Origin of the sequence: Streptomyces sp. A0592 (genome assembly GCF_004795115.1) — a bacterium.
Taxonomy (GTDB): Bacteria; Actinomycetota; Actinomycetes; order Streptomycetales; family Streptomycetaceae; genus Streptomyces; species Streptomyces erythrochromogenes.
The window spans coordinates 56,388-169,988 of the sequence record NZ_SSBM01000008.1 but is presented as its reverse complement, the minus strand read 5'-3'; the positions used below and the strand labels follow the sequence as shown (position 1 = coordinate 169,988).

107 protein-coding genes and 1 riboswitch (2 of these 108 running past the window's edge) are annotated in these 113,601 nt (G+C 72.4%); of the genes, 72 read left to right on the top strand and 35 right to left on the bottom strand.

From position 1 onward, the window contains the following. Window positions 1–909 carry the 3' portion of an aminotransferase class V-fold PLP-dependent enzyme gene (locus E6U81_RS14780; RefSeq protein WP_136230542.1) on the top strand. The gene continues 495 nt to the left of window position 1, outside the view, so only the last 909 of its 1,404 coding nucleotides appear in the window; its start codon lies beyond the left edge, outside the window; the stop codon is at window positions 907–909. A gap of 573 nt (window positions 910–1,482) precedes the next feature. Here the strand turns inward: E6U81_RS14780 and E6U81_RS14775 are convergent. Together E6U81_RS14775 and E6U81_RS14770 are read right to left on the bottom strand one after the other, a co-directional pair. Beyond that, window positions 1,483–1,764, bottom strand: coding sequence for an Lrp/AsnC ligand binding domain-containing protein (locus E6U81_RS14775; protein WP_031153079.1), 282 nt, complete (start codon window positions 1,762–1,764; stop codon window positions 1,483–1,485). Beyond that, window positions 1,761–2,495, bottom strand: a complete 735-nt coding sequence (locus E6U81_RS14770) for a rhomboid family intramembrane serine protease (RefSeq protein WP_136230541.1) — start codon at window positions 2,493–2,495, stop codon at window positions 1,761–1,763. Before E6U81_RS14770 ends, E6U81_RS14775 begins: the two co-directional genes overlap by 4 nt. A 123-nt stretch (window positions 2,496–2,618) precedes the next feature. On the opposite strand from E6U81_RS14770, the gene E6U81_RS14765 reads away from it, so the two are divergent. From E6U81_RS14765 to E6U81_RS14735, 7 genes are all read left to right on the top strand, one after another. Continuing rightward, window positions 2,619–2,858 (top strand): hypothetical protein, encoded by a 240-nt coding sequence (locus E6U81_RS14765; RefSeq protein ID WP_008738811.1) that lies wholly within the window; start codon window positions 2,619–2,621, stop codon window positions 2,856–2,858. 42 nt (window positions 2,859–2,900) lie between these two features. Continuing rightward, a complete protein-coding gene (locus E6U81_RS14760; protein ID WP_136230540.1) occupies window positions 2,901–4,265 on the top strand; it encodes an NYN domain-containing protein in 1,365 nt (454 codons plus the stop codon). Between the two features lie 252 nt (window positions 4,266–4,517). Further along, entirely contained in the window at window positions 4,518–5,546 is a 1,029-nt protein-coding gene (locus E6U81_RS14755; protein ID WP_031153073.1) for a C40 family peptidase, read from the top strand. 221 nt (window positions 5,547–5,767) lie between these two features. Continuing rightward, on the top strand, window positions 5,768–6,832 hold the full coding sequence (locus E6U81_RS14750) for a C40 family peptidase (RefSeq protein ID WP_136230539.1): 1,065 nt from the start codon (window positions 5,768–5,770) through the stop codon (window positions 6,830–6,832). A gap of 90 nt (window positions 6,833–6,922) precedes the next feature. Beyond that, window positions 6,923–8,065 (top strand): hypothetical protein, encoded by a 1,143-nt coding sequence (locus E6U81_RS14745; RefSeq protein ID WP_136230538.1) that lies wholly within the window; start codon window positions 6,923–6,925, stop codon window positions 8,063–8,065. A 20-nt stretch (window positions 8,066–8,085) separates the two neighbouring features. Further along, a complete protein-coding gene (locus E6U81_RS14740; RefSeq protein ID WP_136230537.1) occupies window positions 8,086–9,228 on the top strand; it encodes a glycosyltransferase family 4 protein in 1,143 nt (380 codons plus the stop codon). Window positions 9,229–9,381: 153 nt separating this feature from the next. Further along, window positions 9,382–11,013 (top strand): GMC oxidoreductase, encoded by a 1,632-nt coding sequence (locus E6U81_RS14735; protein ID WP_136230536.1) that lies wholly within the window; start codon window positions 9,382–9,384, stop codon window positions 11,011–11,013. Between the two features lie 35 nt (window positions 11,014–11,048). On the opposite strand, the gene E6U81_RS14730 is transcribed toward E6U81_RS14735, so the two are convergent. Continuing rightward, the gene (locus E6U81_RS14730; protein ID WP_136230535.1) at window positions 11,049–12,845 is read right to left on the bottom strand and encodes an AMP-dependent synthetase/ligase; all 1,797 of its coding nucleotides are present in this window, start codon (window positions 12,843–12,845) and stop codon (window positions 11,049–11,051) included. A 243-nt stretch (window positions 12,846–13,088) separates the two neighbouring features. Here E6U81_RS14730 and E6U81_RS14725 point away from each other — a divergent pair, with 243 nt between their 5' ends. The 6 genes from E6U81_RS14725 to E6U81_RS14700 all read left to right on the top strand — a co-directional run bounded on the left by E6U81_RS14725 (window position 13,089) and on the right by E6U81_RS14700 (window position 18,141). Next, window positions 13,089–13,907 (top strand): metallophosphoesterase, encoded by an 819-nt coding sequence (locus E6U81_RS14725; protein WP_136230534.1) that lies wholly within the window; start codon window positions 13,089–13,091, stop codon window positions 13,905–13,907. A 135-nt stretch (window positions 13,908–14,042) separates the two neighbouring features. Beyond that, window positions 14,043–14,483 carry an SRPBCC family protein gene (locus E6U81_RS14720; RefSeq protein ID WP_136230533.1) on the top strand — a complete coding sequence of 147 codons (441 nt, stop codon included), beginning with the start codon at window positions 14,043–14,045 and terminating at the stop codon, window positions 14,481–14,483. Between the two features lie 114 nt (window positions 14,484–14,597). Next, window positions 14,598–15,755, top strand: coding sequence for an ArsA-related P-loop ATPase (locus E6U81_RS14715; protein WP_136230532.1), 1,158 nt, complete (start codon window positions 14,598–14,600; stop codon window positions 15,753–15,755). A 76-nt stretch (window positions 15,756–15,831) separates the two neighbouring features. Continuing rightward, window positions 15,832–16,296 carry a DUF5304 domain-containing protein gene (locus E6U81_RS14710; protein WP_136230531.1) on the top strand — a complete coding sequence of 155 codons (465 nt, stop codon included), beginning with the start codon at window positions 15,832–15,834 and terminating at the stop codon, window positions 16,294–16,296. A gap of 61 nt (window positions 16,297–16,357) precedes the next feature. Further along, window positions 16,358–17,299 (top strand): ROK family glucokinase, encoded by a 942-nt coding sequence (locus tag E6U81_RS14705; RefSeq protein WP_136230530.1) that lies wholly within the window; start codon window positions 16,358–16,360, stop codon window positions 17,297–17,299. A gap of 80 nt (window positions 17,300–17,379) precedes the next feature. Next, entirely contained in the window at window positions 17,380–18,141 is a 762-nt protein-coding gene (locus E6U81_RS14700; RefSeq protein ID WP_136230529.1) for an endonuclease/exonuclease/phosphatase family protein, read from the top strand. Window positions 18,142–18,344: 203 nt separating this feature from the next. Here E6U81_RS14700 and E6U81_RS14695 read toward each other — a convergent pair whose 3' ends face one another. Together E6U81_RS14695 and E6U81_RS14690 are read right to left on the bottom strand one after the other, a co-directional pair. Next, entirely contained in the window at window positions 18,345–18,956 is a 612-nt protein-coding gene (locus E6U81_RS14695) for a hypothetical protein (RefSeq protein WP_136230528.1), read from the bottom strand. Beyond that, complete coding sequence (locus E6U81_RS14690) at window positions 18,949–19,728, bottom strand: alpha/beta fold hydrolase (protein WP_136230527.1); 780 nt, start codon at window positions 19,726–19,728, stop codon at window positions 18,949–18,951. The genes E6U81_RS14695 and E6U81_RS14690 overlap by 8 nt, the downstream gene beginning before the upstream one ends. Window positions 19,729–19,899: 171 nt before the next feature. Here E6U81_RS14690 and E6U81_RS14685 point away from each other — a divergent pair, with 171 nt between their 5' ends. From E6U81_RS14685 to E6U81_RS14660, 6 genes are all read left to right on the top strand, one after another. Continuing rightward, complete coding sequence (locus E6U81_RS14685) at window positions 19,900–20,631, top strand: lysophospholipid acyltransferase family protein (RefSeq protein WP_136230617.1); 732 nt, start codon at window positions 19,900–19,902, stop codon at window positions 20,629–20,631. Window positions 20,632–20,667: 36 nt separating this feature from the next. After that, entirely contained in the window at window positions 20,668–21,885 is a 1,218-nt protein-coding gene (locus E6U81_RS14680; RefSeq protein WP_136230526.1) for a DUF5931 domain-containing protein, read from the top strand. Window positions 21,886–21,944: 59 nt separating this feature from the next. After that, the gene (locus E6U81_RS14675; RefSeq protein WP_136230616.1) at window positions 21,945–22,589 is read left to right on the top strand and encodes a response regulator transcription factor; all 645 of its coding nucleotides are present in this window, start codon (window positions 21,945–21,947) and stop codon (window positions 22,587–22,589) included. A gap of 153 nt (window positions 22,590–22,742) precedes the next feature. Then, the gene (locus E6U81_RS14670) at window positions 22,743–23,771 is read left to right on the top strand and encodes a 6-phosphofructokinase (protein ID WP_136230615.1); all 1,029 of its coding nucleotides are present in this window, start codon (window positions 22,743–22,745) and stop codon (window positions 23,769–23,771) included. Between the two features lie 88 nt (window positions 23,772–23,859). Continuing rightward, window positions 23,860–24,867: a 2-hydroxyacid dehydrogenase gene (locus tag E6U81_RS14665; RefSeq protein ID WP_136230525.1), complete on the top strand. Its 1,008-nt coding sequence runs from the start codon at window positions 23,860–23,862 to the stop codon at window positions 24,865–24,867. Window positions 24,868–24,937: 70 nt separating this feature from the next. After that, the gene (locus tag E6U81_RS14660) at window positions 24,938–25,255 is read left to right on the top strand and encodes a hypothetical protein (protein ID WP_136230524.1); all 318 of its coding nucleotides are present in this window, start codon (window positions 24,938–24,940) and stop codon (window positions 25,253–25,255) included. 209 nt (window positions 25,256–25,464) lie between these two features. Here the strand turns inward: E6U81_RS14660 and E6U81_RS14655 are convergent, their stop codons facing one another. Continuing rightward, window positions 25,465–27,378 (bottom strand): anthranilate synthase family protein, encoded by a 1,914-nt coding sequence (locus E6U81_RS14655; RefSeq protein WP_136230523.1) that lies wholly within the window; start codon window positions 27,376–27,378, stop codon window positions 25,465–25,467. Between the two features lie 339 nt (window positions 27,379–27,717). Here E6U81_RS14655 and E6U81_RS14650 point away from each other — a divergent pair, with 339 nt between their 5' ends. Together E6U81_RS14650 and E6U81_RS14645 are read left to right on the top strand one after the other, a co-directional pair. Next, on the top strand, window positions 27,718–29,070 hold the full coding sequence (locus E6U81_RS14650) for a 3-deoxy-7-phosphoheptulonate synthase class II (protein WP_136230522.1): 1,353 nt from the start codon (window positions 27,718–27,720) through the stop codon (window positions 29,068–29,070). Window positions 29,071–29,233: 163 nt separating this feature from the next. Beyond that, complete coding sequence (locus E6U81_RS14645; RefSeq protein ID WP_031153028.1) at window positions 29,234–29,500, top strand: (2Fe-2S)-binding protein; 267 nt, start codon at window positions 29,234–29,236, stop codon at window positions 29,498–29,500. A 61-nt stretch (window positions 29,501–29,561) separates the two neighbouring features. On the opposite strand, the gene bfr is transcribed toward E6U81_RS14645, so the two are convergent. Beyond that, window positions 29,562–30,038 (bottom strand): bacterioferritin, encoded by a 477-nt coding sequence (gene bfr, locus E6U81_RS14640; RefSeq protein WP_031153026.1) that lies wholly within the window; start codon window positions 30,036–30,038, stop codon window positions 29,562–29,564. A 173-nt stretch (window positions 30,039–30,211) separates the two neighbouring features. On the opposite strand from bfr, the gene E6U81_RS14635 reads away from it, so the two are divergent. Further along, window positions 30,212–30,844 (top strand): sulfite oxidase-like oxidoreductase, encoded by a 633-nt coding sequence (locus tag E6U81_RS14635; protein ID WP_136230521.1) that lies wholly within the window; start codon window positions 30,212–30,214, stop codon window positions 30,842–30,844. A gap of 22 nt (window positions 30,845–30,866) precedes the next feature. On the opposite strand, the gene E6U81_RS14630 is transcribed toward E6U81_RS14635, so the two are convergent. The 6 genes from E6U81_RS14630 to thiO form a co-directional block, all read right to left on the bottom strand. Continuing rightward, complete coding sequence (locus tag E6U81_RS14630) at window positions 30,867–31,403, bottom strand: DUF4396 domain-containing protein (protein ID WP_136230520.1); 537 nt, start codon at window positions 31,401–31,403, stop codon at window positions 30,867–30,869. A gap of 90 nt (window positions 31,404–31,493) precedes the next feature. Continuing rightward, the gene (locus tag E6U81_RS14625) at window positions 31,494–32,354 is read right to left on the bottom strand and encodes a deoxyribonuclease IV (RefSeq protein ID WP_136230519.1); all 861 of its coding nucleotides are present in this window, start codon (window positions 32,352–32,354) and stop codon (window positions 31,494–31,496) included. Window positions 32,355–32,360: 6 nt separating this feature from the next. Further along, entirely contained in the window at window positions 32,361–34,274 is a 1,914-nt protein-coding gene (pknB, locus tag E6U81_RS14620) for a Stk1 family PASTA domain-containing Ser/Thr kinase (protein ID WP_136230518.1), read from the bottom strand. 483 nt (window positions 34,275–34,757) lie between these two features. Next, a complete protein-coding gene (locus E6U81_RS14615) occupies window positions 34,758–35,552 on the bottom strand; it encodes a thiazole synthase (protein WP_136230517.1) in 795 nt (264 codons plus the stop codon). A gap of 5 nt (window positions 35,553–35,557) precedes the next feature. Next, on the bottom strand, window positions 35,558–35,758 hold the full coding sequence (thiS, locus tag E6U81_RS14610) for a sulfur carrier protein ThiS (protein WP_136230516.1): 201 nt from the start codon (window positions 35,756–35,758) through the stop codon (window positions 35,558–35,560). Then, window positions 35,755–36,936, bottom strand: coding sequence for a glycine oxidase ThiO (gene thiO / locus E6U81_RS14605; RefSeq protein ID WP_136230515.1), 1,182 nt, complete (start codon window positions 36,934–36,936; stop codon window positions 35,755–35,757). The genes thiS and thiO overlap by 4 nt, the downstream gene beginning before the upstream one ends. Further along, window positions 36,934–37,045: riboswitch (TPP riboswitch) on the bottom strand. Its footprint overlaps the gene before it by 3 nt. A gap of 81 nt (window positions 37,046–37,126) precedes the next feature. Between thiO and E6U81_RS14600 the strand changes: the two genes are divergently transcribed. The 5 genes from E6U81_RS14600 to E6U81_RS14580 all read left to right on the top strand — a co-directional run bounded on the left by E6U81_RS14600 (window position 37,127) and on the right by E6U81_RS14580 (window position 41,508). Continuing rightward, complete coding sequence (locus E6U81_RS14600) at window positions 37,127–38,347, top strand: FAD-dependent oxidoreductase (RefSeq protein ID WP_136230514.1); 1,221 nt, start codon at window positions 37,127–37,129, stop codon at window positions 38,345–38,347. A 77-nt stretch (window positions 38,348–38,424) separates the two neighbouring features. After that, the gene (locus tag E6U81_RS14595) at window positions 38,425–38,790 is read left to right on the top strand and encodes an Rv2175c family DNA-binding protein (protein WP_030663974.1); all 366 of its coding nucleotides are present in this window, start codon (window positions 38,425–38,427) and stop codon (window positions 38,788–38,790) included. A gap of 75 nt (window positions 38,791–38,865) precedes the next feature. Beyond that, a complete protein-coding gene (gene thiE, locus E6U81_RS14590) occupies window positions 38,866–39,501 on the top strand; it encodes a thiamine phosphate synthase (protein WP_136230513.1) in 636 nt (211 codons plus the stop codon). 189 nt (window positions 39,502–39,690) lie between these two features. Beyond that, window positions 39,691–40,605, top strand: a complete 915-nt coding sequence (gene metF / locus E6U81_RS14585) for a methylenetetrahydrofolate reductase [NAD(P)H] (protein WP_136230512.1) — start codon at window positions 39,691–39,693, stop codon at window positions 40,603–40,605. A 42-nt stretch (window positions 40,606–40,647) separates the two neighbouring features. Beyond that, window positions 40,648–41,508 (top strand): hypothetical protein, encoded by an 861-nt coding sequence (locus tag E6U81_RS14580; protein ID WP_168714632.1) that lies wholly within the window; start codon window positions 40,648–40,650, stop codon window positions 41,506–41,508. Window positions 41,509–41,530: 22 nt separating this feature from the next. On the opposite strand, the gene E6U81_RS14575 is transcribed toward E6U81_RS14580, so the two are convergent. The 5 genes from E6U81_RS14575 to E6U81_RS14555 all read right to left on the bottom strand — a co-directional run bounded on the left by E6U81_RS14575 (window position 41,531) and on the right by E6U81_RS14555 (window position 45,753). Further along, on the bottom strand, window positions 41,531–42,949 hold the full coding sequence (locus tag E6U81_RS14575; RefSeq protein ID WP_136230511.1) for an NAD(P)/FAD-dependent oxidoreductase: 1,419 nt from the start codon (window positions 42,947–42,949) through the stop codon (window positions 41,531–41,533). A gap of 36 nt (window positions 42,950–42,985) precedes the next feature. Beyond that, window positions 42,986–43,612 (bottom strand): DUF4126 domain-containing protein, encoded by a 627-nt coding sequence (locus E6U81_RS14570; RefSeq protein ID WP_136230510.1) that lies wholly within the window; start codon window positions 43,610–43,612, stop codon window positions 42,986–42,988. 107 nt (window positions 43,613–43,719) lie between these two features. Continuing rightward, window positions 43,720–44,121 (bottom strand): DUF3040 domain-containing protein, encoded by a 402-nt coding sequence (locus E6U81_RS14565; RefSeq protein ID WP_136230509.1) that lies wholly within the window; start codon window positions 44,119–44,121, stop codon window positions 43,720–43,722. 293 nt (window positions 44,122–44,414) lie between these two features. Next, window positions 44,415–45,173, bottom strand: a complete 759-nt coding sequence (locus E6U81_RS14560; protein WP_136230508.1) for a methyltransferase — start codon at window positions 45,171–45,173, stop codon at window positions 44,415–44,417. Between the two features lie 73 nt (window positions 45,174–45,246). Further along, window positions 45,247–45,753, bottom strand: a complete 507-nt coding sequence (locus tag E6U81_RS14555; RefSeq protein WP_136230507.1) for an SAV_6107 family HEPN domain-containing protein — start codon at window positions 45,751–45,753, stop codon at window positions 45,247–45,249. 179 nt (window positions 45,754–45,932) lie between these two features. Here E6U81_RS14555 and E6U81_RS14550 point away from each other — a divergent pair, with 179 nt between their 5' ends. Genes E6U81_RS14550 through E6U81_RS14540 form a run of 3 tightly spaced genes read left to right on the top strand, consistent with a single transcriptional unit; the run spans window position 45,933 to window position 49,643 of the window. Next, window positions 45,933–46,916 carry an ATP-binding cassette domain-containing protein gene (locus E6U81_RS14550; protein ID WP_136230506.1) on the top strand — a complete coding sequence of 328 codons (984 nt, stop codon included), beginning with the start codon at window positions 45,933–45,935 and terminating at the stop codon, window positions 46,914–46,916. Then, window positions 46,888–48,981: a YhgE/Pip domain-containing protein gene (locus E6U81_RS14545; protein ID WP_136230505.1), complete on the top strand. Its 2,094-nt coding sequence runs from the start codon at window positions 46,888–46,890 to the stop codon at window positions 48,979–48,981. Before E6U81_RS14550 ends, E6U81_RS14545 begins: the two co-directional genes overlap by 29 nt. 29 nt (window positions 48,982–49,010) lie before the next feature. Beyond that, window positions 49,011–49,643 (top strand): TetR/AcrR family transcriptional regulator, encoded by a 633-nt coding sequence (locus E6U81_RS14540; protein ID WP_031149491.1) that lies wholly within the window; start codon window positions 49,011–49,013, stop codon window positions 49,641–49,643. Between the two features lie 459 nt (window positions 49,644–50,102). Here E6U81_RS14540 and E6U81_RS14535 read toward each other — a convergent pair whose 3' ends face one another. From E6U81_RS14535 to E6U81_RS14520, 4 genes are all read right to left on the bottom strand, one after another. Then, entirely contained in the window at window positions 50,103–52,508 is a 2,406-nt protein-coding gene (locus tag E6U81_RS14535; RefSeq protein ID WP_136230504.1) for a DUF3488 and transglutaminase-like domain-containing protein, read from the bottom strand. Beyond that, window positions 52,505–53,872: a DUF58 domain-containing protein gene (locus E6U81_RS14530; protein ID WP_136230503.1), complete on the bottom strand. Its 1,368-nt coding sequence runs from the start codon at window positions 53,870–53,872 to the stop codon at window positions 52,505–52,507. Before E6U81_RS14530 ends, E6U81_RS14535 begins: the two co-directional genes overlap by 4 nt. Further along, window positions 53,872–54,882, bottom strand: a complete 1,011-nt coding sequence (locus tag E6U81_RS14525) for a MoxR family ATPase (RefSeq protein ID WP_136230502.1) — start codon at window positions 54,880–54,882, stop codon at window positions 53,872–53,874. Before E6U81_RS14525 ends, E6U81_RS14530 begins: the two co-directional genes overlap by 1 nt. Window positions 54,883–55,019: 137 nt before the next feature. Further along, entirely contained in the window at window positions 55,020–55,571 is a 552-nt protein-coding gene (locus E6U81_RS14520; protein WP_030850219.1) for a carbonic anhydrase, read from the bottom strand. A 361-nt stretch (window positions 55,572–55,932) separates the two neighbouring features. On the opposite strand from E6U81_RS14520, the gene rsmH reads away from it, so the two are divergent. The 16 genes from rsmH (at window position 55,933) to E6U81_RS14435 (ending at window position 74,133) form a co-directional block, all read left to right on the top strand. Further along, window positions 55,933–56,892 carry a 16S rRNA (cytosine(1402)-N(4))-methyltransferase RsmH gene (gene rsmH, locus E6U81_RS14515; RefSeq protein ID WP_136230500.1) on the top strand — a complete coding sequence of 320 codons (960 nt, stop codon included), beginning with the start codon at window positions 55,933–55,935 and terminating at the stop codon, window positions 56,890–56,892. Beyond that, window positions 56,889–57,422: a hypothetical protein gene (locus tag E6U81_RS14510; protein WP_031149478.1), complete on the top strand. Its 534-nt coding sequence runs from the start codon at window positions 56,889–56,891 to the stop codon at window positions 57,420–57,422. Before rsmH ends, E6U81_RS14510 begins: the two co-directional genes overlap by 4 nt. A 63-nt stretch (window positions 57,423–57,485) precedes the next feature. After that, window positions 57,486–59,507 (top strand): penicillin-binding protein 2, encoded by a 2,022-nt coding sequence (locus tag E6U81_RS14505; RefSeq protein WP_136230499.1) that lies wholly within the window; start codon window positions 57,486–57,488, stop codon window positions 59,505–59,507. Between the two features lie 45 nt (window positions 59,508–59,552). Beyond that, window positions 59,553–61,262 carry a UDP-N-acetylmuramoyl-L-alanyl-D-glutamate--2,6-diaminopimelate ligase gene (locus E6U81_RS14500; protein ID WP_136230498.1) on the top strand — a complete coding sequence of 570 codons (1,710 nt, stop codon included), beginning with the start codon at window positions 59,553–59,555 and terminating at the stop codon, window positions 61,260–61,262. Further along, window positions 61,259–62,689, top strand: a complete 1,431-nt coding sequence (murF, locus tag E6U81_RS14495) for a UDP-N-acetylmuramoyl-tripeptide--D-alanyl-D-alanine ligase (RefSeq protein WP_136230497.1) — start codon at window positions 61,259–61,261, stop codon at window positions 62,687–62,689. Before E6U81_RS14500 ends, murF begins: the two co-directional genes overlap by 4 nt. Further along, window positions 62,686–63,756, top strand: a complete 1,071-nt coding sequence (mraY, locus tag E6U81_RS14490; RefSeq protein WP_136230496.1) for a phospho-N-acetylmuramoyl-pentapeptide-transferase — start codon at window positions 62,686–62,688, stop codon at window positions 63,754–63,756. Before murF ends, mraY begins: the two co-directional genes overlap by 4 nt. 38 nt (window positions 63,757–63,794) lie before the next feature. Beyond that, a complete protein-coding gene (gene murD, locus E6U81_RS14485; protein ID WP_136230613.1) occupies window positions 63,795–65,315 on the top strand; it encodes a UDP-N-acetylmuramoyl-L-alanine--D-glutamate ligase in 1,521 nt (506 codons plus the stop codon). Between the two features lie 70 nt (window positions 65,316–65,385). Further along, window positions 65,386–66,756 (top strand): putative lipid II flippase FtsW, encoded by a 1,371-nt coding sequence (ftsW, locus tag E6U81_RS14480; RefSeq protein ID WP_136230495.1) that lies wholly within the window; start codon window positions 65,386–65,388, stop codon window positions 66,754–66,756. A gap of 6 nt (window positions 66,757–66,762) precedes the next feature. Continuing rightward, on the top strand, window positions 66,763–67,857 hold the full coding sequence (gene murG / locus E6U81_RS14475; protein ID WP_046775255.1) for an undecaprenyldiphospho-muramoylpentapeptide beta-N-acetylglucosaminyltransferase: 1,095 nt from the start codon (window positions 66,763–66,765) through the stop codon (window positions 67,855–67,857). Window positions 67,858–68,040: 183 nt separating this feature from the next. Next, complete coding sequence (locus tag E6U81_RS14470; protein ID WP_240803820.1) at window positions 68,041–68,742, top strand: FtsQ-type POTRA domain-containing protein; 702 nt, start codon at window positions 68,041–68,043, stop codon at window positions 68,740–68,742. Between the two features lie 279 nt (window positions 68,743–69,021). After that, the gene (gene ftsZ, locus E6U81_RS14460) at window positions 69,022–70,227 is read left to right on the top strand and encodes a cell division protein FtsZ (protein WP_136230493.1); all 1,206 of its coding nucleotides are present in this window, start codon (window positions 69,022–69,024) and stop codon (window positions 70,225–70,227) included. After that, window positions 70,224–71,009, top strand: a complete 786-nt coding sequence (gene pgeF / locus E6U81_RS14455; protein ID WP_240803807.1) for a peptidoglycan editing factor PgeF — start codon at window positions 70,224–70,226, stop codon at window positions 71,007–71,009. The genes ftsZ and pgeF overlap by 4 nt, the downstream gene beginning before the upstream one ends. Beyond that, entirely contained in the window at window positions 70,996–71,715 is a 720-nt protein-coding gene (locus tag E6U81_RS14450) for a YggS family pyridoxal phosphate-dependent enzyme (RefSeq protein ID WP_136230492.1), read from the top strand. The genes pgeF and E6U81_RS14450 overlap by 14 nt, the downstream gene beginning before the upstream one ends. Before the next feature lie 149 nt (window positions 71,716–71,864). Next, complete coding sequence (sepF, locus tag E6U81_RS14445) at window positions 71,865–72,482, top strand: cell division protein SepF (RefSeq protein WP_030031797.1); 618 nt, start codon at window positions 71,865–71,867, stop codon at window positions 72,480–72,482. Between the two features lie 60 nt (window positions 72,483–72,542). Continuing rightward, window positions 72,543–72,839: a YggT family protein gene (locus E6U81_RS14440; RefSeq protein WP_030664053.1), complete on the top strand. Its 297-nt coding sequence runs from the start codon at window positions 72,543–72,545 to the stop codon at window positions 72,837–72,839. A gap of 82 nt (window positions 72,840–72,921) precedes the next feature. Next, window positions 72,922–74,133 (top strand): DivIVA domain-containing protein, encoded by a 1,212-nt coding sequence (locus E6U81_RS14435; RefSeq protein ID WP_136230491.1) that lies wholly within the window; start codon window positions 72,922–72,924, stop codon window positions 74,131–74,133. Window positions 74,134–74,711: 578 nt separating this feature from the next. Here the strand turns inward: E6U81_RS14435 and ileS are convergent. After that, entirely contained in the window at window positions 74,712–77,864 is a 3,153-nt protein-coding gene (gene ileS, locus E6U81_RS14430) for an isoleucine--tRNA ligase (protein ID WP_136230490.1), read from the bottom strand. A 600-nt stretch (window positions 77,865–78,464) separates the two neighbouring features. Between ileS and E6U81_RS14425 the strand changes: the two genes are divergently transcribed. From E6U81_RS14425 to E6U81_RS14410, 4 genes are all read left to right on the top strand, one after another. After that, on the top strand, window positions 78,465–79,235 hold the full coding sequence (locus tag E6U81_RS14425) for a TraR/DksA C4-type zinc finger protein (RefSeq protein ID WP_136230489.1): 771 nt from the start codon (window positions 78,465–78,467) through the stop codon (window positions 79,233–79,235). Window positions 79,236–79,391: 156 nt separating this feature from the next. Continuing rightward, entirely contained in the window at window positions 79,392–79,952 is a 561-nt protein-coding gene (gene lspA, locus E6U81_RS14420) for a signal peptidase II (protein WP_030965020.1), read from the top strand. A 53-nt stretch (window positions 79,953–80,005) separates the two neighbouring features. Next, the gene (locus E6U81_RS14415; RefSeq protein WP_136230488.1) at window positions 80,006–80,947 is read left to right on the top strand and encodes an RluA family pseudouridine synthase; all 942 of its coding nucleotides are present in this window, start codon (window positions 80,006–80,008) and stop codon (window positions 80,945–80,947) included. A 112-nt stretch (window positions 80,948–81,059) separates the two neighbouring features. Further along, complete coding sequence (locus E6U81_RS14410; protein WP_136230487.1) at window positions 81,060–82,652, top strand: Na+/H+ antiporter; 1,593 nt, start codon at window positions 81,060–81,062, stop codon at window positions 82,650–82,652. Here the strand turns inward: E6U81_RS14410 and E6U81_RS14405 are convergent. Continuing rightward, on the bottom strand, window positions 82,649–83,155 hold the full coding sequence (locus E6U81_RS14405; RefSeq protein WP_136230486.1) for an SRPBCC family protein: 507 nt from the start codon (window positions 83,153–83,155) through the stop codon (window positions 82,649–82,651). The genes E6U81_RS14410 and E6U81_RS14405 overlap by 4 nt on opposite strands. Window positions 83,156–83,220: 65 nt before the next feature. Between E6U81_RS14405 and E6U81_RS14400 the strand changes: the two genes are divergently transcribed. Beyond that, window positions 83,221–83,808, top strand: a complete 588-nt coding sequence (locus E6U81_RS14400) for a TetR/AcrR family transcriptional regulator (RefSeq protein ID WP_136230485.1) — start codon at window positions 83,221–83,223, stop codon at window positions 83,806–83,808. Here E6U81_RS14400 and E6U81_RS14395 read toward each other — a convergent pair. After that, window positions 83,805–84,860, bottom strand: coding sequence for a mechanosensitive ion channel domain-containing protein (locus E6U81_RS14395; RefSeq protein WP_136230484.1), 1,056 nt, complete (start codon window positions 84,858–84,860; stop codon window positions 83,805–83,807). The genes E6U81_RS14400 and E6U81_RS14395 overlap by 4 nt on opposite strands. Before the next feature lie 63 nt (window positions 84,861–84,923). Between E6U81_RS14395 and E6U81_RS14390 the strand changes: the two genes are divergently transcribed. Continuing rightward, on the top strand, window positions 84,924–85,493 hold the full coding sequence (locus E6U81_RS14390; RefSeq protein WP_136230483.1) for a dienelactone hydrolase family protein: 570 nt from the start codon (window positions 84,924–84,926) through the stop codon (window positions 85,491–85,493). Window positions 85,494–85,565: 72 nt separating this feature from the next. On the opposite strand, the gene E6U81_RS14385 is transcribed toward E6U81_RS14390, so the two are convergent. From E6U81_RS14385 to E6U81_RS14365, 5 genes are all read right to left on the bottom strand, one after another. Next, window positions 85,566–86,513, bottom strand: a complete 948-nt coding sequence (locus tag E6U81_RS14385; protein WP_136230611.1) for a zinc metalloprotease — start codon at window positions 86,511–86,513, stop codon at window positions 85,566–85,568. Between the two features lie 241 nt (window positions 86,514–86,754). Next, window positions 86,755–88,416: an alkaline phosphatase D family protein gene (locus E6U81_RS14380; RefSeq protein WP_136230482.1), complete on the bottom strand. Its 1,662-nt coding sequence runs from the start codon at window positions 88,414–88,416 to the stop codon at window positions 86,755–86,757. 131 nt (window positions 88,417–88,547) lie between these two features. Then, a complete protein-coding gene (locus E6U81_RS14375; RefSeq protein ID WP_136230481.1) occupies window positions 88,548–89,342 on the bottom strand; it encodes a DsbA family protein in 795 nt (264 codons plus the stop codon). A 48-nt stretch (window positions 89,343–89,390) separates the two neighbouring features. After that, on the bottom strand, window positions 89,391–90,080 hold the full coding sequence (locus E6U81_RS14370) for a hypothetical protein (RefSeq protein WP_136230480.1): 690 nt from the start codon (window positions 90,078–90,080) through the stop codon (window positions 89,391–89,393). A gap of 37 nt (window positions 90,081–90,117) precedes the next feature. Then, the gene (locus tag E6U81_RS14365) at window positions 90,118–91,443 is read right to left on the bottom strand and encodes a DUF2252 domain-containing protein (RefSeq protein WP_136230479.1); all 1,326 of its coding nucleotides are present in this window, start codon (window positions 91,441–91,443) and stop codon (window positions 90,118–90,120) included. 172 nt (window positions 91,444–91,615) lie between these two features. Between E6U81_RS14365 and dnaE the strand changes: the two genes are divergently transcribed. Then, the gene (dnaE, locus tag E6U81_RS14360; protein ID WP_136230478.1) at window positions 91,616–95,158 is read left to right on the top strand and encodes a DNA polymerase III subunit alpha; all 3,543 of its coding nucleotides are present in this window, start codon (window positions 91,616–91,618) and stop codon (window positions 95,156–95,158) included. Between the two features lie 89 nt (window positions 95,159–95,247). On the opposite strand, the gene E6U81_RS39810 is transcribed toward dnaE, so the two are convergent. Continuing rightward, complete coding sequence (locus E6U81_RS39810; RefSeq protein ID WP_167344713.1) at window positions 95,248–95,412, bottom strand: hypothetical protein; 165 nt, start codon at window positions 95,410–95,412, stop codon at window positions 95,248–95,250. A gap of 220 nt (window positions 95,413–95,632) precedes the next feature. Between E6U81_RS39810 and E6U81_RS14355 the strand changes: the two genes are divergently transcribed. Genes E6U81_RS14355 through E6U81_RS14340 form a run of 4 tightly spaced genes read left to right on the top strand, consistent with a single transcriptional unit; the run spans window position 95,633 to window position 99,599 of the window. After that, on the top strand, window positions 95,633–96,940 hold the full coding sequence (locus E6U81_RS14355) for an NYN domain-containing protein (RefSeq protein ID WP_240803806.1): 1,308 nt from the start codon (window positions 95,633–95,635) through the stop codon (window positions 96,938–96,940). Between the two features lie 28 nt (window positions 96,941–96,968). Further along, window positions 96,969–98,006, top strand: a complete 1,038-nt coding sequence (locus E6U81_RS14350; RefSeq protein ID WP_136230477.1) for an ABC transporter ATP-binding protein — start codon at window positions 96,969–96,971, stop codon at window positions 98,004–98,006. Further along, complete coding sequence (locus E6U81_RS14345; protein WP_136230476.1) at window positions 98,003–98,881, top strand: ABC transporter permease; 879 nt, start codon at window positions 98,003–98,005, stop codon at window positions 98,879–98,881. Before E6U81_RS14350 ends, E6U81_RS14345 begins: the two co-directional genes overlap by 4 nt. A 34-nt stretch (window positions 98,882–98,915) precedes the next feature. Continuing rightward, window positions 98,916–99,599, top strand: coding sequence for a hypothetical protein (locus E6U81_RS14340; RefSeq protein ID WP_346766141.1), 684 nt, complete (start codon window positions 98,916–98,918; stop codon window positions 99,597–99,599). Window positions 99,600–99,664: 65 nt separating this feature from the next. On the opposite strand, the gene ybaK is transcribed toward E6U81_RS14340, so the two are convergent. From ybaK to E6U81_RS14325, 3 genes are read right to left on the bottom strand one after another with little or no spacing between them, the layout of a single operon-like run. After that, the gene (gene ybaK, locus E6U81_RS14335; RefSeq protein WP_136230474.1) at window positions 99,665–100,159 is read right to left on the bottom strand and encodes a Cys-tRNA(Pro) deacylase; all 495 of its coding nucleotides are present in this window, start codon (window positions 100,157–100,159) and stop codon (window positions 99,665–99,667) included. 23 nt (window positions 100,160–100,182) lie between these two features. Continuing rightward, window positions 100,183–100,920 (bottom strand): LON peptidase substrate-binding domain-containing protein, encoded by a 738-nt coding sequence (locus E6U81_RS14330; protein ID WP_136230473.1) that lies wholly within the window; start codon window positions 100,918–100,920, stop codon window positions 100,183–100,185. A 34-nt stretch (window positions 100,921–100,954) separates the two neighbouring features. Beyond that, window positions 100,955–102,496, bottom strand: coding sequence for an oxidoreductase (locus tag E6U81_RS14325; protein ID WP_136230610.1), 1,542 nt, complete (start codon window positions 102,494–102,496; stop codon window positions 100,955–100,957). Between the two features lie 182 nt (window positions 102,497–102,678). Between E6U81_RS14325 and hisD the strand changes: the two genes are divergently transcribed. Genes hisD through hisF form a run of 8 tightly spaced genes read left to right on the top strand, consistent with a single transcriptional unit; the run spans window position 102,679 to window position 108,389 of the window. Then, entirely contained in the window at window positions 102,679–104,001 is a 1,323-nt protein-coding gene (gene hisD / locus E6U81_RS14320) for a histidinol dehydrogenase (RefSeq protein WP_136230472.1), read from the top strand. Continuing rightward, complete coding sequence (locus E6U81_RS14315) at window positions 103,980–105,107, top strand: histidinol-phosphate transaminase (protein ID WP_206309931.1); 1,128 nt, start codon at window positions 103,980–103,982, stop codon at window positions 105,105–105,107. The genes hisD and E6U81_RS14315 overlap by 22 nt, the downstream gene beginning before the upstream one ends. Beyond that, a complete protein-coding gene (hisB, locus tag E6U81_RS14310; protein ID WP_136230470.1) occupies window positions 105,104–105,697 on the top strand; it encodes an imidazoleglycerol-phosphate dehydratase HisB in 594 nt (197 codons plus the stop codon). Before E6U81_RS14315 ends, hisB begins: the two co-directional genes overlap by 4 nt. 2 nt (window positions 105,698–105,699) lie before the next feature. Then, complete coding sequence (locus E6U81_RS39805; protein ID WP_030855494.1) at window positions 105,700–105,867, top strand: hypothetical protein; 168 nt, start codon at window positions 105,700–105,702, stop codon at window positions 105,865–105,867. Next, the gene (gene hisH, locus E6U81_RS14305; protein ID WP_136230469.1) at window positions 105,864–106,514 is read left to right on the top strand and encodes an imidazole glycerol phosphate synthase subunit HisH; all 651 of its coding nucleotides are present in this window, start codon (window positions 105,864–105,866) and stop codon (window positions 106,512–106,514) included. The genes E6U81_RS39805 and hisH overlap by 4 nt, the downstream gene beginning before the upstream one ends. Then, complete coding sequence (priA, locus tag E6U81_RS14300; protein ID WP_136230468.1) at window positions 106,514–107,242, top strand: bifunctional 1-(5-phosphoribosyl)-5-((5-phosphoribosylamino)methylideneamino)imidazole-4-carboxamide isomerase/phosphoribosylanthranilate isomerase PriA; 729 nt, start codon at window positions 106,514–106,516, stop codon at window positions 107,240–107,242. Before hisH ends, priA begins: the two co-directional genes overlap by 1 nt. Further along, complete coding sequence (locus E6U81_RS14295; RefSeq protein ID WP_136230467.1) at window positions 107,239–107,637, top strand: RidA family protein; 399 nt, start codon at window positions 107,239–107,241, stop codon at window positions 107,635–107,637. The genes priA and E6U81_RS14295 overlap by 4 nt, the downstream gene beginning before the upstream one ends. Beyond that, window positions 107,634–108,389 (top strand): imidazole glycerol phosphate synthase subunit HisF, encoded by a 756-nt coding sequence (hisF, locus tag E6U81_RS14290; protein WP_136230466.1) that lies wholly within the window; start codon window positions 107,634–107,636, stop codon window positions 108,387–108,389. The genes E6U81_RS14295 and hisF overlap by 4 nt, the downstream gene beginning before the upstream one ends. Before the next feature lie 153 nt (window positions 108,390–108,542). Here hisF and E6U81_RS14285 read toward each other — a convergent pair whose 3' ends face one another. Then, the gene (locus E6U81_RS14285; RefSeq protein WP_136230465.1) at window positions 108,543–109,175 is read right to left on the bottom strand and encodes a TIGR03085 family metal-binding protein; all 633 of its coding nucleotides are present in this window, start codon (window positions 109,173–109,175) and stop codon (window positions 108,543–108,545) included. 91 nt (window positions 109,176–109,266) lie between these two features. Here E6U81_RS14285 and hisI point away from each other — a divergent pair, with 91 nt between their 5' ends. The 6 genes from hisI to trpC form a co-directional block, all read left to right on the top strand. Further along, entirely contained in the window at window positions 109,267–109,635 is a 369-nt protein-coding gene (gene hisI / locus E6U81_RS14280) for a phosphoribosyl-AMP cyclohydrolase (protein WP_136230464.1), read from the top strand. Between the two features lie 17 nt (window positions 109,636–109,652). Continuing rightward, entirely contained in the window at window positions 109,653–111,143 is a 1,491-nt protein-coding gene (locus E6U81_RS14275) for an anthranilate synthase component I (protein WP_136230463.1), read from the top strand. A gap of 14 nt (window positions 111,144–111,157) precedes the next feature. Next, window positions 111,158–111,832: a TIGR02234 family membrane protein gene (locus tag E6U81_RS14270; RefSeq protein WP_136230462.1), complete on the top strand. Its 675-nt coding sequence runs from the start codon at window positions 111,158–111,160 to the stop codon at window positions 111,830–111,832. Between the two features lie 123 nt (window positions 111,833–111,955). After that, a complete protein-coding gene (locus tag E6U81_RS14265; RefSeq protein ID WP_136230461.1) occupies window positions 111,956–112,207 on the top strand; it encodes an HGxxPAAW family protein in 252 nt (83 codons plus the stop codon). 194 nt (window positions 112,208–112,401) lie between these two features. Further along, window positions 112,402–112,785: a DUF2752 domain-containing protein gene (locus E6U81_RS14260; RefSeq protein WP_240803819.1), complete on the top strand. Its 384-nt coding sequence runs from the start codon at window positions 112,402–112,404 to the stop codon at window positions 112,783–112,785. 172 nt (window positions 112,786–112,957) lie between these two features. Beyond that, window positions 112,958–113,601: the 5' portion of an indole-3-glycerol phosphate synthase TrpC gene (gene trpC / locus E6U81_RS14255; protein ID WP_136230460.1), read on the top strand. It continues 166 nt past the right edge of the window; the window shows 644 of its 810 coding nt (coding positions 1–644); the start codon lies at window positions 112,958–112,960; the stop codon falls past the right edge of the window.

Sequence of the window (113,601 nt, the reverse complement as noted above, 5' to 3'; positions counted from 1 at the left end):
GAGCGGGCGCTCGCCGACCGCACTGCATCAATCGAAGAGGGCTACGGCCCGGCGCTCGTGTGCGTCACCGGCGCGTCCAACGTCACCGGTGAGCTGTGGCCGGTGAAGGAACTCGCCGCCGCCGCGCACGCCCACGGCGCGCGGATCGTCCTGGACGCCGCCCAGCTGGCCCCGCACCACCCCGTCTCCGTCCGGGACCTCGACGTCGACTGGGTCGCCTTCTCCGGCCACAAGCTCTACGCGCCCTTCGGCTCGGGCGTCCTCGCCGGCCGCGCCGACTGGCTCCAGGAGGCCGAGCCGTACCTGGCCGGCGGCGGAGCCTCCCGCAAGGTCTCCCGCCGCGAGGACGGCGGCGTGGACGTCGAGTGGCACACCACCGCCGCCCGCCACGAGGCCGGCTCCCCGAACGTCATCGGCGTCTACTCCATCGCCTCCGCCTGCCGGGCCCTGACCGAGGCCGGTTTCGACAACCTGGTGGCGCGCGAGCAGCAGTTGGTGACCCGGGTCCGCGAGGGCCTCGCCGAGGTCCCGGCCGTCCGGGTCCTGTCCCTCTTCGGGGACGACGCCCCGCGGGTCGGCGTCATCTCCTTCGTCGTGGACGGCTGGAACAGCTCCCACTTCGCCGCCGCGCTCTCCGCCGAGTACGGGATCGGCGTACGGGACGGCCTGTTCTGCGCCCACCCGCTGGTGCGGACCCTGCTGGGCAGCGAGCCGCAGGCCCAGGGCGAGTGCGGGGCCCCCGAGGCCGCCCCGGGCGAGCGCTCCCTGAACGCGATCCGCGTCAGCTTCGGCGCGGGCACCCCGGACGAGCACGTGGACCGCTTCCTCGGCGCGGTCCGGGAACTCGTCACGAACGGCGCGAAGTGGCAGTACCGCACGGAGGAAGGCCGCTGCGTCCCCGCGGTCTGAGACCGTACCCCTGCGGGGGGCTCGGCGGTATCCGGGTCGCGGCTGCGGGGTCGCTGCGCGGGCTTGGCGGTGTCGGGGGGTGGGGCGGTGCCCCGCACGAGGATCTCCTCGGCTCGCGCCGGGCGGCCGCGGTTCTGCCGTTCGGCCTGGGTTGCGCGCTCGTCCTGCGGGGACCCTCCTGCGTGTCCCCGCCCCACGGCAGCGCTCCGGCAAGTACCCGGGAAGCCCCTGGCACGGCCCGGCCGAGGGGGGTGGGGACGTGGCGGGGTGTCCCCGCAGGACGAGCGCGCAACCCCCGGGCCACAGCCGAGACATCCCCGCACGCGCCGAGCCGAGGAGACACCCCGGCGGCGGCCCCACACCCCGACCAGAACGACGGGCCCGCACTGTTCAGCCTCGCCGGCGTTTGAGGCGCGGGTCCGGGCAGCGCCCGGGGCGCGACCGAGGTCCCCGCCCTGCCGAGCCGTCCGCAGGGCACCGGCGCGGGTCCGGGCAGCGCCCGGGAGACGGTCGGACCTGGCCGAGCCGCCGAGCCCGGGCCTGATCCGCAGACCGCGCCGGAGGCGTCAGGCGTCAGGCGTCGAGGCCGATCGCGAACGCCGCCTCCAGGTCGTGCTGCGAGTACGTGCGGAACGCCACGTGCGTGTCCGTCGCCTCGACGCCCGGGATCTTGCTGATGCGGCCGGGGATGATGTCGGCCAGGTTCTCGTGGCGGTTCACGCGGACCAGCGCGATCAGGTCGTACGTTCCGGTGACGGAGTAGACCTCGCTGACGTTTTCGAGGGCGGCGATGGACTCGGCGATCTCGGGGATGCGGTCCACGCTGGTCTTGATGAGCACGATCGCGGTGATCACGGCTGGCTGTCTCCCTCGGTGGCCGTCGCTGGTCGACTCACTCTAGTCGTACCCCGATACCGGGCCCATGCGTAGAGGAAGCCGAGCGAGAACCCCACCAGATGGGCCAGATAGGCGACCCCCGGCCCGCTCTCCGCGCGGTGCGCGGCCACCCACTGCAGGGCGAACCAGAACAGCAGCACGATCCACGCCGGGAACCGCAGCGGCAGGAAGAACAGGAAGGGGAACAGGCTCGTCACCCGCGCCCGGGGCAGCAGGTACAGGAACGCCCCCAGGACGGCCGAGATCGCCCCCGACGCGCCCACCAGCGTCTGCGCGGACTCCGCGTTGGCCGCCGCGTACGCCGCCAGCGCGAGGTAGCCCGTACAGAGGTAGAAGACGAGGAACGCCGGGCGGCCCATCCGCTCCTCGGCCATCGCGCCGAAGACGAAGAGGAAGAGCATGTTCCCGAGCAGGTGCAGCCAGCTGCCGTGGACGAACAGCGCGGTCAGCGGCGTCAGCCAGGCGCGCGGCGTGTCCGTGAAGAGCTCGTCCGGGACCACGCCCCAGCGCCGGAAGTACGCGGTGCCCGCGGCCAGCAGTTCGTCGCCGGTCCCGTAGACCGGGTTGAGCCCCGAGGCGGGGCTCAGGACGAACACCACACCGCAGCCCGCGATCAGCGCGTGGGTGACCACCGGTCCCCGGGCAGCCTCGCGCAGGGCCCGCCACCTTACGATCATGTGACAGAGCATGACGCAACGCGACCCACCTGAAGCGGTGGCAGGCCGTAGGGTTACGAGCTGCGGTGCGAGGCCGACGCGGACGGCCGAACGGACCGCTTTAATTGAATCAGCTACGAAGGAGTGAGCAGCCCGATGACGGTTCCCCTGCCGACCGACACCACCCGGTGGCGCTGCACCCTGTGCGGCAACCTCACGCGCTTCGACGTCACCCGTTCGTCGAAGGTCGTCGAGTACGTCCACCTGGACCTCGCCGGGGAGCCCAAGGTCGAGGAGCGCGAGGTGGTCAATGAGACCATCGAGTCGGTCCGCTGCCGCTGGTGCAACGCGGTGGACCAGATCGAGCTCGTGGACAGGCCGGGCGCGGACTCCTAAGGAGCCCCGTCCGCAGGTAGACCATCACGGTAGGGGTGACGGATTGTGGAGCCAGCAAGCGGCGCTGGGCCGGCCGACGCGGCCGGCGACGCCGCGGAGGCGCTCGACCGCCCGCTGCCGGAAGGCGTGCGGCGCCGGGTCGTCGCGCTCGTCTCGGACGCCTTCGGCGCGCTGACGGTCGCGGACCTTCCGGCGCAGCTGCGCCAGTACGCCCGCTTCACCCCGACCCGGCGCGCCAAGTTCGCGGGCAACGCGATGGCCGCGGCGGTGGAGACCGACCCGGTGTTCCGCAGCAGGGTCGCCGACAAGCTGCGCGAGGCCCAGGCGGACCTGGCCGGCGCGCTGGAGTCCGGAGCCCCGCCGGCCGCGGCGGACCCGCTGGACGTGGCGGCCGCCGCCTTCGTCCTGCGGCCCGCCGGGTGGGTCAAGCTCGTCGCCGCCGCGGGCGAGGAGGCGCAGCGCGCCGACGCCGAGCGGGTCGGCGAGGAGAGCCGGCGCGAGCTGGAGCGCCTGCGCGAGGAGCTGGAGCACGTACGGGAACTGCAGCGCACGGGCGGTGAGCAGGTACGGGTCGAGCTGGAGGCGGCGCGGAAGGAAGCGGAATCGCTTCAGCGCCGGCTGCGCAGCGCCCTGAGCGACGTCAAGCGCGGCGAGGCGGCCCTGCGCAAGGTGACCGCCGAGATCGACGGGATCCGCGGCGAGGCGGCGACCCGGGTGGCGGCCGCCGAGAGCGAGAGCCGGCGGCTCAAGTCCCGTCTCGCGGAGGTGGAGGCGTCGCTGGAGACCTCGCGCAGGGCCACTCGCGAGGGGCGCAGCATCGAGGACATGCGGCTGCGGCTGCTGCTGGACACCGTGCTGGACGCGGCGCAGGGGCTGCGCCGCGAGCTGGCGCTGCCTCCGGTGAACACCCGCCCGGCCGACACGGTGGACGCCGTGGAGCCGGGCCGGATGACGCCGAAGGACATCGCGGCGCGCGCCCTGTCGGAGACCGATCCGGCCCTGCTGGACCAGTTGTTGGCGCTGCCGCAGGCTCATCTGGTGGTCGACGGCTACAACGTGACCAAGACCGGCTATCCGACGATGCCGCTGGAGAAGCAGCGGCTGCGGCTGCTGGGCGGACTGTCGATGCTGGCCGCGCAGACGGGCGCGGAGATGACGTGCGTCTTCGACGGCGCGGAGCTGGCCGCCCCGGTGCTGCTCGCGCCGCCGCGCGGGGTGCGGGTGCTGTTCTCCAAGGCCGGGGTGACGGCGGACGAGCTGATCCGGCAGCTGGTGCGGGCCGAGCCGCCCGGCCGGCCGGTGGTCGTGGTCTCCACGGACCGCGAGGTCGCCGACGGAGTGGCCAAGGCCGGGGCGCGGCCCGTAACGTCCGCTTTGTTGCTGAAGCGGCTTTCGCGCGTTTCCTAACTCCCGCTCCGAATGCCGGAATTGGTGGGTCATGTGGAGGACGCACCGTCAAGTGCTCGGCACGGAGCGTGCGGTGAAGGTAAAGAACCTGGTCGGAGGCCGAGTTTTTTGCCGACAGGATTTGAACTGATCACAGCTGGGTCACTAGGGTCTGCTCAAACCTTCGTGCGGTAGATCACTCATTCGGGGTGGCAGCGAAGGTGCTGCCGAGTTGCGTTCTTCGGCGGCTACAGGAAGAAGGAGCTCGCCTTCGTGGCGTCCCACCGTCGACCCAAGCAGCCGACTCGCGCTCGTGTGACCGTGCTCACCTCGGTCGCGGCCGCGGCCGTCGCCCTCACCGCGCAGAGCGCCTCCGCCGCTCCGGCGAAGCCGAGCAAGGACGAGGTCAAGAGCCAGGTCGACGCCCTCTACGAAGAGGCGGAGCAGGCCACCGAGAAGTTCAACGGGGCCAAGGAGCGCCAGGAGACCCTCGAGAAGGAGATCGGGCAGATCCAGGACCAGGTCGCGCGCGGCCAGAGCGAGCTCAACGACCTCCGCAGCGCGCTCGGTTCGATGGCGAGCGCCCAGTACCGCAACGGCGGCATCGACCCCTCCCTCGCGCTCCTCCTCTCCGAGGACCCCGACAGCTACCTCGACAAGGCCTCCACCCTGGAGCACCTGAGCGGCAAGCAGGTCGAAGCGGTCCAGAAGATCCAGGCGAAGCAGCGCACCCTCGCGCAGCAGCGCCAGGAGGCCTCCGGCAAGATCGCCGACCTCGACGCCACCCGCAAGGAGCTCGGCGAGAAGAAGAAGGTCTCGGGCGAGAAGCTCGCCGCGGCCCAGGCCCTCCTCAACACCCTTACGGCGCAGGAGCGTGCCGCGCTCAAGGACGAGGACACGCGCGCCAGCCGCGCCGACAGCCAGCGCGTCGACCTCGGCGACGTCAAGGCCTCCGGCCGCGCCGGTGCCGCGCTCGCGGCCGCCAAGACCAAGGTCGGCAGCGCGTACATATCGGGCCACGAGGGCCCCAACTCCTTCGACTGCTCCGGGCTGACGCAGTGGGCGTACAAGCAGGCCAACGTCAGCATCAGCCGCGTGACCTACACCCAGGCCAACGACGGCACGCGCATCAGCCGCAGCCAGCTGCAGCCCGGTGACCTGGTCTTCTTCTACGGGGACCTGCACCACGTCGGCCTCTACGCCGGCAACAACATGACGCTGCACGCCTCCAACCCGCGCGGCGGCGTCAAGTACGAGTCGATGGACAACATGCCGTTCCAGTTCGGCGTCCGCATCGGCTGACGCGCCGCACACCGCCCATCCGGGCGAATTCCGCGGCCCCGCTCTGACCACACGCCCCGCCGGTGACCTGCGTCTCCGGCGGGGCGTCGGTGTGTGCGCCCTCAGGCGGTCGTTGGTCGGTGCGTGGTCGCACGGCTACTGTCTGCCAGCGCGGAACCCGGCACACGGCCGTCCACGGAGGACGGACCCGGGCCCCGCCCAGCGGAAGGGAGCGGCTCCACGTGGCGTCCCATCGTCGGCCCGGGCTCGGCGGCCTCGACCGGAACACGAAGGTCACCGTCCTCACCGCCGCCGCGGCCACCGCCGCGGTCGCCATGGCGGGCGCACCCGCGAGCGCGGCCCCCGGCCACCCGCACGAACCCGGCGGCGGCGCGAGATCCGGCGTCAGCGCCCAGGTCGACCGGCTCTTCGAGGAGGCCGAACAGGCCACCGAGCACTTCAACGAGGCGGGTGAGAAGGCCGACAGGCTCCGCATCGAGGTCAACCGGGCCCAGGACGCGGTCGCCCGAGGCCAGGAGCGCATCAACACGATGCGCGGCGTCCTCGGCACCTTCGCCGGGGCCCAGTACCGCAGCGGCGGCATCGACCCCGCCGTCGGGCTGATGCTGGCCGAGGACCCCGACGCCTACCTGGAGCAGGCCGCCGCCCTGGACCGGCTGACCGAGCGTCAGGCCCGGCAGCTCCACGACCTGCGCCAGGAGCAGCGCCGGCTCGGCCAGGTGCGCTCGGAGGCCTCCCGCAAACTCGCCGAACTCGACGCCCTGCGCTCCGACGTCGCCCGCCACAAGCGCTCCGTCACCGCGAAGCTCGCCGCGGCCCAGCGGCTCCTCAACTCCATGCCGTCCGAGGAGCGGGCCGACTTCGAGCGCTCCTCGCGCTCCGGCGGGCGCCACGAGGCACTGCCCGACCTCGGCCCCATGGGGGCCGCAGGCCCCTCCTCAGGCCGCGCGGCGGCCGCCGTGATGGCCGCCCGGGCCGCCGTCGGCCGCCCGTACGTGTGGGGCTCCACGGGCCCCTCCGGCTTCGACTGCTCCGGGCTGATGGTCTGGTCCTACCGGCAGGCGGGCGTCTCGCTGCCGCGCACCTCGCAGGCCCAGCGGCACGCCGGGCGCCAGGTGCCGCTGTCGCAGGCCCGCCCGGGCGACCTGGTGACGTACCGCTCCGACGCCAGCCACGTCGGCATGTACGTCGGCAACGGCCAGGTGGTCCACGCCCCCTACCCCGGGGCCCGAGTGCGCTACGACCCGGTCGGGATGATGCCGGTGTCGGCGGTGACCCGCCCCTGACCCCGCGGGCGGCGGCGGACGGCCCCTGACCCCGCGGGCGGCGGACCGCCGCCCGCGCCCGCCCCGCGCCGCCCTGCGTACGATCGGCGGATGCTCCCCGTCCGCCGTCCGCCGCGCATCCTGCCGCTCGTGGTGCTCCTCCTCGGCGCGCTGCTCGCCGCCTGCGGTCCGCGGCCGGCCGGTGGCGCCGAGACCGCCGAGCGGGAGGTCCGCCGGGCCGTCGCCGACTGGTCGCGGGCCGTGCCCGAGCCGCTCGCCGGGATCCCGCTGACGGACTGGGCGTACGAGGTCTCCTCGGTACGGCTCGACGGCGACGGCAACGGCGAGCGCGCCCTCGCGACGGCCCGGCTGCGCCACCGGCTGGCCGGCTACGACACCGCCCCCGAGGAATCCGCGCGCGAGCTGGAGCTGGTCCGGGAGGGCGGCGCCTGGCGGGTGAGCGCCGACCGCCCCGCGCCGGGCGCCCTGCCTCAGCTGTGGGACCAGGGCCCGGTCTCGGTGGCCACCGGTACGCACTCGCTGGTCCTCGGCGGAGCCGGGCAGAGCGCCGGGACGCTGCGGGAGATCGCCGCCGAGGCCGACCGGGCGGTGCCCGCCGCGAGCGCCGCCTGGCCCGGGCCCTGGGCGGGGCGGGTGGTCGTACTGGTCCCCGGCTCCCTCGACGCGATGGCGCGGCTGCTGGGCCGCCCCGCCGACACCTACCGGGGGCTCGGCGCCGTCACCACCGGCCGGGTGGGCACCGGCCCGGCCCCCGCGGACCGGGTCGTGGTCAATCCGGAGGGGTACGCCGGACTGGGCCCGGAGGGCCGGCGCATCATCTTGACCCACGAGGTCACGCACGTGGCCACGCGCGCGGCGACCTCCGCGACCACCCCGCTGTGGCTCTCCGAGGGCTTCGCGGACTGGGCGGCGTACCGGGGTGCCTCCACGGCCCCCGCGCAGGCCGCCCCGGCACTCGCCAGGGCGGTGCGGCACGGCGAGCTGCCGGGGGAGCTGCCCCGGACCGAGGACTTCGCCTTCGGCGGGGACCCGGATGCGGCGGCGCGGGCGTACGAGGGCGCGTGGCTGGCCTGCCGGCTGATCGCGGCCGAGTGGGGCGAGAAGGCCCTGGTGGACCTGTACGGACGGGCCGGGCGCGAGCCGCTGGAGTCCGCGCTGCGGGCGACCCTCGGGGTGGACCGGGCCGGGCTGACGGCCGCATGGCAGGAGTCCCTTCGCGAGGAGCTGCGCTGAGCGGGTACTGTCGGCAGGCGATGCACAAGACCCTGATCGTGACCAACGACTTCCCGCCGCGACCGGGCGGCATCCAGGCCTTCCTCCACAACATGGCGCTACGGCTGGATCCCGACCGCGTCGTCGTCTACGCCTCCACGTGGAAGCACGGCGCGGAGGGCCGCGAGGCCACCGCGGCCTTCGACGCGGAGCAGCCGTTCCAGGTGGTCCGCGACCGTACGACGATGCTGCTGCCGACCCCGCGCGTGACGCGGCGGGCCGTCGGCCTGCTGCGCGAACACGGCTGCGAGTCGGTGTGGTTCGGGGCCGCCGCCCCGCTCGGCCTGATGGGCCCGGCGCTGCGGCGGGCGGGCGCCCGGCGGATCGTGGCGACCACGCACGGGCACGAGGCGGGATGGGCCCAGCTGCCGGCCGCGCGGCAGCTGCTGCGGCGGATCGGCGAGGGCACGGACACGCTGACGTACCTGGGGGAGTACACGCGCTCCCGGATCGCCTCGGCGGTCACCGACCGGGCGGCGGCGCGGATGGTCCAACTCCCGCCGGGAGTGGACGAGAAGACCTTCCACCCTTCGTCGGGCGGCGACGAGATCCGGGCCCGGCTCGGCCTCTCGGACCGGCCCGTGGTGGTGTGTGTGTCGCGCCTCGTCCCGCGCAAGGGCCAGGACACGCTGATCGAGTCCATGCCGCGGATCCTGGCCGCGGTGCCCGACGCCGTGCTGCTGGTCGTCGGCGGCGGCCCGTACGAGGCGGACCTGCGGGCGCTGGCCGAGTCCACGGGCGTGGCCCGGTCGGTGGTCTTCACGGGAGCCGTCCCGTGGTCCGAACTCCCCGCGCACTACGGCGCGGGCGACGTCTTCGCCATGCCCTGCCGGACCCGGCGGGGCGGCCTCGACGTGGAGGGGCTCGGGATCGTCTACCTGGAGGCCTCGGCGACGGGGCTGCCCGTGGTCGCGGGCGACTCGGGCGGTGCGCCGGACGCGGTCCTGGACGGCGAGACGGGCTGGGTCGTGCGCGGCGGTGAGCCCGCGGAGGCCGCGGACCGGATCGTCGCCCTGCTCCAGGACCCGGACCTGCGCGCCCGCATGGGCGAGCGCGGCCGCGCCTGGGTCGAGGAGAAATGGCGCTGGGACCTCCTGGCGGAACGCCTGCGCGAGCTGCTCTAGCGGGACCCCGCCCCGGGGTGGCGGCCGCTCCGCCCCGGGTGGCCGGCCCGCGCAGCCGCGTCCGACGGGCCGCGCAACCACGCCTGACTGTTCCTCAGATGTCTGTCAACACCGCGTCTGGGCGGAAGGCCGGAATCCGCTCATGATGCGGCCATGACACCCAACCTGACGCGCCGTCAAATGCTGGGACTCGGCGCACTCTCGACCGCCGCAGCGCTCGGCTTCACACGGATCGGGGCGGCCTCCGCCGCCGCCGTCGAGCCCGCCGCCGTCGAGCCCGCCGCCGCCGCGTACGCCCCCGCCATCGTCGTCGGCTCCGGCTACGGCTCCGCCGTCGCCGCCCTGCGCCTCGGGCAGGCGGGCGTGCGTACCGTCGTCCTCGAAATGGGCCGGCTGTGGGACACCCCCGGGCCCGACGGCAAGGTCTTCCCCTCCACCTCCGCCCCCGACCACCGCTCCATGTGGTTCCGCACCCGCACCGAGGCCCCGCTCGCGCAGTTCCTCTGGCTCGACGTGGTCAACCGCGACATCAGCCCGTACCCCGGCGTCCTGGACCGCGTGCACTACGGCGACATGTCCGTCTACGTCGGACGCGGCGTCGGCGGCGGGTCCCTCGTCAACGGCGGCATGGCGCCCACCCCCAGGCGCTCCTACTTCACCGAGGTCTTCCCCGGGGTCGACGCCGACGAGATGTACGGCACCTACTACCCGCGCGCCCGCGCCATGCTCGGCGTGAACGACATCGACCCGGCCTGGTTCGAGTCCACCGAGTGGTACCGCTTCGCCCGGATCTCCCGCAAGCACGCCCACAACACCGGCCTGAAGACCGTCTTCGTGCCCAACGTCTACGACTTCGGCCACATGAAGCGCGAGGCCGCCGGCACCGCGCCCCGCTCGGCACTGGCCGGGGAGGTCATCTACGGCAACAACCACGGCAAGAAGAGCGTCGACAAGACCTACCTCGCCGCCGCCATCGGCACCGGAAACGTCACCATCGAGACCATGCAGCGCGTGGTCGGCGTACGGCCCGACCCGGCCGGCGGGTACGTCCTGACGGTGCGGACCAGCGACGTGACGGGGAAGGTCACCCAGGTCCGCGAACTCGGCTGCCGGCAGCTCTTCCTCGGCGCCGGCAGCCTGGGCACCACCGAGATCCTGCTGCGGGCCCGGGAGACCGGCGCGCTGCCCGCGCTCAGTGACAAGGTCGGGCGCGGCTGGGGCCCCAACGGCAACGTCATGACCGCGCGCGCCAACCACCTCTGGGACACGGTCGGAGCCAACCAGGCCACCATGCCGGCGCTGGGCATCGACGACTGGGACAACGCCGCGAACCCGGTCTTCGCCGAGATCGCCCCGCTCCCCATGGGCCTCGAACACTGGATCTCGATGTACCTGGCCATCACCAGGAACCCGGAGCGCGGGCACTTCACCTACGACGCGGCCACCGACTCCGCACGCCTGAACTGGCGGCGGGACCAGAACGCGCCCTCGGTCAACGCGGCGAAGAACCTCTTCGACCGCATCAACCGGCGCAACTTCACGATCTACCGCTACGACCTCTTCGGCGGGAACCGGGCCTTCGCCGACGACTTCACCTACCACCCGCTCGGCGGCTGCGTCCTCGGGGACGCGACCGACGCCTACGGGCGGGCCAAGGGCTACCAGGGCCTCTACGTGGTGGACGGCTCCCTGGTCCCGGGGTCGCTCGGCGTGAACCCGTTCGTCACCATCACCGCCCTCGCCGAGCGGAACATGGCACGGATCCTCGCCGAGGACCCCCGCTGACAGCGGCCTCCGGCCGCGTGCCCAGGTAGACCGGATCAGCCGCGGTAGAGCGCCTCGATCTCGTCCGCGTAGTCCTTCGCCACCACGTTGCGCTTGAGCTTCAGCGACGGCGTGATGTGGCCCGACTCCTCCGTGAACTGGGAGGGCAGAATGCGGAATTTCCGCACCGATTCCGCCTTGGAGACCGCCGCATTGCCGTCGTCGATCGCCTTCTGGACGGCGGCGATGAGGTCCGCGTCCTCGCGCAGCTCCGCCGCCGTGACCCCGGCCGGCTTGCCGTTCTCCGCGGCCCAGCGGCCGAGGAACTCCTCGTCGATCGTGACCAGCGCGGCCACGAACGGCCTCGCGTCGCCGACCACCATGCACTCCGCGACCAGCGCGTGCGCCCGGATCCGGTCCTCGATCACCGCGGGGGCCACGTTCTTGCCGCCCGCCGTGACGATGAGCTCCTTCTTGCGGCCCGTGATCGTCAGGTAGCCGTCCTCGTCGAGGGTGCCGACGTCGCCGGTGTGGAACCAGCCGTCGGTCAGCGCCTCGGCGGTCGCCGCCTCGTTGTTCCAGTACCCCGTGAAGATCTGCTCGCCGTGCAGCAGCACCTCGCCGTCATCCGCGATGCGCACCACGGAGCCCGGCATGGGCTGGCCGACCGTACCGATCTTCTGCTTGTCCCACGGGTTGAAGGTGGTCGCGGCGCAGGACTCGGTCAGGCCGTAGCCCTCCAGGACCGTGAAGCCGATGCCGCGGAAGAAGTGGCCCAGCCGCTGGCCCAGCGGCGCGCCGCCGGAGATCGCGTACTCGCCGCGCCCGCCGAGGACCGCGTGCAGCTTGCTGTAGACCAGCTTCGAGAAGAGCTTGTGCTTGAGCTTGAGCCCGAACGACGGGCCGCGCGGGGTGTCCAGCGCACGGCTGTAGGCGATGGCCGTGTCGGCCGCCGCGTCGAAGATCTTCCCCTTGCCCTCTGCCTGCGCCTTGGCGCGCGCCGAGTTGTAGACCTTCTCGAAGACCCGGGGGACGCCGAGGATCAGCGTGGGGCGGAAGGACTGCAGCTCGTCGGTGAGGTTCTTGATGTCCGGTACGCAGCCCAGGCGGATCGGCGCCAGTACGGCCGCCACCTCCACCAGGCGCCCGAAGACGTGCGCGGCCGGCAGGAACAGCAGCACCGAGCACTCGCCGGTCTTGAACAGCGGGCTCAGGCGCTCCACCGCGTTGCCGCACTCCGCGAAGAAGTTGCGGTGGGTCAGCACACAGCCCTTGGGGCGGCCGGTGGTGCCCGAGGTGTAGACGATGGTGGCCGGGTCGTCGGCGTTCGCGAGGCTGCTGCGCTCCTCGACCTCGGCGTCGGTGACGGCCGCGCCCGCGGCCTTCAGCGCCTCCACCGCCCCTTGCTCGATCTCCCAGACCTCGCGCAGCTCCGGCAGGCGGTCGCGCAGCGAGGCCACGGCCGCGCCGTGGCCGGCGCTCTCCACGACCACCGCGACGGCGCCGGAGTCGCCGAGGATCCACTGGATCTGCTCGGGGGAGCTGGTCTCGTACACGGGGACGGTGACGCCGCCCGCGCTCCAGATGGCGAAGTCGATCAGCACCCACTCGTACCGGGTGCGGGAGATCAGGGCGACGCGGTCGCCGGGACGGACGCCGGCCGCGATCAGGCCCTTGGCCGTGGCACGCACCTCGGCCAGGAACTCGGTCGCCGTCACGTCCTGCCACCGGCCGTCGGCCTTGCGGCTCATCACGGCCGTGTCTGGGTGCTGAGCGGCGTTGCGGCGGATGAGATCCGTCAGGTTCCCGTCCGACGGGACCTCGTACAGGGCCGGAAGGCTGAACTCGCGCAAGACTGCTGCTCCTCTGGGCGCCATCGCCACCATGTGGACCGACCGGACGTTACCCACCGGTAGTGGGTTCCCGATAGAGGGAACCGGCCAGATGTTCCGTGCGTCACATTCTGCACCCACGGGGCCCGGCCCCAACGTGCCGACAGTAGTCGACCCCTCTGGCGACTCGGAAGTAACCGCAGGTAGGCCGACCTTTCACACCCCCACTACCCGGCCCTCACGAGTCCCCCTAGGGTTGTCCGCATGGCTGGCACCAAGCGGGGCGGGAACGGCGGCGGCACGAGCGGATCGAGCCGCACACGGGTCCACGTCGTGAGCGACGTCCACGGCAACACCGAAGCCCTCGCCCGCGCCGGCGACGGCGCCGATGCCCTGATCTGCCTCGGCGACCTCGTCCTCTTCCTCGACTACGCCGACCACTCGCGCGGGATCTTCCCCGACCTGTTCGGCGTCGAGAACGCCGACCTCATCGTCGAGCTGCGCACCCAGCGCCGCTTCGAAGAGGCCCACGCCCTCGGCCGGCGGCTCTGGGCGGGCCTCGACCGCGAACGGATGATCGAGGACGCCGTCCGCCGCCAGTACGCGGAGATGTTCGCCGCCTTCCCCCGCCCCACCTACGCCACCTACGGCAACGTCGACATCCCGACGCTGTGGCCCGAGTACGCCGACCGCCACGGCCTCACCGTGCTCGACGGGCAGCGCGTCGAGATCGCCGGCCGCGTCTTCGGCTTCGTCGGCGGCGGACTGCCCTCGCCCATGCGCACCCCCTACGAAGTGGACGTGGAGGAGTACGCCGCCAAGGTCGAGGCCCTCGGCGAGGTCGACGTCCTGTGCTCGCACATCCCGCCGGAAGTGCCCGAGCTCTGCTACGACACCGTCGCACGCCGCTTCGAACGCGGCAGCGAGGCCCTGCTGGCCGCCATCCGCCGCACCCGGCCCCGCTACGCCCTCTTCGGCCACGTCCACCAGCCGCTGGCCCGGCGGATGCGGATCGGCGCCACCGAGTGCGTGAACGTCGGACACTTCGCCTCGACCGGACGCCCGTGGGCCATGGAATGGTGAGAACCGGCCGGTTCCGCGCCGCCCGCACCGGGCCCGGGGAGCCACTGGAGTGGCGGCGTCCACACGCGCGGTAGCCTTCACGCGGCGGCCGGAGGCCGTACACATCCTCGAACAAACTCCGGAGGAGCGACCGCGATGGCGGAACACACCAGCTCAAGCATCACGATCGACGCCGCGCCCGGCGACGTGATGGCCGTGATCGCCGACTTCGCCCGCTACCCCGAGTGGACCGGCGAGGTGAAGGAGGCGGAGGTCCTCGCCACCGACGCCGCGGGCCGGGCCGAGAAGGTCCGGCTGCTGCTCGACGCGGGCGCGATCAAGGACGACCACACCCTCGCCTACACCTGGAAGGGCACCGACGAGGTCAGCTGGACCCTGGACAAGTCCCAGATGCTCCGCCAGCTCGACGGCTCCTACCGGCTGGCCCCGGTGGACGGCGGCACGCGCACCGAGGTCACCTACCAGCTGACCGTCGACGTCAAGATCCCCATGCTCGGCATGATCAAGCGCAAGGCCGAGAAGGTCATCATCGACCGCGCACTGGCGGGCCTGAAGAAGCGCGTCGAGTCCGTCTGAGTCCGACCCGGCACCCGGGGCGGTGCCGCGCCCGACATCGGCGCGGCCCCGCCCCGCGGCGTCCCGCCGCGGCCCCGCGCGGCGGCGCACCCCACCGATCCGGAGCACCCGCACATGCACACCTTGCTCATCACCGGCCCCGGCGGGGCCGGGCGGACCACCGTGGCGGCGGCCACCGCCCTCGCCGCGGCCCGCGAGGGGCGGCGGGTGCTGCTGCTCTCCGGCGACCCGGGCGACCCGCTCGCCGGCCTCCTCGGCGACCCGCTCCCGCCCGGCCTGAGCGTGGCCAGGGTGGACTCCGGCCAGGAGTTCCGCGACGAACTCGTCGCCCTCCAGGAACGCGGATCCGCCCTCCTCGCCATGGTCGGCGCCCGGCCGCTGGGCGCCGAGGAACTCACCGAACTGCCCGGCTCCGAACAGTTCGCCCTGCTCCGCGCCCTGCGACGGGCCGCCGCCGCACCCGCCACCGACCTCGTCGTCGTCGACCTGCCCCCGCTCCACCAGGCCGTCGCCACCCTCGCCCTCCCCGCCCAGCTGCGCCGCTACCTCGCCCGCCTGCTCCCCGCCGAGAAGCAGGCCGCCCGCGCCCTGCGGCCCGTCCTGGCCCAGCTGGCCGGCGTACCCATGCCCGCCCAGTGGCTCTACGAGGCCGCCGCGCGCTGGGACGAGGAGCTGGCCGCCGTCCAGGCCGTCATCGAGGCCGACACCACCGAAGTGCGCCTGGTCGCCGAGCCGGGACCGGCCTCCGCCGACACGCTCCGGCTGGGACGCCTGGGCCTCGCCCTCCAGCAGCTGCCCGTCCGCGCCGTCGTCGCCAACCGGATGGTCCCGCACGGCTCCGCCGACCCCTGGCTCGCCGGCCTCGCCGCCCAGCAGGAGAAGTACGCCGCCGAATGGTCCGGCGAGGGCCCGGTGGTCGCCCTCGCCCACCTCGGCCCCGACCCCCAGGGCCAGGACGACCTCGACCGGCTCGCCGCCCCCGGCGGCCTCGTCCCGGACGCGCCCGCGCCCCGCCGGGCCTGGACCGTCGAGGACCGGCTCGCCGAGGACGGCGTCCTCGTCTGGGTGGTTCCGCTGCCCGGCGCGCACAAACGCGACCTCGACCTCGTCCGCCGCGGCGACGAGCTGCTGCTCACCGCGGGCCCGTACCGCAGGATCGTTCCGCTGCCCTCGGCGCTGCGCCGGTGCACCGTCTCCGGCGCCGCCCTCACCGAGGGCGAGCTCCGTATCCGCTTCACCCCCGACCCCGGCCTGTGGCCCCGCACGCGCTGAACCGGATACCCCCGTTCGGGTACCGTCGAAGGTAGACAGCACGTACGCCCAGCAGCCGCCGCAGGGAGAGTCCGCCATGAGCGAGGCCACCGATCGCCCCACCGACGACGACGCCTGGGCCAAGGCCTGTGCCGAGGACCTCGCCGCCGAGAAGGAGCGTCTGCGCGGGCAGGGGCAGGCCGGCTCCGCAGCCACCGGCACCGCGGCCGAGGAGCTGTTCAAGCTCTTCGAGGCCGTCGCCGACAAGGTCTCCGGCCTGAACAACCCCCTGTTCGGCGCCGCCGCACAGGGTGCGGTCCGCCAGATCGTCGACCAGGCGAAAACCGCCGCGAAGCCCGTCATCGAACGCAACCCCGAGGTCTTCGACCACCTCGCGGCCGCCGGCTCCGAGCTGCTCGCCGCCTACCGCTCCGCCGTCGAGGGCCACGAGGGCCGCTGGACCCGGGGCGAGACCCGGGCACCGCGGCAGGCGTCCGACGACCGCGACCCCCGCCGGGACGGCCCCGACGACGGTCCCGCCGAGCGGATCGATCTCGACTGAACCCCCGACGCCCTCGGGTACCGTTGGCCGTGGCGGGGTTTGACCGGAAACCGAGGGACTAATGGGACTCACCATCGGCGTCGACATCGGCGGCACGAAGATCGCGGCCGGCGTGGTCGACGAAGAGGGCACGATCCTTGAGACGTACAAGGTGCCCACCCCGCCGACCGCGGACGGAGTGACGGAGGCCATCTGCGCCGCCGTGTCCGAGGTCAGCAGCAACCACACCATCGAGGCCGTCGGCATCGGCGCCGCCGGATACGTGGACGACAAGCGCGCGACCGTGCTCTTCGCGCCGAACATCAACTGGCGCCACGAGCCGCTCAAGGACAAGGTCGAGCAGCGCATCGGCCTGCCCGTCGTCGTCGAGAACGACGCGAACTGCGCGGCCTGGGGCGAGTACCGCTTCGGTGCCGGCCAGGGCCATGACGACGTCATCTGCATCACGCTCGGCACCGGCCTGGGCGGCGGCATCATCATCGGCAACAAGCTGCGGCGCGGACGCTTCGGCGTCGCCGCCGAGTTCGGCCACATCCGGGTCGTCCCGGACGGCCTGCTGTGCGGCTGCGGCAGCCAGGGCTGCTGGGAGCAGTACGCCTCCGGCCGCGCCCTCGTCCGCTACGCCAAGCAGCGCGCCAACGCCACCCCCGAGCACGCGACGATCCTGCTCGCGCTCGGCGACGGCACCCCCGACGGCATCGAGGGCAAGCACATCAGCGAGGCCGCCCGGCAGGGCGACCTGGTGGCCGTCGACGCCTTCCGCGAACTGGCCCGCTGGGCCGGCGCCGGACTCGCCGACCTGGCCTCCCTCTTCGACCCGTCCGCCTTCATCGTCGGCGGCGGCGTCTCCGACGAGGGCGACCTCGTGCTCGACCCGATCCGCAAGTCCTTCAAGCGCTGGCTGGTCGGCGGCGCCTGGCGCCCGCACGCCCAGGTGCTCGCCGCGCAGCTCGGAGGCAAGGCCGGACTCGTCGGCGCGGCCGACCTGGCCCGCCAGGGCTGACCCCGGGGCTGACCCCTTCCACCCGGACCGCCCGCCGCGCCCCTTGGGGGAGCGGCGGGCGGCTGCGTATCTTGCGTTGCATGGACCAGTTGCCGCCCATGCTGCCGAAGTCCCGTACGGAACCCGACGGTTCCGCCGTGATCCGGGTGCTCAGCTACAACATCCGCTCGCTGCGCGACGACGAGGAGGCGCTGGTCCGGGTCATCCGGGCCTGCGAACCCGACCTGGTCCTCGTGCAGGAGGCGCCGCGGTTCTTCCGCTGGCGCAAACACGCGGCGCGGCTCGCCGCCAAGTGCGACCTGGTGGTGCTGGGCGGGGGCGCGACCGCGACCGGGCCGCTGCTGCTGTGCTCACTGCGGGTCTTCGTGGAGCGGACGCAGGACGTGCTGCTGCCGCACACGCCCGGACTGCACCGCCGGGGCCTGGCCACCGCGGTCGTCCGCATCGGCGGCGCGCGCCTGGGCCTGGTCTCGGCGCACCTGTCCCTCGACCGGGTCCAGCGGCGGGAGCAGGCGGACCTCCTCCTCGACCGGGTCGCCGCACTGGACACCCCGTACGGGATCGCCGCGGGCGACGTGAACGAGGGGCCGGACGGCCCCGCCTTCCGGCGGCTGGCCGGCGCGCTGCAGGACTGCTGGTCGGTGGCCCCCTGGGGCGGGGAACGGACCTTCCCGGCGGCGGCGCCGGACCGGCGGATCGACGCGGTCTTCGCCACGGCGGGGGTGGAAGTACTGGCCTGCGGGGTCCCTGCGGGGCTGGCGGGCGTGTCCGGGGCCGACCTGCGGTCCGCCACGGACCACCTGCCGGTGCTGGCGGCCCTCCGCCTCCCGGCCGTGCCGTAGCCCCGGCGGGGAGCGCGGGTGCGCCGCCGCCGCGGGGCCCTGCCCCCGGACCCTTGCGCCTCAATCTCCCCCGTCACCGCCCCGGCCACCGCTCGGCGGTAGCCCCGGGCGGCGGATGGGATCAGCGGCGCTGCATGCCTCCGCCGGGTGCGGGGACCGGGGTGCGGCGGGGCCGGAAATCCAGCCCCGCCGGCCTTGTCCCGTCAGACGACCGCGCCGCGGCCCGGGTCGTCGTCCTCGTCGTCGCCGTGCTGCATGCGGGCGATCAGCGTCGCGAAGCCGCCCAGGAAGCCGCCGATGCCCAGGGTCGTCAGCCACCAGGTCATGTCCCACTGCAGCAGCACCGCCAGCAGCAGGAGCACCGGACCGCCGACCACCGCGAGCCACGCGAACTTCGCCGTCGTGTCCGCAGGCGGGAGCTCCGGCTCGGGCTGGACGAAGTGGCCCTCGTCCGCCGGAGTCAGGTCGTCGTCGTCAGGCTCCGCCAGCGAGTGGTCACGGGGACCCGCCATGCCCACGCCCGGGGCGAAGACCACCGAGCTGCCCAGCGCGGGCGCAGGCGCCGCGGGCGGCTCCGGCTCCGGCTTCGACCCGGACCCGGACCCGGACTCGGGCTCGGCCTTGGCGTCCGGGCCCGGCTCCGGGGGCAGCGGCTTGACGTCCTCCTCGGGCAGCAGGAGGTTCTCGATCGGCCGGAACGGCCGGGACCCCGGCGGGTCCGGCGGCTCCTGCCCGTACCCCGCCACGATCGCGGCCCACGCCGCTTCCTCGTCCAGCGGCGGGATGCCGCCCGACTGCTCCTCGTGCTCAGCCACCGGCCTGCGCCCCCTCCCTGCCCACGCTCTCCGCCAGTCGGCCGACGAACGCAAAACTGTCCGCGAAGATCCGCTCCGCATCGTGGTCCAACGTCGCGACGTGGTAGCTCTGTTCCAGCAGGGTCTCCGTGACGTCCGTCGACGAGACCCGGGCCAGCACCCGCGCCGAGTCGACGGGCGGCACGACGTGGTCCTGCGGGCTGTGCAGGAGCAGCAGCGGCTGGGTCACCTGCGGCAGATCGGCGTCCACCAGCTGCAGGAACTTGCGCAGCGAGTGCGCGGCCCGCGTCGGGACCCGGTCGTAGCCGATCTCCACCGAGCCCGGCTTCGCGATGTCACTGGCGATGCCCGGCGTCGACCGGATGAAGTGCTGCGCCACCGGCAGGGCGAAGGCCATCGGGTCGTGCAGCTTGTTGGCCGGGTTGACCAGCACGATGCCGCTGATGGCGTCCCCGTGCTTGGCCGCCAGCCGCAGGGTCAGCGCGGCACCCATCGACAGCCCGAAGACGAACACCTGCGTGCACCGGTCCAGCAGCTCGCGCAGGGCGCGGTCCACCTCGGCGTACCAGTCCTGCCAACCCGTGAGCTGCATGTCCTGCCAGCGCGTCCCGTGCCCGGGCAGCAGCGGCAGCGACACCGTCAGGCCCCGCCCGGCGAGGTACTCGGCCCAGGGACGGAGGGACTGCGGGGAACCGGTGAAGCCGTGGCAGAGAAGGACGCCGACCTCTCCGCCCTCGTGGCGGAACGGCTCGGCTCCAGGGAGGACGGGCACCAGGGGTCTCCTTGATCATGACGTACGTCGGGCGGGTGCGTTGCTCTGTGTGACTTCAAGGTACGCGACCGGGGTGGCACCGGCCAGGGTCGTCGGGCCCCTGCCGGCGGGGGCACGGGATAAGGTCTGTTCGACAGACACAGGAAGGCTTTCGAGTTGATCTACGGCGCAATGAAGTTCTCCATCGGCGGTTCGCTGAAACTCGCGTTCAGGCCGTGGGTGGAGGGCCTCGAGAACATTCCCGCGGAGGGGCCGGCGATCCTCGCGAGCAACCACCTGTCCTTCTCCGACTCCTTCTTCCTGCCGGCCGTGCTGGACCGGAAGGTGACCTTCATCGCGAAGGCGGAGTACTTCACCTCCCCCGGGGTCAAGGGCAAGCTGACCGCCGCGTTCTTCAAGGGCGTCGGCCAGCTCCCGGTGGACCGCTCCGGCGCCCGCGGCGCCGGCGAGGCCGCCATCAACAGCGGCATCGAGGTCATCGAACGCGGTGAGCTGTTCGGTATCTACCCCGAGGGCACGCGTTCACCCGACGGACGCCTCTACCGCGGCAAGCCCGGCGGCCTCGCCCGCGTGGCACTGGCCACCGGCGCGCCCGTGATCCCCGTCGCGATGATCAACACGGAGAAGATCCAGCCGCCCGGCAAGGTCATCCCCAAGCTCATGCGCCCCGGCATCCGGATCGGCAAGCCGCTGGACTTCAGCCGCTACCACGGCATGGACGGCGACCGCTTCATCCTGCGCTCGGTGACCGACGAGGTCATGTACGAGATCATGAAGCTCTCCGGCCAGGAGTACGTCGACATCTACGCGACGGCGGCCAAGCGCCAGATCGCCGACGCCGAGAAGGCCGCCAAGGACGCCGAGAAGGCGGCCAAGGCGGACAAGGCCGACAAGAGCGAGTAGCGGCGGGCGGTACCGCCCGTCAGGGGGGTGGGGGAGATGGCGAAACGCGAACGCGTCGTACGCATGTCGGTCGAGCAGCCGCTCTGGCGTGCCCTGACCGGCTACCGGCTGCTGACCATGGTCTACGCGGTGCTGCTGTTCGCCTCGGCGTACCGGGAGTTCCCGCACCCCTGGCCCGCGGCCGGATACCTCGCGGTCCTCGCCGTGTGGACGCTCGTGACCTTCCGCAAGGTCTCGAACGCCGCGAGCTGCACCAAGGGGTTCCTCGTCGCCGACCTCACCGTCGCCATCGTCGGGATCCTGCTGACGCCGCTCGTCGACACCCACGAGCGGATCATCGGCGGCGGTCCCACCCTCCCCACCATCTGGACGGCGGGCGCCGTCCTCGGCTTCGCCATCAAGGGCGGCTGGCGCTGGGCCTGCTTCGCCTCCACCTTCGTGGCCATGGCCAACATCCTCATCCACAGCGGCCAGCCCACCCGGGACACCCTGCACAACGTCCTGCTGGTCTGGGTCGCCTCCGTGGCCATCGGCTACGTCGTCGAGGTCGCCCGGGCCAGCGAGAACACCCTCGCCCGCGCCCTGGAGATCGAGGCCGCCACCCGTGAGCGCGAGCGTCTCGCCCGCGACATCCACGACGGCGTCCTCCAGGTCCTGGCCATGGTCCAGCGCCGCGGCTCCGAACTGGGCGGCGAGGCCGAGGAGCTCGGCAGGATGGCGGGGGAGCAGGAGGTGGCGCTGCGCACGCTCGTCTCCAGCGGCCTGGTGCAGCCCTCCCGGGTCTCCCGCGACGAGTCGCGCGGCGCGCTGGTGGACACGTACGAGGACGACGAGCCCGGCGCGGACGACGGCGAGCTGGACCTGCGCACGCTCCTCGCCCCGCACGCCGGGTCCCGGGTGAGCTTCGCCGAGCCGGGCACTCCGGTACCGCTGCCCGTGCCCGCCGCGAAGGAGTTGGCGGCCGCCGTCGGCGCCGCCCTCGACAACGTGCGCAAGCACGCCGGAGAAGGGGCCAGGGCCTGGATCCTGGTCGAGGACTGGGGCGACGAGGTGATAGTGACCGTCCGCGACGACGGCCCCGGCATCCCCGCGGGCCGCCTCGACCAGGCCGAGGGCGAGGGGCGGATGGGCGTGGCCCTGTCCATCCGCGGCCGGCTGCGCGACCTCGGCGGCAGCGCCGATCTGGTGTCCGTCCCCGGGCAGGGCACCGAAGTGGAACTGAAGGTACCCAGGGGCAGGACGGACAAGAAGTGAGCGAGCGAACCGACGTGAACAACCCGCAGCAGCCGCAGGAGCAGCGCGAGATCAGGGTGATGGTCGTCGACGACCACCCGATGTGGCGCGACGCCGTGGCCCGCGACCTGGCCGCCGCCGGCCTCGACGTGGTGGCCACCGCCGGCGACGGCCCCGAGGCGGTACGCCGGGCCCGCGCGGTCACCCCCGACGTCCTGGTCCTCGACCTCAACCTGCCCGGCATGCCGGGGGTGCAGGTCTGCAAGGAGCTGGTCGGCGCCAACCCGGCACTGCGGGTCCTGGTCCTGTCGGCCAGCGGCGAGCACGCGGACGTGCTGGAGGCGGTGAAGTCCGGCGCGACCGGCTACCTGCTGAAGTCCGCGGGCGCCGGTGAGCTGATCGACGCCGTCCGCCGCACCGCCGCCGGGGACCCGGTCTTCACCCCGGGCCTGGCCGGGCTGGTGCTCGGCGAGTACCGGCGCCTGGCCACCGACCCGGTGCCGACCGCCTCGGACGAGCCGAAGGCGCCGCAACTGACCGACCGGGAGACCGAGGTGCTGCGGCTGGTGGCCAAGGGGCTCTCGTACAAGCAGATCGCGGAGCGGCTGGTGATCTCCCACCGCACCGTGCAGAACCACGTCCAGAACACCCTGGGCAAGCTGCAGCTGCACAACCGGGTGGAGCTCGTCCGGTACGCGATAGAGGCCGGCCTCGACGACGCGTGAGCACCGCTCACGCGGCCGTCGATCGTACTTACGTCCTCGTACGAGTGAACGGGCGTACGCAACGCCCTGCGATTCCACCGGAATTGACCCTCCAGATCCCTTGCTGTGACCTGCGTCACCACTAGCGTGACCGTCATGGCGAAGGGAGATGCAATGAAGGTCGGAGTGCTGACCGGTGGCGGCGACTGCCCCGGGCTCAACGCGGTGATCAGGGCCGTCGTCCGCAAGGGCGAGCAGGAGTACGGCTGCGGGTTCGTCGGGTTCAAGGACGGCTGGCGGGGCGCGGTCGAGGGGCGGACCGTCCCCCTCGACATCCCCGCCGTCCGCGGCATCCTGCCCCGCGGCGGCACCATCCTCGGATCCTCGCGCACCAACCCGTTCAAGACGGAGAACGGCGTGCGCGACATCAAGGAGAACCTGGCCAAGTACGAGGTGGACGCCCTCATCGCGATCGGCGGCGAGGACACCCTCGGGGTCGCCGCCCGCCTCCACGAGGAGTACGGCATCCCCTGCGTGGGCGTGCCGAAGACCATCGACAACGACCTGTCGGCCACCGACTACACCTTCGGCTTCGACACCGCCGTCGGCATCGCGACCGAGGCCATCGACCGCCTGCACACCACGGCCGAATCGCACATGCGGGTCCTCGTCGTCGAGGTCATGGGCCGGCACGCCGGCTGGATCGCCCTGCACTCCGGGCTCGCCGGCGGGGCCAACGTCATCCTCATTCCGGAACAGCGCTTCGACGTCGACCAGGTGTGCGCCTGGGTGACCTCCCGCTTCAGGGCGAGCTACGCGCCGATCGTCGTCGTCGCGGAGGGCGCGATGCCCAAGGACGGCGACATGGTGCTGAAGGACGGCACCAAGGACTCCTTCGGGCACGTCCGGCTGTCGGGCGTCGGCGAGTGGCTGGCCAAGGAGATCGAGGCGCGCACCGGCAAAGAGGCCCGCACGACGGTGCTCGGGCACATCCAGCGCGGCGGCACCCCGAGCGCCTTCGACCGCTGGCTTGCGACCCGGTTCGGGCTGCACGCGATCGACGCCGTGCACGACCGGGACTTCGGGAAGATGGTCGCGCTGAAGGGGACGGACATCGTGCGCGTGCCGATCGCGGACGCGACGGCGAAGCTCAAGACGGTCGACCCCGCCCTCTACAAGGAGGTCGGCGTCTTCTTCGGCTGAGCCGCTTCCTCGGCTGAGCCGCCGGGCGTTGGCACACCATGGGCCGTATCGTGACGAACGGCCCATGGTCCTACGTACGGGAGTGAACGTGGAAATCCTGGCGTTCGGCGTGCAGGCGGACGAGAAGCCCATGCTCGAAGCCGCGTTCGCGGGCCTGCACGAGGTGCGCTGCCTGGACGTCTTCCTCACCGAGGACACCGCCCCCATCGCCGCCGGGTACGAGGTCGTCTCCTCCAGCGTCAACGCCGACCTGAACGGGCGGGTGCTGCGCATCCTGGCCGCCGGCGGGACCCGGATGATCGCCCAGCGCTCCACCGGCTTCAACAACATCGACCTGGACGTCGCGCGGCAGCTCGGCCTGACGGTGAGCCGGGTCTCGTACTACTCCCTGTACTCCGTGGCCGAGTTCGCCTGGACCCTCGCGATGGCCGTGAACCGGCGCATCGTCCGGGCCGCGATCCGGACCAGGGACTTCGACTTCCGCCTGGACGGGCTGATGGGCCGCGACATGCACGGCCGCACGGTCGGGGTGCTGGGCACCGGCAAGATCGGCGAGGCGTTCACCCGCATCGCCCACGGCCACGGCATGCACCTGCTGGGCTGGGACGTCGTGCGCAACCCGGCCTGCGTCGAGCTCGGCATGAAGTACGTGGACAAGGAGGAGCTGTTCGCCTCCTCGGACCTGATCAGCCTGCACGTGCCGCTGCTGGAGTCCACGCGCCACCTCGTCGACGCGGCGGCGCTGCGGCTGATGAAGGACGACGCGATCCTGGTGAACTCCAGCCGCGGCGGCCTCATCGACACCGAAGCCCTGGTCGCGGAGCTGCGCGCCGGACGCTTCACGGGCGTCGGCCTGGACGTGTACGAGGCGGAGGCCGGGATCTTCTTCGTGGACCGCTCCCTGGAGACCGTCGAGGACGACACCCTGGCCCGGCTGGTGACCTTCCCCCACGTCGTGGTGACCTCCCACCAGGCCTACTACACGACCGACGCGGTGAGCCAGATCATCGACACCACCGCCGCCAACGTGGCCGACTACCTCGCGGGCCGCCGCTCCGAGAACACCCTCGTCCCGGCCCCGCCGCAGACCCCGTAGCCCCCGGAATTCCGGTCCCGTTCACCTTCCCGTCCACGGCGGAGTTCCTCTGCGGCCCTACCCTCACGGTGTGGACATACCCGAGTGGGTGCGGTGGGCCTTCTGCGTCTTCGCCGCCGTGCAGCTGATCTTCGTCTACCGCGGCGTGCAGCTGCTGCGCCGGGCCGAGCCGGGCCGACGGACGGACCCGTGGCTCTCGCTCGCCGACGGCGTGGCGGGAGTGGCGCTGTCCGTCGGGCTGGCGCTCGGCTCCCTCGACGTGTTGCTGGCCGTGGGCCCGGTGCTGCTCGCGATCGGGGCGTGCAAGGTGATCAGGGCCCTCCTCGCCCGCCGCGCGGCGAAGCCGGCCCCGCCTTCAGGTGAAGGCGCCGTCCCCGCGGGGGACTAGGTCGCGCTCTCGGACCTTGCCGGGGCCCGTGGCGCCCGGCACCGCACCTGGCCCGGCCGGGAGCCCGGAACGGCCCCGGCCCGGCACCCGGCACCCGGCCCGCGGTCCGCAGGGGCCTCGCCCTCCGCGTGCGGGGCGGCCCCGGCGGCGCGGCCCGTGCCGTGGCCGGTGCGTGACCGGCGTCCCACGGGCGGGACGCCGTGGCGCGGTCAGACCGGAGCGGCCGTCACCTCCGCGACCAGCTCGCGCAGCAGGTCCGCGCCGCGCAGGGTGAGGACCGACTCAGGATGGAACTGGACCCCGGCGAAGCCCCCGGCCGGGGAGCGCAGGGCGTGGACCTCTCCCGAGGACCGGTCCCTGGCCACCTCCACCCCCCGGGCGGCCAGCCCGGCGGCCAGGTCCTCGTCGCAGTGCGCGGTGTACGTGTTGTAGAAGCCGACCACCTCCTCGGCCCCGAACAGCTCGATCCGGGTCTGCGCGCCCTGCGCCGGCTCCGCCTTGCGGACCAGCGGCAGGCCCAGCTCGGCAGCGAGCAGCTCGTGCCCGAGGCACACCCCGAGCAGGCCGTGGCGGTGCCCGGCCAGCAGTTCGGCGGTCAGCCCGCGCAGCAGCCGCATCTTCGGGTCGGCGGAGTCCGCCGGATTGCCCGGGCCGGGCCCCAGCACGATCGGCCCCTCCCAGGCCAGGGCGGCCTCCCGCAGTCCCGGCTCGTCGAAGCGCCGTACGGTCACCTCCAGCCCGGCCACCCGCAGCACGTGCGCCAGCATCGCCGTGAAGGTGTCCTCCCCGTCCACCACCAGCGCATGGCCCTCCGGAGCGGCCGGCCGCTCCTGCATCCGCAGCCAGAAGGGGGCCAGGTCGGCCCGCCGGGCGGCGAGGGCCGCCTGCACCCGCGGGTCGTCCGCCAGCCGCGCCCCCGCGGCGGCCGGCCGGGGTGCCGCCGGCCGTACCCCGAGCGCCGCCAGCACCCCCGCCGCCTTCGCGTGCGTCTCCGCGACCTCGCCCGCCGGATCGGAGTGCCGCACCAGCGTGGCGCCCACCGGTACCCGCAGCCGCCCGCCCCGGGCGATGTCGGCCGTCCGGATCAGGATGGGCGAGTCGAGGGTCTGCGAGCCCGCCGGGTCCAGGCCCAGCAGGGCCAGCGCCCCCGCGTAGTAGCCGCGCCCGCCGCTCTCGTACCGCTCGATCACCCGGCAGGCGTTCTGCACCGGCGAGCCCGTCACCGTCGCCGCGAACATCGTCTCCCGCAGTACCTCCCGCACGTCCAGCGAGGAGCGTCCGCGCAGCTCGTACTCGGTGTGCGTGAGGTGGGACATCTCCTTGAGCCGCGGTCCGACGACCACCCCGCCCCGGTCCCCGACCGTGCACATCATCTTCAGTTCCTCGTCGACCACCATCGACAGCTCCTCGGTCTCCTTGCGGTCGCCGAGGAAGGAGAGGAGCGATGCGGCGGTCGGTCCGGTGGCCGGATGACGGTACGTCCCGCTGATCGGGTTCATCACGACCGTGCCCCCGGACATCCGCACGTGGACCTCGGGGCTCGCCCCGACCAGCGTGCGCCCGCCCGTGTGGACGACGTACGTCCAGTACGCGCCCCGCTCGCCCTCCAGCAGCCGCCGGAACAGAGCCAGCGCGTCCGCCCGGCCGAAGCCGTCGATCCGGCCCTCGAACGTGCGCCGGATGACGAAGTTCGCCCCCTCGCCCCGGCCGATCTCGTCCCGGATCACCCGCTCCACCGTGTCCGCGTACGCCTCGTCGGAGATGTCGAAGCGGCCGTCCTCGACCCGTACCGCGTGCGCCGGCAGTGCGGCCAGCGCCTCGGCGAGCGGGATCTCGTACACCTCCTCGGCGACCAGAGCGCTCAGCGGCGTGCCGTCGTCGCGCACGTCGAAACCGCGCTCCCGGATCTGCCGGAAAGGCACGAGCGCGAGCGTGGGCAGAGGGCCGACGGGCAGGTCGGCGAGGTGCTCGGCCTCGTGGACCGCGCCGAGGAGCACCTCGACGGTGTCGTGGTCGCGGCCGGGGGTCCGCCGGCGCAGCAGGGCGAACGCCGGGCAGGAGTCGTCGAGCAGCCGGCCCAGCGGGCCGGGTACGTCAGGGCGGTTCGGTCGGCTGGTGTCCATGGCGGAGCGTCCTTCCGTCGGGGGAGGAGCGGCTCTCGCTGCCGGCGCCGGGGCCGGGAACGCGGAAGGCCGCCCCTGGGGGCGGCCTTCGCGTCGTGCGTGTCTTCAGGTACGCGCAGGAAGTGGGCCGCCGGGAGCGGGCCACCACCAGTTCTGGTTCGTGTGCGCATACATGCGGTCAACCATAGCCCAGACCGTCGCCGCGGCCCCGGTTCCGTCCCGGACCCGCGGGCTGAACCATGGATTCCGTTCCCTTGGGCGTCCACGGCCTTCGAGAAATCCGTCTCACGTTGTGGGCGGGGGGCCGGATGCCCCACGTAACGCCGTAATGTGTACGAGGTGACCGTGAACGCTGAAACCCAAGCCCCCGCCGCCAAGGCGACCTGGCGAGACCTTCCCGCGGCGCAGCAGCCTTCGTACCCCGATGCCGAGGCTCTGCGCGCTGTCGTCGCGGACCTCGAGTCGTATCCTCCGCTCGTTTTCGCGGGTGAGTGCGACCAGCTGCGTGCCCGTCTGGGAGCCGTCGCCAAGGGCGAGGCGTTCCTGCTCCAGGGCGGCGACTGCGCCGAGGCCTTCGACGGGGTCTCCGCCGACCACATCCGAGCCAAGCTCAAGACGCTGCTCCAGATGAGTGCCGTCCTGACGTACGCGGCCTCCGTGCCGGTCGTCAAGGTCGGCCGCATCGCCGGCCAGTACTCCAAGCCGCGCTCCAAGGACACCGAGACCCGCGACGGCGTCACCCTGCCGACCTACCGCGGCGACTCCGTCAACGGCTTCGCCTTCACCGAAGAGGCCCGCGTCCCGGACCCCGAGCGGCTGAAGCGCATGTACAACGCCTCCGCCTCCACGCTCAACCTGGTGCGCGCCTTCACCACCGGTGGTTACGCCGACCTGCGCCAGGTGCACGCCTGGAACCAGGACTTCGTGAAGTCCTCCCCGTCCGGTCAGCGGTACGAGCAGCTGGCCCGGGAGATCGACAACGCGCTGAACTTCATGAAGGCCTGTGGCACCGACCCGGCCGAGTTCAAGGCGGTCGAGTTCTACGCCTCCCACGAGGCGCTGCTGCTCGACTACGAGGGTGCGCTGACCCGCACCGACTCGCGCACCGGCAAGCTGTACGACACCTCCGGCCACATGGTCTGGATCGGTGAGCGCACCCGCCAGCTGGACCACGCGCACATCGAGTTCTGCTCGCAGATCGCCAACCCGATCGGCATCAAGCTCGGCCCCACCACCACGGTGGACGAGGCGCTGACGTACATCGACCGCCTGGACCCGGACCGCGAGCCGGGCCGGCTGACCTTCGTCGTCCGCATGGGCGCCGACAAGGTCCGCGACAGGCTCCCCGAGCTGGTCGAGAAGGTCACCGCCTCCGGTGCGATCGTCGCCTGGGTCACCGACCCGATGCACGGCAACACCTTCGAGGCGGCCTCCGGTCACAAGACGCGCCGTTTCGACGACGTGCTCGACGAGGTCAAGGGCTTCTTCGAGGTCCACAAGGGCCTCGGCACCCACCCGGGCGGCATCCACGTCGAGCTCACCGGTGACGACGTCACCGAGTGCGTGGGCGGCGGCGACGAGATCTTCGTCGACGACCTGCACCAGCGCTACGAGACGGCCTGCGACCCGCGGCTCAACCGCAGCCAGTCACTGGACCTGGCGTTCCTGGTCGCGGAGCTCTACCGCGACTAGTCGTCGAGATCAGTAGGTGCGTTCCTACGACTCTGGGGCGCGGATCGATGTGATCCGCGCCCCACTGTCGTACCCGGGGCTTTTAGGCCACCCTAACTTTGGGTACGGTTAGGTAAGCCTCACCGAATAGGGGAGGGCTCGCCGCACCGCTCAGCGCCAGGAGGTGAACCGCGTGTACGTCTGCTCTTGCTTCGGGATCACCGACAAGCAGGTCAAGGAACACGCGGCTGCCGGGGCCTGCACGCCCCGCCAGATCGCCTCGGCGACCAAGGCCGGCACCGACTGCGGCTCTTGCGTGCGCACCATCCAGGGCATTCTCGGCCGCGGGGCGTGCCCGCGCAGGGAGCTGCTGGAGAAGGGCGACGCGGTGTCCGTGCTCGCCGCCGACGCGCAGCCGGCACGCTCGCCCGAGCTGGCGGAAGCGGCCTAGGAACCGGCCCGGGGCCGGCCTGCGGCAGGTTCGGTGGAGGGTCTGGTGAACTCGGCTCGGGTCAGCTCGGCTGCTCGATGAGCTGCGCGATGTAGAGCGCCTCGCCCAGGGACTCGATGAGCTCCAGCTGGGTGTCGAGGTAGTCGATGTGGTGCTCCTCGTCCTCCAGGATGTCCTCGAAGAGCCGCGCCGACGTGATGTCGCCCTTCCCGCGCATGACCTCGATGCCCCGCTTCAGCCGGTCGATGGCCTCGACCTCGACCTGGCGGTCCGCCTGGAACATCTCGGTGATCGTCTGCCCGACGCGTACGTGGAAAAGGCGCTGGTAGTTCGGCAGACCGTCGAGCATCAGGATGCGCTCGGTGATCTTGTCCGCGTGCTTCATCTCGTCGATGGACTCTTCACGCGTGTACTTGGCGAGCTTGGTCCAGCCCTTGTTGTCCTGGATGCGGTAGTGCAGCCAGTACTGGTTGATGGCCGTCAGCTCGCCGGTCAGCTGCTCGTTCAGAAACTCAAGGACCTCGGGGTCGCCCTGCATCGCAGAGGCTCCTTCCAGGCAATGTCAGCTATGTGACGGGGCAGTTGCGCGCATCCTTGCACCGCCGCTGAGGGCCGTCCAGTAAGTGCCTCCTTAGTGGGAGTTGCCGTGACTTGCCCGAATCGGCCCAGACCTGGTCATGACCACCCTGCCCAGTCTGTCACCATGGAGTCATGGGTCAGCCGGAAAGCCGGGAATCTCCGGGAGCAGAGCAGCTGGAGCTTCCACCGGGGCAGCGGCTGCAGAAGGGCTGGCCCGTCACCCACTACGGTCCCGTTCCCAAGTTCAAGCCGGACCGCTGGGAGTTCCGCGTCTTCGGCGCGACCGCCGACGGTGACAAGCACTGCTGGAACCACGAGGAGTTCACGGCCCTGCCGTTCGCCTCCGTCGTGGCGGACCTGCACTGCGTCACGAAGTTCAGCATGCAGGGCGCCGAATGGGGCGGCGTGCTCGCCCGCGACGTGCTGGCCCTGGCGCCGCCCGCGCCGCAGGTCACGCACGTGATGGTGTGGGCCGAGTACGGCTTCAGCTCCAACCTGCGGTTGGCCGACTTCGCCTCCGACCGGACCGTTTTCGCCACCCACGAAGGTGGCGAACTGCTCACCGCCGAGCATGGTTTCCCGGTCCGGCTCGTGGTCCCGCACCTGTACGCCTGGAAGGGCCCCAAGTGGGTCCGCGGCATCGAGTACATGACCGCCGACCGCCGCGGCTTCTGGGAGGAGCGCGGCTACCACAACATCGGCGACCCCTGGCGCGAGCAGCGCTACTCGTACCAGGAGGAACCGGGAGAGGGCCCCGAGCTTTAGCAGGGCCCCACGGGCCCTTCCCTCAATGGTGGTACTGGTGGACGACCGCGTGCCCCTTGCCGCGGCCGATCATCCACTTGTTGACCGGGGTCGTGATCACGAAGGCGGCCGCCAGCGCGATCGCCAGGACGATCCAGAACATCGGGTCCGAGAGGTGCGCGTCCATCGCGCCCGGCCACAGTGCGATCACCCCGTTGTCGATCAGTTCCATGACGGCGATCGAAAGGGTGTCCGCCGCGAGCGCCACCCGGACGGCCGTACGCAGGCCGACGCCCGCGGCGAGGATCCCGCGCAGGGTGAGCGCGTAGCCGAAGAAGAAGGCGAGGACGATCGCCAGGACCATCGTCGGGACGTTCCCCCAGCCGAGTGCGGTGCCGATGACCATGCCGAGCACCTCGCCGATGGCGCATCCTGTGAGGCAGTGGAGGGTCGCCCGGGCGGCCATCGCCCAGCTGACCGGGGCGGAGGCGGAGGTGCCGTGTCCGTGCGCCTGTCCGGGTCCGGTTCCGTGTTCGTGCCCGTGGTGCTGGTGGTCGTGTCCTTCGTGCTTCTGCTCCATGACAACCCCCTGGTGGGAAAAGCCGGGTAGCGGTCCGTCGACTTGACCGAACCGTATACCCCCCTGGGGTATTCCTCAAGGATCAGTGGATCACTGGGCGCCGCGCAGCTCCTTCAGCAGCGCCACGTCCGCCGCATGCCCTTCCTTGCCGCCGGGCGTCTCGATGATCAGCGGTACGCCGTCCATCGCCGGGTGCGTGCACAGCTCGGCGAAGGCGTCCCGGCCGATGTGCCCCTGGCCGATGTTCGCGTGCCGGTCCTTGTGCGCGCCCACACCCTCCTTGGAGTCGTTCGCGTGGACCAGCTTCAGCCGGCCCTCGCCCACGGTGTCCACCAGCAGGTCCAGCATCACCTTCGTCCCGCCCGGCTCCGCCAGGTCGTGGCCGGCCGCGAAGATGTGGCAGGTGTCCAGGCAGATCCCCAGCTTCGGATGGTGGTCCAGCGCATCGAAGTACGGGCCGAAGTCCTCGGCGAGCGAGCACAGCGAGGAGCCCTGCCCCGCCGTCGACTCCAGCAGCAGGAACGGGTCGTCGTCATGCGTCAGTTCGTCCAGCAGCGGCAGCATGTGCTCCCTGACCTGCGCGTACGCCACCTCCCGCGGGCGGCCGCCGGTTGCCGAGCCGGTGTGGACGACCACCCCGAGCGCTCCGATCCGCCGGGCCCGGCGCAGCGAGTGGCGCAGGGACTCCACCGACTTCTCCACGGTGGCCGCGGTGTGCGAGCCGAAGTTGATCAGATACGGAGCGTGCACGTACGCGGGGATGTCCTCCCGCGTGCACTCCTCGCGGAACCGCTCGTCCTGCGCCGGATTGCCGACCGGGGTGGCCCAGCCCCGCGGATTGGCGACGAAGACCTGGACGGCCTCGGCGCCCATCTCCCGGGCGTACGTCAGCCCGACCGAGGCGAGGCCGCCCGCGACGGGGACGTGCCCGCCCACTGGATTGCGTACCACGTGCGCCTACAGCCCCTTGATCCGGATGGTGATCGTGAGGCCCTCGGCGGCGGTCTGCCCCGGCAGCACCGACTGCGCGTCCACGGTCCTGCTGAAGGTGATCAGCGGCCTGTCCACCTTCACCTTGAAGCCGGCGGCCTCCAGCGTCCTGCGGGCATCGTCCACGTCCTGGCCGACCACGTTCGGGACCGGCAGCTGGCGCGGGCCCTTGGACACGGTCAGCGTGACCGTGTCCCCGGCCGCCGCCTGGGTGCCGGCTCCGATCGACTGATTGGCGACCGTACCCGGATCCGACGGGGCGTTGACCTGCTCGGGAGCCGTCACGACCTTGAGGCCCAGACCCTCCAGAGTGCCCTTCGCCTGCTCGAACGGCAGACCCGTCACACCCGGTACCGGCACCGGCCGGCCCTTGCTGACGACGAACGCGACGGCGGTGTCGGGCGCCCGCTTCTCGCCCCCCGCCGGGTTGGTGCTGATCACCGAGCCCTGGGCGACGTCCTGGCTGAAGGCCTGCGTGACGACCCCGGGGGCCAGCCCGGTCCTGGCCAGCTCCTGCTTGGCCTCCTCCAGGGGCCTGCCCTTCAGGTTGGGCACGGACACGACCTCGGGGCCGCGGGAGATCGTGATGAGCACCGCGCCGTTGCCGCGGATCCGCCGGCCGCCCGGCGGATCCGTGTTCATCACCGTCCCGCGCTCGAAGGCGTCGCTGAACTTCCGGTCGACCCCCTTCACACCGAGGCCTGCCTCGGACAGCTGGGCGCGGGCCTGCTCCTCGGTCTTGCCGAGCAGGTTGGGGACCTTGGTGAACTGGCCGGAGTTGATGTACCAGACGCCCGTACCGATGCCCAGCGCCAGCAGCACGCCGACGACCACCAGCAGCACGCCGCGGCGCGGCCGCCCGGCGGGCGCCGACCGGTGCCCGGACGGAGCGGGCGGGTCCAGCGGCGGGGTCTCGAACCGCGAGGTGAGGTTCACGGGCTGCGCGTCCACCGGGCGCGGGATCACGCCGGTGCGGTCCTCGGTGGACGACCGCTCCACGGCGCGCGCCTGCGGCGGTACGGCGTCCAGCTCGGCGTCCGTGAGCTCGGCGCGGGCCTCGCGGGTGAGGCCGAAGAGGGCGGCGGCGTCGTAGGGGCGCAGGTCGGGGTTGCGGGCCGTGGCGGAGGCCACGAGCCCGTCGAGACCGACGGGCAGCCCGGGCACCGCGGCGGACGGGGGCGGGACGTCCTCGTGCAGGTGCTGGTAGAGCACCTGCGCGGGGGTGGCGCCGACGTGGGGCTTGGAGCCGGTGAGCATCTCGTAGAGGACGACACCGCAGGCGTAGACGTCCACGCGGGTGTCGGCGACGCCGTTCTCGATCTGCTCGGGAGCCAGGTAGGAGACGGTTCCCAGGACCGAGCCGGTGGTGTTGGTCACCGAGTCCACGGACCGGACCAGTCCGAAGTCCGCGACCTTGACCCTGCCGTCGTCGCCGATCAGGACGTTCTCGGGCTTCATGTCGCGGTGCACGAAGCCGGCCCGGTGGGCGGCGCCGAGGGCGGCGAGGACCGGTTCGAGGATGTCGAGGGCCGCCCGCGGCTGGAGCGCGCCGCGCTCGCGCAGCACGTCGCGCAGGGTGCAGCCGGAGACGTACTCCATCGCCAGGTAGACGTACGGCCCGTCCGTGCCCTGGTCGAACACGGCGACCACGTTGGGGTGCGCGAGGCGCGCCACGGACTTCGCCTCGCGGATGAACCGGTCGACGAAGGCGACGTCGGAGGCGAGCGCCGGATGCATCACCTTCAGGGCGAGGATCCGGTCCAGGCGGGTGTCGACGGCCCGGTAGACCGTGGCCATGCCGCCGGCCGCGATGCGGGCATCGATGCGGTAGCGGTCGTCGAGCACGCGCCCGACGAGGGGGTCTTCCAGGGTCGTATCCACCCGCCGATTCTACGAGCCGACGCAGGTACCCCGGCGGGGGCGGGTCTCGTTGCAGCGCAGCTGTGACGTGGGGAGGGGGCTGGGCGGGGCCTGCGCCCCCTCGGCACCCCCGCGCCGCCCCGGCGGTCTCCCACCCGTCCGAACCGGCCGTGACCAGCACGGTCGGGGGCGCAGGGCACGGCGGCGGGGCGAGGGGAGCGGGGCCGCGGGACGGTGGTGGCGGTGGGGGCGGGAGAGGCGGCAGGGGCCCGGGAAAGCGGAATTCTCGGAGGGCGGGGGCGAAGGAGGCGGGGGTCCGGGGGCGGCTTCCGGTTGGGGCGGGGGTGGGGGAGCGCGCGGCGGTGGTGCGGGAGCGGTGTTCCGACCCCGCCCCGCCGGAACCCCGCCCCTTCCGCACCGCCGCCGTGCCACTCGCCCCGGCTCGCCGCCCCCCATCACCCCGCTCCCGCCCCGCAGTCGGCAGCCGCACGCCCGCCCCGCCTCTCAGAACGCCGGGCGCTCCGGGTCCAGGGTCGCGCGGCCTTCCGTGGGGGAGGAGGCTTCGGCGAAGCGGCGCTGGGGGATGCGGCCCGCCCGGAAGGCGAGGCGGCCCGCCGAGACGGCGTCCCGCATGGCGGACGCCATCAGGACCGGCTCCTGGGCCCGGGTCACGGCCGAGGCCAGCATCACCGCCGCGCAGCCCAGTTCCATCGCCAGGGCGACGTCGGAGGCCGTGCCCGCGCCGGCGTCGAGGATCACCGGGACCGAGGCCCGCTCCGTGATGAGCTCGAAGTTGTGCGGGTTGCGGATGCCCATGCCGGACCCGATGGGGGAGCCGAGCGGCATGATCGCCGCGCAGCCCACGTCCTCCAGCTTGCGCGCGAGCACCGGGTCGTCGTTGGTGTACGGCAGGACGGTGAAGCCCTCGTCCACCAGGATCTCGGCGGCGTCCAGCAGCTCGACGCCGTCGGGCAGGAGGGTCCGCTCGTCCGCGACCACCTCCAGCTTGATCCAGTCGGTGCCGAGGGCCTCCCGCGCGAGCCGGGCCGTGAGGACGGCCTCGCCCGCGGTGAAGCAGCCGGCCGTGTTCGGCAGGACCGGGATGCCGAGCTTGGTCAGGACGGAGAGGACCGAGCCCTGCACCGTCGGGTCGAGGCGGCGCATGGCCACGGTGGTGAGCTCGGTGCCGGACGCGACCAGGGCGCGTTCCAGCACGTCCAGGCTCGGGGCGCCGCCCGTGCCCATGATCAGGCGGGAGGAGAACGTCCGGTCGCCCAGCGTGAAGAGGTCGTCGGCCATGCCGGTCAGCCTCCCTGGACCGCGGTGAGGATCTCCACGCGGTCGCCGTCGCCCACGGGGGTGGCCGGCCACTGCCCGCGGGGGACGACGGTCTCGTTGAGTGCGGCGGCCACCCCGGAGGGGGCCGCGGTCAGGGTGGCGACGACGGTGTCGAGCGTGGCGCCGGCCGCGACCTCGCGCGGCTCGCCGTTGACGGAGATGGTCATGCGTACGACTCCTGACGTGCGGCGGAGAAGCGGCGGGGGGTGAAGGGGCGCGCGATCCCGGGCAGTTCGCCGGTGACCAGCAGCTCGGCCAGCACCTCGCCGGTGAGCGGGGTCAGCAGCACCCCGTTGCGGTAGTGCCCGGTGGCCAGGTGCAGGCCGGGCAGGTCGGTGGGGCCCAGCAGCGGGGCGTTGTCGGGCGATCCGGGGCGCAGGCCCGCCCGGGTCTCGGTCAGCGGGAGCTCGGTGATGCCGGGGACCAGTTCATGGGCGTCGCGCAGGAGTTCGTAGACACCGCCCGCGGTGACGGTGGTGTCCCAGCCGAGTTCCTCGCTGGTGGCGCCGATGACGAGTTCGCCGTTCTCGCGGGGCACGAGGTAGACGTGGCTGCCGCGCACGACCGCCCGTACGGTGCGGGAGAGGAACGGCGCGTAGGCGGGGGGTACGGCGAGCCGCAGCACCTGCCCCTTGACGGGCCGTACGGGCGGCAGCACATCGGCGGGTACGCCCGCCAGCCGGCCGCTGAGCGAGCCCGCGGCCAGGACCACCTGGTCGGCGCGCAGCTCCGTGCCGTCGTCGAGGAGGGCGCCGGTCGCCCGGTCGGAGGTGGTGAGCAGCTGCTCGGCGGCCGCCCGGTGGATGCGCACTCCGGCGCCCTCGCAGGCGGCCAGCAGGGCGGCGGCGAGCCGGCGCGGGTCGACCTGGTGGTCGCCGTCGACGCGCAGGCCGCCGCGCACGCCGGGGGCGAGCATGGGTTCCAGGCGGCGGCACTCGCGGCCGGTGAGCCATTCGGGCTCCAGGCCGCAGCGGCGCTGGAGGGCGTGCAGTTCGCGCAGGTGGAGGCGGTCGTCGGCGTCGAGGGCGACGGCGAGGGTGCCGCAGGCGCGGTAGCCGATGTCCATCCCGCCGCTCGCTTCCGCGAGCTCGGCGGCGAACCGCGGATAGCGTTCGGCGGAGGCGAGGCCGAGGCCGAGGAGGGCTTCCTCGCCGTAGTGGAGTTCGGTGACGGGGGCGAGCATGCCGGCCGCCACCTGGGCGGCGCCGCCGCCGGGTGCCGGGTCGGCGAGTACGGTGCGCAGTCCGCGCTCCGCGGCCCGCCAGGCGGTGACCAGGCCGATGATCCCGCCTCCGACGACGAGGACGTCGGATCCCCGGTCGGTTTCCTTCCGAGATGAGTGCATGGGCGTCCAGCCCCTCCCTTCGCCGGCATGACCCGGATCAGGTTCGTACGGTCGGAGGCCGGCCAGCCTCCCTCTCAGCCCGGTGCGCCGGACTCCCGCGATAGGTACGGTGGCCAGACTATCCCGGTGGTGGACGGCGGGTAAGGCGGCACCTATTCCTGACGGAGCGTCAGATGATTAGGGTGGCCGCGTGAGCGAGCAGACGGAACAGAATCAGCGCGGCGTCGTGATCGTCGGCGCCGGAATGGCCGGGGTGCAGACCGCGGTCGCCCTGCGCGAACAGGGCTTCACGGGCCCCGTGACCCTGCTGGGAGCCGAACCCCACCAGCCCTACGACCGGCCCCCGCTGTCCAAGGCGGTGCTCCTCGGCAAGGCCGAGGACTCCGCCTTCGACGTGGACTTCGAAGGCCTGGGCATCGCGCTCCGCCTCGGGACGGAGGTCACCGGGCTGCGGGCCGCCGACCGCGAACTGGACACCGAGGCCGGACCGGTCCCGTACGAGGTCCTTGTCCTCGCGACCGGAGCGCAGCCGCTGACCCTGCCCGGCGCCGAGGGCGTCCCGGGCGTCCACCTGCTGCGCACGCTGGACGACGCGGCGCGGCTGCGCCCGGTCCTGGCGGCCGCGTCCCGGGTCGTGGTCGTCGGCGCCGGCTGGATCGGGGCGGAGTTCGCCACCGCTGCCCGGGAGGCCGGCTGCGCGGTGACCGTCGTCGAGGCGGCGGAGCGGGTGCTGGCGGGCGCCCTGCCCGGCGAGGTCGCCGAGCCGATGGCGCGCTGGTACGGGCAGGCCGGCGCCGAGCTGATCACCGGCGCGATGGTGGCCGGCGTCGAGGAGGGGCGGGTCCTCCTCGCGGACGGGCGCGCCCTGCCCGCCGACGCGGTGGTCGTGGGGATCGGCGCACGGCCCGCCACCGGATGGCTGGCCGGGTCTGGCGTGGAACGCGGCGCCGACGGCTCGGTCACCGCCGACGCGCACCTGCTGACCTCCCTGCCGGGGGTGTACGCGGTCGGCGACTGCGCCTCCTTCCCGTCCGGGCGGTACGGGGCGCGGCTGCTCGTGCACCACTGGGACAACGCGCTCCAGGGACCGCGGGCGGTCGCGGCGAACATCCTCGCCGGGGAGCCCACCGCGGTCTACGACCCGGTGCCGTACTTCTGGTCCGAGCAGTTCGGGCGCTTCGTGCAGTACGCCGGCCACCACGGCGGGGCCGACACCCTGGTGTGGCGCGGGGACCCGGCCGAGGAGGCCTGGTCGGTGTGCTGGCTGCGCGACGGCGCCCTGGCCGCGGTCCTCGCGGTCGGCCGCCCCCGCGACCTGGCGCAGGGCCGCAAGCTGATCGAGACGGGCGCCCCGGTCGACCCGGCGAAGGTCGCCGACCCGGGCACCCCGCTGAAATCGGCCACCGCGTAGCCGCGGTCCGGGCGGGGGCGTGCCACGGACGGTCCGCCCGGGTACCGGCTGTCGGTGGGAGGTGGCAGGCTTGGCCTGTGACCGAGATTGACGCAAAGATCGATTCCCTCGTCCCCGACTGGCTCTACCTCCCCGACATCGCGGAGATGCTCGACGTCGAGGTGACGAGGGTCCGCCAGATGGTCAAGGAAGGGCAGCTCATCGCCGTGCGCCGGGGCGAGAACCGGGCCCTGCAGGTTCCGGCCCCCTTCATCGACGGCGACAAGGTGGTCAAGGGCCTCGTCGGCCTGCTGACCGTCCTGCGCGACGACGGGTTCTCCGACGAGGAGATCCTGGAGTGGCTCTTCACCGCCGACCCGACCCTGCCCGGCACCCCCGCCCAGGCGCTGAGCGAGAATCGCGGCACGGAGGTGAAGCGCCGCGCTCAGGCGCTCGCCCTCTGACCTGATCCGCAGTAGCTCCACCGCGGTGTACGGGCCCCCGCGCCCGTACACCGCCTCCACACGGGGGGTACACCCATGCAGCTGTCCGACGCCCGGCTCTACCTGTGCACGGACGCCCGCAAGCGCCAGGGTGACCTCCCCGACTTCCTCGACGCCGTCCTGGCCGGGGGCGTGGACATCGTCCAACTCCGCGACAAGGGCATGGAGGCGGGCGAGGAACTCGAACACCTCCAGGTGTTCGCCGAGGCCGCGCGCCGCCACGGCCGGCTCCTCGCCGTGAACGACCGCGCCGACGTCGCCCACGCCATCGGCTCCGACGTCCTGCACCTCGGGCAGGGCGACATCCCCGTCCCCGCGGCCCGCGCCATCCTCGGCGGACAGGTGCTCATCGGCCGCTCCTGCCACGCGGAGGACGAGGTCGCCGCGGCCGCCGCCGAACCGGGCGTGGACTACTTCTGCACCGGGCCCTGCTGGCCCACCCCCACCAAGCCCGGCCGCCACGCCCCCGGCCTGGACCTGGTCCGCTACGCGGCCTCCCTGCGGCAGGACCGGCCCTGGTTCGCCATCGGCGGCATCGACGCCACGAACCTGGACGAGGTGCTGGACGCCGGCGCCACCCGCGTCGTGGTCGTCCGCGCGCTCACCGAGGCCTCCGACCCCGGTGCCGCCGCCGCGGACCTCGCCAAGCGGGTCCGGGCCCGCCTCGGCTGAGCCCCGGCCCGACGGACGGCTCCCGTCCGCCCGGACAGCCGGCGACGACCGTGGCAGACGGTGGCATTCCGCGCCGCCATACCCCGTAGAAGCCACTTCCGGCCAGAGGCACGGCCACCGGTGTCCAAAAACGTGTCCAAAAGGCGGACGCCGCTTCGGGGAGCGCCGGGGCGCGTCTAACCTGCCCACATGGCCTCTGGTACCGCTTCCACCTGGTCGGACCGCGCACACACGGTCCGCGACCTCCTCGCGTCCGGGCGCTCGTACTCCTTCGAGTTCTGGGCCCCGAAGACCGAGAAGGGCGAACGCAACCTCTGGAACGCCCTCCGCCGGGTCGAGGCGGTATCCCCGAGCTTCGTCTCCGTGACCTACGGAGCCGGCGGCTCCACCCGCGGCGGCACCGTCAAGGCCACCCAGGAGATCGCGGCGGACACCACGCTGACCCCGGTCGCGCACCTGACCGCCGTGGACCACTCCATCGCCGAGCTGCGCCACGTCATCGGCCAGTTCGCCGACGCCGGGATCCGCAACATGCTCGCCCTGCGCGGAGACCCGCCGGGCGACCCGATGGCCGAGTGGGTGGCCCACCCCGAGGGCGTGCACTACGCGGCCGACCTGGTGCGGCTGCTCAAGGAGTCGGGGGACTTCTGCGTCGGTGTCGCGGCCTTCCCCGAGATGCACCCGCGCTCCGCGGACTGGGATACGGACATCCGGCACTTCGTGGACAAGTGCCGCGCAGGCGCCGACTATGCGATCACCCAGATGTTCTTCGATCCCGAGAATTATCTTCGGCTGCGCGACAGCGTCGAGAAGGCGGGCTGCGACACCCCGATCATCCCCGAGGTCATGCCTGTTGTGGGCATCAAGCAGCTCGACCGACTGCCCCAGCTGAGCACCGCGGTCTTCCCCGCGGACGTGAAAGAGCGCATGCTCGCCGTCAAGGACGACCCGGCCGCTGTACGCTCCATTGGCATCGAGTTCGCCACGGAGTTCTGCGCGCGGCTGCTGTCCGAAGGTGTACCGGGACTGCACTTCATCACGCTGAACAATTCCACGGCGACTCTCGAGATCTACGAGAACCTGGGCCTGCACCAGCGGGCTTGACCGGCCGTACCCGTGTGACGGCCGTACCGAGAGGGGCCTTGCATGGGTATGACGGTCCTCTACATCGCGTTCGGAATCGTCGCGTTGTGGCTGCTTGCCGAGGTACTGATGCAGTACAAGGCCCGGCTCCGCTGGCGCCTGCTCGCCTTCGCCGGCTTCCTCGGCGTGGTCGCCGGCGTGATACTGCCCTCGGTGCCGGTCATCGGCGCCGGCGCGGCGGCGTTCGCCGTGGGCCAGACCCTGGTCACGCTCTCCTTCCGCAAGGGATTCGTCGCAGGCTGGGCGCTGCGCCGCGGCGGGGAGCCCGTGCGGCAGGCCAGACGCCGCAGAGGTGGGACCTCCACGCCGGAACCGGCGCTCCAGGTCACCGCCCTCGAGTACGGCGACACGGACGGGGCCTCGGAGGAGCGGCCGTTCCAGGCCCCGGCCGAAGAGGTCTACAGCCCGCAGCCCGTGCCCGAGGACACCGGGTCCTACGGCATACAGAGTTTCGCGACCCCGGCCCCCGAGGCCGACCGGACGGCGGCCTTCGCCTCGCCGTTCACCACCGCCGAGCAGGACGCCCACCAGTACGCGGCGTACTACGACCAGCACAACCAGGGCGGTTACGACTACTCCGGCGGCTACCCGACGGGCGAGCAGCAGCAGGTCTACGCCGCCTACTCGGACCCGTACATCGGCACCGGCGGCGCCGTCGTCCCGCCCCAGCCGTACGACTACACCCCGTACGCCGACTACGGCCAGCAGCAGTACTCCACGGACACCCCGCCCGGCGGCGTCTGGGTCCCCCAGCAGCGGTCCACCGACGGGGCGGGCCAGTCCTACCCGGCGGACGGGCAGGGCGAGCCGCCGCAGCAGTACCCGTACCCGCAGCAGGGCGAGTACGAGCAGTACCGCTACTGAGCCGGCCGGGCCCGCGGCCGGGTCACTGGGAGCCGCGGAAGTCCGCGCCCTCCACGATCAGCCCGGCCACCAGGGCCCCGGTCATCCCGGCGTGCGCGAGCCCGCCGCCGGGGTGCGCCCAGCCGCCCGCCAGGTACAGCCCGGGCACGCCCGTGGCGTTCGCCGGGTACAGCAGCCGGCCCCCCGCACCCGCGAGCGCGGGCGGGGGCACCGCGCCGCCCACCGCACCGGTCGCCGCCTCGACGTCGGCCGGGGTGCGCACCTCCTGCCACAACAGCCGCTCCTGCAGGCCCTGTACGGCCTTCTCCGCGAGCTTCAGCAGCTCCCCGGGCTCCGAGGTCCCCGGGCCGTGCACGGCGCTCACGGTGACCGCCTCGTGCTCCGCGTCCGGCCGGGTGGCGGGATCGTCCGGCCGCATGACGGCGACCTGCGCCCCGGCCGAGTGCACGAGGGTGCGGTGGACGGTCCCCGCGGGGCGGGCGCCGCGCAGCGCGAGGAGCAGAGTGATCCGGCCGGGCACGCCGTCGCCGCGGGCCGGCACCGCCCCGGCGGGCCACGGCAGCGAGCCGGCCGGCAGCCGCCGCGGGTCGATCCCGCAGACGACGGAGTCGGCGGCCGCCTCCGTGCCGTCGGCCAGCAGCAGGCCGGCCGCCCGGCCGCCCCGGACCAGCACCTCCCGCACCTCCGCCCCGAAGACGAAGGCGACCTTCCGCTCCAGGCAGCGCTCGTACACCGCGGTGGCCAGCGCCCGCATCCCGCCGCGCACGTACCAGCTGCCGAAGGTCTGCTCCATGTACGGCAGCACGGCGGCCGAGCCGGGAGCGGTGGCGGGGTCGAGGCCGTAGCCGCGGACCACGCCGGTCAGCACCTCCGCGAGGGGCCCGCCCAGCTCCCGCCCGGCCACCTCGGCGAGGGTCGGGCTGCGGCGGCGGAGCAGGCCGCTGCGGCGCACGGCCGGGTAGGGGTCGCCGCCCAGCGCCTGCCGGGCGCCGTCCCGCAGGGGTTCCTCCAGCAGCGGGCGGCGGGTGGCGTCCCAGACGTCCCGGGCGCGGCCCAGCACGGCGTTCCAGCGCTCGCCGGCGCCCTGGCCGAAGGCGCCGTCGAGGGCGGCGGCGACTCCGCCGTGCGAGGCGCCCGGGAGGGTGACATCGATGCCGTGGCCGGGCAGGACGTGCCGCACGGCCGGGTTCACCTGCGCCATGTCGACGCAGTCCGCCAGGGACCGCTTGCCGGTCTTCACGAAGAGGTCGCGGTAGACGGCGGGCAGGTGCAGCAGCCCGGGCCCGGTGTCGAAGGCGAAGCCGTCGCGCTCGTACCGGCCCACGGCCCCGCCGTAGGTCGCGCTCCGCTCGTACACCGTCACCCGGTGCCCCGCCACGGCCAGCCGGGCCGCCGTCGCCATCGCGCCCATGCCGGCGCCGATCACCGCAATTCGTGCCATGCGGCCGAGCCTATGACCCCGTACGGGCGCCCGCGCTCAGCGGGGTGGCGCCGCCGTGGCCTCACGGGCCTCGGCGGCCAGCCGCTTCTCCTCGCGGCGCTGGGCCCGGCGGCGAAGGAAGCGGCGGATCCGGCTCCAGAGGAAGACCACTATGGCCAGTCCGACGACCAGCAGGGAGCCCGCGATGATCGCGGCGGGGACGGGGTGGAAGATCGCGAAGGTGACGAGGCCCGCCACGCCGAGGTCCTCGGCGATGCTCATCGCCACGTTGGTGAACGGCTCGGGCGAGGTGTTGATCGCCATCCGGGTGCCGGCCTTCACGAAATGGCTGGCCAGCGCTGTGGTGCCGCCGACCGCCCCGGCGGTGATGTCGGAGAGCGAGCCGCTCTGTCCGGCCAGCAGGGCGCCGATCACCGCACCCGCCACCGGGCGGATCACGGTGTGGACGCCGTCCCATATCGAGTCGACGTACGGGATCTTGTCGGCGACGGCCTCGCAGAGGAAGAGCACGGCGGCGACGATCAGCACGTCCGTGCGCTGCAGCGACGCGGGGACCTCGTCGGTCAGGCCGGTACGGCCGAAGATGCCGAGCAGGAGGACCACGGCGTAGGCGTTGATCCCGCTGGCCCAGCCGCTGGTGAAGACCAGGGGGAGCACACTCATCGGATCATCATGCCGTACGGCGGCACGCGCCGACCGGAGGTGGGCGCAGAACGGTGAGGGGACGGTCGCACGGCGGCGGCCATCCCCTCACTCACGTGTTCCCGGGGCTACTGCCCCTGCTCGTCACGGCGGCGCTGCCACCGGTCCTCGATGCGGTTCATCATCGACCGACGCTGCCGGTTGTGGCCGCGGGCCGAACCGCCGGTACTTCCGGAGACGGGCTGCTCGCCGGGCTTGGGTGCCTTGCGCCAACCGGTGACCACCAGGACCGTACATCCCAGCATGACGAGGAAGCCCACCACGCTGATCCACAGCACGTTCGGAATGATCACACCGGTCATGAGGAGCGCGATACCCACCACAATGCCTGCGGCTGCCTGGTAGACCCGTCGCCGGGTGTACGTACGCAGGCCGCTTCCCTCAAGCGCTGTCGCGAACTTGGGGTCTTCGGCGTACAGCGCTCGCTCCATCTGCTCGAGCATTCGCTGCTCGTGCTCCGAGAGCGGCACGGGAGTCCTCCTCATCCGTCGGTCGCGGGGGTAGCGACCAGGGGTCCCCTTCAGGATAGGCGGGGAATCGCCCCCGTGACACCCGCCCTCGACGCACACGTTCCAAAATGACAAAGCACAGAGACAGAGCCGGTAAAGCCACTGCGTGAAAACCGTACCGCCGCGGGAGCGGTCACTGAGGCCGTTATTCCCCAATGGCCCGTTCACCATGCCGGTCACTGCTCCCGATCATACGGGGCGGACCGGCCGAACGGAGGGTGAGCGGCAGACTCTGTGCGCGCAAGAGCAGCAGTTCAGGCCTGCTTCTCGCCAAGGACGTGCAGCTGCGTGGCCACCGCGTGGAAGGCGGGCAGCTCCGCCGCGGCCTCCTCCAGACGCAGCAGCGCCTCCACCGCTCCCGGCTCGGTGTCCACCAGGACACCCGGGACGAGGTCGGCGAAGATCCGCACGCCGTGCACCGCGCCGACCGCCAGGCCGGTGTCGGCGACCAGCTCGGAGAGCTGCCCGGCGGTGAACCGGCGCGGTACCGGGTCGCCGGAGCCCCAGCGGCCGGCCGGGTCGGTGAGGGCGGTACGGGCCTCCGTGAAGTGCCCGGCCAGCGCGCGGGCGAGCACGGCCCCGCCGAGGCCGGCGGCGAGCAGGCTGAGCGTGCCGCCGGGCCGCAGGGCCGCCGCCACGTTGGCGACGCCCTCGGCCGGGTCGTCCACGTACTCCAGGACGCCGTGGCAGAGCACCACGTCGTACGCACCCTGCTCGACCACGTCCAACAGGCCCTGGGCGTCGCCCTGGACGCCGCGGACCAGGTCGGCGACGCCGGCCTCGGACACCCGGCGCTCCAGCCCGAACAGCGCGTTCGGGCTGGGGTCGACCACGGTGACCCGGTGGCCCAGGCGGGCCACCGGCACGGCGAACTTGCCGGTGCCGCCGCCGGTGTCGAGCACGTCCAGCACGTCCCGTCCGGTCGCCTTCACCCGGCGGTCGAGCGCCTCCTTGAGGACCTCCCACACCACGGCGGTGCGGAGGGAGGCACGGGGGCGGGAAGTGTCCGACACGGCTGATGGCTCCTCGGCGAGGGAAGGGTGAGCGGTCCGTGCCCCACCCTATTGCCTTCCGCAGGCGGGCAGGTCATCCCGCGTCCGGACGCTCCGGCCGTGGCTGCGGCAAGGTCTGCGCCGGGTTCTGGGGCGGTGTCCGGTCGGGTGCCCGGACGGCGAGCATCCGCTCCACCAGGCGCAGGAACATCGAGGCGGCGCGCAACAGGTCGTCCGCGTCCCGGGCGCTGGCCGCGTCCGGTATCCCCGCCTCGGCCCGGGCCCGGCGGGCGGCGCCGGAGGCGAAGAGCGCGCTCCACTCGGCCAGCTCCGGCGCCAGCTCCGGCAGCACCTCCCACGCGCTGCGGATCCGGGGCCGCCGCCGCGGGGACACCGGCTCGGGGCGGGCGCGCGCCGCGAGCACGGCCGCGGCGGTGCGCAGCGCGGAGAGGTGTGCGGTGGCGTAGCGCTCGTTGGGCCGGGTCAGCCGGGCGGCCTCGGCCAGGCCGCTGTGGGCCTTGGCGAGGAGGTCGAGGGCAGCCGGCGGGGCCGCCGACTTCCGCAGGACGGGGTGGACAGGGGACGGGGACGGTGTGGCCATGACGAACCTCCTGTCGATGCGTTGTGCGTTGCCCCCATCGTGACGGGCCCCACTGACAATCAGCCTGACCTGCATGTTTTCCGTCAAATGCAGAGCAACTGCCCCCTCCTGCACACCTGGTGCGGAATGAGGTGGTAGTTTTTGAACTGACCGGTCAGTTCAAAAAGAAGGGGGACGGCGTGGACAGCCCGCACGGCGCGGCCGTCAAGGCCGAGGACTTCGGACTCAAGGGACCGCGCGGCTGGGCCTTCCGGGGGATCGGCCTCGACGCGGCGCCCGGCTCGCTCATCGCGGTCGAAGGCCCCTCCGGCAGCGGCCGGACCTGCCTGCTCCTGGCCCTCACCGGCCGGATGAAGCCCACCGAGGGCCACGCCGAGGTCGGCCTTCACCGGCTGCCGAAGAAGATGGCCGCGGTCCGCAGGATCGCCGGTCTCGGCCCGGTTCCCGGGGTCAACGACCTCGACCAGTCCCTCACCGTCGCCGAGCAGCTGCGCGAGGGCGCGCTGCTCCAGCGCCACTACGGCGCCCCGATCCGTTCCCTGCTCCGGTCCCGGGCCGAGCGCCGCGCCACCGCCGCCGCCCGGATCGAGGCCGCCCTGGAAGCCGCCGGACTGGATCTGGCCACGCTGCCCAAGGGTGAGCGCACCACCGTCCGGGACCTGGAACGCCTGGAGTCCATACGGCTGTCGGTCGCCATCGCCCTGCTCGGCTCGCCGCAGCTGCTGGCCCTCGACGACCTCGACATCAAGCTCTCGGACACCGAACGCACCGAGGTCTGGGCCCTGCTCCGCTCGATCGCCGCCCGGGGGATCACCGTCCTCGCGGTGTGCAGCGAGGCCCCCGCCGACGCCGTGGTCCTGCGGACCGGCCCGGCGCAGGACGGCGGCGCGCCGGACACGAAACCGTCGAGCGGCGCCGCCGGCACCGCGAAGGCGAAAGCGGAAGCGGAACCGGACGCGAAGGCAGAAGCGGAACCGGACGTGAAGAAGGCCTCCGGCACGAAGAAGACCGCGGGCACGAAGAAGGACTCCGGCCCGAAGAAGGACGCGGACACCGGAGCCGAGGACGGCGCGGAATCCGGGCCCGGCGCCGGCGCCGGCACGACCGACAACGACGACACGAAGGGGGCGGACGATGCGCTCGCCGAAGCTGGCCGCGCTTGAGCTGAAGCGGTTCGGGCGGGGGAAGCTGCCCCGGGCCGCACTCGTCGCGCTGCTCCTGCTGCCGCTGCTCTACGGAGCCCTGTACCTCTGGTCCTTCTGGGACCCGTACAGCCGCCTCGACAGGGTGCCCGTCGCCCTCGTCAACTCCGACCGGGGCGCGACCGTCGACGGCAAGCACCTGGACGCGGGCGGTGAGATCACCAAGAAGCTCCGCGACAGCAAGACCTTCGACTGGCGGGAGGTGAGCGCCGAGAAGGCGGCCAAGGGCCTGGAGGACGGTTCGTACTACCTGACCCTGACCATGCCGGCCGACTTCAGCGAGAAGATCGCCTCCAGCTCGGGCGACGACCCCGCCACAGGAGCCCTGCAGGTCCGCACCAACGACGCCAACAACTACGTCGTCGGCTCGATCTCGCGCTCCGTCTTCTCCGAGGTCCGCTCGGCGGCGTCCGCCAACGCCTCCCGCGGTTTCCTCGACAAGATCTTCGTCAGCTTCTCCGACCTGCACGACAAGACCGCCGAGGCCGCCGACGGCGCCGACAAGCTCAAGGACGGGGCCGGTAAGGCCCAGGAGGGCGCCAAGGAGCTCGCCGACGGCCTCGACACCGCCGGGGAGAAGAGCGGCGAGCTCAACAGCGGACTGAAGAAGCTCAACACGGCCGCCGCCAAGCTGGAGACCGGCACGCGGGACGTCGCGAACGGCACCCAGGCCGTCGCCGACAAGGTCAACGGCGCCGCCGACAAGGCCCGCCCCTTCGTCAAGGACCCCAAGAGCCTCGCGGCCACCGCCGAGCTGGTCGCCGACAGCGCGAAGGTGGTCAAGAACCACCTCGACAAGTTCGTGGAGAAGGCCCCGGCCGCCGCGGCCGTCGCCAAGCGGGCCTCCACCGGAGCCGACGCCTACTACACCAAGCACTGCGTCACCCCCGGCGCCGAACCGCACCTCGCCTCCTGCCCCGAGCTGAAGAGGGTCCGGGACGACACGGCCGAGGCCGCCGAACTCAGCGGTGACGTCAGCACCCTGGCCAAGAACGCCGGCGGCGACGTGGCCACGCTCCGCACCCAGCTGACCGACCTGGAGAACAAGGCCCGCGAGCTCGCCGACAAGGCCCCCCACCTCGCGAGCGACCTCGACGCGGCCGTCGTCAAGGTCAACGCCCTCAACACCGGCGCCCACAAGGTCGCCACCGGCATGTCCCAGCTGCACACCGGCCTCGGCACCGCCACCACCGGCTCCGGCGCCCTCACCGACGGCGTCGGCAAGCTCGGCGACGGCGCCCACCGCCTCGACGGCGGCATGTACAAGCTCGTCGACGGCACCGGCGAGCTCGCCGGCGGCCTGCACGAGGGCGTGGGCAAGATCCCCGACTACGACCAGCAGCAGCGGGACGCCCGCACCGAGGTCATGGCCGACCCGATCAAGCTCGCCAACCAGTCCCTGCACAAGGCGCCCAACTACGGCACCGGCTTCGCGCCCTACTTCATCCCGCTGTCCCTCTGGGTCGGCGCGATGGTCGCCTACATGCTGATCACCCCGATGAACAAGCGGGCCCTGTCCGCGGGCGCCTCGCCCTGGCGGATCGCCCTCGCCGGCTGGCTGCCGGTCATGGGCATCGGCGCCGCCCAGGTCACCCTGCTGATGTCCGTCCTGCACTGGGCTCCGGGCCTCGGCCTCAAGATGGCCAACCCGGTCCTCACCGTCGGCTTCCTGCTGCTGGTCACCGGCTGCTTCGCGGCTATCATCCAGTGGCTCAACGCCAAGTTCGGCGCGGCCGGGCGGATCCTCGTCCTCGCCGTCCTGATGCTCCAGCTGACCTCGGCCGGCGGCACCTACCCCGTCCAGACCAGTCCGGACTTCTTCAACGCCGTCCACCCGTATCTGCCGATGTCGTACGTCGTGGAGAGCCTGCGCCGCCTCATCACCGGCGGCGACCTCACCCCGGTCTGGCAGGGCAGCCTGGTCCTGGTGGCCTTCACGGTCGGAGCCCTCGCGCTGACCGCGCTCGCCGCCCGGGGCAAGCAGGTGTGGACCATGGACAGACTGCACCCGGAACTGAGCCTGTAGGGATGTGTTGACCTGTGACAATCAGCGCCATGGACAGCAGCAGCACCGGTACGGGTACCGGCGGGGGCCGTCGTGCGGCCACCCGGCAGAAGCTCTACGAAGCGGCCGTCACCCTGATCGCCGAGAAGGGCTTCTCCGCGACCACGGTCGATGAGATCGCCGAGCGGGCGGGCGTGGCGAAGGGCACGGTCTACTACAACTTCGCGAGCAAGAACGAGCTGTTCGAGGAGCTGCTGCGGCACGGCGTCGGACTGCTGACGGCATCGCTGCGGACCTCGGCGGAGGAGACCGAGGCGCGCGGCGGCAGCCGGGTCGAGGCGCTCGACGCGATGATCCGGGCGGGCCTGGTCTTCATCGACCGCTACCCGGCCTTCACCCAGCTGTACGTCGCCGAGCTGTGGCGCACCAACCGCACCTGGCAGTCCACCCTGATGGTGGTCCGCCAGGAGGCGGTGGCCGTCGTGGAGAAGGTGCTGCGCGAGGGCGTCGAGCGCGGGGAGCTCAGCTCCGAGATCGACGTGCAGCTCACCGCCGCCGCGCTGGTGGGCATGGTGCTGGTGGCCGCCCTGGACTGGCAGTCCTTCCAGCGGGAGCGGTCCCTCGACGACGTGCACTCGGCGCTGTCGCTGCTGCTGCGCGGCCGGGTCAGCGGAAACCGCTGACCGGCGCGGCACCCCCCAGTCGGCGGTGCCGCGCGGGCGCGCCGGCCCGTACAACTGGTGGGGCCCGCCGCGGCCGCTGAGTATCCGTACCTAGGTGTGGAAATGAGTACGCACGCGGATGGGCTCCCACCTGCGCGGACGCCAGACTGGGAGCCACGGACAGGAGAGACCCGGTCCGCACCGCCGACACGGGGCTGCGGAGCGGACCGGGTACCTCCATCCGGAACCGGGGGAGGTGCGGGGGACCGACCCGGTGGGAGAAGCGCGGACGCGGCGGGGCCCGGGGGGATCGGGCCTCGCCGCGTTCTCGCGTCCGCGGGTTCGGCAGGCTCTCGGTGCCGGGTGCGGCGCCGTCGCGGGGGCGCTGCCCCCGAGCCCCCGCGCATCGAACGCCGGCGGGGCTGAAAGCCGGAAGGGCGCCTCAGCCCCCGGCGCTGGTAGCGCGCCGGGGGCTGGGGACTAGCCGCGGCCCCGGAGGGGGAGGCGGAGGGCCGTCAGGCGGGCCGATGCCGCCGAGGCCAGTGCCGACCAGCGGGCCGTGACCGCCCAGGAGATCCGGCTCGCCGAGCGCGGCAGCAGCAGGGCGCGCAGCCGGGTCGGGCGGCCCGCCGCGGCCAGCAGGCCCGCACGGGCCGCCAGTACGTCGTCCGCCAGGCCCGCGTACGAGACCTCCGCGCCCGGCGGCGCGTAGAGGGCCCGCTCCACGGCACCCGCCACCCGGTGCACCGCCGCGGCGGCTTCCGGCTCCAGACGGCCCAGATCCACGACCCGGTCCGCCGCCCGGCGGGGCGACAGCGCCTCGTCCGGCGCCACGCCCACGTCCCAGGCGGCGTCGCCCAGTTCGCGCCAGGCCGCCAGGACCTCCCCGGTGCCCAGCCGGCGGGCCCGCAGCCGGCTGCGCCACAGCAGCGGGAGCAGCGGCAGGCCCAGGACCGCGACCACGACCGCCGTCCAGCCGAGGACCGTCGCCACCGACGGCCCGTCGTCGCCGGCCGCGCTCTGCTGCGGGGCGGTCGCTCCGCACTCGCCGAGTTTCTTCAGCTCGGGCGGGCACTCGGCGGACATCGAGGGCGCAGGCGCCGGCTGCACCGCGCCCTGCGAGGGCACGGGCGCGGGCGCGGACGGCTGGGTCGCCGGGGCCTGCGTGCGGGAGTAGTCCGGCACGTTGAGGCCCGACCGGGGCGTCGGCTCGAACCGGGTCCAGCCCACGCCCTGGAAGTACAGCTCGGGCCAGGCGTGCGCGTCCCGCATCGACACGTTCACGACGCCGTCCGACTGCTTCTCGCCGGGGGTGAAGCCCACCGCGACCCTGGCCGGGATGCCCAGCGTGCGGGACATCGCCGCCATCGAGAACGCGAAGTGGATGCAGAAGCCCTCCTTGTCGGCGAGGAACCGGGCGACGGCCTGCGGCCCCGTCCCCGAGGCGGTCTGCGTGTCGTAGCGGAACCCGCCGCTCACGGCGAAGAAGTCCTGGAGCTTCACCGCGCGCGAGTAGTCGTCCTTCGTCCCCTGCGTCACCTGGCGGGCGGTCTCGGCGACCACGGGCGGCAGGTTGTCCGGAACCTTCGTGTACTCCTCCCGGAACGCCGGGTCCGGCGCCGGGGCCTTCTGGAGCTGCTGCGCGGTCGGCTTCAGCAGCAGGCTGCGCACCTTGTACTCGGCGCCCTGGACGGTCTGGTACTTGTCCCGGCCCAGCTGGTCGCCGACCAGGGTCCGGCCGACCGGCTCGAACCGCCACTTCCCGTCGATCTCCACCGCGGTCGCCGGGTACGGCATGGGGAGGTAGCGCTGGTTGTAGCCGTCGGACGCCGTGATGTTCGTGGTCACCTCGCTGGAGCCGAGGCGGACCTGGTCACCGAGACCGGGCGGGACCGGCATCTGCTGCGGCACGTCGGTCAGGGCCCGGCCGGACGCCTCCCACTTGGAGCCGTTGAACTCGTCCAGGGCCAGGATGCGCAGGTACTGGTCCCCCTGCTGCGGGCTGTCCGTTCGGTACCGCAGCACCACACGGTTGTCCTGCGCGTTCAGGTTGCTCTGCAGGGAGACCAGCGGGTTGACCGCCGAGATGGTGCCGCCGGAGCCGCCGGCGCCCTCGCCGTCCTGCGGACCGCCCAGCAGGCCGTCGTCGAGGGCGGGCAGCACCGCCGGCACCGCCAGCGCCAGGCCCAGGGCCAGGGCGCCGATCCGGCGGCCGAACCGCACCGGGGCCGTCGCCTGGACGTTCCCGCTGCTGATGCCGGAGTCGGCCGTTCCGCGTCCGCGCGGTGCCGAGCCGAAGACCCGCCCCCACTGGGCGAGCCGGTCGCGGCCCTCGCAGAGCAGCAGCATCAGGTATCCGCAGCCCGCCAGGAGGAAGGAGAACCAGGAGGCCTCCCCGCCGCCCGACAGGCCCGCGGCGACCGAGTACAGCGCGAGCAGCGGCAGCCCGGCCGCGGCGGCCGTGCGGGCCGTCACCGCCAGCAGGTCCACCAGCAGGCCGATCAGCAGGACCCCGGACACCAGCAGCAGCTGGATGCCGTCCGTCAGCGGGGCCGGTATCGCGTACTCGCCCACGTCGTGGACGCCCTGTGCGAACAGCGAGCCGAAGTCCGTCACGAAGTAGGCCAGCGGTCCGCTGCCGGTGGACTCGACCTTGCCCGCGAAGAGCAGCGCGAGCAGCAGCAGCGACACCAGCAGCTGCGCGCCCACGGTCAGTGAGCGCGCCAGCGGCACCCGCCGGGCCCCCGCCCCCACCGCGCTCTGCACGGCCAGCAGCAGCGCGGCCTGGAGCAGCCAGGCCTGCGATTCCACCAGCGGGCTCAGCGACCACGAGGTGAGCAGCGTCGCGAGTGCCGCGAAGACCGTCAGTTTCGCCCGTCCGCTCATTCCCGGCCTCCGCTCGTTCCCGTACCGACCCGCGCGGTCCCGGCCTGTCGCCACAGCTCGCCGAAGGCCACGCCCGGAGTGGCGGCCAGCGCGGTCCAGCCCGCGTCGCGCAGTCTGCGCAGCCGCTCCTCCAGCGGGACCACGTCGTGTCCGGGCACGGGCCGTCCGCCCCAGGCCCCGGTGTCCAGTACGAAGGCCACCGCGCCGGAGGCGCGCTGGCGCATCCTGGCCGCCAGTTCGGTCTGTACGTCGTCCAGGTCGCCGAAGAAGGCGATGAGGAGCCCGTCCCCGCCGCCTTCGCCGTAGCCGCCGCCGCGCACCGCGTCGTAGGCCCGGGAGAGTCCGGCGCCGTCGGAGTGCCCGACGACGGCGAGGGTGTCCATCATCAGCCCGGCGGCCTCGGCGGACTCCTGCCCGCCGGCGGAGAACCCGCCGCCGCCCTCGCCGGGCACCGCGTTGCCGGTGTCGGTGAGCAGCCGTGCGGAGAAGCCCTGTTCCAGGACGTGCACGAGGCTGGAGGCGGCCGCGGAGACGGCCCATTCGAAGGCGGAGTCGGGGCCCGCGCCGTCGAAGGCGAGGCGGCGGGTGTCGAGCAGGACGGTGGCCCTGCTGCGCTGGGGCTGTTCCTCGCGGCGGACCATCAGCTCGCCGTAGCGGGCGGTGGAGCGCCAGTGCACGCGGCGCAGGTCGTCGCCGCGCCGGTAGCCGCGCGGGATCACGTCGTCGTCGCCGGCCAGGGCCAGGGAGCGGCGGCTCCCGTCGCCGTAGCCGTTGGACTCGCCGGCCAGCCGGACCGGGGGCAGGGGTTCGGTGCGCGGTATGACGGTGAGGGTGTCGTAGGTGCTGAAGGAGCGCGTCAGCTCGACCAGCCCGAAGGGGTCGGTCAGCCGCAGCTGGAGCGGGCCCAGCGGGTACCGGCCGCGCAGGTCGGAGCGGACCCGGTAGGACACCTCGCGGCGGCCGCCGGGCTCGACCCGGTCCAGGACGAACCGCGGACGCGGACCCAGTACGTAGGGCACCCGGTCCTGGAGCATCAGCAGGCCGGTGGGCAGCCGGGAGACGTTGTCCATGCGCAGCTGCACCCGGGCCTCGGCGCCCGCGGGCACCCGCCCGGGGGTCAGCCGGCGGCTCCCGGAGACCCGGTAGCGGGTGCGGTGCAGGGCGTAGACGCAGATCAGCGGCAGGAGGGCGAGGAGCAGGCCGACGCGCAGCAGTGCGCCCTGGCCGAGGACGTAGGCGCAGGCGGCCGCGGCGATCCCGGCGGCCACGAACGAACGGCCGCGGGTGGTCAGCCCGGACAGTGAGGCGCGCAGTCCGCCGCCGTCCCCCGGGCCGCCGGCGCCGCGTGGGGCACCGGCACCCATCAGAAGCTCCGGGCGCCGGCGCCGGGCGGCATCTCGCCGCGGGCGTGCGCGGCCGGGACGGGGGTGCGCTGGAGGATCTCGCCGACGACCTGCTCGGAGGTGCGCCGGTTCAGCTGGGCCTGCGCGGTGGGCAGCAGCCGGTGCGCGAGGACCGGTGCGGCCAGCGACTGGACGTCGTCGGGCAGGACGTAGTCCCGGCCGGCGAGCGCGGCGGAGGCCTTCACGGCGCGCAGGAGGTGCAGGGTGGCCCGGGGTGAGGCGCCGAGCCGCAGGTCGGGGTGGCTGCGGGTGGCGGAGACCAGGTCGACGACGTAGCGCCGGACGGGCTCGGCGACGTAGACCTCGCGCACGGCCTCTATCAGCTTGACGATGTCATGGGCGTGCGCGACGGACTGGAGGTCGTCGAGCGGGTTGACCGCGCCGTGCACGTCGAGCATCTGGAGCTCGGCCTCGGGGCTGGGGTAGCCGACGGAGACGCGGGCCATGAAGCGGTCGCGCTGGGCCTCGGGCAGCGGGTAGGTGCCCTCCATCTCCACCGGGTTCTGGGTGGCGACGACCATGAAGGGGCTCGGCAGCGTGTAGGTGGTGCCGTCGATGGTGACCTGGCGTTCCTCCATCGACTCCAGCAGCGCGGACTGCGTCTTCGGCGAGGCGCGGTTGATCTCGTCGCCGATGACGATCTGCGCGAAGATCGCGCCCGGCTTGAACTCGAACTCGCGGCGCTGCTGGTCGTAGATGCTGACGCCCGTGATGTCGGACGGCAGCAGGTCCGGCGTGAACTGGATGCGCTGCACCGAGCAGTCGATGGACTTGGCCAGCGTCTTGGCGAGCATCGTCTTGCCCACGCCGGGAACGTCCTCGATCAGCAGGTGTCCCTCGGCGAGGAGCACGGTCAGCGCGAGGCGGACGACCTCGGGCTTGCCCTCGATCACGCTCTCGACCGACTGGCGGACCCGCTCCGCCGTGCTGGTCAGATCCGCGAGGCTCGCTCGATCGTCATACGTCGTCACCTGGTTCTCCTCGGCCCATTTCTCAGGGCCGACGCCCTTGGCGCATGACCGGCCCACCCCGAAACACGGACACCGGACCCGGGGTTTCCCGGGGGGTGTCTTCCCGCATTCTTGACGGCGTCACGGCCTTGTGTCACTCAGGAGCTGGGATCGATCTCCCGGAGGAGTCCGGTGTGCACGTCGAAGACGAAGCCTCGCACATCGTCCTTGTGGGGCAGGAACGGGTTGGTGCGCACGCGCTGCATGGACTGGCGGACGTCCTGGTCGACGTCGCGGAAGGCCTCGACGGCCCAGGCGGGACGCTGGCCGACCTCGTCCTCCAGTTCGTGGCGGAAGTCCTCGGTCAGGCGTTCCAGACCGCAGCCGGTGTGGTGGATGAGTATCACCGTGCGGGTGCCGAGGGCCCGCTGGCTGATGGTGAGGGAGCGGATGGTGTCGTCGGTGACCACGCCGCCCGCGTTGCGGATGGTGTGGCAGTCGCCGAGCTCCAGGCCGAGTGCCGCGTGCAGGTCGAGGCGGGCGTCCATGCAGGCCACGATGGCCACGTGGAGCACCGGGCGGGCGTCCATGCCGGGGTCGGCGAACTTGGCGGCGTAACGCTGATTCGCCTCGACCAGCCGGTCGGTGACGGATCCGCCGACGGATGCCTCGGGTGCGGAGTCTGCAGGCAGGGATGCGGAAGTCGTCATGGGTACGACGGTAGTGGTCACGGGCGGCGCCGTCCGGGCGTGAGGTTGGACAAAGAACGTCAACGGGGCTTGTTGTGAGCTAACCCACAGGGGTGGGCGGGGAGCGGCCGTCCGGGTGGTTCGGCATCATTTGCGGCTTCGGTCCGAGAGGCGCGTACGGCGCGCGGGCCGGTTCGTTGACCGCGGCGACCGTTGCACTAAAGTGACGCGAACCGGCCGGAGCCCGGCCCTGACCGGCCGTCCGGCCACCGATGAAGACTCCGCGTGCGCGGCGCGTACGTACGGCCCGGCCCTCTTCCGCTCACCGGCCGGGGGAGCGGGCGGTGCGTACGCCTGCCGCGCCGTTATCTGAGAGGGCGCTTTGACTAGCGAGTCCCGACATGTCCCGGTGATGCTCCAGCGGTGCCTGGACCTGTTGGCCCCGGCGCTGGAGAGGCCCGGGGCCGTCGTCGTCGACTGCACCCTCGGCCTCGGCGGCCACAGTGAGGCCCTGCTGACCCGGTTCCCCGAGGCGCGCCTGATCGGCCTCGACCGCGACAAGGAGGCCCTGCGGCTCTCCGGCGAACGGCTCGCCCCCTTCGGCGACCGGGCCACCCTCGTCCACGCGATCTACGCGGACCTCGCCGAGGTGCTCGACGGCCTGGGCCTCCCGACCGTCCAGGGCGTCCTCTTCGACCTGGGCGTCTCCTCCATGCAGCTCGACGAGGCCGACCGCGGGTTCGCGTACGCGCAGGACGCACCGCTGGACATGCGCATGGACCAGACGACGGGCATCAGCGCCGCCGAGGTCCTCAACACCTACGCGCCGGGCGAGCTCGTGCGGATCCTGCGCCAGTACGGCGAGGAGAAGCAGGCCAAGCGGATCGTGTCCGCGATCGTCCGCGAACGCGAGAAGGCCCCCTTCAGCAACAGCGCCCGGCTGGTCGAGCTCATCCGCGACGCCCTGCCCCAGGCCGCCAAGCGGACCGGCGGCAACCCGGCGAAGCGCACCTTCCAGGCGCTGCGGATCGAGGTCAACGGCGAGCTCTCCGGCCTGGAGCGGGCCATCCCGGCGGCCGTGGACCGGATCGCGGTCGGGGGCCGGATCGCGGTGCTCTCGTACCACTCGCTGGAGGACCGCCTGGTCAAGCAGGTCTTCTCGGCGGGCGCGACCTCCACCGCGCCGCCCGGGCTGCCGGTGGTGCCGGAGAAGTACCAGCCGAAGCTCAAACTGCTCACGCGCGGCGCGGAGCTGCCGACCGAGGAGGAGATCGCCGAGAACCGGCGGGCCGCCCCGGCGAGGTTCCGGGGGGTCGAACGCATCCGGGAGGCGCAACTGTGACCAAGGCCGGGAAGGTCGCCACGCTGACCCGCGGGCAGGCGGCCCGCATCGGGCGGGCCCTCGGCGCCCGCCCGGCCCGGCCGCGGCCCGGCGGGCAGGCGGCGCGGATGCCGTTCGTCCTGCTGGTCGTGGCCCTGCTCGCAGGCGGCCTGATCAGCCTGCTGCTGCTGAACTCGGCCCTCAACGAGGGCTCCTTCCAGCTGACCCGGCTGAAGAAGGAGACCACCGCCCTCACCGACGAGGAGCAGGCCCTCCAGCGCGACGTGGACGCCCACTCGGCCCCCGACGCCCTCCAGCGCCGCGCCCGGGAACTGGGCCTGGTCCCGGGCGGCAGCCCCGTCTTCATCGGCCCCGACGGCAAGGTCTCCGGCAGCGTCTCGGTGGCCGAGGCGCCGCCGTCGCCGACCCCGACCCTCCCGGCCCCGCCGCCTGCCGGACCGGGGCAACCCCCTGCGCCGACCGCTTCCCCGGCGCCGGCCCAGCCCGCTCCCTCCGGTAGCCCGCAGTCCAGCCAGACCCCTGGAAGGTGACGTCGTGACGCGGATCCCGTCTGAACCGCCCTCGCCGGTGATCGAGGCGCGGACGGTGGCCGGGTGAGCCCGCAGGAGCCGCCGCGGCGGCGGGTGCCCGGACCGGCCAGGCCGGCCCGGCCCGGCGACCGGCCCCGGGCCACCGCCCGCCCGGCCTCGCGCCCGGCGACCCGGCGCCCCGCCGGCCCCCGCAAGCCGCACACCATCCGGCTCGGCAGCCCCCGGCCCCGGCTGCGCCTGGTCGGCGTCGGCCTGACCCTGGTCATGCTCGCCTTCGTCGTACGGCTGCTCCAGGTGCAGGCCGTCGACGCCTCGTCCTTCTCCGCCGCGGCCTCCAAGAACCGCTACACCAACGTCAAACTGGCCGCGGAACGCGGTGAGATCACCGATCGCAGGGGCGTGGCCCTGGCCACCAGCGTCGACGCGTACGACATCACCGCCGACCCGAAGATGTTCACCCCCCAGGACAGCAAGGCCCCGGACGCCCCCGAGCAGGCCGCGGCCCTGCTCGCACCCATCCTCGGCAAGGACGCCAAGGAGCTCGCCGGGAAGCTCAGGACCAAGAACAGCCGGTACGTGATCCTCGCCCAGCGCCAGACCCCGCAGGTCTGGAACCAGATCAAGGACCTCAAGCGGGTCTTCTCGGAGAAGGCGAGCGCCGACAAGAAGAACAACGCCCCCGGCGCCAACGTCCTGGCCGGCGTGTTCAAGGAGGACAGCAGCAAGCGCGTGTACCCCGGCGGGGACCTCGCCGCCGGGATACTGGGTTACGTCAATGCCGAGGGCAAGGGCGGCGGCGGGCTGGAGTCCGCCCTCGACAAGAAGCTGGCCGGCAAGGACGGGGAGATCACCTACGCCCAGTCCGGCGGCCGCAAGGTGCCCACCGCCGGTTCCAGCGAGAAGCCCGCCGTTCCCGGCGACGACATCGAGCTGACCATCGACCGGGACATCCAGTGGGCGGCGCAGAGCGCCATCGCCGAGCAGGTGCAGAAGTCCGAGGCCGACCGCGGCTACGTCATCGTCCAGGACACCCGTACCGGCGAGGTGCTGGCCATGGCCAACGCCCCCGGCTTCGACCCCAACGACCTGACCCGGGCCAGCTCCGCCGCCATGGGCAACGCGGCGCTCCAGGACGTGTACGAACCCGGCTCCACCGCCAAGGTGATGTCGATGGCGGCCGTCCTGGAGGAGAAGAAGGCGACCCCCGACACCCGTGTCGAGGTCCCCAACCGCCTGCACCGCGGCGACCGGCTGTTCAAGGACGACATCGACCACCCGACCTGGTACCTGACCCTCAACGGGGTCCTCGCCAAGTCCTCCAACATCGGCACCATCCTGGCCACCGGCCAGCTCGGTCCCACCCAGCCCGAGGCCAACAGGGTCCTGCACTCCTACCTGACCAAGTTCGGCATCGGCCGGCCCACCGGCCTGAACTACCCGGGCGAGTCCCGCGGCATCCTCGCCGATCCCCAGGACTGGTCCACCTCCCAGCAGTACACGATTCCTTTCGGCCAGGGACTCTCCCTCAACGCCATGCAGGCGGCCTCGGTGTACTCGACCATCGCCAACGGCGGGGTCCGCATCGAGCCGACGCTGGTCCGCGGCACCAAGGGTCCCGACGGCCGCTTCACCCCGGCCCCGGCGCCCGAACAGAACCGCGTGATCAGCCAGGAGACCGCCAAGACCCTGGCCGAGATGCTCGAATCCGTCGTCGACGACCAGGAGGGCACCGGAACCAAGGCGAAGATCCCCGGCTACCGGGTCGGTGGCAAGACCGGCACCTCCAACCGGGTGGATCCGGCCACCGGCCGCTACAAGGGCTACACCGCCTCGTTCGCCGGGTTCGCCCCGGCGGACAACCCGCGCATCACCGTCTACTGCGCCATCCAGAACCCCACGAAGGGCAGTTACTTCGGCGGCCAGATCTGCGGCCCCATCTACAAGAAGGTCATGGAGTTCGCCCTCAAGACCCTCCAGGTCGCCCCCACCGGCACCGCCCCCGCCGGGCTCCCGGTCACCTACGAGCCCGGCCCGCAGCCCGCCCAGCAGCCCGCCCCGCAGCCCACTCCGCAGCCCGGCCAGTGACCCACGGCCGCGGCCTGCCCGCCAGAAAAGCGTGAGGCACCACCAGTGACAACGATCACCCCGAAACCCGGGAACCGACCGGGCGCCGGAGCCGAGCCCGGGCCCTCACTTCGCGGCCCGGCCGCCGCGCCCGGTACGCTCACCGCCGTGCCCCACGCTGATCAGCCCAGAACCACCCAGCAAGACGCCCCGGCAGCGCCGCCGGGACCGCCCAGGCCCGCGTCCGCCACTGCGAGCCCGCTGGGCGAGCTGGCCGCGCTGCTGGGCATCCCGTCGCCAGGCGCTGCGCAGATCACCGGGATCACGCACGACTCCCGTGCGATCCGCCCCGGAGACCTCTACGCGGCCCTGCAGGGAGCCCGGACCCACGGCGCCGACTTCGCCGCCCAGGCCGCGGGCCTCGGCGCCGCCGCCGTACTGACCGACCCCGCCGGCGCCGAGCGCGCCGCCGGGACCGGCCTGCCGGTCCTGGTCGTCGCCGACCCGCGCGGCCGGATGGGCGAACTCGCCGCCGCGATCTACGGCCACCCCGGCGAGGACCTGCTCCAGATCGGCATCACCGGAACCTCCGGCAAGACCACCACGGCGTACCTCGTCGAGGGCGGCCTGCGCGCGGCCGACCGCAGCACCGGACTGGTCGGCACCGTCGAGATGCGCATCGGCGACGAGCGCATCAAGTCCGAGCGGACCACCCCCGAGGCCACCGACCTCCAGGCACTCTTCGCGGTCATGCGCGAACGCGGCGTCGAGGCCGTGGCCATGGAGGTCTCCAGTCACGCCCTGGTGCTCGGCCGCGTCGACGGATGCGTCTTCGACGTCGCCGTCTTCAACAACCTGAGCCCCGAGCACATGGAGTTCCACACCGACATGGAGGACTACTTCCAGGCGAAGGCGGGGCTGTTCACCCCCCGCCGGTCCCGCCTGGGCGTGGTCAACCTGGACGACGAGTACGGCCGCCGCCTGGCCAAGGAGGCGACCGTCCCGGTCGTCACCTTCTCGGTCGCGGGCGACCCGGCCGCCGACTGGCGCGCCGAGGACGTCGTCACCGGCCACATGGACTCCACGCTCACGCTGGTCGGCCCCGAGGGACAGCGCGTGCGCGCCAAGGCCCCGCTGCCCGGCCCGTTCAACGTCGCCAACACTGTCGCCGCGATCGTCACGCTCGCCGCCGCCGGCATCGACCCGCAGACCGCCGCCGACGGCGTCGCCGCGGTCCCCGGAGTCCCCGGCCGGCTGGAGCGGGTGGACGCCGGACAGCCGTACCTCGCCGTCGTCGACTACGCGCACAAGACGGACGCCGTGGAATCCGTCCTGCGCGCGCTGCGCGAGGTCACCACCGGCAAGCTGCACATCGTCCTCGGCTGCGGCGGCGACCGCGACACGACCAAGCGCGCCCCGATGGGCGCCGCGGCCGCCCGGTTCGCCGACGTGGCCGTCCTGACCTCCGACAACCCGCGCTCCGAGGACCCGCTCGCGATCCTCGCCGCGATGTTCGGCGGCGCCGTGTCCGTACCGCCCGCCGAGCGCGGCACCGTCCTCGTCGACGCCGACCGGGCGGCGGCCGTCGCCGCGGCCGTCGCGCGCGCCGAGCCCGGTGACACCGTGCTCGTGGCCGGCAAGGGCCACGAGCAGGGCCAGGAGACCGCAGGGGTCGTCCGGCCCTTCGACGACCGCACGGTGCTCCGCGCCGCGATCGAACGCCAACTCGTGCTCGATCGAACGAACCAGGTCCGACAGGCCGAGGTGAACCAGTGATCGCCCTTTCCCTCGCCGAGATCGCCGACATCACCGGCGGGCGGCCCCACGACATACCGGATCCGTCCGTACAGGTCACCGGTCCCGTGGTCTACGACTCCCGAGAGGTCCGGCCGGGCAGCCTGTTCGCCGCCTTCGTCGGCGAGCGGGTCGACGGCCACGACTACGCCGAGCGCGCACTCGCCGCCGGCGCCGTGGGCGTCCTCGCGACCCGGCCCGTCGGTGTCCCGGCCATCGTCGTCCCCGATGTCGTGGCCGCCCTCGGGGCGCTCGCCCGCGCTGTCGTCGGACGCCTCGGCACCGACGTCGTGGCCCTCACCGGGTCCGCCGGCAAGACCTCCACCAAGGACCTCATCGCGCAGGTGCTCCAGCACCACGCGCCCACCGTGTGGACCCCCGGAAACCTCAACAACGAGATCGGCCTGCCGATCACGACGCTGCGCGTCACCGAGGACACCCAGCACCTCGTCCTGGAGATGGGTGCCCGCGGCATCGGCCACATCCGCTACCTCACCGGACTGACGCCCCCTCGGATCGGCCTGGTGCTCAACGTCGGCACCGCGCACATCGGCGAGTTCGGCGGCCGCGAGCAGATCGCGCAGGCCAAGGGCGAGCTCGTCGAGGCGCTGCCGGCCGAGGCGGAGGGCGGCGTCGCCGTCCTCAACGCCGATGACCAGCTCGTTCGCGCCATGGCCGCGCGCACGAAGGCCCGTACGGTGCTGTTCGGCGAGGCCGAAGACGCCGAAATCCGGGCCACGGAAGTCCGCATGACGGACAAGGGGCAGCCTTCCTTCACACTGCACACACCGACCGGGTGCAGCGACGTGACCTTGCGGCTGTACGGTGAGCACCACGTGTCGAACGCGCTCGCCGCGGCCGCCGTCGCCCACGTCCTGGGCATGTCCGCCCTGGAGATCGCCACCGCGCTCTCCGGAGCGGGCACGCTGTCGCGGTGGCGGATGGAGGTCACCGAGCGGGCGGACGGTGTGACGATCGTCAACGACGCCTACAACGCGAACCCGGAGTCCATGCGGGCCGCACTGCGCGCGCTCGCCGCGATGGGCGGTGGCGGCAGGGCGGACGGGGGGCGCACGTGGGCGGTGCTCGGCCCGATGGCCGAGCTCGGAGACGACGCTCTCGCCGAGCACGACGCGGTCGGACGGCTTGTCGTCCGGCTCAACGTGAGCAAGCTCGTCGCGGTCGGGGGCAGGGAAGCCTCCTGGCTGCAACTGGGCGCATATAACGAGGGTTCGTGGGGTGAGGAGTCGGTGGTCGTGTCCGACGCGCAGGCGGCGGTCGACCTGTTGCGCAGTGAACTGCGCCCGGGTGACGTCGTGCTGGTGAAGGCTTCCAGGTCGGCCGGTCTGGAGCGGGTGGCGCAGGCCCTGCTCGAGGGCACTGTCGAGGGCGAGGTCACCGGCCGATGAGGCAGATCCTGTTCGCCGGTGTCATCGGCATGTTCCTGACCGTCGTCGGCACGCCGTTGCTGATCAAGCTGCTGGCCCGCAAGGGCTACGGCCAGTTCATCCGCGACGACGGTCCGCGCGGCCACGCCGGGAAGAAGGGCACGCCCACCATGGGCGGTATCTCCTTCATCCTGGCCACGCTCGTCGCGTACGCGCTGACGAAGGTCATCACCGGTGAGGAGCCGAGCTTCTCGGGCCTGCTCGTGCTCTTCCTGATGGCCGGCATGGGCCTCGTCGGGTACCTCGACGACTACATCAAGATCGTCAAGCGGCGTTCGCTGGGTCTGCGGGCCAAGGCCAAGATGGCCGGCCAGCTGATCGTCGGCATCACCTTCGCGGTGCTCGCCCTCCAGTTCAAGGACTCGCGCGACCTCACCCCGGCCTCCACCAAGCTGTCGTTCGTCACGGACTTCGGCTGGTCGATCGGCCCGGTGCTCTTCGTGGTCTGGGCGCTGTTCATGATCCTGGCCCTGTCCAACGGCGTGAACCTCACCGACGGTCTGGACGGCCTGGCCACCGGCGCCGCCGTGATGGTCTTCGGCGCCTACACCTTCATCGGCGTCTGGCAGTTCCAGGAGTCGTGCGCGATGGCCGCCGACCTCACCAACCCGAACGCCTGCTTCGAGGTCCGCGACCCGCTCGACCTCGCGGTCGTCGCCTCCGCCCTCATGGGCGCCTGCTTCGGCTTCCTGTGGTGGAACACCTCGCCCGCCAAGATCTTCATGGGCGACACCGGTTCGCTGGCCCTCGGCGGCGCGCTCGCGGGCCTCGCCATCTGCTCCCGCACGGAGCTCCTGGTGGCGCTCCTCGGCGGCCTCTTCGTACTCATCACGATGTCGGTCGTCATCCAGGTCGGCTCCTTCAAGCTGACCGGCAAGCGCGTCTTCCGGATGGCGCCGCTCCAGCACCATTTCGAACTCAAGGGCTGGTCCGAGGTCCTCGTCGTGGTCCGCTTCTGGATCATCCAGGGCATGTGCGTGATCGTGGGTCTCGGTCTCTTCTACGCGGGATGGGCAGCCGACAAGTGAGTGCCTCCGACCTGGCCGGCCTGCTCGGCCCCGACGCCCTGGGCCGGTTCGGCCTGCCGGGCCGGATCACCGTGGCCGGCCTCGGCATCAGCGGCATCAGCGCCGCCCGGGCACTGGCCGGGCTGGGCGCCCGCGTGACCGTCGTCGACAACGGCGACGGCGACGCGCACCGGGCCAGGGCGGCCGAACTCGCGGAACTGGGCATCGAGGTCCGCCTCGGCAACCTGCCCGACGGCGCCCGGGCGGGCGAGACCCTGCCCGAGGGCACCGAGCTGGTCGTCACCTCGCCCGGCTGGCCGCCGCAGAGCCCGCTCTTCCTGGCCGCCGCCGAGGCGGGCGTCGACGTCGTCGGCGACGTCGAGGTCGCCTGGCGGCTGCGGGGGGCCGGAGCGGAGCTCCGCGCCGCACGCAGGGCCGCGGCCGAGGGCGCCGGCGAAGGGGCCGGCGCGGACCCGGCCGGGCCCGCCGAATGGCTCGCCATCACCGGGACCAACGGCAAGACCACCACCACCCAGATGCTCGCGTCGATCCTGAAGGCCGCAGGGCTGCGCACCGCCGCCGTCGGCAACATCGGCACCCCGATCATCGACGTGGTGCTCGGCGAGCAGCAGTACGACGTCCTCGCCGTCGAACTCTCCAGCTACCAGCTGCACTGGGCGCCCTCGCTGCGCGTCCACTCGGCAGCCGTCCTCAACCTGGCCCCCGACCACCTCGACTGGCACGGCTCGATGCAGGCGTACGCCGCCGACAAGGGCCGGATCTACGAGGGCAACACGGTGGCCTGCGTCTACAACGTGGCCGACAAGGCCACCGAGGACCTGGTCGTCGAGGCCGACGTCGAGGAGGGCTGCCGCGCGATCGGCTTCACCCTCGGCGCCCCCGGCCCCTCCATGCTCGGCGTCGTCGACGGCATCCTCGTCGACCGGGCCTTCGTGGAGAACCGGCAGAAGAACGCCCAGGAGCTCGCCGAGGTCAAGGACGTCAACCCGCCGGCCCCGCACAACATCGCCAACGCGCTCGCCGCCGCGGCCCTGGCCCGCGCCTTCGGCGTGGAGCCGCGCGCCGTCCGCGACGGGCTGCGCGACTTCCGTCCGGACGCCCACCGGGTCGCCCGGGTGGACGAGGTCGCCTCGGTCGTCTACGTCGACGACTCCAAGGCCACCAACACCCACGCGGCGGAGGCCTCCCTCGCCTCCTTCGACAAGGTCGTCTGGATCGCCGGCGGTCTCGCCAAGGGCGCGACCTTCGACGAGCTCGTGCAGAAGTCGGCCGGGCGGATGCGCGGCGCCGTCCTGATCGGCGCCGACCGGGCGTTGATCGCCGAGGCGCTGGCGCGACACGCCCCCGAGGTCCCGGTCGTCGACCTCGACCGGACCGACACTGGGGCGATGCTCGCAGCGGTCCGGGAGGCGGCCGCGCTCGCCGAGCCCGGCGACACGGTCCTGCTGGCACCGGCCTGCGCCTCGATGGACATGTTCGCGAACTACAACAAGCGCGGGGACGCGTTCGCCGACGCGGTGCGCGAACTGGCCGCCGAGAACGCCGCGGACACGGCCTAGGCCGGGGGCGCCGGGACTGGTTCCCTCCGGCCGGATGCTCGCCTCGCACGAGTGGAGGGGAAGATCACAGATGCCGGCCAAGCAGATGCTGCCGGGGCGGCGGCCGTCCGCCGTGAAGGCGCAGGGACGCAAGCGCCCCGGGGTGAGTGTGAAGCGCCCGGGGCGGCCCCCCGGGCGCGGGCCGCTGGCCGGTCTCCGGCGCACGCAGCAGCAGTTGCGCAGGGCGTGGGACCGCCCACTCACGGCCTATTACCTGATTTTCGGCAGTTCCCTGCTCATCACCGTGCTCGGTCTGGTGATGGTGTACTCCGCCTCCATGATCAAGGCGCTCCAGCTGGGCCTGGGCGACGCGTACTTCTTCAAGAAGCAGTTCCTGGCCGCCCTCATCGGCACGGTGCTGCTGCTGGCCGCCTCCAGGATGCCGGTGAAGCTGCACCGGGCGCTGTCCTATCCGGTGCTCGCCGGGACGCTCTTCCTGATGGTCCTGGTCCAGGTCCCCGGGATAGGGGTCTCGATCAACGGCAACCAGAACTGGATCTCCCTCGGCGGCCCGTTCATGCTGCAGCCCAGTGAGTTCGGCAAGCTCGCCCTGATCCTGTGGGGCGCCGACCTGCTGGCCCGCAAGGGCGACAAGGGGCTGCTGAGCCAGTGGAAGCACCTGCTGGTGCCGCTCGTCCCCGTTGCCTTCCTGCTGCTCGGGCTCATCATGCTGGGCGGGGACATGGGCACCGCGATGATCCTCGGCGCCATCCTGTTCGGCCTGCTCTGGCTCGCGGGGGCCCCGACGCGGATGTTCGTCGGAGTGCTCGCCTTCGCGGGTGCGATCGTCGCACTGCTCATCAAGACCAGTCCGCACCGGATGGACCGGCTGGAGTGCATCGGCGCGACAGAACCGGGCAAGAACGACCTTTGCTGGCAGGCCGTACATGGGATCTACGCCCTCGCATCGGGCGGCTGGTTCGGTTCCGGCCTGGGTGCAAGCGTGGAAAAATGGGGTCAACTACCCGAAGCCCACACCGACTTCATCTTCGCCATCACGGGGGAGGAACTGGGACTGGCGGGGACGCTGTCGGTGCTCGCCCTCTTCGCGGCTCTAGGCTATGCGGGTATCCGCGTGGCCGGACGCACGGAGGACTCCTTCGTACGGTTTGCCGCGGGAGGCGTGACCACCTGGATCACGGCCCAGGCCGTGATCAACATCGGTGCGGTGCTCGGCCTGCTGCCGATCGCCGGTGTCCCGCTCCCGCTGTTCTCCTACGGGGGGTCCGCCCTGCTGCCGACCATGTTCGCGGTCGGACTGCTCATCGCCTTCGCGCGGGAGGAGCCCGCCGCGCGCGCGGCCCTCGCGATGCGGCAGCCGAAGACCGGCTGGAGGCGGACCGGGGTGAGATGGAAGTCGATGAGACGGCGCGTCAAGAAGCGTCCGTCCGGAGAGCGGTGAATTTCGGTGCATGTCGTACTCGCCGGTGGGGGGACCGCCGGCCACATCGAGCCGGCGCTCGCCCTCGCGGACGCCCTGCGCAGGCAGGACCCTTCAGTGGGCATCACCGCCCTGGGCACCGAGCGCGGACTCGAAACCCGCCTGGTGCCGGAGCGCGGCTACGAACTGGGGCTGATCCCCGCCGTACCGCTGCCCCGCAAGCCCACGCCCGAGCTGATCACCGTCCCCGGACGGCTGCGCGGCACCATCAAGGCCGCGGAGGAGATCCTCCTGCGCACCAAGGCCGACTGCGTCGTCGGCTTCGGCGGCTACGTGGCCCTGCCCGGCTACCTCGCGGCCAAGCGGCTCGGTGTGCCGATCATCGTCCACGAGGCCAACGCCCGGCCCGGACTGGCCAACAAGATCGGCTCCCGGTACGCGCACGCCGTCGCGGTCTCCACGCCCGACAGCAAGCTGCGCGGCGCCCGCTACGTGGGCATCCCGCTGCGCCGCTCCATCTCCACCCTCGACCGGGCCGCCGTACGCCCCGAGGCGCGCGCCGCCTTCGGTCTGGACCCCAACCTGCCCACCCTGCTGGTCTCCGGCGGCTCGCAGGGCGCCCGGCGCCTCAACGAGACGATCCAGCAGGTCGCTCCGACCCTCCAGCGCTCCGGCGTGCAGATCCTGCACGCGGTCGGGCCGAAGAACGAACTGCCGCGTGTCGACAACATGCCCGGGATGCCGCCCTATGTGCCGGTACCGTACGTGGACCGGATGGATCTCGCGTACGCCGCCGCCGACATGATGCTGTGCCGCGCGGGAGCGATGACCGTCGCCGAACTGTCCGCCGTCGGGCTGCCCGCCGCCTACGTCCCGTTGCCGATCGGCAACGGCGAACAGCGGCTCAACGCCCAGCCGGTGGTCAAGGCCGGCGGCGGCCTGCTCGTGGACGACGCGGAACTGACGCCCGACTGGGTGCTCGGCCAGGTCCTCCCGGTGCTGTCCGACCCGCACCGCCTGTACGAGATGTCCCGCGCCGCCGGTGAGTTCGGCCGCCGGGACGCCGACGAGCTGCTGGTCGGCATGGTGTACGAGGCGATCGCAGCCCACCGAGCCCGCTGACGCGGGAGCACGGACGCAGGAGGCACAGGAGTGGCCGGAGCGACGACCGCACAGCGCGGAACCCCGTCTTCTGATCGGCCCGGCCGGCCGCCCCGCAAGGGCGCCGGCTCTCCCAAGCCGCCCAAGGGCCCGAAGTCCGCGAAGGCCCCGAAGAGGACCGCCCCACGGGGCCCCGGCAAGCACCTGCGCCGGGGCCCTGTGCTGGCGTCCCTGGCCGCCGCGGTACTCCTCGTCTCCGGCGGCACCTGGGTCCTCTACGGGTCCTCCTGGCTCCGCGTCGAGAAGGTCACCGCCACCGGTACGCAGGTGCTCACCCCCGAACAGGTGCTCGCCGCCGCGGCCGTACCGGTCGGCTCACCCCTCGTGAGCATCGACACGGACGAGATCGAGAGCCGCGTCCGCGGCCGTCTGCCCCGCATCGATTCGGTCGATGCGGTGCGGGCCTGGCCGCACGGAATCGGACTCAAGGTGACCGAACGCAAACCCGTCCTGCTCATCAAAAAGGACGCCAACTTCGTGGAAGTGGACGCATCGGGTGTGCGATTCGACACGGTTCCGAAAGCGCCCGCGGGTGTTCCGGTCCTCGAATTGAACGCGGGGGGCTCCCCGAGCGCCCGCCGCTTCGACGAGGAGCGGCTGCTACACGAGGCCGTGCTCGTCGCCGGATCCCTCCCGGCGCCGATCGCCAAGGAAACCGTGCAGGTCAAGGTGGGTTCCTACGATTCCATCGTGCTGGAGCTGACCGGAGGCCGGTCCGTCCGGTGGGGCAGCGGCGAACAGAGCGACGCGAAGGGGCGTGCGCTGACCGCTTTGCTGAAAGCCGCGCCGAAGGCCGGTCACTTCGACGTGAGCGTTCCCACCGCCCCTGCGGCGGCCGGGAGTTGACGTCAGGTCGAACAGCGACGCACCCTGGTTGGCCAGCGATACGGGTGATCACATAGGGTGAAAAGAAAAACGGGAGGTTCGGCGTGTTCGTTGAACACGCGCTACTTGTCGACTTAGTGTCCTGTTCGGAAGAGTCCAAGGAACAGACACACCCCTAACCCTAAACTTCAGGGTGAGGGTTCGGGTCGGCGCGTTCGGACCGTCCCTATTTCGGCATCAGTCGTCGCAACGCAGGCCCGCGAGGCGGCGACACGTAACTCGAGGCGAGAGGCCTTCGACGTGGCAGCACCGCAGAACTACCTCGCAGTCATCAAGGTCATCGGTGTCGGCGGCGGTGGTGTCAATGCCATCAACCGAATGATCGAGGTCGGTCTCAAGGGCGTCGAGTTCATCGCCATCAACACCGACGCCCAGGCGCTGTTGATGAGCGACGCCGACGTCAAGCTCGACGTCGGCCGTGAACTCACCCGGGGCCTCGGCGCCGGAGCCAACCCGGCCGTCGGTCGCAAGGCGGCAGAGGACCACCGCGAGGAGATCGAGGAGGTCCTCAAGGGGGCCGACATGGTCTTCGTCACCGCCGGTGAGGGCGGCGGCACCGGCACCGGCGGCGCACCCGTCGTCGCCAACATCGCGCGCTCGCTGGGCGCCCTGACGATCGGTGTGGTCACCCGGCCGTTCACCTTCGAGGGCCGGCGCCGCGCGAACCAGGCGGAGGACGGCATCGCCGAGCTCCGCGAAGAGGTCGACACCCTCATCGTCATCCCCAACGACCGCCTGCTGTCCATCTCGGACCGCCAGGTCAGCGTCCTGGACGCCTTCAAGTCGGCGGACCAGGTCCTGCTCTCGGGCGTCCAGGGCATCACCGACCTCATCACCACCCCGGGTCTGATCAACCTCGACTTCGCCGACGTCAAGTCCGTGATGTCCGAGGCCGGCTCGGCCCTGATGGGCATCGGCTCGGCCCGCGGCGACGACCGCGCGGTGGCCGCCGCCGAGATGGCGATCTCCTCGCCGCTGCTGGAGGCGTCCATCGACGGCGCCCGCGGCGTGCTGCTCTCCATCTCCGGCGGCTCCGACCTCGGTCTCTTCGAGATCAACGAGGCGGCGCAGCTGGTGAGCGAGGCGGCGCACCCCGAGGCGAACATCATCTTCGGCGCCGTCATCGACGACGCGCTCGGCGACGAGGTGCGGGTCACCGTCATCGCGGCCGGGTTCGACGGCGGACAGCCCCCGGCCCGCCGGGACAACGTCATCGGCGCCGCGTCCACGAAGCGCGAGGAGCCCGCCCCGGCTCCGGTCCGCGCCGCCGAGCCGGTCCGCCCGGCCTTCGGCGGACTCGGCACGGTCCCCCCGCGCGAGGAGCCCCCGGCCCCCGCCGAGGCGGCCCCGGTCGAGGTCCAGGCCCCCGCGCCGCAGGTCCCCACGGCCCGGCCGTACCAGGACAGCCCGGCCGAGGAACTGGATGTCCCGGACTTCTTGAAGTGACACCGGAGCAGCACCACGTGGGCGGCGCCCACTTCGCCTTCACCGACCGGTGGGGCGGAGTGAGCGCCGTTCCGTACGAAGAGCTCAACCTCGGCGGCGCGGTCGGAGACGACCCGGCCGCCGTTCTCGCGAACCGGGCCCTGGCCGCGCGGTCCCTGGGACTCGACCCGGACCGGGTGGTCTGGATGAACCAGGTGCACGGCCGGGACGTGGCGGTGGTCGACGGCCCCTGGGGGGACGCGGAGATCCCGGCCGTGGACGCGGTGGTGACCGCCCGGCGGGGGCTCGCCCTCGCCGTGCTCACTGCAGACTGCACCCCGGTCCTGCTGGCGGACCCCGTCGCCGGCGTCGTCGGGGCCGCCCACGCCGGACGGCCCGGGCTGGTCGCCGGGGTGGTGCCGGCGGCGGTGGAGGCGATGGTCTCCCTCGGCGCCGAGCCGGCGCGGATCGTCGCCCGTACCGGGCCCGCGGTCTGCGGGCACTGCTACGAGGTGCCGGCGCAGATGCGGGAGGCGGTGGCCGAAACGGTGCCCGCCGCCCGGGCCGAGACCAGCTGGGGGACACCGGCGGTCGACGTGGTCGCGGGGGTGCACGCCCAGCTCGCGGAGGCGGGGGTGGTGAACGGCCTCCGTTCTCCGGTCTGCACACTGGAGTCGCGGGACCACTTCTCGTACCGCCGTGACCGGGTGACCGGACGGCTTGCCGGATATGTCTGGTTGACGGAGCTTTCCCGGGGGGAGACCCCCGGATCCCCGGGGGAAAAGAAGAATGACGGATCGTAAGTCGGAGCTCGCCGAGAACCTGGCGCGGGTGGAGGAACGTATCTCGTCCGCGTGCGCGGCGGCCGGCCGCGGGCGGGAGGAGGTGACCCTCATCGTGGTCACCAAGACCTACCCCGCGAGCGACGTACGACTGCTGGCGGAGCTGGGCATCCGTCATGTTGCCGAGAACCGCGACCAGGATGCCGCCCCCAAGGCCGCGGCCTGTGCGGATCTGCCGCTCACCTGGCACTTCGTCGGCCAGTTGCAGACCAACAAAGTCCGTTCCGTGGCGGGATACGCGCACGTGGTGCAGTCCGTCGACCGGGCCCGGCTCGTGACCGCCCTCTCGGCGGCCGCGACGGGCGCCGGCCGCGAGATCGGCTGCCTCGTCCAGATCGCCCTCGACGCCGAGTCGGGCGAGCGGGGGACCCGGGGCGGTGCCGCACCGGAACAGCTCGCGGAGTTGGCGGACCTCGTCGCCGGGGCACCCGGACTGCGGATCGACGGACTGATGACCGTCGCACCGCTGTCCGGCCACTACGCGGGACGCGAACAAGCCGCCTTCGAGCGGTTGGTGGAATTGTCATCCCGCCTGCGCGCGGACCATCCGACTGCCACGATGGTGTCGGCCGGGATGAGTGCAGACCTGGAACAGGCCGTTGCGGCCGGTGCGACACATGTACGCGTCGGCACTGCGGTACTCGGCGCGAGACCCCGGCTCGGGTAACGTCGCGAAGAAAGTCGGACCACAGCAGAAAATATGGTCATTCCCGTCGATGAGCGGGCAGACCACGTGGATCGCGGGCAGTTGGTGACATTCGTGACACGGCGGCACCTGCGACAGGGCGATCCACCACAGAGCGGAGGACTCGGAGAATGGCCGGCGCGATGCGCAAGATGGCGGTCTACCTCGGCCTCGTGGAGGACGACCGGTACGACAACCCGGGGTACGACCCCGACGACGAGTTCGAGCCCGAGCCGGAGATGGAGCGGGCTCGGGAGCGGGATCGCCGACAGCAGCCCGTGCACCAGTCGCCCGTATCGGACGAACCGGTACGAGCCGTACAGCCTCCGGCCCAGCGGGAACCCATCCCAATTCCGGTGGAAAACGGACGTCCTGCGCGAATTGCCCCCGTGGCATCCATCACACCTGATCGCACGAACCTGGAGAAGAACGCCCCCGTGATCATGCCCAAGGTCGTCTCCGAGCGGGAGCCGTACCGCATCACGACACTGCACCCCCGGACCTACAACGAGGCCCGTACCATCGGGGAACACTTCCGTGAGGGCACTCCGGTGATCATGAATCTCACGGAGATGGACGACACGGATGCGAAGCGTCTCGTGGACTTCGCCGCCGGACTCGTGTTCGGTCTGCACGGCAGCATTGAACGCGTGACACAGAAGGTGTTCCTGCTGTCGCCTGCTAACGTCGATGTCACGGCGGAGGACAAGGCCCGCATCGCGGAGGGCGGGTTCTTCAACCAAAGCTAGACCGATCCGTCAGATACGGGACCGGGAACAGATCGGGAAACGGGGAGAGGGAAGCACGGGATGGGCATCGCGCTGCAGGTGGTCTACGTCGTGCTGATGTGCTTCCTGATCGTGCTGATCTTCCGACTGGTCATGGACTATGTGTTCCAGTTCGCACGTTCATGGACACCCGGCAAGGCGATGGTGGTCGTTCTGGAGGCCACCTACACTGTCACCGATCCACCGCTCAAGCTCCTTCGGCGGTTCATTCCGCCGTTGCGTCTCGGCGGCGTGGCACTCGACCTGTCCTTCTTCGTTCTGATGATCATCGTTTACATCCTCATCAGCTTCGTGAGCACCGCTGCGAGAAGCGTGTGAACGATGAGCTTCCCCGCACGCGCGGGGACGGTCCCGATACGGTCTTGCCGACTGCCGACGACTACGTAGAGGTGAAGAAGACATGCCGCTGACTCCCGAGGACGTGCGGAACAAGCAGTTCACGACCGTCCGCCTCCGAGAAGGCTATGACGAGGACGAGGTCGATGCCTTCCTCGACGAGGTCGAGTCCGAACTGACGCGCCTGCTGCGCGAGAACGAGGACCTGCGCGCCAAGCTGGCCGCCGCCACGCGCGCCGCCGCGCAGAACCAGCAGCAGCAGGGCATGCGCAAGCCCGAGCCCCAGGACCAGCGCGGCCCCGGCGCCCCCGTGCCCGCGGCCATATCCGGCCCGCCGCAGCAGCAGAACCCGCAGATGGGCCCGCCCCAGCTGCCGGGCGGCGCGCCGCAGCTCCCGCCGGGCCCCGGCGGCCAGGGCCAGCAGGGCCCCGGCCCGATGGGCGGCCCCATGGGCGGCCCCATGCAGCAGCACCCCATGGGCGGACCGCAGGGCATGGGCCAGCAGCCCATGCAGCAGCAGCAGTCGATGGGCGGCCAGAACCCGCTCGGCCAGCAGATGCAGCCCATGGGCCAGCAGATGCAGCCGATGGGTCAGCAGATGCAGCCCATGGGTCAGCCCATGCAGCAGATGCAGCAGCAGCCGCAGCTCCCGCAGCAGGGCCCCGGCGGCGACAGCGCCGCCCGCGTCCTGTCCCTGGCGCAGCAGACCGCCGACCAGGCGATCGCGGAGGCCCGTTCCGAGGCCAACAAGATCGTCGGCGAGGCCCGGTCGCGCGCCGAGGGCCTGGAGCGGGACGCCCGCGCCAAGGCCGACGCGCTGGAGCGGGACGCGCAGGAGAAGCACCGCGTCGCGATGGGCTCCCTGGAGTCCGCCCGCGCCACGCTGGAGCGCAAGGTCGAGGACCTGCGGGGCTTCGAGCGTGAGTACCGTACGCGTCTGAAGTCCTACCTGGAGTCGCAGCTGCGCCAGCTGGAGACCCAGGCGGACGACTCCCTGGCCCCGCCGCGCAACCCGGCCGGTCCCGCGCTGCCCCCGTCGCCGTCGCCCTCGATGGCTCCGGCCGGTGCGATGGGCCACTCCATGGGCGGCCCCTCCATGGGCGGTCCGTCCATGGGCGGTCCCTCCCCGATGGGTGCCGGTCCGTCCTACGGCGGCCAGCAGCAGATGTCCCCGGCGATGACCCAGCCGATGGCTCCGGTGCGGCCGGCTGCGCCGCAGCCGATGCAGGCGCCGTCGCCGATGCGGGGCTTCCTGATCGACGAGGACGACAACTAAGCGCCGCCGCGCAGTCGGCAGTCACGGGCCGGGCCCGGTTCCCCTGAGGGGGCACCGGGCCCGGCCCGTTCCCGTATCCGCCGCTGCCCTGGCCGGGCGGGGCTGGGTTCGGCTTCGGGTGGGGCGGTGCCCCTCCGGGGGCTCTCCCCGGCTCGGCGCGTGCGGGTGGGTCGCGACGAGGCGGCCCAGGTTGCGCGCTCGTCCTGCGGGGAGCCCCCGGAGTGTCCCCGCCCCACGGCACCGGGGTGGGTGGCGGGCGGGTGCCGCTGGTGGGGGGCGCTGATGCCCTCGCCCTGTCCGGGGCGGGTCGTGGATGTGCCGGGGTGGGGGTGTGGGGACGGTGGGGGGGGGTGTCCCCGCAGGACGAGCGCGCACCGCCGAGCACGGCCGAGACCCGGGGTACCGCGCGAGCCGAGGAGATACCCCCCCCGGCGGCCCCGCACCCCCACCCCCGGCTCCGACCCCGCCCGGGAACACCACCCCAGCCCCGCCGGCGCTTGAGGCGCGGCCACCGGCCCGCAGACGCGAACGGCCCGCCCCCCCCCGGGAGGGGAGGGGGCGGGCCGTTGCGGTGCGGGCTACGCCTTGCGGAGGCGGAACGTCAGGGACAGGGACTCGTCCGTGAAGGGGTCGCCGTAGGCGGCGTCGGCTTCGGCCTCGCCGGACGCGAAGTCCGTGGCGAGCACCTCGTCCGCGATGAGGCCGGCATGGTCCGTCAGGGCCGTCACGACCTCCGGGTCCGAGGAGGACCACCGCAGCGCGATCCGGTCCGCCACGTCGAGGCCGGAGTTCTTCCGGGCCTCCTGGATCAGGCGGATCGCATCACGGGCCAGGCCCGCCAGCCGCAGCTCCGGGGTGATCTCCAGGTCCAGGGCGACCGTCGCGCCCGAGTCGGACGCCACCGACCAGCCCTCGCGCGGGGTCTCCGTGATGATGACCTCCTCGGGGGTGAGGGTGACCGGCTCGCCGTTCACCTCCACCGAGGCCTCGCCGGAGCGGAGGGCCAGGGACAGCGCCGCCGCGTCGGCCGCGGCCACCGCCTTCGCCACGTCCTGGACGCCCTTGCCGAAGCGCTTGCCCAGCGCGCGGAAGTTCGCCTTCGCCGTGGTGTCCACCAGGGACCCGCCGACCTCCGAGAGGGAGGCCAGGGAGGAGACGTTCAGCTCCTCCGTGATCTGGGCCTGGAGCTCCGGGGACAGCGCGTCGAAGCCCACCGCGCCGACCAGCGCCCGCGAGAGCGGCTGGCGGGTCTTCACGCCCGACTCCGCGCGGGTCGCCCGGCCGAGCTCCACCAGGCGGCGGACCAGCTGCATCTGCTGGGAGAGGGTCGGGTCGATCGCCGAGGTGTCCGCCGTCGGCCACGTCGACAGGTGCACCGACTCCGGGGCGTCGGGGGTGACCGGGACCACCATGTCCTGCCAGACCCGCTCCGTGATGAACGGGGTCAGCGGGGCCAGCAGCCGGGTGACCGTCTCGACCACGTCGTGCAGGGTGCGCAGCGCGGCCGCGTCGCCCTGCCAGAAGCGGCGGCGCGAACGGCGGACGTACCAGTTGGACAGGTCGTCCACGAAGGCGGAGAGGAGCTTGCCGGCCCGCTGGGTGTCGTAGGCCTCCATCGCCCCGGTGACCTCGGAGACGAGGGCGTGGAGTTCCGAGAGGAGCCAGCGGTCGAGGACCGTGCGGTCCGCCGGGGCCGGGTCGGCCGCCGAGGGCGCCCAGTTCGACGTACGGGCGTACAGCGCCTGGAAGGCGACCGTGTTCCAGTACGTGAGGAGGGTCTTGCGGACGACCTCCTGGATCGTGCCGTGGCCCACGCGGCGGGCCGCCCACGGGGAGCCGCCGGCCGCCATGAACCAGCGGACCGCGTCCGCGCCGTGCTGGTCCATGAGCGGGATCGGCTGGAGGATGTTGCCCAGGTGCTTGGACATCTTGCGGCCGTCCTCGGCGAGGATGTGGCCGAGGCAGACCACGTTCTCGTACGAGGACTTGTCGAAGACGAGGGTGCCGACCGCCATCAGCGTGTAGAACCAGCCGCGCGTCTGGTCGATGGCCTCCGAGATGAACTGCGCCGGGTAGCGCTTCTCGAAGATCTCCTTGTTCTTGTACGGGTAGCCCCACTGCGCGAACGGCATCGAGCCCGAGTCGTACCAGGCGTCGATGACCTCGGGCACGCGGACCGCTTCGAGGGAGCAGCCCTCGTGCGTGCAGGTGAAGGTGACGTCGTCGATGTACGGGCGGTGCGGGTCCAGGGCGGAGTGGTCCTGGCCGGACAGCTCGGAGAGCTCGGCGCGCGAGCCGACGCACGTGAGGTGGTTCTCCTCGCAGCGCCAGATCGGCAGGGGGGTGCCCCAGTAGCGGTTGCGGGAGAGCGCCCAGTCGATGTTGTTGTTCAGCCAGTCGCCGAAGCGGCCCTGCTTGACGGAGTCCGGGAACCAGTTGGTCTTCTCGTTCTCCCGCAGCATCGCATCCTTGACGGCGGTGGTGCGGATGTACCAGGACGGCTGCGCGTAGTAGAGCAGGGCCGTGTGGCAGCGCCAGCAGTGCGGGTAGCTGTGCTCGTAGGCGATGTGCTTGAAGAGCCGGCCGCGCGCGTCGAGGTCGGCGGTCAGCTTCTCGTCGGCCTTCTTGAAGAAGACGCCGCCCACCAGGGGGACCTCCTCTTCGAAGGTGCCGTCGGGGCGCACCGGGTTCACGACGGGCAGGCCGTACGAGCGGCAGACCGCGAGGTCGTCGGCGCCGAAGGCGGGGGACTGGTGGACCAGACCCGTGCCGTCCTCGGTCGTGACGTACTCGGCGTTCACGACGTAGTGGGCGGGCTCGGGGAACTCGACCAGCTCGAAGGGGCGCTCGTACGTCCAGCGCTCCATCTCCTTGCCCGTGAAGGTCTCGCCGGTGGCCTCCCAGCCCTCGCCGAGGGACTTCTCCAGCAGCGGCTGGGCGACGACCAGCTTCTCCTCGCCATTGGTGGCGACGACGTAGGTGACCTCGGGGTGCGCGGCGACCGCCGTGTTGGACACCAGGGTCCACGGGGTGGTCGTCCAGACCAGCAGCGCCGCCTCGCCCGCGAGCGGGCCGGAGGTCAGCGGGAAGCGGACGTAGACGGAGGGGTCCACGACCGTCTCATAGCCCTGGGCCAGCTCGTGGTCGGACAGGCCGGTGCCGCAGCGGGGGCACCAGGGGGCGACCCGGTGGTCCTGGGTGAGCAGACCCTTGTTGAAGATCTCCTTCAGCGACCACCACACGGACTCGACGTACTCGGGGTCCATGGTCCGGTAGGCGTCGTCCAGGTCGACCCAGTAGCCCATGCGGGTCGTGAGCTCGGCGAACGCGTCGGTGTGGCGGGTCACGGACTCGCGGCACTTGGCGTTGAACTCGGCGATGCCGTACGCCTCGATGTCCTGCTTGCCGTTGAAGCCCAGCTCCTTCTCGACGGCGAGCTCGACGGGCAGGCCGTGGCAGTCCCAGCCGGCCTTGCGGGCCACGTGGTAGCCGCGCATGGTGCGGAAGCGGGGGAAGACGTCCTTGAAGACGCGGGCCTCGATGTGGTGCGCGCCGGGCATGCCGTTCGCGGTGGGCGGGCCCTCGTAGAAGACCCACTCGGGGCGGTCCTCGGACTGCTCCAGGGTCTTGGCGAAGGTCTTGCTCTCGCGCCAGAAGTCGAGGACGGCGTGCTCAAGGGCAGGCAGGTCGACCTGGGCGGGTACCGGGCGGTACTGCGGCGGTGTGGTCATGAGGCTGAACTCTTCCTCCGGCGGGGTGTCACTTCCGTCCGGAGGGACGAGAGCCGACTGCTGCTCCCGCGGTACCACCCTCCTTGGCCGCCGGACGGATCCGGTGGCCCCCTCATTGGGGTGCGAAGCCGGTTCTACTCGCCCTGCGGGGGACCCGCGGCTTTCTTCCGGCGGCTCAGGGGTGATCCTTCACGTCGCGCTCGCCCCCGGGCTCTCACCGTCCCCGGGTCGCTCCTGGCTGCGTCCGACGCTACTCGTCCCCGTCCATGCCTTTCGCTGGGGCCAGTGTACGGGTGCGGGGGGTGCTCGGCAGACCGGTTTACGGGGGCCCCTGCGGGGCCCGCGGCCACGGCGTGGCGGGGGTGCGGCCGGGGGACCCGGCACGGGACCGGGGCGGGGCCGGGAGTGACCCGAACGGGCCATCGGGGCCGACGCGGCATCGGGTGGGGCAGGAGGGGCGGATTACCGGGCCTCCGGATGGGCACAACGGATGCAGGTTGACCTCGACGGATGCGTGCCCCGTTGCCGCGGGGGCGGAGCCGATTTATCGTTCCGGCACGATTCGCGAGCAATATCACAGTATGTGAAGGGGCCGCGGCCATGGTGGCGAAGAAGACAGCGGTCTCCGGGGACCCGGCTCCCGCCGAGAAGGCGACGGCGGCCCGTAGGACGGCCGCCGAGAAGGCTCCGGCGAAGAAGGCATCGGCGAAGAAGTCGGCCGCGGCCGAGAAGGCTCCGGCCGAGAAGGCGACCGCGGCCGGGAAGAAGACGGCCGCAGTCAAGAAGACGACCGCCGTCGAGAAGCGGACGGCCACGGCCAAGAAGGCCGCGGCCGAGGGGGCGGCGCATGCCGCGAAGAAGACTGGAGTCCGGAACGTGGTTGCCAAGAAGAGCACCGGCGCGGCGCGGAAGACGGCCGCGGCCGCCACGAGCGGGCTTCCCAAGACCCGGGTCACGGCGGCGGCCGCCGCCCCCGGTGAGCTCGCGGTACGGCCCGGGGAGGACCCCTGGACGACCCAGGAGGTCGAGGACGCCCGCGCGGAGCTGGTGTCGGAGGTGCTGCGGCTGCGCGCCGAACTCGACGCCTCCGAGGTGGCCATCTCCGGCCTGATGCGGGACTCGGGCGACGGAGCCGGCGACGACCAGGCCGACACGGGAACCAAGAACATCACGCGGGAGTCGGAGCTCGCGCTCGCGGCCAACGCCAGCTCGATGCTGGAGCAGACCGAGCGGGCACTGGAACGGCTGGAGGCCGGCACGTACGGGCTCTGCGAGAACTGCGGCCGGCCCATCGGCAAGGCCAGGATGCAGGCCTTCCCGCGGGCCACCCTGTGCGTGGACTGCAAGCAGAAGCAGGAGCGGCGGCACTAGGCGGTACCGGCGGCCGCCGGGCGGCGGTACCGGGCGGTGCGGCGGCGGGTGACGGGAAAGGCGGGAGGCGGGGCAGGCGGTGTGCGGGGGCCCTGACGTACCCTCGTCTGGTCAGGGTCCAGGAGAAGCCTGGGTCGGCTAGTTCGAGGGACTCACGTGGCAGAGGCGGAGCGCATCATCGGTACGCCGGAGGTCGGGGACGACGCCCAGCCGGAGTCGGCCGCGCCCAAGGGGCGTCGGCGGATCGCGGCTCTGCTCGTCGTGGCGGTGCTCGCCTACCTGCTGGACCTCGGCACCAAGATGCTGGTCGTGGCGAAGCTGGAGCACCAGCCGCCGATCGAGATCATCGGTGACCTGCTGAAGTTCGAGGCGGTCCGCAACCCGGGGGCCGCCTTCGGGTTCGGCGAGGCCTTCACCATCATCTTCACCGGCATCGCCGCGGCCGTGATCGTGGTGATCGTGCGGCTGGCCCGCAAGCTCTACAGCCTGCCGTGGGCCATCGCCCTGGGCCTGCTGCTGGGCGGTGCGCTGGGCAACCTGACCGACCGGATCTTCCGTTCGCCCGGCGTGTTTCGCGGGGCGGTCGTCGACTTCATCGCACCGGCCCACTTCGCCGTCTTCAACATCGCCGACTCGGCGATCGTGTGCGGCGGCATCCTCATCGTGCTGCTGTCGTTCAAGGGCCTGGACCCGGACGGCACCGTCCACAAGGACTGATCGAAGCGCTGATCGCGGGACGGCCCGTCCGCCCCGTCCTGCATACTCGACGGGTGAGTACGATTCCCGAGATCCGCACCCTGCCCGTTCCCGATGGCCTCGAAGGCGAGCGCGTCGACGCCGCCATCGCCCGCATGTTCGGTTTTTCCCGGACCAAGGCGGCCGAGCTGGCGGCCGAGGGGAAGGTGTCGGTCGACGGCAGCGTTGTCGGGAAGTCCGAGCGCGTGCACGGCGGCGCCTGGCTCGAGGTCGAGATGCCCGCGCCCCCGCGGCCGGTCGAGGTCGTGGCCGAGCCGGTGCCGGGCATGGAGATCGTCCACGACGACGACGACATCGTCGTCATCATGAAGCCGGTGGGCGTCGCCGCCCACCCGAGCCCCGGCTGGACCGGCACCACGGTCATCGGTGGCCTCGCCGCCGCGGGCTACCGCATCTCCACCTCCGGCGCCTCCGAGCGCCAGGGCATCGTGCACCGCCTCGACGTCGGCACGTCCGGCCTGATGGCCGTCGCCAAGTCCGAGCGCGCGTACACCTCGCTGAAGAACCAGTTCCGCGAGCGGGTCGTGGACAAGCGCTACCACGCGCTGGTGCAGGGCCACCCGGACCCGATGAGCGGCACCATCGATGCGCCGATCGGCCGCCACCCGAGCGCGGACTACAAGTGGGCGGTGATCCAGGACGGCAAGGCCTCCGTCACCCACTACGACCTGATCGAGGCCTTCCGCGCCGCCTCGCTGCTGGACATCAAGCTGGAGACGGGCCGTACGCACCAGATCCGCGTGCACATGTCCGCCCACCGCCACCCGTGCGTCGGCGACCTGACCTACGGCGCCGACCCGACCGTCGCGAAGCGGCTCGGGCTCACCCGCCAGTGGCTGCACGCGGTCCGGCTGGGCTTCGAGCACCCCGCGGACGGGCAGTGGGTGGAGTTCGAGAGCACCTACCCGGCCGACCTGCAGCACGCCCTCGACGTGATCCGCGCCGAGAGCGAGTAGCAGTCGGGGCCCGCGGCCCGCGGCCCCGGTCCCCGTACGCGAGCCCGACACGCGGCCGCGGCCGCGGGTCTGACCGCCGCGGCCCGGCGCGGCGGACTGGCAGGGTGGGGGAGTGGATCAGCTTGCTCTGCTGTTCGTGCTCCTGCTCGGGGCCGTGGTCATGGTGCCCCTCGGGGACCGGCTGGGGCTGCCCGCGCCCGTTCTGATGACCCTCGGCGGGGTCGTCCTCGCGCTGGTGCCGGCCGTGCCGGAGGTCGAGGTGCGGCCCGAGTTCATCCTGCCGCTGGTGCTGCCACCGCTGCTGTACGCCTCCGTGCAGCGGACCTCGTGGCGCCAGTTCGCCGCCAACGTACGGCCCATCCTGCTGCTGGCCGTGGCCCTGGTGTTCGTCACGACCGCCGCCGTGGCCGCCGTCGCCCACTCCGTGGTTCCCGCGCTGCCGATCGCCGCCGCCGTCGCGCTCGGCGCGCTCGTCGCGCCGCCCGACCCGGTCGCCGCCACGGCCGTCGCCGGATCGCTCGGGCTGCCCCGCCGCATGGTCTCGATCCTGGAGGGCGAGGGGCTCTTCAACGACGTGACCGCGATCGTGCTCTACCACGTGGCGATCGCCGCGGCCGTCAGCGGCAGCTTCTCCTGGCCCGACGCGCTCGGGGAGTTCGTGCTGTCCGCCGTCGTCGCCGTGGCGGTCGGGCTCGCCCTCGGCTGGACCACCAACCGGCTGATGGGCCGGCTCGGCGACGCCACCCTCCAGATCGGGCTGACCCTGCTCGTGCCCTTCGTCTCGTACACGGTCGCCGAGGAGCTCCACGGGTCCGGGGTGCTGGCCGTGCTGACGACGGCCCTGTTCCTCGCCGAGTACGCCTCCGACGCCGACGACGTGCTGGGGCGGCTGGCCGGGCACACCTTCTGGGAGGTCGTGGACACGCTCGTCACCGGCGTGGCCTTCGGGCTGATCGGGCTGGAGCTGCACAACGTCTTCGGGACGGCGCAGGAGCGCGCGTGGGAGATGGCCGGCTGGGCGGCGGTCGTCGTCGCGGTGGTCGTCGGCGTACGGCTGGCCTGGCTGCTGCCGGCGGGCTGGCTCGCGAAGAAGCTGCACCAGCGGCGCGACTACGACGAGGAGATCCCGCTGAGCTGGCGGGAGAGCGTGGTGATGTGGTGGGCGGGGATGCGCGGGGTGGCCTCGGTCGCCCTGGCCCTGGCCATTCCCCTGGAGACTGCCTCCGGCGAACCCTTCCCGGCGCGCGACGAGATCATCTTCATCGCCTTCGCGGTGATCATGGTGACCCTGGTGTGCCAGGGGCTCACCCTGCCGTGGCTGGTGCGGCGCCTCGGCGTGGAGGAGGACACCGACGCGCGGCGCGACGCCGAGCGGCAGCTGGCGATCCGCGCCGCCAGGGCCGCGAAGCGGCGGCTGAAGGAGATCGAGGAGGTCGAGGAGCTGCCGGAAGACCTGATCGAGCAGCTGACCCGGCGCGCGTACGACGTCGGGGCCAGGATCAGCCCGGACATGGTGGACGAGGAACGGCGCGAGGCGTACGCGCAGCGCGTGCAGCGCCTCCACGACGTCCAGCGGATCCAGCGGGAGATGATGTCGGCCGCCCGCCACGAGGTCCTGGCCGCCCGCAGCGAGCCCGGCTCCGACCCGGAGGTCGTCGACCGGGTGCTGCGCCACCTCGACGTCCGCAGCCTGCGCGCGCCCTAAGCCGCCGGCCGGGTGACCAGGCGTTCCAGGCCGCGGAGGAAGCGGACGTAAGGGGACCATCGCGCCGGGCGGGCGACCGTGCCCGTGCAGGCCAGTTCGGCGCGGTCCAGGCTGTCCTCCAGCACGGCATCGTGCCCCGCGCGGTAGGCCAGCGGCCAGGTGAGGCGGCTGACACCGCTGACGTTCATCGCGAGCGTGTGCCGCAGCACGGTCCGCTCCGCGTCCACCGGCAGCACGGTGAACTCGTGGAAGCCGTGGAACCCGCGGGGCCCGGTGAAGGCGAAGCGCACCCAGGTGCCCGGCACGTACGCGGCCACCGTGTAGCGGACCGGGCCGTGGCCGCCCGCCGCCCCGACGGCCAGGGGGCGGTCGAGCTCCATCTCCTCCCACAGCTGGTGCGGCCACAGCCGGTCGTCCTCCCCGCCGGACAGCGTGTCGATGAGTGCGCCGACCCGGTCCGGCCCGGCCGTCAGCAGGCGTTCGTGCACGTTGAAGACGCCCATCGGTCCTCCCCATTTCGCGTTATTAGAGATGGGTCTCTAATAATCTGGAGGGTACTCTCTGATTCATGGCGAGACCACCCCGCTTCGACACCGAGCAGATCCTCGACGCCGCCGTGCGGCTGGCCGCCTCGGCCGGCCCGGCCGGCGTGACCATGTCCGCCGTCGCCCAGGCGATCGGCGCACCCAGCGGTTCGATGTACCACCGGTTCGCCGGGCGGGCGGCGCTGCTCGCCGAGGTGTGGCTGCGCACGGTGGAGCGGTTCCAGGAGGGCTACTTCGCCGCCCTCGGCGGCGACGCCGACGTACTCCGGGGCGCCTGCGCGGCCGCCCGCCACGTCGTCGCATGGAGCCGTGCCCAGCCCGAGGAGGCCGCCCTGCTCCTCTACGGCGCTGCGGAGTTCGGTCGCGCCGACTGGTCCGAGGAGCACACCCGGCGCGCCGACTCCGGCAACGAGCGCGTGTACGCCGCCCTCGGCGACCTCGCCGCGGCTCTCGGGGCCGAGGGCGACCGCGGCCGGGAGCGGGTCGCCCTCGCCCTGATCGACCTGCCGCTCTCGGTCGTCCGCCGGCACCTGCGCGCCGGCGGGGCGCTGCCCCCGCACGCCGAGGACCTCGCCGAGGAGTGTGCGGCCGCGCTGCTCGCCGGCCCTTAGGCCGTCTCCTCCGGGGCGGGGGGTGCGGGGGACGTCGCGATGCGGGGGAGGGCGTAGGGGTGGTGGGCCGCCAGCCAGGTGATCAGCCGTTCACGGACCGCGCAGCGCAGGGTCCAGAGGTCGTCGGCGTCCTTGGCCGTGACCACGCCGCGGACCTGGACGGTGTGCGGTGTGGTGTCCGTCACGGCCAGGCCGCCGCCGCGGCCGTCCCATTCGGGCAGTTCCGCGAGGATCTGCCCGAACCGCTCCCGCATCAGGTCCATGGGTGCGCTGTGGTCCAGGTGCCAGAAGACCGTTCCGGTCATCTGCGCGCCGCCGCGCGACCAGTTCTCGTACGGCTTGCTCGTGAAATACGACACAGGCATCGTGATGCGGCGTTCGTCCCAGGTACGGACGGTCAGGAAGGTCAGGGTGATCTCCTCGACCCGGCCCCACTCCTTGTCGACGACCACCGTGTCGCCGATGCGGACGGTGTCGCCGAAGGCGATCTGGAGCCCGGCGAAGAGGTTGCTCAGCGAGGACTGGGCGGCGATGCCCGCCACGATGCCGAGGACGCCCGCGGAGGCCAGCATCGAGGCGCCGACCGCGCGCATCGGGGGGAAGGTCAGCAGCATCGCCGCGACGGCGACCACGACCACCACCGCCGTGACCACCCGCTGGATCAGCGTGACCTGGGTGCGCACCCGGCGGACCCGGGCCTCGTCCGCGGTCGCCGCGGCGTAGCGCGCGTAGGTGGAGTCGACGGCGGCCGTCGCGATGCGCACCGCCAGCCAGGCCGCCGAGGCGATGAGGACCAGGGTGAGGAAGCGGCCGACGCCGACGGGATGGTCGGGCAGGATTCCCGCCCGGCGGTAGGAGCCCCGCAGGAGGGACGTGCACAGCACCACCTGGAAGGGGAGCCGGCAGCGGCGCAGCAGTTCCCACAGCGGGGTCTCGGGGTGCCGGGCGTCGGCCCGGCGCAGCAGCAGGTCGAGCAGCCAGCCCGCGATCAGGGTGGCGACCAGCGCGCCGCCGATGACCGTCACGGGGCGCAGGAAGTTCTCCGTCTCCATGGGGATGAACGTAGCGGGAAGCCGCGGCGCACCGGGGTCGGCGACGGCTGGCACGATGGAGGCATGAACATCATGCTTTTCCACTCGACGTACGGGCTGCGGCCCGCGGTGCAGGCGGCGGCCGACCGGCTGCGCGCGGCCGGTCACCAGGTCCAGGTGCCGGACCTCTTCGAGGGGCGCACCTTCGAGACCGTCGAGGAGGGCATGGCCCACCAGGACGAGATCGGCCGTGACGAGCTGCTGAAGCGGGCGGTGCTGGCCGCGGCCCCGCACTCCGACGGGGGCCTGGTCTACGCGGGCTTCTCCTTCGGCGGTTCGCTCGCCCAGCACTTGGCGCTGGCCGACGCGAAGGCGCGCGGGCTGCTCCTCCTGCACGGGACGGCGGACCTGGAGGACGGCGCGTCGGTGGACGGGCTCCCGGTGCAGCTGCACATCGCCGACCCGGACCCCTTCGAACCGCACGACTGGCTGACGGCCTGGTACCTGCGGATGCAGCGGGCCGGGGCGGACGTCGAGGTGCACAGCTACCCCGGCGCCGGGCACCTGTTCACCGATCCGGACCTCGACGACTACGACGCCGAGGCCGCGGAGCAGGCCTGGACGGCCGCGATCGGCTTCCTCGACAGCCTGTAGCGGCGCGGGACATGTGCAAGCGGAAGGGCCCGGCCCGGCGGATGCCGGGCCGGGCCCTCCTCGTCGCCGGGGTCAGCCCGCCCGGTAGGCGGTCCAGCTGCTGCTCATGCGGGCCACCTGGCCCGCGGTGAACTGGTACATGCAGGAGTCGTACGTGTAGTCCATGAAGTTGCGGATCGGGTCCGCGCCGGGCTTGCTGGCGCAGCTGTCGCGCCCGGTCGGGCACTCGTACGCGGCGCTCTTCTCGGCCGGGGTGTCGGAGACGTAGTCGCCGTTGCCGTTACAGCCGCCCTGGAAGGTGTGGTACAGCCCGAGCCAGTGGCCGACCTCGTGGGTGGCGGTGTCGCCCTCGTTGTAGTTGGCGGAGGAGCCGCCGGGCAGCGAGCTGTCGAGCACGACCACGCCGTCCATCTTCGGGCTGGAGGCGTAGGAGGTCGGGAAGGTCGCCCAGCCCAGCAGGCCGCCGGAGAGCTTGGCGGTGTAGAAGTTGAGTGCGCCCGGGCCGCCCTTGCGCAGGGTGTTCTTCATGTCCTTCTCGGCCTGGGAGCCGGAGGCCAGGTTGTACCAGGAGGCGTTGTCCGTGTAGTCGGTCGACGCCAGGGTGAACTGGAAGTTCGTGTTGACGTTGCCGGTGCCCTGGCCGCCGTAGGCCGCGTTGAGGACCGCGAGCTGCTTGCCGACGTCCGTGGACGTGAGCTTGCCGGTGGTGCCCGAGTGGATGACGTGGAAGTACACGGGGATGTTCACGACGGCCTCGGCCGCGGCGAGGCTGCGCTGCGGCTGGTTCTTGAGGGCCTTGTCCAGCTTCGACTTGAGGTCGGCGTCCATGGCCTTGGCCTGCGCGTCGGTGAGCTCGTTCGGCTCGTCCGCGTGCTCGTCGTGGGCACGGGTCACGCGGGCGTTGGCGGGGGCGGCGGCCTCGTCGGCGCACGCCTCGGCGGGGGTCTTGGCGGCCGCGAGCGTGGTGGGGGCGGCAAGCGGGGTGAAGGCCAGGGTTCCGGCCAGGACCGCCGTGCTCATCAGGCGGCGGCGGAGAAGGGGGGATATGCGGGCAGGCGCGCGCACGTGTGCTCCTCGCGAGTGGGGGTGGTGGGGGGTGGTGGCCTGAAGGATCTTCTTCAGCTGGCGCGAAGCTTATGTGTGCATGACATATTCAGGTCAAGAGCCTTACGTAAAAGATTTGTTGCCGAGAACGCACAAGGGGCGCCTGGTATGTACCAGGCGCCCCTTGTGGCAGAAGAATTGACGGTCAATCAGGCGATCAGCGAACGGGCTGGTAGGACCGCTCCACCTTCTGTGTCCCGTTCAGGGTCCGGTAGGAGCGGGACCATGCGGAGGTCGCGTCGGGCCGGCGCTTGTCGGATATGACGTAGTAGTCCATCTGCGAGCGCTCCGGTGTCACGTCCAGCACGCCGTAGCCGTGCGCGTCCATGTCGAGCCACTTCACGTGCCAGTTGGCGGCCTTGATGGCGGTTTCCGCCGCCAGCGAGACCGTGTCGGGCAGGACGTGCAGGATGTCGTCGAGGTTGTCGGAGGTCACCGACGTGACGACGAACTCGGTCGCGGCCGTGCCCGAGCCCGGGTAGGTGGCCATGTTCACCGGGACCTCGTTCGCCCAGGCCATGTGGATGTCGCCGGTCAGGAACACGGTGTTCTTGACGTTGCGGTCCTTCAGATGGCCCAGCAGTTCCTTGCGGTCGTCCGTGTACCCGTCCCACTGGTCCACGTTGATCGCGATACCGCCCTCGGGCAGGCCGAGCAGCTTGGCGAGCGGCCCCAGCAGGTGCGCGGGAAGCGAGCCGAAGGCCACCGGCGAGATCATCACCGAGGTGCCGACCAGCTTCCAGGTCGCGTTCGATCCGGCCAGGCCCGACTTGAGCCAGTCCAGCTGGGCGCGCCCGGTGAGGGTGCGCTCGGGGTCGTCCACCGCACCGCTGCCCACCTTGGCCTGCTGCGAGCGGAAGGAGCGCAGGTCCAGCAGGTGGAGGTCGGCGAGGGTGCCGAAGCGCAGCCTGCGGTAGACGGTGCCCGCGGTGGAGGTCCGTACCGGCATCCACTCGAAGTACGCCTGCTTGGCGGCCTCCGCGCGGGCGGCCCAGTCGCCCTCGGCCCCCGGGGTGTGGTTCTCGGCGCCGCCGGCCCACATGTCGTTCGCGAACTCGTGGTCGTCCCAGATGGCGATGACCGGGTGCGCGTGGTGCAGGGCCTGGAGGTCCGCGTCCGTCTTGTACTTGCCGTGCCGGGCGCGGTAATCGGCCAGCGAGACGATCTCGTGCTGCGGCTCGTGCCGGCGCACGGTGTACTTGGCCTCCGGGTAGCCCCCGGAGGCGTACTCGTAGATGTAGTCGCCCAGGTGCAGGACCGCGTGCAGGTCCGTGCGGGCGGCCAGGTGGCGGTAGGCCGAGAACCAGCCGGACTCCCAGTTGGCGCACGAGACCACGCCGAAGCGGACCCCCGGGGTCGTCACGTCGTGGCCGGGGGTGGTCAGCGTGCGCCCCACGGGGGAGACGGCCGAGCCCGCGGTGAACCGGTACCAGTACGGCGTCTGCGGCTGGAGCCCCCGAACGTCCACCTTGACCGTGTGGTCGGTGGCGGCGCCCGCCGTGACGGTTCCCCCGGCCACGACGCGGGAGAAGGCCCGGTCGGAGGCCACCTCCCAGCCCACCTGGACGGCGGCGCCGAGCCCGGAGCCGGGGACGGCCTCGGGGGTCGGGGTGACGCGCGTCCACAGCAGGACGCCGTCGGGCAGGGGGTCGCCGGAGGCGACGCCGTGCAGGAAGGCGGGCGCGGCGCCCGCCGCATGGGCGGTTCCGGCGCCCAGCGTGGCGAGGGGGGCCAGCGTGGCCGTGGCCGCCGCGGCGAGAACGACGGTACGGCGGCGGGGTGTTGCCGCGGCCGGGTGAGGGGTGAGATGACTGGTCACGGATGGTCATATTACCGACGGGTACACCCCTGGGAACAGACGTCGGAATGCAACGAGCGGGCGAACTCTGGGAGTTCGCCCGCTCGTCGGTGCGGCCGGTCCGGAAGACTGTCCTCCCGGTATGCCCGGGATCAGCCCTGCAAGGCCTTGTCGATCGCGGCCGTGAACGCCTCCGGCGTCTGCGGGGTGTCGATCTTCTTGCCGTCCATCTTCAGCGTCGGCGTGCCCTTCACCCCGGACTTGTCGAACGCCTTCGACATCTCCAGCGCCCACCGGTCGTAGGTGCCGTCCTCGACGGCCTTCTTGAACTCGGCGTTGCCCTTGAGCGCCGGAACGGTGTCCGCGACCTTCAGCAGGTAGTCGTCCTTGGCGAAGCTGTCGACGGTCTCCTCGGGGTGCTGCTCCTTGGAGTACAGCGCCCCCTTGTACTCCAGGAAGGCCTCCGGGCTGACGTTCAGCGCGGCGCCCAGCGCGCTCAGCGCGTTCTTCGAGCCCTCGCCCTTGACCGCGTTGTCGATGAAGGTGGCGCCGAAGTACTGGAGCTTGTACTTGCCCGCCTCGACGTCCTTCTTGATCTGCTCGCCCGAGGACTGCTCGAAGGAGGCGCACGCGGGGCAGCGCGAGTCCTCGTACAGCTCCAGGGTCTTCTTCGCGTCGGCCTTGCCGACGACGACCGTGGTGCCGTCGTCGCCCGTGGTGTTCTTCGGCTTGACCAGCTCGGCCTTGGCGGCCTTCTCCCAGTGGTCGGGCTCGTTGGCCTTCATGACGCCGTAGGCGATGCCGCCGGCCAGACCCAGGGCGGCCACGACGCCGACGCCGACTATGACCTGCCGGCGGATCCTGTCCTTCTTGGCCTGCGCCTCGCGCTCGGCCCGCAGCCGCTCGCGGGCCGCCGCCTTGTTCGCCTGGCTGTTGCGTGAACTCATCGTGATCTCCGTGGTGTGTGACATGGGGAAGGGACTGCCGTACGTGCGTCAGGCGCGCGCGAGCGCACCGAGCACGGGAGGTCCCCGCCGTCCCACGGAGTGTGCGGGGAAGCGCGTACGGGCCCCGGCTCCCGCCGTGACCGGGCGCAGCGCCCGCCGCGCCGGCTCGCGGGCCCCCGCCACCGCGGCAGCCGCCAGCAGCAGCGGCCGGAACGCGAAGGCGGCCACCGCCCGCAGCAGCCGGCCCAGCGCCCGCTCGCCGTGGCGCAGCCAGGCGGCGGCGAGCAGCCCCACCGAGACGTGCGCGCCGAGCAGCAGCCACGGCGTGTACGGACCGGGCGAGGCCAGCAGCGCGGCCGCGTCGGCGGCGGGCCCGGTCACCTCGGTCAGCGGCCCGCCCACCGGCGTGCCCCCGCACAGCTCCTCCAGGCCCATGGCGCGCAGCGGCCCCGAGACGGGGCCGCCGGCCGGTCCGTAGCAGAGGTGCTGGCCCGCGGTGAAGACGGTGTCGGCGGCCAGCTCCAGCGGCACGAGCAGCCCCGCGATCGGGCCGAAGCCGCGCTCGCGGCCCGCGAGCGCGTAGGCGATGGCGAACACACCCGCGAAGGCCCCGCCCACCAGCGCGGGCGGCAGCGGGACCTGGGACATCAGGACATGCGACCCGGACGAGAGCAGCACGACGACCGCGCTGAACAGCGCGGCCCGCAGCCCTCTGAGTCCCGTCCCGGAAAAGTCCATCCCGGCGAGTGTGCCACGTGTTCCTGTGGAGGCCGGTTCAGGGGGTGAGACGCCCGTTGCGGAACAGGTCCACGAAGATCTGGTGGTCGGCGCGCGCCCGGGCCCCGTACGCGTGCGCGAAGTCGACCAGCAGCTCCGCGAAGCCCTCCTCGTCCGCCGCGATCGCCGCGTCGATGGCCCGCTCGGTGGAGAACGGCACCAGGGACTGCCCGCTCTCCGCCTCGTCGGCCGACGCGTGCATGGTCGCCGTGGCCCGGCCGAGGTCGGCGACGACGGCCGCGATCTCCTCCGGGTCGTCCAGGTCGGACCAGTCCAGGTCGACCGCGTACGGGGAGACCTCCGCCACCAGCTGCCCCGCTCCGTCCAGCTCCGTCCAGCCCAGCCACGGGTCGGCGTGCGCCTGGAGGGCCCGCTGCGAGATCACCGTGCGGTGCCCCTCGTGCAGGAAGTATTCCCGCACCGCCCGGTCCGTGATGTGCCGCGACACCGCCGGGGTCTGCGCCTGCTTGAGGTAGATCACGACGTCGTTCTCCAGGGCGTCGCTGTGCCCTTCCAGCAGGATGTTGTAGGAGGGCAGGCCCGCCGAGCCGATGCCGACGCCCCGGCGGCCGACCACGTCCTTGACCCGGTAGGAGTCGGGGCGCACGAGGGACTCGTCGGGAAGCGTCTCCAGGTACCCGTCGAAGGCCGCCAGCACCTTGTAGCGGGTCGCGGCGTCCAGCTCGATCGAACCGCCGCCGGAGGCGAAGCGGCGCTCGTAGTCCCGTATCTCCGTCATCGAGTCCAGCAGGGAGAAACGCGTGCGGGAGCGGGCCGAGCGCAGCGCGTCCAGCAGCGGGCCCTCGGCGGTGTCCAGGGTGAAGGAGGGCACCTCCTCGTCCTTGGCGCCCACGGCCAGCCGGTGGATCCGCTCCCGGTAGGCGCCGGCGTAGATCCGCACCAGCTCGCTTATCTGGTCGTCGCTGAGCGCCTTGGTGTAGCCGATCAGCGCGACGGAGGCCGCGAAGCGCTTGAGGTCCCAGGTGAAGGGGCCGACATAGGCCTCGTCGAAGTCGTTGACGTTGAAGATCAGCCGGCCGTTGGAATCCATGTACGTGCCGAAGTTCTCGGCGTGGAGATCGCCGTGGATCCACACCCGGCCCGTCCGCTCGTCCAGGTACGGGCCGCCGTGCCGGTCCCGCTCCAGGTCGGAGTAGAAGAGGCAGGCCGTACCGCGGTAGAAGGCGAAGGCCGAGGCCGCCATCTTGCGGAACTTGACCTGGAAGGCAGCGGGGTCGGCGGCGAGCAGTTCACCGAATGCGGTGTCGAACACGTCGAGGATCTCCTCGGCGCGCTGCTCGTCGGTCGTCTCGGGGACCGCCATGGCGGGTTCCTCCTGGTGCACGGGGTGGTACGGGCTCTGCCGGACTGGACGTCGGACCGGTGCCCCTGGTTCTGCAACGCCCGACCGTACCGCTGCGTGCCCGTGATCTGTCACCCGTGGGACGTAGGATTCAAAGCTGCCCCCCTCCCCCCGCCGCCAGGAGACCAGCGCCGTGACCAAGACGCCGTTCACGCACCTGCACGTCCACACCCAGTACTCGCTGCTGGACGGTGCCGCACGGCTGAAGGACATGTTCAACGCGTGCAACGAGATGGGCATGACGCACATCGCCATGTCCGACCACGGCAACCTGCACGGGGCCTACGACTTCTTCCACACCGCGCAGAAGTCCGGGGTCACGCCGATCATCGGCATCGAGGCGTACGTCGCCCCCGAGTCCCGGCGCAACAAGCGCCGCATCCAGTGGGGCCAGCCCCACCAGAAGCGCGACGACGTCTCCGGCTCCGGCGGTTACACCCACAAGACGATCTGGGCGGCGAACGCCACCGGCCTGCACAACCTCTTCCGGCTGTCCTCCGACGCCTACGCCGAGGGCTGGCTCACGAAGTGGCCGCGCATGGACAAGGAGACCATCAGCAAGTGGTCCGAGGGGCTGATCGCCTCCACCGGCTGCCCCTCCGGCGAGCTGCAGACCCGCCTGCGCCTCGGCCAGTTCGACGAGGCCCTGAAGTCGGCCTCCGAGTACCAGGACATCTTCGGCAAGGACCGCTACTTCCTGGAGCTGATGGACCACGGCATCGAGATCGAGCGCCGGGTCCGCGACGGACTGCTGGAGATCGGCAAGAAGCTCGGCATCCCGCCGCTGGTGACGAACGACTCGCACTACACCTACGCCAGCGAGGCAACCGCCCACGACGCCCTGCTGTGCATCCAGACCGGCAAGAACCTCTCGGACCCCGACCGCTTCCGCTTCGACGGCTCCGGCTACTACCTGAAGTCGACCGACGAGATGTACGCCATCGACTCCTCGGACGCCTGGCAGGAGGGCTGCGCCAACACCAAGCTGGTCGCGGACCAGATCGACACCGAGGGCATGTTCACGTTCCGGAACCTGATGCCGAAGTTCGACATCCCGGACGGCTATACCGAGGTCACCTGGTTCCGCGAGGAGACCATGCGCGGCATGCACCGCCGCTTCCCCGGGGGCATCCCCGAGGACCGCATGAAGCAGGTCGAGTACGAGATGGACACGATCATCTCGATGGGCTTCCCCGGCTACTTCCTCGTGGTCGCCGACTTCATCATGTGGGCCAAGAACCAGGGCATCGCGGTCGGCCCCGGCCGAGGCTCCGCGGCCGGCTCGATCGTCGCCTACGCCATGGGCATCACCGACCTCGACCCGATCCCGCACGGCCTGATCTTCGAGCGCTTCCTGAACCCCGAGCGCGTCTCCATGCCCGATGTCGACATCGACTTCGACGAGCGCAGGCGCGTCGAGGTGATCCGGTACGTCACGGAGAAGTACGGCCAGGACAAGGTCGCCATGATCGGCACCTACGGCACCATCAAGGCCAAGAACGCGATCAAGGACTCGGCGCGCGTCCTGGGCTACCCGTACGCCATGGGCGACCGCCTCACCAAGGCCATGCCCGCCGACGTCCTCGGCAAGGGCATCCCGCTCTCCGGCATCCTCGACCCCTCGCACCCCCGCTACAGCGAGGCCGGCGAGATCCGCGGCATGTACGAGAACGAGCCCGACGTGAAGAAGGTCATCGACACCGCCCGCGGTGTGGAGGGCCTCGTCCGCCAGATGGGCGTGCACGCCGCCGGCGTGATCATGTCCAGCGAGACGATCACCGACCACGTGCCCGTCTGGGTGCGGCACACCGACGGCGTCACCATCACCCAGTGGGACTACCCGAGCTGCGAGTCGCTCGGCCTGCTGAAGATGGACTTCCTCGGCCTGCGCAACCTCACGATCATGGACGACGCCGTCAAGATGGTGAAGGCCAACAAGGGGATCGACATCGACCTCCTGGGCCTCCCGCTCGACGACCCCAAGACCTTCGAACTGCTCGGCCGCGGCGACACCCTCGGCGTCTTCCAGTTCGACGGCGGGCCCATGCGCTCCCTGCTGCGCCTGATGAAGCCCGACAACTTCGAAGACATCTCCGCCGTGTCGGCCCTGTACCGCCCGGGCCCGATGGGCATGAACTCGCACACGAACTACGCCCTGCGCAAGAACAAGCAGCAGGAGATCACCCCGATCCACCCCGAGCTGGAGAAGCCGCTCGAAGAGGTGCTCGCGGTCACCTACGGCCTGATCGTCTACCAGGAGCAGGTGCAGAAGGCCGCCCAGATCATCGCCGGCTACTCGCTCGGCGAGGCCGACATCCTGCGCCGCGTCATGGGCAAGAAGAAGCCCGAGGAGCTGGCGAAGAACTTCACCATCTTCCAGGAGGGCGCCCGCAAGAACGGCTACACCGACGAGGCCATCCAGAAGCTCTGGGACGTCCTGGTCCCCTTCGCCGGCTACGCCTTCAACAAGGCCCACTCGGCCGCCTACGGCCTGGTCTCCTACTGGACCGCCTACCTCAAGGCGAACTACCCGGCCGAGTACATGGCCGGCCTGCTCACCTCGGTCAAGGACGACAAGGACAAGTCCGCGATCTACCTGAACGAGTGCCGCCGCATGGGCATCAAGGTGCTCCCGCCGAACGTCAACGAGTCCGAGTCGAACTTCGCCGCCCAGGGCGACGACGTGATCCTCTTCGGCCTCACCGCCGTCCGCAACGTCGGCCAGAACGTCGTCGACTCGATCATCAAGACCAGGAAGGCCAAGGGGAAGTACTCCTCCTTCCCCGACTTCCTGGACAAGGTCGAGGCCGTCGTCTGCAACAAGCGCACCATCGAGTCGCTGATCAAGGCCGGCGCCTACGACGAGATGGGCCACACCCGCAAGGGCCTGGTCGCCCACCACGAACCGATGATCGACAACGTGGTCGCCGTCAAGCGCAAGGAGGCCGAGGGGCAGTTCGACCTCTTCGGCGGAATGGGTGACGAGAGCGCCGGCGACGAGCCCGGCTTCGGCCTCGACGTGGAGTTCTCCGACGTCGAGTGGGAGAAGTCCTACCTGCTCGCCCAGGAGCGCGAGATGCTCGGCCTCTACGTCTCCGACCACCCGCTCTTCGGCCTGGAGCACGTGCTCTCCGACAAGACGGACGCCGGCATCTCCCAGCTGACCGGCGGCGAGCACTCCGACGGCGCCGTCGTCACCATCGGCGGCATCATCTCCGGCCTGCAGCGCAAGATGACCAAGCAGGGCAACGCCTGGGCCATCGCCACCGTCGAGGACCTGGCCGGCTCCATCGAGTGCATGTTCTTCCCCGCGACCTACCAGCTCGTCTCCACCCAGCTGGTCGAGGACACCGTCGTCTTCGTCAAGGGCCGTCTCGACAAGCGCGAGGACGTCCCCCGCCTGGTCGCCATGGAGATGATGGTCCCCGACCTCTCCTCGGCCGGCACCAACGCCCCCGTGGTCCTCACCATCCCCACGGTCAAGGTCACGCCCCCGATGGTGACCCGTCTGGGGGAGATCCTGCGCCACCACAAGGGCAACACCGAGGTGCGGATCAAGCTCCAGGGGCCGCGGACCACCACCGTGCTCCGCCTCGACCGGCACCGCGTACAGCCCGACCCGGCCCTCTTCGGCGACCTCAAGGTCCTGCTCGGACCGTCCTGCCTGGCCGGATGACGACGGCCGCCACACACGCGGAAGGGCCTGCCCGGCGTCGCCGGGCAGGCCCTTTCGGTTCCGGTCGTCACAGACCGACGCGAAGGACGTCAGTTGTGGCCGAACTTCTTCTGCTTGCTCTTGTGGGCCAGGTCCATGGGACTCGGCGCCTGGGAGGACTGCTCGGGGGAGGAATCCGACGAGCGCGACGCGTCCGGCCCGGACGAGCGGGTCTGCTGCTTCGCCGGCTGCTTCTGATTCTTGTTCTTGGCCATGGTGGAGCCTCCGTGAGGGTCTAGGGGCCAGGACCGCCTTCACACTCACACAGCCCCAGAAACCGCGCATTTTGGATCATTACTGCGCGTAGCCGAGGGCCGCGGCCCGCCCCCGCGTGAGATCCGCCACGCCGATGATCGAGTTCCGGCCTTCAACGCCCGTGAGGTCGGGCAGACTCGGGGAACCCGTGAAAACACATGGGGACCCCCAGGGAAGAGGGTGGAACGCGTGGACCGCTGCGTCGTCCTGGTGGACGCCGGCTACCTGCTGGGCGCCGCCGCCAGCCTTCTCGCCGGGGAGCCCTCCCGCTCCCGGATCACCGTCGACCATGCCGCCCTCATCCAGGGCCTGCGCGAGCGGGCCGAGGCCGACACCCAGCAGCCCCTCCTGCGCATCTACTGGTTCGACGGCGCACCCGACCGGGTGCCCCAGCCCGAGCACCGCAGGCTGCGCGTCATGCCCCGCGTCACCGTCCGCCTCGGCGCCCTGACCCGCAGCGACGGCCGCTGGGCCCAGAAGGGCGTCGACGCGGCCATGCACGCCGAGCTCACCGAGCTCGCCCGCAACCGCGCCTGCTCCGACGTGGTCCTCGTGACCGGCGACGGCGACCTGCTGCCCGGCCTGATGTCCGCCAAGGAACACGGCGTCGCCGTCCACCTGTGGGCCGTCCAGGCCGCCGACGGCGACTACAACCAGTCCGAGGACCTCGTCGCCGAGGCCGACGAGCGCCGCGTCCTCGACCGGGCCTGGATCACCCGCGCCGTCCGCGCCAAGGACCTCGCCGGACTGTGCTCCCCGCCGCCCGTGCCCCGCCCCGACATCGCCGCGATCCTCTCGGCGCCGCTGCCCGAGGCCGCGCTCGCCGAGGCCGCCCGCAACGGCGCCGCCGCCCCCGCGGACGACGACCGGGAGGGAGTCCCCGTACCGGCGCCCACCACCCCCGGCGGAAAGAGCGTCCCCACCCCCAAGGACCTCGCCGGAGCCCTGCGCGCCCCCGGACCGCACACCGGCCAGCAGACCGCGCCGAGCACCACGCCGTCCCCCGCCAGCGCCCTGCGCTGGTCCTCCGACAAGGGCTGGATCGACCGCGCCGGACCGCTCGGCGAACCCGCCGAAACCGCCTCGCTGCCCACCCTCGCCCAGCTCACCAGCGCCGAACAGCGCTGGGCCGACCGGGAGGAGGACATCACCACCGTCGGCGGCGACCCGTTCGAGGTGGGACAGGTGTTCGCCCGACGCTGGATGGAACGCCTCCCGGAGACCGTGCACCTGCAGAAACTGGCCACCATGTACCCGCGCATCCCGCACCGGATCGACGGCGAGCTGCTGCGCTACGCCGCCCGGTTCGGCCTGCTCGCGCACAAGGACGACCAGATCGACGAGCACGACCGCTACGCCATCCGCGCCGGGTTCTGGAGGGAGATCGACGTCCGCGCCGCCGCCGAGCACGTCGCCGCCGTACCGGCCGCCGCACCCGGAACCGCACCCGCCGACCTCGCCGCCCCGCTGACCCCGGCGGCCGAGTAGGGGCGGGAACCCCGTAGGCTGCTCCCTCGTGAGTACGGGCACAGCACAGGCGCAGAACGGCACGGCAGCAGCCGCGGGAGCGGCGCCGGACGTGGTCTGCGCGGTGCGTGACCTGGTCAAGACGTATCCCGCGGTACGCGGACGGCGCGGAGCCCCCGCCCTGCCCGAGACCCGAGCCAACGACGGCGTCAGCCTCGACGTCCGGCGCGGCGAGATCTTCGGCCTGCTCGGCCCCAACGGCGCCGGCAAGTCCACCCTGGTCCGCCAGCTCACCGGCCTGATGCGGCCCGACGCGGGCAGCGTGACCCTCCTCGGCCACGACCTCGTACGCCACCCCGGACGGGCCTCCAGGCTGCTCGCCTACCTCGGCCAGGAGTCCACCGCCCTGGACGAGCTCACGGTGGCCCTGGCCGCCGAGACCACCGGCCGGCTGCGCGGACTCGACGTACGGTCGGCACGCGCCGCGCGCGACGCCGTACTGGAGGAACTCGGGCTGACCCCGATCGCCGGACGGCCCCTGAAGAAGCTCTCCGGCGGCCAGCGGCGCCTCGCCTGCTTCGCCACCGCACTCGTCGGCGAGCGGCCCGTACTGGTCCTCGACGAGCCCACCACCGGCATGGACCCCGTGGCCCGGCGGGCCGTCTGGGCGGCCGTGGACCGGCGCCGCGCCCAGCACGGCGCGACCGTGCTCCTCGTCACCCACAACGTCATCGAGGCCGAGACCGTCCTCGACCGGGTCGCCGTCATCGACCAGGGCAAGGTCATCGCCTGCGACACGCCCGCCGCGCTGAAGGCGCGCGTCTCGGGCGAGGTCCGGCTGGAACTGGTGTGGCGCGAAGGCGCTCCGCTGGCGGTGCCGGAGGTCGCCCGGCTGCGCGACCGGGCCGTCGAGTCGGGGCGCCGCTGGGTGCTCCGGCTGGCTCCGGACGAGGCCAGGGCGGCGGTGGCCTCGGTCACCGGGGGCCCGGCCTTCGCCGCGCTCGACGACTTCACCCTGGCCACCCCCAGCCTGGAAGACGTGTACCTGGCCCTCGGAGGCAAGACGAAAGGGCTGGTGAAGTCGTGAGCGACCGCTCGACGGGGGCCGTCCGGGCCGCGCTCGCGCCCGACGCCCCCACGGCACCCGCGACCGGGGCCGGGGCCGAGCCGGCCGCCGGCACCGCGGGCTGCGCACAGGATCCGCATGCGGCGCCGCTGGCGCCCCGCGCGCGGTTCTTCCCCTCCCTGGCCGCCGTCTACCGGGCCCAGCTGTCCCGGGCCCGGGTCGCGCGGATACCGCTGCTGTTCGTGGCCACCTTCCAGTCCGTCGGGATCATGATCCTGATGCGGGGCGTCGTCGACGGGGGCTCGGAGGCCCGGGCCGTCGTGGCCGGCTCCTCGGTGCTCGTCGTCGCCTTCGTCGCGCTCAACCTGCTCGCGCAGTACTTCGGGCAGCTGCGGGCCGGCGGCGGACTCGACCACTACGCCACCCTGCCGGTGCCGCCCGCCTCGGTGGTCCTGGGCGCGGCCGCCGCGTACGCCTCCTTCACCCTGCCGGGGACACTGGTCACCGCCGTCTTCGGATGCCTGCTGTTCGGGCTGCCGATGAGCGGGCTGTGGATCCTGGCCGCCGTGGTGCCGCTGGCGGGGGCCGCGCTGGCCGGGCTGGGCGCGGCGTTGGGGCTGCTGGCACCACGGCAGGAGCTCGCCACCCTCGCGGGACAGCTCGGCATGTCGGCCGCGCTGCTCCTCGGGGTGCTGCCGCCCGAGCGGATGCCGGCCGTGATCGTCTGGGCGCGGGACCTGCTGCCGTCCACGTACGGCGTGGAGGCGTTCGCCCGGACCTTCGAGGCGTCCCCGGACTGGGCCGCCGTCGTCCTCGACCTCGGGGTGTGCGCGGCCGTGGGGGTCCTCTCACTGGCCGTCGCGACCTGGGCGTACCGCCGGGCGGCCGTCCGCTGACGCCGCCGCCGGACACACCTGGCACGATGTGGGGGTGACCGAAGCCGTGACCCCGCAGTCCCCGTTCGACCCGCCGCCCTCGCCGCCCGAGAAGCCGGGCGGCACCGCCGCGGCCATCCGCCCGGAGGACATCCGCGACGGGGCCGTCGTGGCCTTGGCGGTCGCAGTGGCCGGACTGCTCCTCGGACTGCTGTGGTGGTGGCTGGCGCCCCGGGTGCAGTACGTCTCCAACGGGGAGGCGGTGTTCCTGCGCAACAGCGAGAGCGAAGCGCGGATCGCCGCCGACGGGACCTTCTTCCTGCTGGCGCTGGGCCTGGGCGCGCTGAGCGCCGTCGGCACGTTCCTGTGGCGCCGGGCCGGCGGCGTGCCGCTGGTGATCGGGCTCGCCGTCGGGTCCTGCTTCGCCGCGCTGGCGGGATGGCGGTTCGGGCTGTGGCTCGGCTCGTCCTCGACGGACCTGGCCGCCGCCGCGGCCGCGGCCGGCAAGGGGGTGCCGTTCGACGCGCCGCTGGAGCTGCTGGCGCACGGGGCGCTGCTGGCCTGGCCGATGACCGCCGTGCTGCTGCACCTGGGGTTCACCGCGCTGTGGACGCCGCGGGACCCTGAGCCGGACCCGCTGTACGGGTGGAGCGGGTACTACCGGCCGGCGCCGCCGGCCGAGGCGGCGCTGCCGCCGACCGACACCGGCCCGACCGCGTCGGAGGCACCCCGAGCGTGATCCCTCCGGGGCCGTGGGCCGCCTGACCCCGCCGCTGCGCGGAGCCCCGGGAGGTCGGAGCGGGGCTAAGGGCGGCCGATCGGGGCCAGGGTGGCTTCGGTGAGAGTGGTCAGGTCCGACGGGGAGAGTTCGATCTCCAGGCCGCGGCGGCCCGCCGAGCAGCAGATCGTGGGGTGCGCCGTCGCGGACTCGTCGATCACCGTGCGCAGCCGCTTGCGCTGCCCCAGCGGGGAGATGCCGCCGCGGACGTAGCCCGTGGTGCGCTCCGCCAGGGCCGGGTCCGCCATCGCCGCCCGCTTGCCGCCCACGGCCGTCGCCAGTGCCTTCAGATCCAGCGACCCCGACACCGGGACCACCGCCACCGTCAGGATGCCGTCCACGTCCGCCACCAGGGTCTTGAAGACCTGCGTCGGCGAGACGCCCATGGCCTCGGCAGCCTCCTCGCCGTATGAGGGATGCGCCGGGTCGTGCTCGTAGGCGTGCGTGGTGAAGGCGACCCCGGCCGCCGTCAGGGCCGCGATCGCCGGGGTGCCGGCCGCTTGCTTCGTCTTCTTCCCCATGGATCCCCCGTCGGTCGCTCTCGTCAGTTGGGGCTCGTCGGAGCCCGGGTCAGTTCCACCGCCGGCAGCGACGGCAGGTGCCGGATCACGGCCGTCTCCGTGCGCAGCAGCTTCAGTTCCTCCGCCAGCCGCGTCGCCGTGTCCGGAGCCTGGAGCAGCCGCTGCTTCGCCGGGATGTCCAGCACCGCCGCCGCGGCCACCAGGTACGACACCACCGACGGCTCGTCGGGGAGCTCCGCGCCCGTCAGGGACCGCTCGCGGGCCCCGGCCAGCCGCTTCTGGTAGTTGCGGAAGGCCCGCAGCACGCCCTCCGCGAGGACCCCGGCGCCGTCGCCCGCGTCCTCCGGGAGCTCCTCCAGCTCCGCCGTCAGGAAGGGCCCCGAAGCGTCGACCGACAGCAGCCGGACCCGCGTCGTACCGGTCGCCAGGATCTCGAAGCTGCCGTCCTCCCGCTCCCGGATCGTCGCCGCCTCCGCCACGCAGCCCACCCGGTGGAACGCCTGGATCGGGTCGGCTCCGAAGCCCGCTGCCGGACCCCGCTCGGGCAGGGACGTCGGGTCCGGCAGGCCGGGCGCGGTCGGGGCGACCTCCCGGCCGTCGCGGATCGCGACGACCGCGAAACGGCGCGGCTCGTCCTCGCCCGACTTCAGCAGCTCGCGCATCATGGCGCGATAACGCTCCTCGAAGACGTTCAGCGGGAGGACGAGTCCCGGGAACAGCACCGAGTTCAGCGGGAAGAGGGGCAGGCGAACGGTGGTCACGACGCACAGCGTAATCGTCCGAAGACGCGCCCCGTCACCCCCGCCGCAGCAGCCGGGAGGCGCCCGCCGCCACCGTCGTGGCCAGGATCCAGCCCATGATGACGAGGCCCGCCGCCCCCCACTGCCAGCCGCCCGCCAGTTTCCACTGGCCCTGCTGGCCCAGGTCGATCACCGGGAGCAGCAGGTCCAGCGCGTACAGGGGGGCGCTCCACTGCGGATGCTCGTCCTGCTTGATCGCCGGCGGATCGAGCTGGGAGAAGAGCAGCGCCCCGGCCGCCCACAGCACGGCCATCCACAGCGCGGCCCGGCCCGGCCGGTACCCGTAGACCACCGTCCAGTCCTGCAGGTACCCCCACGCCTTCGGCCCCGGCGGCAGCGTGGCGCGCCGCCGCCGCTGCTTGGCCAGCAGCACCTCCCGCGCCTCCGCGTCCTCGCCGCAGGCCCGCAGTACGGCCGCCAGCCGCTCGTACGGCCCCGGTGAGTACTCCGGGGTGGCCGCCTCCAGCCAGGCCAGCCTGCGGGCGAGGGGGAAGTGGCCGCGCGGGGCGAGGTCCTCGTACTCGAAACCCTCGACGGACACCCGGCCCGGGCCCGGCCAGCTCGTGGAGGTGTCGACGAGCTTGACCACCTTCGCCCCGGAGACCACCACCCGCCCGCGCTCCGGTCCCTCCCCGACAAAGCGGAACTCCGGGGTCTGGATCCTGCGCAGGGATATCTCCTGCTCGTCCGTGAGCTGGAACCGGGCGCCGTAGAAGTCGATGGCGTCCCCGAACCGGCCGTCGTCCAGCCGCAGCCCGCCCCGGCACTCGAACGGCTGTGCCCGCTGCCCCCGCGTCGGCGTCTGCCCCAGTCCGTACGGGGGAGTGGAGGAGCCCGAGCCGCCGCGACCGTAGCCCATGGCGATCGAGGTCAGGTACAGGGTCCGCTCCACGGTCAGCTGCGGGGCGTTCAGGGCGTGCCGCCCGGACGGATTGATCAGCCGGGCCCCGCGCAGGTTCATCGACACGCCGACCTTCGCGCCGCGCAGGCTCACCTCCCCGTACGTCTCCAGCAGCTCGCCCTGGAAGTCCTGCGCGACCGACATCCCGTCGGCGGCGATCGCCCGGCCCTTGTTGTCCCGCTGCACCACCACCTGGCTGACCAGCAGGTCCGTGCCGATCTGCGCGTCGGTCAGCCGGATCCCGCGCGCCACCCGGCAGCGCGGCAGGTGCAGATCGCCCTCGGTGTGCAGCCGGGACGCCTCCAGCCGCGGGATCGCGCAGTTGACCAGGCGCAGCGTGCCGAAGCGGGCCTCGGACAGCTGGATCTCGCTGTCGAAGCGGCACGACTGGAGTTCCACGTACGGAGCAACCGTCCCACCGGAGAGATCCAGCCGCCCGGTGATCCGTACCCCGCGCAGCTTGAGCGACGCCACCCGGCCCGGCACCGGCGGCGGCCCGTGGAGCAGCAGCAGCGCCACCACCCCCGCCCGGACACTGCGCCCGGCCCCCCAGAGGTGGTCGCCGTGCGGATCGTCCGCGTCGGCTGCGCGGGCACTGAGGTCGCAGACGCTGCCCGTGCGGTAGGCGTCCCACATCCGGCGCTCGGAGGCGCTGAGATCCGCCGGACACCCGTCCGGGCTCGCCTCGGTCACCGCGGTCCCCCTCCGCCGTCAGGTACGTGTAGGCGAACGCTAACGGGCACCTGTGACGTCCGGGGCGTGTATCAGCCAGTGATACGGGCGAACGATGGCGCGAGGCGGTCTGAGAGAATTGGGAGGTGATCTCTCGTATCGACCTGCGCGGTGACGCCCTCCCCGAGGGCGGCGCCCTGCGCGACCTGCTGCCCCGTGCCGAGTTCGACGTAGAAGCTGCCCTGGAGAAGGTGCGGCCCATCTGCGAGGACGTCCATCATCGTGGCACGGCGGCGCTGATCGAGTACGCGCAGAAGTTCGACGGGGTGACGCTGGAGCAGGTCAGGGTGCCCGCCGAGGCGCTCAAGACCGCCCTCGACGAACTCGACCCGGCCGTCCGCGCAGCCCTCGAGGAGTCGATCCGGCGCGCCCGGATCGTGCACCGCCAGCAGCGCCGCACCGAACACACCACCCAGGTGGTCCCCGGCGGCACCGTGACCGAGAAATGGGTTCCCGTGGAGCGCGTGGGGCTGTACGCCCCCGGCGGCCGCTCGGTGTACCCGTCCTCCGTCGTCATGAACGTGGTGCCGGCCCAGGAGGCGGGCGTCGAGTCCATCGCGCTCGCGTCCCCGCCGCAGAAGGAGCACGGCGGCCTGCCGCACCCCACCATCCTCGCGGCGTGCGCGCTGCTCGGCGTGGACGAGGTGTACGCGGTCGGCGGAGCCCAGGCCGTCGCGATGTTCGCGTACGGGACCGAGGACTGCCTCCCCGCCAACATGGTCACCGGCCCCGGCAACATCTGGGTCGCCGCCGCCAAGCGCTACTTCACCGGCCGGATCGGCATCGACACCGAGGCCGGCCCGACCGAGATCGCCGTCCTCGCCGACTCCACGGCCGACCCGGTGCACGTCGCCGCCGACCTGATCAGCCAGGCCGAGCACGACCCGCTGGCCGCGGCCGTCCTCGTCACGGACTCCGCCGAGCTCGCGGACGCCGTCGAGAAGGAGCTGGAGCCGCAGGTCGCCGCGACCAAGCACGTCGAGGACCGGATCAAGCCCGCCCTCGCCGGCAAGCAGTCCGCGATCGTCCTCGTCGACAACCTGGAGGACGGCCTCAAGGTCGTCGACGCCTACGGCGCCGAGCACCTGGAGATCCAGACCGCCGACGCCGCCGCGTGGGCCGCCCGCGTCCGCAACGCCGGCGCGATCTTCGTCGGCCCGTGGGCCCCGGTCTCCCTCGGCGACTACTGCGCCGGCTCCAACCACGTGCTGCCCACCGGCGGCTGCGCCTGCCACTCCTCGGGCCTGTCCGTGCAGTCCTTCCTGCGCGGCATCCACATCGTCGACTACACCCGCGACGCCCTCGCCGAGGTCACCCACCACGTGGTGACCCTCGCGGAGGCCGAGGACCTGCCCGCCCACGGCGCCGCCCTCAAGGCGCGCTTCGGATGGAAGGTCCCCACCCCGTGAGCATCGGCATCGACGACCTCCCCATCCGGGACGAGCTGCGCGGCAAGAGCCCGTACGGCGCCCCGCAGCTCGACGTGCCCGTCCAGCTGAACACCAACGAGAACCCCTACGAGCTGCCCGCCGAACTCGTCGCGCGCATCGCCGAGCGCGTCGCCGACGCCGCCCGCACCCTCAACCGCTACCCGGACCGGGACGCGGTCGAGCTGCGCACCGAGCTGGCCGCCTACCTGACCCGAACGGCCAAGCACCCGGTCGCGCGGGAGAACGTATGGGCCGCCAACGGCTCCAACGAGGTCATCCAGCAGCTGCTGCAGACCTTCGGCGGGCCCGGCCGCACCGCGATCGGCTTCGAGCCCTCCTACTCCATGCACGCGCTGATCTCCCGCGGCACCGGCACGGGCTGGCTCTCCGGCCCGCGCCGGGAGGACTTCACCATCGACACGGAGGCGGCCGAGCGGGCGATCGCCGAGCACGCACCCGACGTCGTCTTCATCACCTCGCCCAACAACCCCACGGGCACCGCCGTCGAGGCCGAGACCGTCCTGGCCCTCTACGAGGCCGCCCAGGCGGCCAAGCCCTCCCTCGTCATCGTCGACGAGGCCTACGTGGAGTTCAGCCACCGGGACTCACTGCTGCCCCTCATCGAGGGCCGCCCCAACATGGTGATCTCCCGGACCATGTCCAAGGCCTTCGGCGCCGCCGGCCTGCGCCTGGGCTACCTGGCCGCACACCCCGCCGTCGTCGACGCCGTCCAGCTGGTGCGCCTGCCGTACCACCTGTCCGCCGTCACCCAGGCCACGGCCCTGGCCGCCCTGGAGCACACCGACACCCTGCTCGGCTACGTCGAGCAGCTCAAGGCCGAGCGGGACCGCCTCGTCACCGAACTGCGCGCCATCGGCTACGAGGTCACCGAGTCCGACGCGAACTTCATCCAGTTCGGGAAGTTCGAGGACTCGCACACCGCCTGGCAGAAGATCCTCGACCACGGGGTCCTGGTCCGGGACAACGGCGTACCCGGCCGGCTGCGGGTCACCGCCGGCACCCCGGCAGAGAACGACGCGTTCCTGGAAGCGGTTCGCGCACTGAAGAAGGAGCAGCACGCATGAGCCGCATCGGACGGGTCGAACGGACCACCAAGGAGACCTCCGTCGTCGTCGAGATAAACCTCGACGGAACCGGCAAGGTCGACGTCTCGACGGGCGTGGGCTTCTACGACCACATGCTCGACCAGCTCGGCCGCCACGGCCTCTTCGACCTCACCGTCAAGACCGACGGCGACCTGCACATCGACTCCCACCACACCATCGAGGACACCGCCCTCGCGCTCGGCGCCGCCTTCAAGCAGGCCCTCGGCGACAAGGTGGGCATCTACCGCTTCGGCAACTGCACCGTGCCGCTCGACGAGTCCCTCGCCCAGGTCACCGTCGACCTGTCCGGCCGCCCGTACCTCGTGCACACCGAGCCGGAGAACATGGCGCCGATGATCGGCTCCTACGACACGACGATGACCCGGCACATCTTCGAGTCCTTCGTCGCGCAGGCCCAGATCGCCCTGCACATCCACGTCCCGTACGGCCGCAACGCCCACCACATCGTGGAGTGCCAGTTCAAGGCCCTCGCCCGCGCGCTGCGCTACGCCGCCGAGTTCGACCCGCGCGCCGCAGGCATCCTGCCCTCCACGAAGGGCGCCCTCTAGCAGTGAACGGGCTGAACACCATCCTGATCGTCCTCGGCCTCTTCCTGGCCGGGGGCGTCTACTCCTTCCAGAAGCAGCAGATGCCCAAGTCGGTCATCATCCTGCTCGCCCTCGCCTCCGCGATGTGTCTGGCAGCCGGAGTCCTGCGAATCCAAGGAATCTGGGAATGAGCACAGCACGCCCCACCAAGAAGGTCGTCGTCTTCGACTACGGCTTCGGCAACGTCCGCTCCGCCGAACGCGCCCTCGCGCGTGTCGGCGCCGACGTCGAGATCACCCGCGACTACGACAGGGCCATGGACGCCGACGGACTCCTCGTCCCCGGCGTCGGCGCCTTCTCCGCCTGCATGCAGGGCCTCAAGGACGCCCGCGGCGACTGGATCATCGGCCGCCGGCTCTCCGGCGGCCGCCCGGTCATGGGCATCTGCGTCGGCATGCAGATCCTCTTCGAGCGCGGCATCGAGCACGGCGTGGAGACTGCAGGCCTCGACGAGTGGCCGGGCACCGTCGGCCCGCTCAAGGCCCCGATCGTCCCCCACATGGGCTGGAACACCGTCGAGGCCCCGGCCGACAGTCAGGCCTTCGCCGGCCTGGACGCCGACGCCCGGTTCTACTTCGTGCACTCCTACGCGGCACGCGACTGGAGCCTGGAAGTCACCAACCCGCTGATCCGCGCCCCCAAGGTCACCTGGGCCACCCACGGCGAACGCTTCGTCGCGGCGGTGGAGAACGGGGCCCTGTGGGCCACCCAGTTCCACCCCGAGAAGTCCGGCGACGCAGGCGCCCAGCTCCTCACCAACTGGATCGAGACCCTCTGATGCCGAACACGCTTGAGCTCCTTCCCGCGGTCGACGTCCGCGACGGCCAGGCCGTCCGCCTCGTCCACGGCGTCTCCGGCAGCGAGACCTCCTACGGCTCCCCGCTGCAGGCGGCCCTCGCCTGGCAGGCCGCCGGCGCCGAGTGGCTCCACCTGGTCGACCTGGACGCCGCCTTCGGCACCGGCGACAACCGCGCCCTGGTCGCCGAGATCACCCGAGCCATGGACATCAAGGTCGAGCTGTCCGGCGGCATCCGCGACGACGCCTCGCTCGCCGCGGCCCTCGCCACCGGCTGCACCCGCGTCAACCTCGGCACCGCCGCCCTGGAGACCCCCGAGTGGGCCGCCAAGGCCATCGCCGAGCACGGCGACAAGATCGCCATCGGCCTCGACGTCCGCGGCACCACCCTCAAGGGCCGCGGCTGGACCAGCGAGGGCGGCGACCTCTACGAGACCCTCGCCCGCCTCGACTCCGAGGGCTGCGCCCGCTACGTCGTCACCGACATCGGCAAGGACGGCACGCTCACCGGCCCCAACCTGGAGCTGCTGAAGAACGTCTGCGCCGCCACCGACCGGCCCGTCGTCGCCTCCGGCGGCGTCTCCTGCCTGGACGACCTGCGGGCCCTGTCCGAGCTGGTACCGCAGGGCGTCGAGGGCGCGATCGTCGGCAAGGCCCTGTACGCCAAGGCCTTCACCCTGGAAGAAGCCCTGAAGGTGGTCTCCGCATGAGCAGCTCCCCCGACCCCGGCGCCGTACGCCGCATCTCCTCCGGCGGCCCCTACGAGGACGTCATCGCGTACTCCCGCGCCGTGCAGCTGCCGAACGGCCTCGTGCTGGTCTCCGGCTGCACCGCGGCCGACGCGGGCGGCCCGTACGACCAGACCGTCGCCGCCTTCGGCGTCGCCTTCAAGGCCCTCGCCCAGGCCGGCCTCGGCCCCGAGGACGTCGTCCGCACCCGCATGTACCTGACGCACGCCCGCGACGTGGACGACGCGGGCCGCGCCCACAAGGAGCTCTTCGACGCGGTCCGCCCGGCCGCGACGATGCTCATCGTCTCCGGCTTCGTCGACCCGTCGATGGTCGTCGAGGTGGAGGTCGAGGCGTACAAGGCGGTGCCCGCATGAGCCTCGCCGTACGCGTGATCCCCTGCCTGGACGTGGACAACGGCCGCGTCGTCAAGGGCGTCAACTTCCAGAACCTGCGCGACGCCGGCGACCCTGTGGAGATGGCCAAGCTGTACGACGCCGAGGGCGCCGACGAGCTGACCTTCCTCGACATCACCGCGTCCTCCGGGAACCGTGAGACCACCTACGACGTGGTGCGCCGCACCGCCGAACAGGTCTTCATCCCGCTGACCGTGGGCGGCGGCGTCCGCACGGCCGACGACGTCGACAAGCTGCTGCGCGCGGGAGCGGACAAGGTGGGCGTGAACACGGCCGCCATCGCCCGCCCCGAGCTGATCCAGGAGATCGCGGAGCGGTTCGGCCGGCAGGTCCTCGTCCTGTCGGTCGACGCCCGCCGCACCGAGTCCGGCACCTTCGAGGTCACCACGCACGGCGGCCGCCGGGGCACCGGCCTCGACGCCGTCGAGTGGGCCCACCGGGCCGCGGAGCTGGGCGCCGGCGAGATCCTGCTGAACTCGATGGACGCCGACGGCACGAAGGACGGCTACGACACGGAGATGATCGCGGCGGTCCGCAAGCACGTCACCGTGCCGGTGATCGCCTCGGGCGGCGCGGGCCGCCTCGCGGACTTCGCCCCGGCGATCGAGGCGGGCGCGGACGCGGTGCTCGCGGCGTCGGTCTTCCACTTCGGCGACCTCCGGATCGCCGAAGTGAAGTCGGCCCTCCGCGAAGCGGGCCACCCGGTCCGCTGACCTTCGCCTCCGGCGCGGCCTGCCGCCCCCGGGTTCCCATGCCCCGTCTGCGGCCCGGGGGCTGCGCCTCAATCTCCCCCAGCGGTAGCCGGGGGAGATTGAGGCCCCGCCACCGGCCCGCAGACGGGAGGCAACGGCACCCGACCGGCCAGGTCAGAGGCCCAGCTCCGCCACCGTCAGCTTCGCGACGGCCTCCTTCTCGCCGTCCAGCGTCACCGAGGCCGACGCCTGGCGGCCGAAGCAGAACAGCGTCAGTTCCCCCGGCTCGCCCGTCACCGTCACCACCGGCGCACCCTTGTGCGCCACCGCCGTCTGCCCGTCCGGACGCCTCAGCACCAGGCCCACCGGCGAGCGGCGTCCCGTCAGCCGGGCCATCCTCTCCAGGCGGGACCACAGCGCGTCCGAGAACACCCGGTCCAGCTCCCGCGGCGACCAGTCCGGCTGGGCCCGGCGGACGTCCTCCGCGTGGACGTAGAACTCCACTGCGTTCGCCGCCTCGTCGATCTGCTTCAGCGCGTACGGCGACATCCGCGGCGGCCCGGTCCTGATCAGCTGGATGAGCTCCTCGTACGGCTTGGCCGTGTACTCGGCCATCGCCGCGTCCAGCCGCCCCTTCAGCACCTTCAGCAGCAGGCCGCCCGCCGCGTCCGGCCGCCGCTCCCGCACCACCACGTGCGCGGCCAGGTCGCGGCACCTCCAGCCGGTGCACAGCGTGGGGGCCTCCGGACCGGCCGCCTCCAACAGGTCCGCCAGCAGCAGTCGTTCACGCTTCGCATGGGTAGACATGCGGGCCAGCCTACGGCCGGAACGTGCCGTACGCCCGCCCATCAGACGGACATGGATCACCACCCCCATCCGGGCCCGGCACAATGGCTCCATGAGTACGACCCCCCGCCCCGGCAACCTCGACCCCGCCATCGCCGCGCGCCTCAAGCGCTCCGCCGACGGCCTGGTACCGGCCATCGCCCAGCAGTACGACACCGGTGAGGTGCTCATGCTTGGGTGGATGGACGACGAGGCCCTGCACCGCACCCTGACCACCGGCCGCTGCACGTACTGGTCCCGCAGCCGCCAGGAGTACTGGGTGAAGGGGGATACGTCCGGCCACTTCCAGCACGTCAAGTCCGTCGCCCTCGACTGCGACGCCGACACCGTGCTCGTCCGGGTCGACCAGGTCGGAGCCGCCTGCCACACCGGAACCCGCACCTGTTTCGACGAAGACGTCCTCCTCCGCGCAGCCGACTAGGTAGGGGTCCCCACGCAATGGATCTTGAGACGTTCCGCAAGCTCGCGGCCGACCGCCGCGTCATCCCCGTGAGCCGCAAGCTGCTCGCCGACGGGGACACGCCCGTCGGGCTGTACCGCAAGCTGGCCGCCGAACGCCCCGGTACCTTCCTCCTGGAGTCCGCGGAGAACGGCCGGTCCTGGTCCCGGTACTCCTTCGTCGGGGTCCGCAGCGACGCCACCCTGACCGTCCGGGACGGCCGCGCGCACTGGATCGGCACCCCGCCCGTCGGCGTCCCCACCGACGGAGACCCCCTCGACGCCCTGCGCGCGACCGTCGAGGCCCTGCACACCCCCCGCGACCTCGCGGGCGGCATGCCCCCCTTCACCGGCGGCATGGTCGGCTACCTCGGCTACGACATCGTGCGCCGCCTGGAGCGCATCGGCGAGCACGGCAGCGACGACCTGGAGCTGCCCGAGCTGACGATGCTGCTCACCTCCGACCTCGCGGTGCTGGACCACTGGGACGGCACCGTCCAGCTCATCGCCAACGCCATCAACCACAACGACCTCGACTCCGGGGTCGACGAGGCCCACGCGGACGCCGTGGCCCGCCTCGACGCCATGGAGGCGGACCTGGCGCGGCCCGCGCCCTACGTCCCGGCCCCGCTGCCGGCCTCCGAGCTGCCCGAGTACTCGGCCCTGTGGGGCGGCGAGAAGTACCAGGCGGCCGTCGAGGACATCAAGGAGCGCATCCGGGCCGGCGAGGCCTTCCAGGTGGTGCCCTCGCAGCGGTTCGAGACCCCCTGCAAGGCCTCCGCGCTGGACGTCTACCGGGTGCTGCGCGCCACCAACCCGTCCCCGTACATGTACCTGTTCCGCTTCGAGAACGGCTTCGACGTGGTCGGGTCGAGCCCGGAGGCACTGGTCAAGGTCGAGGACGGGCGGGCCATGGTCCACCCCATCGCGGGCACCCGCCACCGCGGCACGACCCCGCAGGAGGACAACGACCTCGCCGAGGAGCTGCTGGCCGACCCCAAGGAGCGCGCCGAGCACCTGATGCTCGTCGACCTGGGCCGCAACGACCTCGGCCGGGTCTGCGAGCCGGGATCGGTCGAGGTCGTCGACTTCATGTCGATCGAGCGCTACTCCCACGTCATGCACATCGTCTCCACCGTGACGGGGCGCGTGGCCGAGGGGAAGACCGCCTTCGACGTGCTCACCGCCTGCTTCCCGGCCGGCACCCTCTCCGGGGCGCCCAAGCCGCGCGCCATGCAGATCATCGAGGAGCTGGAGCCCTCCCGCCGCGGCCTCTACGGCGGCTGCGTGGGCTACCTGGACTTCGCCGGCGACTCCGACACCGCCATCGCCATCCGTACCGCGCTGCTGCGCGACGGTACGGCGTACGTGCAGGCCGGAGCCGGTGTGGTCGCCGACTCGGTGCCCGAGCTGGAGGACAACGAGTGCCGCAACAAGGCCGCCGCCGTGCTGCGCGCGGTGGCTGCGGCGAACCGCCTGAGCGGCTCCTGAGGGCGTAGGGGATAGTGGGGTACGTGAGTGCCGTACCCCCGCCCCGTTCCGATGCCTCCGCCGAGCCCGAGGCCCCCGACAGCCGCAGCAGCCGCCGCAGCGTGGCCGCGGCGCTGCTGCTCGGTGCGCTCGGCGCCACCGTCGTCCTGCTCGCCTCCGGCCGTGTCTGGGCCCGGGGCACGGCCGCCATCGGCAGCGACTCGCTCCAGCTGAGCGCCGACGGGCGGGCCGTGACCGGGCTCCCGGCGGCCCTGGCCATCGTCGGCCTGGCCGCGCTGGTCGCCGTCTTCGCCGTACGCGGCAAGGGCCGGCTGCTGGTGTCGGGCCTGCTGGCGCTCAGCGGCCTCGGCGCGGCGCTGTCGGCCCTCTTCGGCTCCGACGGCCGCAGCACCCTGGACGCGCAGGCCGCCCGTACGACCGCGGACAGCGCGGCGCACGTGGCCGGCCTGACCCAGACCACGTGGCCGTACGTCACGGCCGCCGGGGCGGTGCTGATCCTGGCCGCCGGACTCCTGGCGCTGCGCTTCGGCCGCGGCTGGCCCTCGATGGGCGGCCGCTACGAGCGTGACGGCAGCCCCCGTCCGCGGGCCGTCGCGGCGGTGGATCCGGACCGGCCGGAAGATCTGTGGAAGGCTCTGGACCGCGGCGAGGACCCGACCACGGGTCCGAGCGGCGACCGGACCCGCTGACCGGCCCCTGAGCCGACCCCCCCTGGACGGTGAAGCCGCCCGGTGCGGGACAATGTCACCGAGCGTCCGACACAGACCGCACGTTCGACACAGCAGCGCGACAGAGCAACGAGGAGCAAACTCATGGCGGGCACTAGCCACGGACACACCCCGGCCGCCTGGACCGGTGTCACCATCGCCTTCATCGGTTTCTGCATCTCCGGCGCCTTCATGGTGCTCGCCAACCCCCTCGGCTTCTGGGCCGGCCTGGTCGTCGTCGTGCTCGGCGGTGTCGTCGGCATGGGGATGAAGGCCGCGGGCATGGGCGCGCCGAAGGCCGCCCACAAGGACCTCGCGGAGGTCATCGCCGCGAACAAGGTCCCCGCCAAGGCCTGAGCGCGCCACCTGCGCCGGTCCTGGAAGAGAGCCGAAAGGCGCGGCCCCGCCGGGCTGCGCCTTTTGTCGTGAGCGGAGAGAATCAGCAGGTGGACGCCTCCAGCACCCCCGACGCCGGGCCCGGGCCGCAGGCCGGTCAGGCAGGGCCCGCAGTACCCGCGGTGCCCGTCGAGCGGGCTTCGCGGGCCAGGCGGCTGGCCGCCCCGGCGCTGTACCTGGCCGCGGCCGGCGCGGCGTTCGCGTACGTGGGCGCCGTGGACCCCAACGAGCCGGGCCACTACCCGGTCTGCCCGCTACTGCGGCTGACGGGCGTCCTGTGCCCGGGGTGCGGCGGGCTGCGCAGCGCGCACGCGTTCGCGCACGGGGATCTGGCCGCTGCTTTCGGGTCGAATGCCCTCGCGGTCGTCGGCTACTTCGTCTTCGCGGGTTTCATGGCCCTGTGGCTGGTTCGCGCCGTCCGCGGCGGGCCGGCCCCGAGGATCGTCCTGCGTCCCGCCCACTCGTGGGCGGTGGGCGCGGTGGTACTGGTTTTCGCCGTTGTCCGAAATCTCTCTTTCGGGTCGGCACTGGCGCCCTGAGACCCGTGCGCAGCCGGGATGAAGGGCGTATTCCGAATGTCCAGTTACTGGGACGCCGTCAACCGAGTGCGGAGGGCGACGCCTCCGCCGGATACCATTTGATTGCCGACCTTGCAGTGGTACGTGTCTGCAGGGCGGCCGACCGTCATCGACCCGGAAGGGGGCCGCTCGCGTGAGTGTGCTCGACGAGATCATCGAAGGGGTCCGCGAAGACCTTGCCGAACGGCAGGCCCGCGTGAGCCTCGACGAGCTCAAGGAGCGTGCCGCCAAGGCGCCCCAGGCCAAGGACGGCGTCGCGGCCCTGCGCGGCGACGGCGTCAAGGTGATCTGCGAGGTCAAGCGCTCCAGCCCCTCCAAGGGCGCGCTGGCCGCGATCGCGGATCCGGCCGGGCTCGCCGCGGACTACGAGGCGGGCGGTGCGGCGGTCATCTCCGTCCTCACCGAGCAGCGCCGGTTCGGCGGCTCGCTGGCCGACCTGGAGGCCGTCCGCGCCCGCGTGGACATCCCGATCCTGCGCAAGGACTTCATCGTCACGGCGTACCAGCTCTGGGAGGCCCGCGCCTACGGCGCCGACCTCGCGCTGCTGATCGTCGCGGCCCTGGAGCAGGAGGCCCTCGTCTCCCTCATCGAGCGGGCCGAGTCCATCGGCCTCACCCCGCTCGTCGAGGTCCACGACGAGGAGGAGGTGGAGCGGGCGGTCGCCGCCGGCGCCAAGATCATCGGTGTCAATGCCCGCAACCTCAAGGACCTCAAGGTCGACCGTTCCACCTTCGAGCGCGTCGTCGGCGAGATCCCGCCCCACATCGTCAAGATCGC

Excerpts from the sequence above, each read along its gene's own strand:
- E6U81_RS14770 (WP_136230541.1), bottom strand. The coding sequence starts at position 2,495 with ATGCTCTGTCACATGATCGTAAGGTGGCGGGCCCTGCGCGAGGCTGCC.
- E6U81_RS14765 (WP_008738811.1), top strand. The coding sequence starts at position 2,619 with ATGACGGTTCCCCTGCCGACCGACACCACCCGGTGGCGCTGCACCCTG.
- E6U81_RS14745 (WP_136230538.1), top strand. The coding sequence starts at position 6,923 with ATGCTCCCCGTCCGCCGTCCGCCGCGCATCCTGCCGCTCGTGGTGCTC.
- E6U81_RS14740 (WP_136230537.1), top strand. The coding sequence starts at position 8,086 with ATGCACAAGACCCTGATCGTGACCAACGACTTCCCGCCGCGACCGGGC.
- E6U81_RS14735 (WP_136230536.1), top strand. The coding sequence starts at position 9,382 with ATGACACCCAACCTGACGCGCCGTCAAATGCTGGGACTCGGCGCACTC.
- E6U81_RS14725 (WP_136230534.1), top strand. The coding sequence starts at position 13,089 with ATGGCTGGCACCAAGCGGGGCGGGAACGGCGGCGGCACGAGCGGATCG.
- E6U81_RS14720 (WP_136230533.1), top strand. The coding sequence starts at position 14,043 with ATGGCGGAACACACCAGCTCAAGCATCACGATCGACGCCGCGCCCGGC.
- E6U81_RS14715 (WP_136230532.1), top strand. The coding sequence starts at position 14,598 with ATGCACACCTTGCTCATCACCGGCCCCGGCGGGGCCGGGCGGACCACC.
- E6U81_RS14710 (WP_136230531.1), top strand. The coding sequence starts at position 15,832 with ATGAGCGAGGCCACCGATCGCCCCACCGACGACGACGCCTGGGCCAAG.
- E6U81_RS14705 (WP_136230530.1), top strand. The coding sequence starts at position 16,358 with ATGGGACTCACCATCGGCGTCGACATCGGCGGCACGAAGATCGCGGCC.
- E6U81_RS14700 (WP_136230529.1), top strand. The coding sequence starts at position 17,380 with ATGGACCAGTTGCCGCCCATGCTGCCGAAGTCCCGTACGGAACCCGAC.
- E6U81_RS14685 (WP_136230617.1), top strand. The coding sequence starts at position 19,900 with ATGAAGTTCTCCATCGGCGGTTCGCTGAAACTCGCGTTCAGGCCGTGG.
- E6U81_RS14680 (WP_136230526.1), top strand. The coding sequence starts at position 20,668 with ATGGCGAAACGCGAACGCGTCGTACGCATGTCGGTCGAGCAGCCGCTC.
- E6U81_RS14675 (WP_136230616.1), top strand. The coding sequence starts at position 21,945 with ATGGTCGTCGACGACCACCCGATGTGGCGCGACGCCGTGGCCCGCGAC.
- E6U81_RS14670 (WP_136230615.1), top strand. The coding sequence starts at position 22,743 with ATGAAGGTCGGAGTGCTGACCGGTGGCGGCGACTGCCCCGGGCTCAAC.
- E6U81_RS14655 (WP_136230523.1), bottom strand. The coding sequence starts at position 27,378 with ATGGACACCAGCCGACCGAACCGCCCTGACGTACCCGGCCCGCTGGGC.
- bfr (WP_031153026.1), bottom strand. The coding sequence starts at position 30,038 with ATGCAGGGCGACCCCGAGGTCCTTGAGTTTCTGAACGAGCAGCTGACC.
- E6U81_RS14635 (WP_136230521.1), top strand. The coding sequence starts at position 30,212 with ATGGGTCAGCCGGAAAGCCGGGAATCTCCGGGAGCAGAGCAGCTGGAG.
- E6U81_RS14630 (WP_136230520.1), bottom strand. The coding sequence starts at position 31,403 with ATGGAGCAGAAGCACGAAGGACACGACCACCAGCACCACGGGCACGAA.
- E6U81_RS14615 (WP_136230517.1), bottom strand. The coding sequence starts at position 35,552 with ATGGCCGACGACCTCTTCACGCTGGGCGACCGGACGTTCTCCTCCCGC.
- thiS (WP_136230516.1), bottom strand. The coding sequence starts at position 35,758 with ATGACCATCTCCGTCAACGGCGAGCCGCGCGAGGTCGCGGCCGGCGCC.
- thiO (WP_136230515.1), bottom strand. The coding sequence starts at position 36,936 with ATGCACTCATCTCGGAAGGAAACCGACCGGGGATCCGACGTCCTCGTC.
- thiE (WP_136230513.1), top strand. The coding sequence starts at position 38,866 with ATGCAGCTGTCCGACGCCCGGCTCTACCTGTGCACGGACGCCCGCAAG.
- metF (WP_136230512.1), top strand. The coding sequence starts at position 39,691 with ATGGCCTCTGGTACCGCTTCCACCTGGTCGGACCGCGCACACACGGTC.
- E6U81_RS14580 (WP_168714632.1), top strand. The coding sequence starts at position 40,648 with ATGGGTATGACGGTCCTCTACATCGCGTTCGGAATCGTCGCGTTGTGG.
- E6U81_RS14575 (WP_136230511.1), bottom strand. The coding sequence starts at position 42,949 with ATGGCACGAATTGCGGTGATCGGCGCCGGCATGGGCGCGATGGCGACG.
- E6U81_RS14570 (WP_136230510.1), bottom strand. The coding sequence starts at position 43,612 with ATGAGTGTGCTCCCCCTGGTCTTCACCAGCGGCTGGGCCAGCGGGATC.
- E6U81_RS14555 (WP_136230507.1), bottom strand. The coding sequence starts at position 45,753 with ATGGCCACACCGTCCCCGTCCCCTGTCCACCCCGTCCTGCGGAAGTCG.
- E6U81_RS14545 (WP_136230505.1), top strand. The coding sequence starts at position 46,888 with ATGCGCTCGCCGAAGCTGGCCGCGCTTGAGCTGAAGCGGTTCGGGCGG.
- E6U81_RS14540 (WP_031149491.1), top strand. The coding sequence starts at position 49,011 with ATGGACAGCAGCAGCACCGGTACGGGTACCGGCGGGGGCCGTCGTGCG.
- E6U81_RS14535 (WP_136230504.1), bottom strand. The coding sequence starts at position 52,508 with ATGAGCGGACGGGCGAAACTGACGGTCTTCGCGGCACTCGCGACGCTG.
- E6U81_RS14530 (WP_136230503.1), bottom strand. The coding sequence starts at position 53,872 with ATGGGTGCCGGTGCCCCACGCGGCGCCGGCGGCCCGGGGGACGGCGGC.
- E6U81_RS14520 (WP_030850219.1), bottom strand. The coding sequence starts at position 55,571 with ATGACGACTTCCGCATCCCTGCCTGCAGACTCCGCACCCGAGGCATCC.
- mraY (WP_136230496.1), top strand. The coding sequence starts at position 62,686 with ATGAGGCAGATCCTGTTCGCCGGTGTCATCGGCATGTTCCTGACCGTC.
- ftsW (WP_136230495.1), top strand. The coding sequence starts at position 65,386 with ATGCCGGCCAAGCAGATGCTGCCGGGGCGGCGGCCGTCCGCCGTGAAG.
- E6U81_RS14450 (WP_136230492.1), top strand. The coding sequence starts at position 70,996 with ATGACGGATCGTAAGTCGGAGCTCGCCGAGAACCTGGCGCGGGTGGAG.
- sepF (WP_030031797.1), top strand. The coding sequence starts at position 71,865 with ATGGCCGGCGCGATGCGCAAGATGGCGGTCTACCTCGGCCTCGTGGAG.
- E6U81_RS14440 (WP_030664053.1), top strand. The coding sequence starts at position 72,543 with ATGGGCATCGCGCTGCAGGTGGTCTACGTCGTGCTGATGTGCTTCCTG.
- E6U81_RS14435 (WP_136230491.1), top strand. The coding sequence starts at position 72,922 with ATGCCGCTGACTCCCGAGGACGTGCGGAACAAGCAGTTCACGACCGTC.
- ileS (WP_136230490.1), bottom strand. The coding sequence starts at position 77,864 with ATGACCACACCGCCGCAGTACCGCCCGGTACCCGCCCAGGTCGACCTG.
- E6U81_RS14425 (WP_136230489.1), top strand. The coding sequence starts at position 78,465 with ATGGTGGCGAAGAAGACAGCGGTCTCCGGGGACCCGGCTCCCGCCGAG.
- E6U81_RS14405 (WP_136230486.1), bottom strand. The coding sequence starts at position 83,155 with ATGGGCGTCTTCAACGTGCACGAACGCCTGCTGACGGCCGGGCCGGAC.
- E6U81_RS14400 (WP_136230485.1), top strand. The coding sequence starts at position 83,221 with ATGGCGAGACCACCCCGCTTCGACACCGAGCAGATCCTCGACGCCGCC.
- E6U81_RS14395 (WP_136230484.1), bottom strand. The coding sequence starts at position 84,860 with ATGGAGACGGAGAACTTCCTGCGCCCCGTGACGGTCATCGGCGGCGCG.
- E6U81_RS14390 (WP_136230483.1), top strand. The coding sequence starts at position 84,924 with ATGAACATCATGCTTTTCCACTCGACGTACGGGCTGCGGCCCGCGGTG.
- E6U81_RS14385 (WP_136230611.1), bottom strand. The coding sequence starts at position 86,513 with ATGAGCACGGCGGTCCTGGCCGGAACCCTGGCCTTCACCCCGCTTGCC.
- E6U81_RS14375 (WP_136230481.1), bottom strand. The coding sequence starts at position 89,342 with ATGAGTTCACGCAACAGCCAGGCGAACAAGGCGGCGGCCCGCGAGCGG.
- E6U81_RS14370 (WP_136230480.1), bottom strand. The coding sequence starts at position 90,080 with ATGGACTTTTCCGGGACGGGACTCAGAGGGCTGCGGGCCGCGCTGTTC.
- E6U81_RS14365 (WP_136230479.1), bottom strand. The coding sequence starts at position 91,443 with ATGGCGGTCCCCGAGACGACCGACGAGCAGCGCGCCGAGGAGATCCTC.
- E6U81_RS39810 (WP_167344713.1), bottom strand. The coding sequence starts at position 95,412 with ATGGCCAAGAACAAGAATCAGAAGCAGCCGGCGAAGCAGCAGACCCGC.
- ybaK (WP_136230474.1), bottom strand. The coding sequence starts at position 100,159 with ATGGGGAAGAAGACGAAGCAAGCGGCCGGCACCCCGGCGATCGCGGCC.
- E6U81_RS14325 (WP_136230610.1), bottom strand. The coding sequence starts at position 102,496 with ATGTGGGACGCCTACCGCACGGGCAGCGTCTGCGACCTCAGTGCCCGC.
- E6U81_RS14315 (WP_206309931.1), top strand. The coding sequence starts at position 103,980 with ATGGAAGGTCCCCACCCCGTGAGCATCGGCATCGACGACCTCCCCATC.
- hisB (WP_136230470.1), top strand. The coding sequence starts at position 105,104 with ATGAGCCGCATCGGACGGGTCGAACGGACCACCAAGGAGACCTCCGTC.
- hisH (WP_136230469.1), top strand. The coding sequence starts at position 105,864 with ATGAGCACAGCACGCCCCACCAAGAAGGTCGTCGTCTTCGACTACGGC.
- priA (WP_136230468.1), top strand. The coding sequence starts at position 106,514 with ATGCCGAACACGCTTGAGCTCCTTCCCGCGGTCGACGTCCGCGACGGC.
- E6U81_RS14295 (WP_136230467.1), top strand. The coding sequence starts at position 107,239 with ATGAGCAGCTCCCCCGACCCCGGCGCCGTACGCCGCATCTCCTCCGGC.
- hisF (WP_136230466.1), top strand. The coding sequence starts at position 107,634 with ATGAGCCTCGCCGTACGCGTGATCCCCTGCCTGGACGTGGACAACGGC.
- E6U81_RS14285 (WP_136230465.1), bottom strand. The coding sequence starts at position 109,175 with ATGTCTACCCATGCGAAGCGTGAACGACTGCTGCTGGCGGACCTGTTG.
- hisI (WP_136230464.1), top strand. The coding sequence starts at position 109,267 with ATGAGTACGACCCCCCGCCCCGGCAACCTCGACCCCGCCATCGCCGCG.
- E6U81_RS14275 (WP_136230463.1), top strand. The coding sequence starts at position 109,653 with ATGGATCTTGAGACGTTCCGCAAGCTCGCGGCCGACCGCCGCGTCATC.
- E6U81_RS14265 (WP_136230461.1), top strand. The coding sequence starts at position 111,956 with ATGGCGGGCACTAGCCACGGACACACCCCGGCCGCCTGGACCGGTGTC.